93 protein-coding genes and 3 tRNA genes (1 of these 96 only partly in view) are annotated in these 115,343 nt (G+C 71.6%); 54 read left to right on the forward strand and 42 right to left on the reverse strand.

The window, feature by feature from the left end; translation table 11 throughout:
• Window positions 1-79 precede the first annotated feature (79 nt).
• Together ACFZAX_RS20280 and ACFZAX_RS20285 are read right to left on the reverse strand one after the other, a co-directional pair.
• A complete protein-coding gene (locus ACFZAX_RS20280; RefSeq protein WP_390963183.1) occupies window positions 80-346 on the reverse strand; it encodes a protealysin inhibitor emfourin in 267 nt (88 codons plus the stop codon).
• Window positions 347-365: 19 nt separating this feature from the next.
• Window positions 366-1,448 (reverse strand): M4 family metallopeptidase, encoded by a 1,083-nt coding sequence (locus ACFZAX_RS20285; protein ID WP_390963185.1) that lies wholly within the window; start codon window positions 1,446-1,448, stop codon window positions 366-368.
• A gap of 293 nt (window positions 1,449-1,741) precedes the next feature.
• On the opposite strand from ACFZAX_RS20285, the gene leuA reads away from it, so the two are divergent.
• From leuA to ACFZAX_RS20305, 4 genes are all read left to right on the forward strand, one after another.
• Window positions 1,742-3,532 (forward strand): 2-isopropylmalate synthase, encoded by a 1,791-nt coding sequence (gene leuA / locus ACFZAX_RS20290; RefSeq protein ID WP_390963186.1) that lies wholly within the window; start codon window positions 1,742-1,744, stop codon window positions 3,530-3,532.
• A gap of 271 nt (window positions 3,533-3,803) precedes the next feature.
• Complete coding sequence (locus ACFZAX_RS20295) at window positions 3,804-4,502, forward strand: TerB family tellurite resistance protein (RefSeq protein WP_390963188.1); 699 nt, start codon at window positions 3,804-3,806, stop codon at window positions 4,500-4,502.
• Window positions 4,503-4,646: 144 nt separating this feature from the next.
• Window positions 4,647-5,393 (forward strand): DNA repair protein RecO, encoded by a 747-nt coding sequence (gene recO, locus ACFZAX_RS20300; protein ID WP_390963190.1) that lies wholly within the window; start codon window positions 4,647-4,649, stop codon window positions 5,391-5,393.
• A gap of 48 nt (window positions 5,394-5,441) precedes the next feature.
• Window positions 5,442-6,275, forward strand: coding sequence for an isoprenyl transferase (locus ACFZAX_RS20305; RefSeq protein ID WP_390963192.1), 834 nt, complete (start codon window positions 5,442-5,444; stop codon window positions 6,273-6,275).
• Window positions 6,276-6,340: 65 nt separating this feature from the next.
• Here the strand turns inward: ACFZAX_RS20305 and ACFZAX_RS20310 are convergent, their stop codons facing one another.
• Genes ACFZAX_RS20310 through ACFZAX_RS20325 form a run of 4 tightly spaced genes read right to left on the reverse strand, consistent with a single transcriptional unit; the run spans window position 6,341 to window position 9,583 of the window.
• Window positions 6,341-6,820: a transcriptional repressor gene (locus ACFZAX_RS20310; RefSeq protein WP_390963193.1), complete on the reverse strand. Its 480-nt coding sequence runs from the start codon at window positions 6,818-6,820 to the stop codon at window positions 6,341-6,343.
• Between the two features lie 26 nt (window positions 6,821-6,846).
• On the reverse strand, window positions 6,847-7,740 hold the full coding sequence (locus tag ACFZAX_RS20315) for an iron chelate uptake ABC transporter family permease subunit (protein ID WP_390963194.1): 894 nt from the start codon (window positions 7,738-7,740) through the stop codon (window positions 6,847-6,849).
• A complete protein-coding gene (locus ACFZAX_RS20320) occupies window positions 7,740-8,576 on the reverse strand; it encodes an ATP-binding cassette domain-containing protein (protein ID WP_390963196.1) in 837 nt (278 codons plus the stop codon). Before ACFZAX_RS20320 ends, ACFZAX_RS20315 begins: the two co-directional genes overlap by 1 nt.
• A 38-nt stretch (window positions 8,577-8,614) precedes the next feature.
• Entirely contained in the window at window positions 8,615-9,583 is a 969-nt protein-coding gene (locus tag ACFZAX_RS20325) for a metal ABC transporter solute-binding protein, Zn/Mn family (protein ID WP_390963197.1), read from the reverse strand.
• A gap of 222 nt (window positions 9,584-9,805) precedes the next feature.
• On the opposite strand from ACFZAX_RS20325, the gene ACFZAX_RS20330 reads away from it, so the two are divergent.
• The 3 genes from ACFZAX_RS20330 (at window position 9,806) to ACFZAX_RS20340 (ending at window position 11,933) form a co-directional block, all read left to right on the forward strand.
• The gene (locus ACFZAX_RS20330; protein WP_390963198.1) at window positions 9,806-11,188 is read left to right on the forward strand and encodes a glycine--tRNA ligase; all 1,383 of its coding nucleotides are present in this window, start codon (window positions 9,806-9,808) and stop codon (window positions 11,186-11,188) included.
• Between the two features lie 116 nt (window positions 11,189-11,304).
• Window positions 11,305-11,508, forward strand: a complete 204-nt coding sequence (locus ACFZAX_RS20335; RefSeq protein WP_390963199.1) for a hypothetical protein — start codon at window positions 11,305-11,307, stop codon at window positions 11,506-11,508.
• A gap of 218 nt (window positions 11,509-11,726) precedes the next feature.
• Entirely contained in the window at window positions 11,727-11,933 is a 207-nt protein-coding gene (locus ACFZAX_RS20340; RefSeq protein ID WP_390963200.1) for a DUF6243 family protein, read from the forward strand.
• 79 nt (window positions 11,934-12,012) lie between these two features.
• Here ACFZAX_RS20340 and bla read toward each other — a convergent pair whose 3' ends face one another.
• Entirely contained in the window at window positions 12,013-12,963 is a 951-nt protein-coding gene (gene bla / locus ACFZAX_RS20345) for a class A beta-lactamase (protein WP_390963201.1), read from the reverse strand.
• Between the two features lie 178 nt (window positions 12,964-13,141).
• Between bla and dusB the strand changes: the two genes are divergently transcribed.
• A complete protein-coding gene (dusB, locus tag ACFZAX_RS20350) occupies window positions 13,142-14,290 on the forward strand; it encodes a tRNA dihydrouridine synthase DusB (protein ID WP_390963202.1) in 1,149 nt (382 codons plus the stop codon).
• Window positions 14,291-14,340: 50 nt separating this feature from the next.
• Here dusB and ACFZAX_RS20355 read toward each other — a convergent pair whose 3' ends face one another.
• Window positions 14,341-15,663, reverse strand: coding sequence for a hypothetical protein (locus ACFZAX_RS20355; RefSeq protein ID WP_390963204.1), 1,323 nt, complete (start codon window positions 15,661-15,663; stop codon window positions 14,341-14,343).
• A gap of 775 nt (window positions 15,664-16,438) precedes the next feature.
• On the opposite strand from ACFZAX_RS20355, the gene ppdK reads away from it, so the two are divergent.
• Complete coding sequence (gene ppdK, locus ACFZAX_RS20360) at window positions 16,439-19,153, forward strand: pyruvate, phosphate dikinase (protein ID WP_390963205.1); 2,715 nt, start codon at window positions 16,439-16,441, stop codon at window positions 19,151-19,153.
• 183 nt (window positions 19,154-19,336) lie between these two features.
• Here the strand turns inward: ppdK and ACFZAX_RS20365 are convergent, their stop codons facing one another.
• The 4 genes from ACFZAX_RS20365 to ACFZAX_RS20380 form a co-directional block, all read right to left on the reverse strand.
• On the reverse strand, window positions 19,337-20,551 hold the full coding sequence (locus ACFZAX_RS20365; RefSeq protein WP_390963206.1) for a beta-ketoacyl-ACP synthase II: 1,215 nt from the start codon (window positions 20,549-20,551) through the stop codon (window positions 19,337-19,339).
• An 84-nt stretch (window positions 20,552-20,635) separates the two neighbouring features.
• Window positions 20,636-21,985, reverse strand: coding sequence for a cytochrome P450 (locus tag ACFZAX_RS20370; protein ID WP_390963207.1), 1,350 nt, complete (start codon window positions 21,983-21,985; stop codon window positions 20,636-20,638).
• Between the two features lie 375 nt (window positions 21,986-22,360).
• Window positions 22,361-23,569: a beta-ketoacyl synthase N-terminal-like domain-containing protein gene (locus tag ACFZAX_RS20375; protein ID WP_390963208.1), complete on the reverse strand. Its 1,209-nt coding sequence runs from the start codon at window positions 23,567-23,569 to the stop codon at window positions 22,361-22,363.
• A 14-nt stretch (window positions 23,570-23,583) separates the two neighbouring features.
• A complete protein-coding gene (locus ACFZAX_RS20380) occupies window positions 23,584-23,979 on the reverse strand; it encodes a phosphopantetheine-binding protein (RefSeq protein ID WP_390963209.1) in 396 nt (131 codons plus the stop codon).
• Between the two features lie 318 nt (window positions 23,980-24,297).
• Here ACFZAX_RS20380 and ACFZAX_RS20385 point away from each other — a divergent pair, with 318 nt between their 5' ends.
• From ACFZAX_RS20385 to ACFZAX_RS20405, 5 genes are all read left to right on the forward strand, one after another.
• A complete protein-coding gene (locus ACFZAX_RS20385; protein WP_390963211.1) occupies window positions 24,298-24,816 on the forward strand; it encodes a hypothetical protein in 519 nt (172 codons plus the stop codon).
• On the forward strand, window positions 24,816-26,207 hold the full coding sequence (locus tag ACFZAX_RS20390; protein WP_390963317.1) for a hypothetical protein: 1,392 nt from the start codon (window positions 24,816-24,818) through the stop codon (window positions 26,205-26,207). The genes ACFZAX_RS20385 and ACFZAX_RS20390 overlap by 1 nt, the downstream gene beginning before the upstream one ends.
• A gap of 71 nt (window positions 26,208-26,278) precedes the next feature.
• Window positions 26,279-27,721, forward strand: coding sequence for a VWA domain-containing protein (locus ACFZAX_RS20395; RefSeq protein WP_390963318.1), 1,443 nt, complete (start codon window positions 26,279-26,281; stop codon window positions 27,719-27,721).
• Between the two features lie 59 nt (window positions 27,722-27,780).
• Entirely contained in the window at window positions 27,781-28,911 is a 1,131-nt protein-coding gene (locus ACFZAX_RS20400) for an AAA family ATPase (RefSeq protein WP_390963212.1), read from the forward strand.
• A complete protein-coding gene (locus ACFZAX_RS20405; protein WP_390963213.1) occupies window positions 28,908-31,844 on the forward strand; it encodes a hypothetical protein in 2,937 nt (978 codons plus the stop codon). The genes ACFZAX_RS20400 and ACFZAX_RS20405 overlap by 4 nt, the downstream gene beginning before the upstream one ends.
• Before the next feature lie 115 nt (window positions 31,845-31,959).
• Here ACFZAX_RS20405 and ACFZAX_RS20410 read toward each other — a convergent pair whose 3' ends face one another.
• Window positions 31,960-32,097, reverse strand: coding sequence for a hypothetical protein (locus ACFZAX_RS20410; protein WP_390963214.1), 138 nt, complete (start codon window positions 32,095-32,097; stop codon window positions 31,960-31,962).
• A gap of 159 nt (window positions 32,098-32,256) precedes the next feature.
• On the opposite strand from ACFZAX_RS20410, the gene ACFZAX_RS20415 reads away from it, so the two are divergent.
• The 6 genes from ACFZAX_RS20415 to ACFZAX_RS20440 all read left to right on the forward strand — a co-directional run bounded on the left by ACFZAX_RS20415 (window position 32,257) and on the right by ACFZAX_RS20440 (window position 40,231).
• Window positions 32,257-33,513, forward strand: a complete 1,257-nt coding sequence (locus ACFZAX_RS20415) for an ROK family protein (protein WP_390963215.1) — start codon at window positions 32,257-32,259, stop codon at window positions 33,511-33,513.
• The gene (locus ACFZAX_RS20420; RefSeq protein ID WP_390963216.1) at window positions 33,510-34,388 is read left to right on the forward strand and encodes an ABC transporter permease subunit; all 879 of its coding nucleotides are present in this window, start codon (window positions 33,510-33,512) and stop codon (window positions 34,386-34,388) included. Before ACFZAX_RS20415 ends, ACFZAX_RS20420 begins: the two co-directional genes overlap by 4 nt.
• Complete coding sequence (locus ACFZAX_RS20425) at window positions 34,385-35,164, forward strand: ATP-binding cassette domain-containing protein (RefSeq protein ID WP_390963217.1); 780 nt, start codon at window positions 34,385-34,387, stop codon at window positions 35,162-35,164. The genes ACFZAX_RS20420 and ACFZAX_RS20425 overlap by 4 nt, the downstream gene beginning before the upstream one ends.
• Window positions 35,165-35,229: 65 nt before the next feature.
• Entirely contained in the window at window positions 35,230-36,222 is a 993-nt protein-coding gene (locus tag ACFZAX_RS20430; RefSeq protein ID WP_390963218.1) for an aliphatic sulfonate ABC transporter substrate-binding protein, read from the forward strand.
• Window positions 36,219-37,721, forward strand: a complete 1,503-nt coding sequence (locus tag ACFZAX_RS20435; RefSeq protein ID WP_390963219.1) for a sulfatase-like hydrolase/transferase — start codon at window positions 36,219-36,221, stop codon at window positions 37,719-37,721. The genes ACFZAX_RS20430 and ACFZAX_RS20435 overlap by 4 nt, the downstream gene beginning before the upstream one ends.
• Window positions 37,718-40,231 (forward strand): family 43 glycosylhydrolase, encoded by a 2,514-nt coding sequence (locus ACFZAX_RS20440; protein ID WP_390963220.1) that lies wholly within the window; start codon window positions 37,718-37,720, stop codon window positions 40,229-40,231. The genes ACFZAX_RS20435 and ACFZAX_RS20440 overlap by 4 nt, the downstream gene beginning before the upstream one ends.
• 76 nt (window positions 40,232-40,307) lie before the next feature.
• Here the strand turns inward: ACFZAX_RS20440 and ACFZAX_RS20445 are convergent, their stop codons facing one another.
• Together ACFZAX_RS20445 and ACFZAX_RS20450 are read right to left on the reverse strand one after the other, a co-directional pair.
• Complete coding sequence (locus ACFZAX_RS20445; protein ID WP_390963221.1) at window positions 40,308-41,084, reverse strand: hypothetical protein; 777 nt, start codon at window positions 41,082-41,084, stop codon at window positions 40,308-40,310.
• Window positions 41,084-44,596: an FG-GAP-like repeat-containing protein gene (locus ACFZAX_RS20450; protein WP_390963223.1), complete on the reverse strand. Its 3,513-nt coding sequence runs from the start codon at window positions 44,594-44,596 to the stop codon at window positions 41,084-41,086. The genes ACFZAX_RS20445 and ACFZAX_RS20450 overlap by 1 nt, the downstream gene beginning before the upstream one ends.
• Window positions 44,597-45,227: 631 nt before the next feature.
• Between ACFZAX_RS20450 and ACFZAX_RS20455 the strand changes: the two genes are divergently transcribed.
• Entirely contained in the window at window positions 45,228-53,015 is a 7,788-nt protein-coding gene (locus ACFZAX_RS20455; RefSeq protein ID WP_390963224.1) for a polymorphic toxin-type HINT domain-containing protein, read from the forward strand.
• Complete coding sequence (locus ACFZAX_RS20460) at window positions 53,015-53,389, forward strand: hypothetical protein (RefSeq protein ID WP_390963225.1); 375 nt, start codon at window positions 53,015-53,017, stop codon at window positions 53,387-53,389. Before ACFZAX_RS20455 ends, ACFZAX_RS20460 begins: the two co-directional genes overlap by 1 nt.
• A gap of 123 nt (window positions 53,390-53,512) precedes the next feature.
• Here the strand turns inward: ACFZAX_RS20460 and ACFZAX_RS20465 are convergent, their stop codons facing one another.
• Window positions 53,513-55,087: a DHA2 family efflux MFS transporter permease subunit gene (locus tag ACFZAX_RS20465; protein WP_390963226.1), complete on the reverse strand. Its 1,575-nt coding sequence runs from the start codon at window positions 55,085-55,087 to the stop codon at window positions 53,513-53,515.
• Between the two features lie 129 nt (window positions 55,088-55,216).
• Window positions 55,217-55,831 carry a TetR family transcriptional regulator gene (locus ACFZAX_RS20470; RefSeq protein ID WP_390963227.1) on the reverse strand — a complete coding sequence of 205 codons (615 nt, stop codon included), beginning with the start codon at window positions 55,829-55,831 and terminating at the stop codon, window positions 55,217-55,219.
• 218 nt (window positions 55,832-56,049) lie between these two features.
• On the opposite strand from ACFZAX_RS20470, the gene ACFZAX_RS20475 reads away from it, so the two are divergent.
• Window positions 56,050-56,460: a VOC family protein gene (locus ACFZAX_RS20475; RefSeq protein ID WP_390963228.1), complete on the forward strand. Its 411-nt coding sequence runs from the start codon at window positions 56,050-56,052 to the stop codon at window positions 56,458-56,460.
• Between the two features lie 12 nt (window positions 56,461-56,472).
• Here the strand turns inward: ACFZAX_RS20475 and ACFZAX_RS20480 are convergent, their stop codons facing one another.
• The 3 genes from ACFZAX_RS20480 to nirB all read right to left on the reverse strand — a co-directional run bounded on the left by ACFZAX_RS20480 (window position 56,473) and on the right by nirB (window position 60,511).
• Entirely contained in the window at window positions 56,473-57,396 is a 924-nt protein-coding gene (locus ACFZAX_RS20480) for an oxidoreductase (RefSeq protein WP_390963229.1), read from the reverse strand.
• A 125-nt stretch (window positions 57,397-57,521) separates the two neighbouring features.
• The gene (nirD, locus tag ACFZAX_RS20485) at window positions 57,522-57,890 is read right to left on the reverse strand and encodes a nitrite reductase small subunit NirD (RefSeq protein ID WP_390963230.1); all 369 of its coding nucleotides are present in this window, start codon (window positions 57,888-57,890) and stop codon (window positions 57,522-57,524) included.
• Window positions 57,890-60,511 (reverse strand): nitrite reductase large subunit NirB, encoded by a 2,622-nt coding sequence (gene nirB, locus ACFZAX_RS20490; RefSeq protein WP_390963231.1) that lies wholly within the window; start codon window positions 60,509-60,511, stop codon window positions 57,890-57,892. The genes nirD and nirB overlap by 1 nt, the downstream gene beginning before the upstream one ends.
• 300 nt (window positions 60,512-60,811) lie before the next feature.
• On the opposite strand from nirB, the gene ACFZAX_RS20495 reads away from it, so the two are divergent.
• Window positions 60,812-61,606: a TSUP family transporter gene (locus ACFZAX_RS20495; protein ID WP_390963232.1), complete on the forward strand. Its 795-nt coding sequence runs from the start codon at window positions 60,812-60,814 to the stop codon at window positions 61,604-61,606.
• Window positions 61,607-61,679: 73 nt separating this feature from the next.
• Here the strand turns inward: ACFZAX_RS20495 and ACFZAX_RS20500 are convergent, their stop codons facing one another.
• The 3 genes from ACFZAX_RS20500 to ACFZAX_RS20510 form a co-directional block, all read right to left on the reverse strand.
• Window positions 61,680-62,321: a class F sortase gene (locus tag ACFZAX_RS20500; protein ID WP_390963234.1), complete on the reverse strand. Its 642-nt coding sequence runs from the start codon at window positions 62,319-62,321 to the stop codon at window positions 61,680-61,682.
• Between the two features lie 149 nt (window positions 62,322-62,470).
• Window positions 62,471-63,073, reverse strand: a complete 603-nt coding sequence (locus ACFZAX_RS20505) for a hypothetical protein (RefSeq protein WP_390963236.1) — start codon at window positions 63,071-63,073, stop codon at window positions 62,471-62,473.
• A 472-nt stretch (window positions 63,074-63,545) separates the two neighbouring features.
• Entirely contained in the window at window positions 63,546-64,355 is an 810-nt protein-coding gene (locus tag ACFZAX_RS20510) for an aminotransferase class IV (RefSeq protein ID WP_390963237.1), read from the reverse strand.
• Between the two features lie 1,774 nt (window positions 64,356-66,129).
• Between ACFZAX_RS20510 and cutA the strand changes: the two genes are divergently transcribed.
• From cutA to ACFZAX_RS20530, 4 genes are all read left to right on the forward strand, one after another.
• Window positions 66,130-66,474: a divalent cation tolerance protein CutA gene (gene cutA, locus ACFZAX_RS20515; protein WP_390963238.1), complete on the forward strand. Its 345-nt coding sequence runs from the start codon at window positions 66,130-66,132 to the stop codon at window positions 66,472-66,474.
• 74 nt (window positions 66,475-66,548) lie between these two features.
• On the forward strand, window positions 66,549-66,965 hold the full coding sequence (locus ACFZAX_RS20520; RefSeq protein ID WP_390963319.1) for a gamma-glutamylcyclotransferase: 417 nt from the start codon (window positions 66,549-66,551) through the stop codon (window positions 66,963-66,965).
• Between the two features lie 136 nt (window positions 66,966-67,101).
• Window positions 67,102-67,557 (forward strand): NUDIX domain-containing protein, encoded by a 456-nt coding sequence (locus ACFZAX_RS20525; RefSeq protein WP_390963239.1) that lies wholly within the window; start codon window positions 67,102-67,104, stop codon window positions 67,555-67,557.
• A gap of 326 nt (window positions 67,558-67,883) precedes the next feature.
• On the forward strand, window positions 67,884-69,710 hold the full coding sequence (locus ACFZAX_RS20530; RefSeq protein WP_390963240.1) for a subtype B tannase: 1,827 nt from the start codon (window positions 67,884-67,886) through the stop codon (window positions 69,708-69,710).
• A gap of 223 nt (window positions 69,711-69,933) precedes the next feature.
• On the opposite strand, the gene ACFZAX_RS20535 is transcribed toward ACFZAX_RS20530, so the two are convergent.
• The 3 genes from ACFZAX_RS20535 to ACFZAX_RS20545 form a co-directional block, all read right to left on the reverse strand.
• Window positions 69,934-70,143, reverse strand: a complete 210-nt coding sequence (locus tag ACFZAX_RS20535) for a DUF397 domain-containing protein (protein WP_390963242.1) — start codon at window positions 70,141-70,143, stop codon at window positions 69,934-69,936.
• Window positions 70,144-70,346: 203 nt separating this feature from the next.
• The gene (locus tag ACFZAX_RS20540) at window positions 70,347-70,544 is read right to left on the reverse strand and encodes a DUF397 domain-containing protein (protein WP_390963243.1); all 198 of its coding nucleotides are present in this window, start codon (window positions 70,542-70,544) and stop codon (window positions 70,347-70,349) included.
• Window positions 70,541-71,371 carry a Scr1 family TA system antitoxin-like transcriptional regulator gene (locus ACFZAX_RS20545; RefSeq protein ID WP_390963244.1) on the reverse strand — a complete coding sequence of 277 codons (831 nt, stop codon included), beginning with the start codon at window positions 71,369-71,371 and terminating at the stop codon, window positions 70,541-70,543. The genes ACFZAX_RS20540 and ACFZAX_RS20545 overlap by 4 nt, the downstream gene beginning before the upstream one ends.
• A 94-nt stretch (window positions 71,372-71,465) precedes the next feature.
• Between ACFZAX_RS20545 and ACFZAX_RS20550 the strand changes: the two genes are divergently transcribed.
• From ACFZAX_RS20550 to ACFZAX_RS20560, 3 genes are read left to right on the forward strand one after another with little or no spacing between them, the layout of a single operon-like run.
• A complete protein-coding gene (locus ACFZAX_RS20550; protein ID WP_390963245.1) occupies window positions 71,466-71,732 on the forward strand; it encodes a hypothetical protein in 267 nt (88 codons plus the stop codon).
• A complete protein-coding gene (locus ACFZAX_RS20555; protein ID WP_390963246.1) occupies window positions 71,729-72,040 on the forward strand; it encodes a hypothetical protein in 312 nt (103 codons plus the stop codon). Before ACFZAX_RS20550 ends, ACFZAX_RS20555 begins: the two co-directional genes overlap by 4 nt.
• Before the next feature lie 56 nt (window positions 72,041-72,096).
• On the forward strand, window positions 72,097-72,390 hold the full coding sequence (locus tag ACFZAX_RS20560; protein WP_390963248.1) for a hypothetical protein: 294 nt from the start codon (window positions 72,097-72,099) through the stop codon (window positions 72,388-72,390).
• Window positions 72,391-72,798: 408 nt separating this feature from the next.
• Here the strand turns inward: ACFZAX_RS20560 and ACFZAX_RS20565 are convergent, their stop codons facing one another.
• The 3 genes from ACFZAX_RS20565 to ACFZAX_RS20575 all read right to left on the reverse strand — a co-directional run bounded on the left by ACFZAX_RS20565 (window position 72,799) and on the right by ACFZAX_RS20575 (window position 74,737).
• Window positions 72,799-72,972, reverse strand: a complete 174-nt coding sequence (locus ACFZAX_RS20565) for a hypothetical protein (RefSeq protein ID WP_390963249.1) — start codon at window positions 72,970-72,972, stop codon at window positions 72,799-72,801.
• 161 nt (window positions 72,973-73,133) lie between these two features.
• Window positions 73,134-73,919, reverse strand: a complete 786-nt coding sequence (locus ACFZAX_RS20570) for a hypothetical protein (RefSeq protein WP_390963250.1) — start codon at window positions 73,917-73,919, stop codon at window positions 73,134-73,136.
• Window positions 73,920-73,996: 77 nt separating this feature from the next.
• Entirely contained in the window at window positions 73,997-74,737 is a 741-nt protein-coding gene (locus tag ACFZAX_RS20575) for an ElyC/SanA/YdcF family protein (protein ID WP_390963251.1), read from the reverse strand.
• Between the two features lie 272 nt (window positions 74,738-75,009).
• Here ACFZAX_RS20575 and ACFZAX_RS20580 point away from each other — a divergent pair, with 272 nt between their 5' ends.
• Both ACFZAX_RS20580 and ACFZAX_RS20585 read left to right on the forward strand, forming a co-directional pair.
• Window positions 75,010-76,350: a cytochrome P450 gene (locus ACFZAX_RS20580; protein ID WP_390963252.1), complete on the forward strand. Its 1,341-nt coding sequence runs from the start codon at window positions 75,010-75,012 to the stop codon at window positions 76,348-76,350.
• Between the two features lie 12 nt (window positions 76,351-76,362).
• Window positions 76,363-77,469, forward strand: coding sequence for a hypothetical protein (locus tag ACFZAX_RS20585; protein ID WP_390963253.1), 1,107 nt, complete (start codon window positions 76,363-76,365; stop codon window positions 77,467-77,469).
• Between the two features lie 33 nt (window positions 77,470-77,502).
• Here ACFZAX_RS20585 and ACFZAX_RS20590 read toward each other — a convergent pair whose 3' ends face one another.
• Window positions 77,503-77,937 (reverse strand): hypothetical protein, encoded by a 435-nt coding sequence (locus ACFZAX_RS20590; RefSeq protein WP_390963255.1) that lies wholly within the window; start codon window positions 77,935-77,937, stop codon window positions 77,503-77,505.
• A 335-nt stretch (window positions 77,938-78,272) separates the two neighbouring features.
• Between ACFZAX_RS20590 and ACFZAX_RS20595 the strand changes: the two genes are divergently transcribed.
• The 7 genes from ACFZAX_RS20595 (at window position 78,273) to ACFZAX_RS20625 (ending at window position 89,188) form a co-directional block, all read left to right on the forward strand.
• On the forward strand, window positions 78,273-80,618 hold the full coding sequence (locus tag ACFZAX_RS20595; protein ID WP_390963256.1) for a GH92 family glycosyl hydrolase: 2,346 nt from the start codon (window positions 78,273-78,275) through the stop codon (window positions 80,616-80,618).
• 106 nt (window positions 80,619-80,724) lie between these two features.
• Complete coding sequence (locus ACFZAX_RS20600) at window positions 80,725-81,645, forward strand: HAD-IIB family hydrolase (RefSeq protein ID WP_390963258.1); 921 nt, start codon at window positions 80,725-80,727, stop codon at window positions 81,643-81,645.
• A gap of 9 nt (window positions 81,646-81,654) precedes the next feature.
• Entirely contained in the window at window positions 81,655-82,623 is a 969-nt protein-coding gene (locus ACFZAX_RS20605) for a CbiX/SirB N-terminal domain-containing protein (protein ID WP_390963260.1), read from the forward strand.
• A gap of 162 nt (window positions 82,624-82,785) precedes the next feature.
• Complete coding sequence (locus ACFZAX_RS20610) at window positions 82,786-84,222, forward strand: deoxyguanosinetriphosphate triphosphohydrolase (RefSeq protein WP_390963262.1); 1,437 nt, start codon at window positions 82,786-82,788, stop codon at window positions 84,220-84,222.
• A gap of 296 nt (window positions 84,223-84,518) precedes the next feature.
• The gene (locus ACFZAX_RS20615; RefSeq protein ID WP_390963263.1) at window positions 84,519-85,778 is read left to right on the forward strand and encodes an FAD-dependent oxidoreductase; all 1,260 of its coding nucleotides are present in this window, start codon (window positions 84,519-84,521) and stop codon (window positions 85,776-85,778) included.
• 169 nt (window positions 85,779-85,947) lie between these two features.
• Window positions 85,948-87,867: a DNA primase gene (gene dnaG / locus ACFZAX_RS20620; RefSeq protein ID WP_390963264.1), complete on the forward strand. Its 1,920-nt coding sequence runs from the start codon at window positions 85,948-85,950 to the stop codon at window positions 87,865-87,867.
• A 127-nt stretch (window positions 87,868-87,994) separates the two neighbouring features.
• The gene (locus tag ACFZAX_RS20625; protein ID WP_390963321.1) at window positions 87,995-89,188 is read left to right on the forward strand and encodes a sigma-70 family RNA polymerase sigma factor; all 1,194 of its coding nucleotides are present in this window, start codon (window positions 87,995-87,997) and stop codon (window positions 89,186-89,188) included.
• A 94-nt stretch (window positions 89,189-89,282) separates the two neighbouring features.
• On the opposite strand, the gene ACFZAX_RS20630 is transcribed toward ACFZAX_RS20625, so the two are convergent.
• From ACFZAX_RS20630 to ACFZAX_RS20645, 4 genes are all read right to left on the reverse strand, one after another.
• Window positions 89,283-91,208, reverse strand: coding sequence for an ABC transporter transmembrane domain-containing protein (locus ACFZAX_RS20630; protein WP_390963265.1), 1,926 nt, complete (start codon window positions 91,206-91,208; stop codon window positions 89,283-89,285).
• Complete coding sequence (locus ACFZAX_RS20635) at window positions 91,208-92,941, reverse strand: ABC transporter transmembrane domain-containing protein (RefSeq protein ID WP_390963266.1); 1,734 nt, start codon at window positions 92,939-92,941, stop codon at window positions 91,208-91,210. Before ACFZAX_RS20635 ends, ACFZAX_RS20630 begins: the two co-directional genes overlap by 1 nt.
• A gap of 120 nt (window positions 92,942-93,061) precedes the next feature.
• Window positions 93,062-94,534, reverse strand: a complete 1,473-nt coding sequence (locus ACFZAX_RS20640; RefSeq protein WP_390963267.1) for an FGGY family carbohydrate kinase — start codon at window positions 94,532-94,534, stop codon at window positions 93,062-93,064.
• Window positions 94,535-94,633: 99 nt separating this feature from the next.
• Window positions 94,634-94,951 (reverse strand): YtxH domain-containing protein, encoded by a 318-nt coding sequence (locus ACFZAX_RS20645; RefSeq protein ID WP_386888422.1) that lies wholly within the window; start codon window positions 94,949-94,951, stop codon window positions 94,634-94,636.
• 221 nt (window positions 94,952-95,172) lie between these two features.
• Here ACFZAX_RS20645 and ACFZAX_RS20650 point away from each other — a divergent pair.
• From ACFZAX_RS20650 to ACFZAX_RS20660, 3 genes are all read left to right on the forward strand, one after another.
• Window positions 95,173-95,245: transfer RNA gene (locus ACFZAX_RS20650), tRNA-Asn, on the forward strand.
• Between the two features lie 5 nt (window positions 95,246-95,250).
• Window positions 95,251-95,326: transfer RNA gene (locus ACFZAX_RS20655), tRNA-Asn, on the forward strand.
• Window positions 95,327-95,615: 289 nt separating this feature from the next.
• Window positions 95,616-95,689, forward strand: a tRNA-Ile gene (locus tag ACFZAX_RS20660).
• A gap of 697 nt (window positions 95,690-96,386) precedes the next feature.
• On the opposite strand, the gene ACFZAX_RS20665 is transcribed toward ACFZAX_RS20660, so the two are convergent.
• Window positions 96,387-96,650: a Txe/YoeB family addiction module toxin gene (locus ACFZAX_RS20665; protein WP_390963269.1), complete on the reverse strand. Its 264-nt coding sequence runs from the start codon at window positions 96,648-96,650 to the stop codon at window positions 96,387-96,389.
• Window positions 96,647-96,928: a type II toxin-antitoxin system prevent-host-death family antitoxin gene (locus ACFZAX_RS20670; RefSeq protein ID WP_322985374.1), complete on the reverse strand. Its 282-nt coding sequence runs from the start codon at window positions 96,926-96,928 to the stop codon at window positions 96,647-96,649. The genes ACFZAX_RS20665 and ACFZAX_RS20670 overlap by 4 nt, the downstream gene beginning before the upstream one ends.
• A gap of 1,090 nt (window positions 96,929-98,018) precedes the next feature.
• On the opposite strand from ACFZAX_RS20670, the gene ACFZAX_RS20675 reads away from it, so the two are divergent.
• From ACFZAX_RS20675 to ACFZAX_RS20685, 3 genes are all read left to right on the forward strand, one after another.
• Window positions 98,019-100,769 carry an AAA family ATPase gene (locus tag ACFZAX_RS20675; RefSeq protein ID WP_390963270.1) on the forward strand — a complete coding sequence of 917 codons (2,751 nt, stop codon included), beginning with the start codon at window positions 98,019-98,021 and terminating at the stop codon, window positions 100,767-100,769.
• Window positions 100,770-100,950: 181 nt separating this feature from the next.
• On the forward strand, window positions 100,951-101,784 hold the full coding sequence (locus tag ACFZAX_RS20680) for an alpha/beta fold hydrolase (protein ID WP_390963272.1): 834 nt from the start codon (window positions 100,951-100,953) through the stop codon (window positions 101,782-101,784).
• A 71-nt stretch (window positions 101,785-101,855) separates the two neighbouring features.
• On the forward strand, window positions 101,856-102,425 hold the full coding sequence (locus ACFZAX_RS20685; protein ID WP_390963273.1) for a sigma-70 family RNA polymerase sigma factor: 570 nt from the start codon (window positions 101,856-101,858) through the stop codon (window positions 102,423-102,425).
• A gap of 210 nt (window positions 102,426-102,635) precedes the next feature.
• Here the strand turns inward: ACFZAX_RS20685 and ACFZAX_RS20690 are convergent, their stop codons facing one another.
• Window positions 102,636-103,865: an amidohydrolase family protein gene (locus tag ACFZAX_RS20690; protein ID WP_390963275.1), complete on the reverse strand. Its 1,230-nt coding sequence runs from the start codon at window positions 103,863-103,865 to the stop codon at window positions 102,636-102,638.
• Window positions 103,866-103,999: 134 nt separating this feature from the next.
• Between ACFZAX_RS20690 and ACFZAX_RS20695 the strand changes: the two genes are divergently transcribed.
• Window positions 104,000-104,470 (forward strand): MarR family transcriptional regulator, encoded by a 471-nt coding sequence (locus tag ACFZAX_RS20695; protein WP_390963276.1) that lies wholly within the window; start codon window positions 104,000-104,002, stop codon window positions 104,468-104,470.
• Between the two features lie 327 nt (window positions 104,471-104,797).
• On the opposite strand, the gene ACFZAX_RS20700 is transcribed toward ACFZAX_RS20695, so the two are convergent.
• On the reverse strand, window positions 104,798-105,139 hold the full coding sequence (locus ACFZAX_RS20700; protein WP_390963277.1) for a beta/gamma crystallin domain-containing protein: 342 nt from the start codon (window positions 105,137-105,139) through the stop codon (window positions 104,798-104,800).
• Window positions 105,140-105,680: 541 nt separating this feature from the next.
• Here ACFZAX_RS20700 and ACFZAX_RS20705 point away from each other — a divergent pair.
• From ACFZAX_RS20705 to ACFZAX_RS20735, 7 genes are all read left to right on the forward strand, one after another.
• Entirely contained in the window at window positions 105,681-106,154 is a 474-nt protein-coding gene (locus ACFZAX_RS20705; protein WP_390963279.1) for a ferritin-like domain-containing protein, read from the forward strand.
• A gap of 186 nt (window positions 106,155-106,340) precedes the next feature.
• Window positions 106,341-107,522, forward strand: coding sequence for a serine hydrolase (locus ACFZAX_RS20710; RefSeq protein WP_390963280.1), 1,182 nt, complete (start codon window positions 106,341-106,343; stop codon window positions 107,520-107,522).
• A 324-nt stretch (window positions 107,523-107,846) separates the two neighbouring features.
• Window positions 107,847-108,686, forward strand: a complete 840-nt coding sequence (locus ACFZAX_RS20715; protein WP_390963281.1) for an alpha/beta fold hydrolase — start codon at window positions 107,847-107,849, stop codon at window positions 108,684-108,686.
• Window positions 108,687-108,793: 107 nt separating this feature from the next.
• Window positions 108,794-109,627: an alpha/beta fold hydrolase gene (locus tag ACFZAX_RS20720; protein ID WP_390963282.1), complete on the forward strand. Its 834-nt coding sequence runs from the start codon at window positions 108,794-108,796 to the stop codon at window positions 109,625-109,627.
• 460 nt (window positions 109,628-110,087) lie between these two features.
• Window positions 110,088-111,599: an MFS transporter gene (locus tag ACFZAX_RS20725; RefSeq protein ID WP_390963283.1), complete on the forward strand. Its 1,512-nt coding sequence runs from the start codon at window positions 110,088-110,090 to the stop codon at window positions 111,597-111,599.
• Window positions 111,596-112,147 carry a TetR family transcriptional regulator gene (locus ACFZAX_RS20730; protein ID WP_390963285.1) on the forward strand — a complete coding sequence of 184 codons (552 nt, stop codon included), beginning with the start codon at window positions 111,596-111,598 and terminating at the stop codon, window positions 112,145-112,147. Before ACFZAX_RS20725 ends, ACFZAX_RS20730 begins: the two co-directional genes overlap by 4 nt.
• A gap of 166 nt (window positions 112,148-112,313) precedes the next feature.
• Entirely contained in the window at window positions 112,314-112,646 is a 333-nt protein-coding gene (locus ACFZAX_RS20735) for a hypothetical protein (protein ID WP_390963286.1), read from the forward strand.
• A gap of 60 nt (window positions 112,647-112,706) precedes the next feature.
• Here ACFZAX_RS20735 and ACFZAX_RS20740 read toward each other — a convergent pair whose 3' ends face one another.
• The 4 genes in view from ACFZAX_RS20740 to ACFZAX_RS20755 are tightly spaced (at most 13 nt apart) and all read right to left on the reverse strand, a layout consistent with a single transcriptional unit that may run on beyond the window.
• Window positions 112,707-113,705: a hypothetical protein gene (locus ACFZAX_RS20740; protein WP_390963288.1), complete on the reverse strand. Its 999-nt coding sequence runs from the start codon at window positions 113,703-113,705 to the stop codon at window positions 112,707-112,709.
• Window positions 113,698-114,222: a GAF domain-containing protein gene (locus ACFZAX_RS20745; protein ID WP_390963322.1), complete on the reverse strand. Its 525-nt coding sequence runs from the start codon at window positions 114,220-114,222 to the stop codon at window positions 113,698-113,700. Before ACFZAX_RS20745 ends, ACFZAX_RS20740 begins: the two co-directional genes overlap by 8 nt.
• A 13-nt stretch (window positions 114,223-114,235) precedes the next feature.
• On the reverse strand, window positions 114,236-115,111 hold the full coding sequence (locus ACFZAX_RS20750) for a S8 family serine peptidase (RefSeq protein ID WP_390963289.1): 876 nt from the start codon (window positions 115,109-115,111) through the stop codon (window positions 114,236-114,238).
• A protein-coding gene (locus ACFZAX_RS20755; RefSeq protein ID WP_390963291.1) for an AAA family ATPase crosses the window boundary here: on the reverse strand, window positions 115,108-115,343 show its final stretch. Its footprint extends 2,842 nt past the window's final position; only the last 236 of its 3,078 coding nucleotides appear in the window; its start codon lies beyond the right edge, outside the window — the gene reads right to left on this strand; it ends in the stop codon at window positions 115,108-115,110. Before ACFZAX_RS20755 ends, ACFZAX_RS20750 begins: the two co-directional genes overlap by 4 nt.

Raw genomic sequence — 115,343 nt, forward strand, 5'->3', positions numbered from 1 at the left:
AGCCCCTGGGCGACCCGCCCACCGGGCCGCCCGGGGCCCTGTCAGCCGCCCGGCCTCCGGCACCGGCGCGCCGCCGGTCTCACGCCCCCTCGCGGAGGACACGTGAGACCAGCGTGCGCTGATCGTCGGTCAGATCCGGGTCCGCGCAGTGCACGGACCGCCCGTCGACGGTGATCGTGTACCGGAAGCCGTCCGGCACCCCCGCCGGCGAGGACCCGGCCCCGTCCGCGAGCGCGGAACGGGCCAGGGACTCCCAGGCGGCGGCGTCCTCCTGCTCCGCCGTGACGATCTCTCCCCGGCGGGAGAGGCCGGCGAACCCGCCGGTCCTGCTCACTTGAATGCGCATGGGACCCATACTGACCCGCTCACGTGGTCGGGACGCCCACTTCCGACCACCCCTTGATCACGGCCTCGCGCTCGTCCCCGTCGCCGAAGCGGTCCCGGGCCGCCGCCACGGTGAGCCGGGCGAAGTCCGCGAAGTCAGCCGTCGCGGTCAGCTCGCCGCCGGTCAGTACGTCGTACCAGATCTGGCCGGCCCGCTCCCAGGCGTTCCCGCCGAGGGCGGAAGCGGCGAGGTAGAAGGCGCGGTTGGGGATGCCCGAGTTGAGGTGGACGCCGCCGTTGTCGTCGTCGGTCTCGATGTAGTCCTCCATCGAGGCCGGCTGCGGGTCCTTGCCGAGCACGTCGTCGTCGTACGCGGTGCCCGGCGCCTTCATCGAGCGCAGCCCCTCCCCGGTGACCCGGGGGGCGAGCAGCCCCGCGCCGATCAGCCAGTCGGCCTGCTCGGCGCTCTGCCCCAGGGAGTACTGCTTGACCAGGGAACCGAAGACGTCCGAGACGGACTCGTTGAGCGCGCCGGACTGGCCCTCGTAGACGAGATTGGCGGTGTGCTGGGTGAGTCCGTGCGCCAGTTCGTGGGCGATCACGTCGATGGAGAGCGTGAAGTCGAGGAAGACCTCGCCGTCGCCGTCGCCGAAGACCATCTGCTGGCCGTCGAAGAAGGCGTTGTTGTAGTCCCGGTCGTAGTGGACCGAGCCGATGAGCCGCATCCCCTTCCCGTCGAGCGAGCTGCGGCCGTAGGCGGAGAGCAGCAGGTCGAAGGTGGCGCCGAAACCGGCGTACGCGCGGTTGACGCTGGCGTCGCCGGTGGGCTCGTCGCCCTCACCGCGGACCTTGCGTCCGGGCAGCACGGTGTGGTGGCGGCAGTCGTAGAGCGTGCGGCGCGGCTTGCTGGGCACGGCGCCCGCGGTGGCCGGCGCCGGGGCGGTGGCGGCCAGCGAAGCCGCGTGGCGCAGGGTGCGGCGCGTGCCGTCCGCGTCGAGCGTGCGCCGGGCGGGTCCGGCGACCGCGGGGTCGTCGGACTGCGCCAGCTGGTCGAGGAGGTGCGGCGGAACGATGGTGCAGAAGACGGGGTGGATACCGGAACCGTCGTCGGAGCGAGAGATCATGCAAATGACTGTGGCACTCTGTCATCGCTCTGTCACTGGTTGCGACGGCAATTGACGAAATAGAGTGATGGATCACTGTTTACTCGTCATACGTGCACGGTCCCGCATACTGATACGGACCGGCGTCCCGCGCACCTCTCGGTTAGTCTCGTCGCATCATGCGTTTCGGGCTGCTTCTCCTTAGCTGCCGCGGCGAGGGCCTGTAGTCGTAGGCCGACCCCCTCCCCGCGGAGTCTGGTGCTGCAGCGACACAGTCGGCCGTCCCACCGCTGGACCCCGAGGAGCCCTACGCCATGACCACCGTGAACACTTCCGGTAATTCTGTCGGCCGTCCCACGCCGATCACCAACGCGACGCAGCTCCAGAAGACCTCCGGAATGCCGATCCACAAGTACGGCCGGTACGAGGCGGTCGAGATCCCCGACCGCACCTGGCCGGACAAGCGGATCACGGTGGCGCCCCGCTGGCTCTCGACGGACCTGCGCGACGGCAACCAGGCCCTGATCGACCCGATGTCCCCGGCCCGCAAGCGCGAGATGTTCGACCTGCTCGTGAAGATGGGCTACAAGGAGATCGAGGTCGGCTTCCCGGCCTCCGGCGAGACCGACTTCGCGTTCGTACGCTCCATCATCGAAGAGGGCGCGATCCCCGAGGACGTGACGATCTCCGTCCTGACCCAGTCCCGCGAGGAACTGATCGAGCGGACCATCGAGTCGCTGCGCGGCGCGCACCGGGCCACCGTCCACCTGTACAACGCCACCGCCCCCACCTTCCGCCGCGTGGTCTTCCGCGGTTCGAAGGAGCAGGTCAAGCAGATCGCGGTGGACGGCACCCGGCTGGTCATGGAGTACGCCGAGAAGATCCTGGGCGGCGACACGATCTTCGGCTACCAGTACAGCCCCGAGATCTTCACCGACACCGAGCTGGACTTCGCCCTGGAGGTCTGCGAGGCCGTCTGCGACGTGTGGCAGCCGGAGGAGGGCCGCGAGATCATCCTCAACCTGCCCGCCACCGTGGAGCGTTCGACGCCGTCCACGCACGCGGACCGGTTCGAGTGGATGTCGCGCAACCTGTCCCGCCGTGAGTTCGTCTGCCTGTCGGTCCACCCGCACAACGACCGCGGCACCGCCGTCGCCGCCGCCGAGCTGGCGCTGATGGCCGGGGCCGACCGCGTCGAGGGCTGCCTGTTCGGTCAGGGCGAGCGCACCGGCAACGTCGACCTGGTCACCCTGGGCATGAACCTCTTCTCCCAGGGCGTCGACCCGCAGATCGACTTCTCGCAGATCGACGAGATCCGCCGCACCAGCGAGTACTGCAACCAGATGGAGGTCCACCCGCGCCACCCCTACGCGGGCGACCTCGTCTACACCTCCTTCTCCGGCTCCCACCAGGACGCCATCAAGAAGGGCTTCGACGCCATGGAGGCCGACGCGGCCGCCCGGGGCAACGGTGTCACCGTGGACGATCTCGAGTGGGCCGTCCCGTACCTGCCGATCGACCCGAAGGACGTCGGCCGCAGCTACGAGGCCGTGATCCGCGTCAACTCGCAGTCCGGCAAGGGCGGTATCGCGTACGTCCTGAAGAACGACCACAAGCTGGACCTGCCGCGCCGGATGCAGATCGAGTTCTCGCGGATCATCCAGGCCAAGACCGACGCCGAGGGCGGCGAGGTCACCCCGGCGCAGATCTGGTCCGCCTTCGAGGACGAGTACCTGCCCAACACCGGTGACGCCGAAGCCCGTTGGGGACGCGTCCAGATCCGTTCGGGCCAGACCACCACCGACAAGGACGGCCGGGACACCCTGACCGTCGAGGCGACCGTGGACGGCGCCGACACCGTGCTGACCGGTACCGGCAACGGTCCGATCTCCGCCTTCTTCGAGGCGCTGGCGGGCATCGGCATCGACGCGCGCCTGCTGGACTACACCGAGCACACCATGAGCGAGGGGGCCAGCTCGCAGGCCGCCTCCTACATCGAGTGCGCGATCGACGGCAAGGTCCTGTGGGGCATCGGCATCGACGCCAACACCACCCGGGCCTCCCTCAAGGCGGTCGTCTCCGCCGTCAACCGCGCGGGCCGCTGAGCGAGTCGGGCGGTGGCCGGTTGACGCCGTCGCCCGACATCCCCGCCGGTTTCCCATCGGTCCGGTGACGTACGGGGGTACACCCCGTACGCATGTCCGGTTGATCCGATGAAGCACGGTTCGCCGAACCCCGTCCGCCCGCTCCGGGTGGGCGGGGTTCGGCCATTTCCGGGTGTTGTGACAGTGAGGGTGATGACGCCGCCACACGCATGTGGCTAACATCACGTGCAACACACGGCAATGTTGCCGGAGCGTTACGGAGGTGTGCGACGTGCGGTCAGCCAAAGGACAACGCGCCCTGAGAGCAGGTCTCTACGGCCTCCGCACCGCATGGGACGTCGTCGGCGACGGCGAGTTCTTCTGCCAGGACTGCGGCGGGGACCGCAACTACCGCCGCCTCACCGGCCGCCGCAGGGTCACCGTGCTCGGGGTGCCGCTGCTTCGACGCGGCGGGACGGGCCCCGTCGTGGAGTGCGCCGACTGCGGCGCCCACTCCGGCACCGAGGCGCTGGAACACCCCACCACCACCCGGTTCTCCACCATGCTCCGGGAGGCCGTGCATACGGTCGCGCTGGCCGTCCTCGCCTCGGGCGGCACCCCGCGCACCGCCCTGGAGACCGCCGCGCACACCGTCCGCGAGGCCGGGCTCGACGACTGCTCGGAGGACCAGCTCCTCACCGTCGTGGAGGTGCTGACCGCGGACATCGGCCACGACGACGCCGTGGGCGCCGCCGGGGCGTGCGGTGCGGCGCTCGCCATCGAACTGCACGAGGTGCTCACCCCGCTCGCCCACCACCTGGTCCCGGCGGGCCGCGAGTCGGTGCTGCTCCAGGGCGCCCGCATCGCGCTGGCCGACGGCCCGTACGGCGCCGCCGAGCGCGAGGTGCTGACGACCGTGGGCCGCGCCCTGCGGATCTGTCCCGAGGACACCGCCCGCCTGCTCACGGAGGCGGCCCGCATGCCCTCCTGAGCGCCGCTGAGCGCCTCTGTACGCTCCCCGCCCGCCCTGGAGCGCTTCCTGGGCACTCCCCGCGCGCGCCGGGGTGAGGGGAAGCACAGGGGCGCTGACAGGGACCCCCGGCCCGATCGCGGGCCGGTGGGCGACAATGGGTCCATGAGCTTGTTCCGGGACGACGGCGTCGTACTGCGTACGCAGAAACTGGGCGAGGCCGACCGGATCATCACCCTGCTGACCCGCGGCCACGGCCGGGTGCGTGCCGTCGCCCGGGGGGTGCGCCGCACCAAGTCCAAGTTCGGTGCCCGCCTCGAACCCTTCTCCCACGTGGACGTGCAGTTCTTCGCGCGCGGCAGCGAGCTGATCGGCCGGGGGCTGCCGCTCTGCACCCAGAGCGAGACCATCGCCCCGTACGGCGGCCGGATCGTCACCGACTACGCCCGCTACACCGCCGGCACCGCGATGCTGGAGACCGCCGAACGCTTCACCGACCACGAGGGCGAACCGGCCGTCCAGCAGTACCTCCTCCTCGTCGGCGGGCTGCGCACCCTGGCCCGGGGCGAGCACGCGCCCCATCTCATCCTCGACGCGTTCCTGCTGCGCTCCCTCGCCGTCAACGGCTACGCCCCCAGTTTCGAGGACTGCGCGCGGTGCGGAATGCCCGGTCCGAACCGTTTCTTCTCCATCGCGGCCGGCGGAGCCGTCTGCTCCGACTGCCGGGTGCCCGGCAGCGTCGTACCCTCGGCGGAGGCCCTGACCCTGCTGAGCGCGCTGCTCAGCGGCGACTGGGCGACGGCGGACGCGTGCGAGGCGCGGCATGCCAGGGAGGGGAGCGGACTGGTCTCCGCCTATCTGCACTGGCATCTGGAGCGCGGTCTGCGCTCGCTGCGGTACGTGGAACAGTGACCCTCGCAGCGTTCGTGGAAGAGCGACACAGGGAGACGAGAGAAGCTCATGGCAGTACGCGGGATCCTCGGCGGCCGTAACCGGCGCACGTACAAGACCCCCGAGCCGCACCCCTCCGGTGCGACGCCCCCGAAGATCCCCGCCGAGCTGGTGCCCCAGCACGTGGCCGTCGTGATGGACGGGAACGGCCGCTGGGCCAAGGAGCGCGGCCTGCCGCGCACCGAGGGCCACAAGGTCGGCGAGAGCGTCGTGATGGACGTCCTCAAGGGCTGCATCGAGATGGGCGTGAAGAACCTCTCGCTCTACGCGTTCTCCACCGAGAACTGGAAGCGGTCCCCGGAGGAGGTGAAGTTCCTGATGAACTTCAACCGGGACGTCATCCGCCGCCGCCGTGACGAGATGGACGAGCTCGGCATCCGCATCCGCTGGGTCGGCCGGATGCCCAAGCTGTGGAAGTCCGTCGTCCAGGAGCTCCAGGTCGCCCAGGAGCAGACCAAGGACAACGACAGGATGACGCTGTACTTCTGCGTCAACTACGGCGGCCGGGCCGAGATCGCCGACGCGGCGCAGCGCATCGCCCAGGACGTGGCCGCCGGGAAGCTCGACCCGTCGAAGGTCAACGAGAAGACGTTCGCGAAGTACATCTACTACCCGGACATGCCGGACGTGGACCTCTTCGTCCGCCCCAGCGGCGAGCAGCGCACCTCCAACTACCTGATCTGGCAGAGCGCGTACGCAGAGATGGTCTTCCAGGACGTGCTGTGGCCCGACTTCGACCGCCGCGACCTGTGGCGCGCCTGCCTGGAGTACGCCCAGCGCGACCGCCGCTTCGGCGGTGCGCAGGAGGCCGCCCCGGCCGCGGAGCCCGCACCCGGGGCGTGAAAGCGAGCGGGAGGGGGGAGAACCGGTGGCCGGTTCTCCCCCCTCCCGTGCTGTGCCGCCGTGTGTCAGTGCTTCTCGGCCGTGCGGTCCGCGCACTCCGCGCAGGTCCCGAAGATCTCCACGGTGTGGGCCACGTTGACGTAGCCGTGCTGGGAGGCGATCGTCTCGGCCCACTGCTCCACGGCCGGGCCCTCCACCTCCACGGCCTTGCCGCAGACCCGGCAGACCAGGTGGTGGTGGTGCTCGCCGGTGGAGCAGCGGCGGTAGACCGACTCGCCCTCCGTGGTGCGCAGCACGTCCACCTCGCCCGCGTCGGCGAGGGACTGGAGGGTGCGGTAGACGGTGGTCAGCCCGACCGAGTCGCCGCGGTGCTTGAGGACGTCGTGCAACTCCTGGGCGCTGCGGAACTCGTCGACCTCGTCGAGCGCCGCCGCGACCGCCGCCCGCTGGCGGGTGGACCGCCCCCGCACCGGAGCCGCGTTCGTGCCACTGATCGGCGCCGCCACAGCTGCCTCCTCATGTCGCCCGTACAGATGTCGGGCCATTGTGCCAGCCGGACCGGGCGAATTCCTCATACGTGCACGTCGTCCGCGGCGGTGCGACTGGCCGGTACCCCCAGGGTGCACGTATCCGTCCCGGCGGTGCGGCCGCGGGCCCTGCGGCGGGCCAGCGGCGCGGCCAGCGCGGTCAGCGCGACGAAGGCGGCGATGGCCAGCAGCACGATCGTCGCGCCGGGCGGGACGTCCTGGTAGTACGAGGTGACGGTGCCGGCCAGGGTGACGGCGGTCCCGATCACCACGGAGAGTACAAAGGTCAGCCGGAAGGACTTCGACACCTGCTGGGCCGCCGCGACCGGCACCACCATCAGCGCGCTGACCAGCAGCAGGCCGACGACCCGCATCGCGACGGTGACCGTCACGGCGGCCGTCACCGCGATCAGCAGGTTCAGCAGCCGCACCGGCAGCCCGGTGACCCGGGCGAACTCCTCGTCCTGGCTGACCGCGAAGAGCTGACGGCGCAGCCCCACGGTCACCAGCACCACGAACGCGGCGAGCAGCGTGATCGCCCACACGTCCGAGGAGGAGACGGTGGAGAGCGAGCCGAAGAGGTACGAGGTGAGGTTGGCGGTCGAGCCGGTGTCGGAGATGTTGATCAGCAGCACCCCGCCCGCCATGCCGCCGTAGAACAGCATGGCCAGCGCGATGTCGCCGCGGGTGTGGCCGAACCAGCGGATCAGCTCCATGACGACGGCGCCGGCGACGGCGACGGCGGTGGCCATCCAGACGGGGCTGGTGGAGAGCAGGAAGCCGAGGCCCACCCCGGTCATCGCGATGTGCCCGATGCCGTCGCCCATGAGGGCCTGGCGGCGCTGGACGAGGTAGATGCCGATGGCGGGGGCGGTGATGCCGACCAGGACGGCGGCGATCAGCGCGCGCTGCATGAAGGCGGGTTCGAGGAATTCCATCAGGTCAGCAGTCCCGTTCGGACGGGCTCGGAAGCCGCGTGGGGGTGGACGTGGTCGTGGCCGGGGAGCGCGTGCTGTCCGACCGAGCGCGGCGGCGGGCCGTCGTGCGTCACACAGCCGTCGCGCAGCACGACCGCGCGGTCGATCAGCGGTTCCAGCGGACCCAGCTCGTGCAGGACCAGCAGCACGGTGGTGCCGGCGGCGACCTGCTCGCGCAGGGTGGCGGCGAGGATCTCCTGGCTGGCCAGGTCGACCCCGGCCATCGGCTCGTCCATGATCAGCAGCTCGGGCTCGGAGGCCAGCGCGCGGGCGATCAGGACCCGCTGGTGCTGTCCGCCGGAGAGCGCGCTCACCGAGTCCCCGGCGCGGTCCGCGAGGCCGACGAGGGCGATGGCACGGTCGACGGCGGCACGGTCGGCGCGCCCCGGGATGCGCAGCTTGGTGCGCGACAGCCGTCCGGAGGAGACGACCTCGCGGACGGTCGCGGGGACCCCTGCCGAGGCGGTGGTGCGCTGCGGTACGTACCCGACACGCGCCCACCGGCGGAAGCGGCGGAGCGGGGTGCCGAAGAGTTCGACGGTGCCGCCGGTGAGGGGGACCTGGCCGATGACGGAGCGTACGGCGGTGGACTTGCCGGAGCCGTTGGCGCCGAGCAGGGCGACGACCTCGCCGCGGTGGACGGCCAGGTCGACCCCGCGCAGGACGGGGCGGGAGCCGAGGGTGGCGGTGGCGCCGGTGAGCCGGATCACGGCTTCGGTCTCCGGCTTCCCTGCCCCGGCGCCGGTCCTGCTGCCGGCGGCGGCGGGGGCCGGGGCGGGGGTGCTGGGCTCGTCCATGCGGGTCTCCGGTCCGGTTGCGGGGGTCGCGGCGTCGCTCACTTGGCGCCCAGGGCCTTCTGGAGGGCGGCGAGGTTGGACTCCATGACCTTGATGTAGTCGTGGCCCTTGGACTTCTCCGTGATGCCCTCCAGCGGGTCCAGGACGTCGGTGCGCAGCCCGGTGTCCTTCGCGAGGGTCTTCGCCGTCTTGTCGCTGGCGAGCGTCTCGAAGAAGACGGTGGTGGCGCCGTCCCGCTCCGCGATGTGCTGGAGGTTCTTGATGCGGGCCGGGCTCGGCTCCGTCTCGGGGTCGACCCCGGCGATGCCCTCCTGGGTGAGGCCGTAGCGCTCGGCGAGGTAGCCGAAGGCGGAGTGCGTGGTGAGGAAGGTGCTGGTCGCGGTGGACTTCAGCCCCGTCTCGTACTCCTTGTTCAGTGCGTCCAGCTTCTTGACCAGCGCGTCGGTGTTCGCGCGGTAGTCGGCGGCGTTGTCCGGGTCGGCCTTCTCCAGGGACGTGCCGACGCCCCGGGCGACCTCGGCGTACTTCACCGGGTCCAGCCAGACGTGCGGGTCGCGGCCGGCCGTCTCCTCGTCGGAGTCTCCGTGCCCGCCGGCGTCGGACGCGTGGTCGTGGCCGTCCACCTCGGTGCCGTGCGTCTCCATCGTGGTCAGTGTCGCGGCGTCCATGGTGTTCTTCGCGCCGGACTGCGTGATGGCGTCGTCCACGGCGGGCTGGATGCCCTTGAGGTACAGGATGTAGTCGGCGTCGGTCAGCGAGCCGATCTGGCGGGGGCTGAGCTCCAGGTCGTGCGGTTCGACGCCCGGCTTGGTCAGCGTGGTGACCGAGACGTGGGCGCCGCCGATCTCCTCGGCCAGGTACTGCATCGGGTAGAAGGACGCGACCACGTCCAGCGTGCCGTCCGACCCGCCTGCGGTGTCGGGGCCCGAACAGGCGGAGAGCGCGGTGATGCCGAGGGCGACCGCGCCGGCGACGGCGGTGGCGGGTATGAGGCGGCGTACGTTCATGAATCCCATTTTCAACAAAGCTGGAAACGATTGTCAACAAGGATGATGAACCGACCGGAAGCAGGAGGGGGCCGGGAGCGCACTCCGGCCCCCGATTTGATCCGGGGGGTGCGCCCGCCGGTAATCTTGGACATTCGCTCGCCCGTCTCCTGAGCACCACCCCCCAGCGAGGCGCTCAGCGCCGCTTCTGTCCCATTTCGCCGTCGTAATGAAGAGAGCACCGTGGCCGCCGACAAGATCGACTCCATCGTCAGCCTGAGCAAGCGCCGTGGCTTCGTCTATCCCTGCAGTGAGATCTACGGTGGTCAGAAGGCCGCCTGGGACTACGGCCCGCTGGGCGTGGAGATGAAGGAGAACCTCAAGCGTCAGTGGTGGCGCTACATGGTCACCTCGCGCGAGGACGTGGTCGGTCTCGACTCGTCGGTGATCCTGGCCCCCGAGGTCTGGGTCGCGTCGGGTCACGTCGCCACCTTCAGCGACCCGCTGACCGAGTGCACCTCCTGCCACAAGCGCTACCGCGCCGACCACCTGGAGGAGGCGTACGAGGCGAAGCACGGCAAGCCGCCGGTCAACGGCCTCGCCGACCTCAACTGCCCCAACTGCGGCAACAAGGGCACCTTCACCGAGCCCAAGCAGTTCTCGGGCCTGCTCTCCACCCACCTCGGCCCCACCCAGGACTCCGGCTCGGTCGCCTACCTGCGCCCCGAGACCGCCCAGGGCATCTTCACCAACTTCGGCCAGGTGGCCCAGACTTCCCGCAAGAAGCCGCCGTTCGGCATCGCGCAGATGGGCAAGTCCTTCCGGAACGAGATCACTCCGGGCAACTTCATCTTCCGCACCCGCGAGTTCGAGCAGATGGAGATGGAGTTCTTCGTCAAGCCGGGCGAGGACGAGGAGTGGCAGCAGTACTGGATGGACCAGCGCTGGAACTGGTACACGGACCTCGGCATGCGCGCGGAGAACATGCGCTGGTTCGAGCACCCGAAGGAGAAGCTCTCCCACTACTCCAAGCGCACCGCCGACATCGAGTACCGCTTCCGGTTCGGCGGCAGCGAGTGGGGCGAGCTCGAAGGCGTCGCCAACCGCACCGACTACGACCTGAAGGCGCACTCCAAGGCCTCCGGCACCGACCTGGTCTACTTCGACCAGGAGGCCAACGAGAAGTGGACGCCGTACGTCATCGAGCCGGCGGCCGGTGTCGGCCGCGCGATGCTGGCCTTCCTCCTGGACGCCTACGTCGAGGACGAGGCGCCCAACGCCAAGGGCGTCATGGAGAAGCGCACCGTGCTCCGCCTCGACGCGCGCCTCGCGCCGGTCAAGGTCGCCGTGCTGCCGCTCTCCCGCAACGCGCAGCTGTCGCCGAAGGCCAAGGGCCTCGCGGCCGACCTGCGCAAGAACTGGAACATCGAGTTCGACGACGCCGGCGCCATCGGCCGCCGCTACCGCCGCCAGGACGAGATCGGTACGCCGTTCTGCGTCACCGTCGACTTCGACACCCTGGACGACAACGCGGTGACCGTCCGCGAGCGCGACACCATGAAGCAGGAGCGCGTCTCCCTGGACCAGATCCAGGCGTACCTGGGTGCCCGCCTGCTGGGCTGCTGACGCCGGCTCCACGCACCAGGTTCACCGCATCACGGTTTCACTCCGAAGCCCCCGGACCCCGCACGGGTCCGGGGGCTTCGCCGCACACTGGGCGCACCCCTACCCCGGAGGTCGCCGTGGCGTCCACGACCCAGAGCAAGGTCACCCGCTGGGACCGGCACGGCCGTGAACACGTCGTCCACGTGCGGAAGTCGGGGGTCCAGCGGCTGCTGACCTGCGCGACCTGCGACTGGCGCAAAGCGGCGCAGTTCCTGCCCTGGCTGAAGGCCCAGGAGCACCTCGCCGAGGCCCACCAGGCGGTGATCGACCCGGGGGCCTGAGCGTCCGTCGGGGGTGTACGGGGCGGGGCGCGGCGGAAACTCCGGTGCGGGCCGCTCCGGGAGCGGGGTACGGTTTCCGGCATGTCGTTCTTCCAGATCTACGAGTGAGCGCGCGGCAGGGCTGAGCGGTACGTCCCGTACCTGATTCGAGTCCGCCGCCCCACGGATCGATCCGTGAGTTCCACGGACCCCCTTCTCACCCCACATGGGAGAACACCATGGCCAAGAGCCGCAACAACCTCCTCGGCGTCGGTGGACAGCGCAAGAAGCTGTCCCGGGCCGACCAGCAGGGCGCGGGCACCGTCCGCGACGCCGACCGCAAGGTGGCGGAGGACAAGAAGCAGGAGCTGGTCCGCAAGATGCGCGAGCGCGCCACCGGGACCGCCGCCGCCCCGGAAGCGGACACCGCCGAGGGCCGGAGCTGACCCGGCCTTCCCGACGAGCCCGTGGGGCCCGGACCGCCTTCCCGGCGGTCCGGGCCCCACGGGCGTTGTCGGGCCCGGCTCAGCCGACCGCAGCCGCCAGCACCGCCGCCGTCTTCGCCACCAGCGGGTGGTCCCCGGCTGCCGTCTGCTGCGGCTTGGTGGTGAGTACCGTCACCACCACCGGTTCGCCCCCGGCCGTCCAGGCGACGCCCGCGTCGTTGCAGGTGCCGTAGGAGCCGCCGCCGGTCTTGTCGGCGATGGTCCAGTCCTCGGGCAGCCCGGTCCGGAAGCGGGTCGCGCTCGTCCGGCAGTTCAGCAGCCAGCCGGTCAGCCGCTCCCGGTCGCCGGGTGCGAGCGCGTCACCGAGGACGAGCCGGGCGTACGTACGGGAGAGGGCGTACGGGGTGGTGGTGTCCCGCCACTGCCAGGGCTCGGCCGAGTTCAGCTCCGTCTCCCACCGGTCCAGCCGGGTCGTGCGGTCCCCGAGCGACCGGCAGAAGCGGGTGACCCCCGACGGGCCGCCCAGCTCCCGCAGCAGCAGGTTGCCCGCGGTGTTGTCGCTGTCGCAGATCGCCGCGTCGCAGAGCTCCGCCACGGTCATCCCGGTGGCGAGGTGGGCCCGGGTGACGTCGGAGGCGTCGACCAGGTCCGCATCCGTGTAGCGGACCAGCCGGCCCAGCACCTCGCCGTCCCGGTCGAGGTCGCGCAGGACGGCCGCCGCCGCGAGTGTCTTGAAGGTCGAGCAGAGCGGGAAGCGCTCGTCGGCGCGGTGGGCCACCGTGCGCCCGGTGGCGAGGTTGCGGGCGTACGCGCCGACCCTGGCGCCGTGCTCCCGCTCCAGGGCCCGCAGCGCGTCCCGCGCGGGGTCCGCGGTGCCGCCCCGGGCCGCGCCGGCCTCCGGGGACCCCGTGGCGTGCGCGGTCCCGGCCGCCAGCAGCGTGGCGGCACCGGCCGCCCCGGCCAGCGTCAGCAGGCTCCGGCGGGACGGGCGCGAGGCGGGGGACGGGTGCGGCGCGGGGTGGTCCGGCATGGTGGGAACCTCTCGTCGATCCGTACGTAAGGTCATGCCGCCCGACGCTAACCACCCACTGCCGGAACCCCGCGTTCCGGCGGTGCGGGCGTGGCGCGTGGGGCGTACGGGGCAGGATGTGGCGCGCGATACGTACCGGCCCGGGGGAGGAGTCCCGGGCGTACGGGACAATGGGGGGATGACCACGCTCGCCCCCGCGCCCCAGCAGCTCCGCATCGGCCCGCACACCGTGCAGCCCCCGGTGGTCCTCGCCCCCATGGCCGGTATCACCAACGCGCCGTTCCGCACCCTGTGCCGCGAGTTCTCCGGCGGCAGGGGGCTGTTCGTCAGCGAGATGATCACCACGCGGGCGCTGGTCGAGCGCAACGAGAAGACCATGCAGCTCATCCACTTCGACGCGAGCGAGACCCCCCGGTCGATCCAGCTCTACGGTGTGGACCCGGTCACGGTCGGCAAGGCCGTCCGCATGATCGTCGACGAGGACCTCGCCGACCACATCGACCTGAACTTCGGCTGTCCGGTCCCCAAGGTGACCCGAAAGGGCGGCGGCTCGGCGCTCCCGTACAAGCGGCCGCTGCTCCGCGCGATCCTGCGCGAGGCGGTGGGGAACGCCGGTGAGCTGCCGGTCACGATCAAGATGCGCAAGGGCATCGACGACGACCACCTCACCTACCTCGACGCGGGCCGGATCGCCGTCGAGGAGGGCGTGGCCGCCGTCGCGCTGCACGGCAGGACCACGGCCCAGCACTACGGCGGAACCGCCGACTGGGAGGCCATCGCCCGCCTCAAGGAGCACGTCCCGGAGATCCCGGTCCTCGGCAACGGCGACATCTGGTCCGCCGAGGACGCCCGCCGGATGATGGCCGAGACCGGCTGCGACGGCGTGGTCGTCGGCCGCGGCTGCCTCGGCCGCCCCTGGCTCTTCGGCGACCTGGTCGGCGCCTTCGACGGTACGAACACCAGGCACGAGCCCGTCCTGCGCCAGGTCGCCGAGGTGATGGTGCGCCACGCGACCCTGCTGGGCGAGTGGATCGGCGACGAGGCGCGCGGCGTGATCGACTTCCGCAAGCACGTGGCCTGGTACCTCAAGGGCTTCGCGGTGGGCTCGGAGATGCGCAAGAAGCTCGCGATCACCTCCTCCCTGGAGGAGCTGGCCGGCCAGCTGAACGAGCTGGACCTCGACCAGTCCTGGCCGGACGGCGCCGACGGCCCCCGCGGACGCACCTCGGGCAACAACCGGGTGGTGCTCCCGGACGGCTGGCTGAAGGACCCCTACGACTGCTCCGGCGTGAGCGCGGACGCCGAGCTGGACACCTCCGGCGGCTGACCGCGGCACCGCCGCGCAGAGGTACGAAGCCCTCGGCGCGGCGGCCGCGCTCAGTTGACGGTCAGGACCGCCGTGTTGTTCGTGAGGTCCGGGTCGAAGTCGAAGGGCTCGTCGCCGAACTCGCCGAACGAAGGGCGGACGCTCACGGCCCCGGTCGCGCCGGGCACCACGGTGTCGACGCGCAGGGAGAGCGTGAACGTCTGCCGGGCGTCCTCCCGGACCCAGGAGGGCAGGGCGCAGTCGTAGCGCGGGGCGCCCGTCCGCGACGGGTAGTAGCTCCCGGCGAGGGTACGGGGGGAGCAGCCGGACGGTACGCCCGTGACCGTGGTGCCCTCGGGCACGATCAGCCGCACCTTGGCGGCCGGATCGCCGGAACCGAGGGTGCCGAACCAGGCCGGACCGTGGTTCTCGAACGTGAGATCGGCCGTGACGGTCTCGCCTGCCGCGCCGGAGACCGCGTCGCCCGTCACGGAGAAGTCGGCGTCGTTCTCCGCACCGATCTGCAGAGCGGCGTAGTCGTTCGTGGAATAGATGTCCTGGGCGCCGCCGCCGGGCTCGACGTCGATGTCGAGGCGCTCGTTCAGCGCGCGCGGGGCGAGCCGCACCGTCAGCGGCCCGGGCAGCTCGAAGGAGTCGCCCGGAGCCAGCACCTGGTCGAACGAGCAGACCGCGTGGCCCGACGGCGCGTACTCCCCGCCGCCCGATGTGGTGTAGGCGCAGGTGTCGTACGGGGTCAGGTCCGTGAGGCCGTACGAGGTGTGCAGCGTGACGCTGAACCCGTCCGCGCTCTCGTTGCCGTTGTTGGTGATCCGGAACGGGACCGTCAGCTCGGCGCCGGGCTGAGCGCCCTCGATGTCGGCGACGGGGTCGAGAGCGAGGTCGGGCCCCGAGCCGACGGTGAGCGCCGTGGAGAAGCTCTCCTGCGGCGCGGCGAGCGCGCCGTCGGGGCCGCCGGAGGCTGTCGCCCCGTAGGCGATGGTGCCCTGCGCGCCGACTCCGGCGCCGTCGGCGGCGCGGACCGTCAGCAGTACCTGGGCCTGGTAGTCCTTCCCGAGCACGGGCACCGCCGGGATGTCGCACACCGCGCTCGTGCCGGCCGGTGCGCAGTTGCCCGGCCAGGTCACCTCGGCGACACCGGCGAGGCCGGAGACATCGACGGTCAGCCTGCCGTCGGTCACCGCGAAGTTCTGGTTGTCGTGGTAGAGGCCGATACCGAGGACGCGGGACCGGGCCTGTCCACCCCCGGTGCCGAGCGGCAGCGTCTGGTCGTACGGGCTGTCGATCCACAGCTGGTCGGTCTGCGGCGGATCGTCGTCGGCGATCGCGGGGACGGCGAGGCCGGCGAGGAGCAGGCCGGCCACCGCCGTCGTCACGGCACCGGATCTGAGACGTACGGGATGTCCAGCAGCGATCTGCCTCATGGAGTTCCCCCAGGGTGTGATGCGGGAGGCGCCGACGGATCCACCGGCGCCGGAAGGATCATCACATGAAGGGGTGTCCCGAAGCGCGGCTGTTTTCACGCCAGTTGGAGTGCGGGAGACCGCGGGCCGGCCCGCCTGTCCGCCCTGCGGGCGGTGGGCGTCGGGACGCCCGTGCCTTCCGGTTTCCCCGGTGCTTTCCGGCCCCCGCTCTCCGTGGTCCCGGGCCGTGTCCGGCCCTTCCCCGCGACGCACCGCACCGGACACCACCCGCTGATCCGGCGCGCATGGCCGGACAAGGCCTGGGGATCGGCGGGTGGCGACGACCTGGCCGCGGGATGTCCGCATGGTGGCACCGAGGCGCTCCAGCAGACGTGATACTCGCCACGTCTGAGGCGCGTTTGGCTCAGATGAGCGCCCTGTGGAGCGTTCTGGCGTGACGCAACTTCTCAAATGATGGCACTGGGTGCCAGATGTGCAGACTTTGATCGATCGCCTCCGTCCTCGCCGAGCGTCACGATCACCCCGTGAGGTATCGACGGAACGTCACCTCGCGTTCGAGAGGTGAACGCGCCGGCAGGGAAGGGCTCGACGCCCCCTCACTTTCGATCTGCTGGCAGACGGGTGGTTGCGGTCGCACGATGGAGAAGCGGACACCACCGGACGCCTTTGATCTGGGTATGTTCCTGGCCGTCAGGGCAGCCACCGCGTCCTCAAGGAGTCGAGACCCGTGTCGGGAAACAACGGTCCTCAGAAGTTCGTCTACGACTTCACCGAGGGCAACAAGGATCTGAAGGACCTGCTCGGTGGGAAAGGTGCGAACCTCGCCGAGATGACCAACCTCGGTCTGCCGGTCCCTCCCGGCTTCACCATCACCACCGAGGCGTGCAAGGTCTACCTCGACAGCGGCGTCGAACCCGCCGAGCTCCGCGACGAGGTGAGCGCGCATCTCACCGCCCTCGAAGCCCGGATGGGCAAGACCCTCGGCCAGGCCGACGACCCGCTCCTGGTCTCCGTACGCTCCGGCGCCAAGTTCTCGATGCCCGGCATGATGGACACCGTCCTCAACATCGGCCTCTCCGACGCCTCCGTCGTCGGCCTCGCCGCGCAGGCGGGCGACGAGCGGTTCGCCTGGGACTCGTACCGCCGCCTCATCCAGATGTTCGGCAAGACCGTGCTCGGCGTCGGCGGCGACCTCTTCGAGGACGCGCTGGAGGAGGCCAAGCGGGCCAAGAAGGTCGAGGTCGACACCGACCTCGGCGCCGAGGACCTCAAGAAGCTCGTCAAGAACTTCAAGCGGATCGTGAAGACCGAGGCCGGCCGCGACTTCCCGCAGGACGCCCGGGAGCAGATGGATCTGGCCATACACGCCGTCTTCCAGTCCTGGAACACCGACCGGGCGAAGCTCTACCGCCGCCAGGAGCGCATCCCCGGCGACCTCGGTACCGCCGTCAACATCTGTTCCATGGTCTTCGGCAACCTCGGACCCGACTCGGGCACGGGCGTCGCCTTCACCCGCGACCCGGCCAGCGGCCACCAGGGCGTCTACGGCGACTACTTGCAGAACGCCCAGGGCGAGGACGTCGTCGCGGGCATCCGCAACACCGTCGCGCTCGCGGAGCTCGCGTCCATCGACCGGACCTCGTACGACCGGCTGATGCAGATCATGGAGACGCTGGAGACCCACTACCGGGACCTCTGCGACATCGAGTTCACCATCGAGCGCGGCCAGCTGTGGATGCTCCAGACCCGCGTCGGCAAGCGAACCGCCGGCGCCGCGTTCCGGATCGCCACCCAGCTCGTCGACCAGGGACTCATCGACGAGGCCGAGGCGCTCCAGCGCGTCACCGGCGCCCAGCTCGCCCAGCTGATGTTCCCGCGCTTCGACGACACCGCGAAGACCAGGCTGCTCGGACGGGGCATCGCCGCCTCGCCGGGCGCCGCCGTCGGCAAGGCCGTCTTCGACTCGTACACCGCGATCAAGTGGTCCCGCTCCGGCGAGAAGGTCATCCTGATCCGCCGCGAGACCAACCCCGACGACCTGGACGGCATGATCGCCGCCGAGGGCATCCTGACCTCGCGCGGCGGCAAGACCTCCCACGCCGCCGTCGTCGCCCGGGGCATGGGCAAGACCTGCGTCTGCGGCGCCGAGGAGATCGAGGTCGACACCAAACGCCGGCGGCTCACCGTGGGCGACACCGTCGTCGAGGAGGGCGACCTCGTCTCCGTCGACGGCTCCACCGGCAAGGTCTACCTCGGCGAGGTACCCGTCGTACCGTCCCCGGTCGTCGAGTACTTCGAGGGCCGGATGCACGCGGGCGCCGACGACGCCGACGAACTCGTGGGCGCCGTGCACCGGATCATGGCGTACGCCGACCGGATGCGGCGGCTGCGGGTACGGGCCAATGCCGACAACGCCGAAGACGCCCTGCGCGCCCGCCGCTTCGGCGCCCAGGGCATCGGCCTCTGCCGCACCGAGCACATGTTCCTCGGCGAGCGCCGCGTCCTCGTGGAGAAGCTGGTCCTCGCCGACACGGACGCCGAACGCGAGGCCGCCCTGGCCGAGTTGCTGCCGCTCCAGAAGGCCGACTTCATCGAGCTGTTCGAGTCGATGGACGGACTGCCCGTCACCGTACGGCTGCTGGACCCGCCGCTCCACGAGTTCCTGCCCGACATCACCGAACTCTCGGTACGCGTCGCGCTCGCCGAGTCCCGCAAGGACGCCAACGAGAACGACCTCCGGCTCCTCCAGGCCGTCCACAAGCTGCACGAGCAGAACCCGATGCTGGGCCTGCGCGGGGTCCGCCTGGGACTGGTCATCCCCGGCCTCTTCGCCATGCAGGTCCGCGCCATCGCCGAGGCCGCCGCCCACCGGAAGAACGCCAAGGGCGACCCGCGCGCCGAGATCATGATCCCGCTCGTCGGCACGGTCCAGGAGCTGGAGATCGTCCGCGAGGAGGCCGACCAGGTCGTCGCCGAGGTCCAGGCGGCCACCGGCACCGACCTCAAACTCACCATCGGCACCATGATCGAGCTGCCCCGCGCCGCACTGACCGCCGGGCAGATCGCCGAGGCCGCCCAGTTCTTCTCCTTCGGCACCAACGACCTCACCCAGACGGTCTGGGGCTTCTCCCGCGACGACGTGGAGGCCTCCTTCTTTACCGCCTACCTGGAGAAGGGCATCTTCGGGGTCTCCCCCTTCGAGACCATCGACCAGGACGGGGTCGGCGCCCTGGTGCGCAGCGCCGTCGCGGCCGGCCGCGCCACCCGCCCCGACCTCAAGCTCGGCGTCTGCGGCGAGCACGGCGGCGACCCGGAGTCGGTGCACTTCTTCCACGAGGTGGGCCTCGACTACGTCTCCTGCTCGCCGTTCCGCATCCCGGTCGCCCGGCTGGAGGCGGGGCGGGCCGCCGCCGCGCCGAACGGCGGAGACACCACCAGCTGACCCGCCCTCTCGCCCCTGACCTGCTTTTCCGCCCCAGACTTCCGGAAACGCCACCCCCGGGCCACACCCGACCCTCGCCCCGGCCCGGGCGGCGCTTCCGGAACCCGAGCGGCGGCACCCTGTGCGGGGGTGCCGCCGCTCTTCCACGTCCGGGGCGCGCCGGGCGTCCTCAGGGACCGGCCCTCACGGCGTGGTGAAGAGCAGCGCCGCGTTCTGGCCGCCGAAGCCGAAGGAGTTGGAGGCGGCGGCGGAGAGCGTGACCGGGCGCGGGGCCCCGGTGACCACGTCCAGCTCCAGGCCCTCGTCCTGACGGGAGAGGTTGGCGGTCGGCGGGACCAGCTGCTTCTCCAGGGTGAGGACCGTCAGGGCCGCCTCGATGGCCCCGGCCGCGCCCAGCGAGTGACCGAGGACGCCCTTGGGGGCGGTGACCGGCGGAGGCGTGCCGTCGAAGACCCGGAGCAGGGCCCTCGCCTCGGCGGTGTCCCCGGCCTGGGTGGACGTGCCGTGCGCGTTGACGTGGCCGACGTCCGAGGGAGCGCAGCCCGCGTCGGCGAGGGCTGCCCGCAGGGCGCCTTCGGCACCCCGGCCCTCCGGGTGCGGGGCGACCGGGTGGTGGGCGTCGCTGGTCGAGCCGAAGCCGCGCAGCAGCGCCCGGGTGTGCGCGCCCCGGGCCAGGGCGCGGTCGGGGCGTTCCAGGACGAGGACGGCGGCCCCCTCGGAGAGGACGAACCCGTCGCGGTCCGTGTCGAACGGGCGGGACGCCGCCTCGGGCCCGCCCCGGGAGAGCGCCCGCATCTGGGTGAAGCAGGTGGCGGCCATCCGGGACCGCCCGGATTCGCTGCCCCCGGCCAGCACGATGTCGCAGGCGCCGGAGGCGATCAGGCCGCGGGCGACGCCGAGTGCGGTGGCCCCGGAGGCGCAGGCGCTGGTGACGGTGAAGTTGGGGCCGCGTACGCCGAGGTCGAGCGCGACCTCGGCGGCGGCCATGCTGGCCACACTGCGGGGCAGCGCCAGAGGCGAGACCAGGTGGTGCCGGTCCTCGCCGAGCAGCGTGAACTCGCGTACGTAGGTCTCCATGCTGTTGCAGCTGACGCCGAGGACGACGCCGATCCGGTCGGCGTCCCAGGTGGCCGCGGAGAGCTTGGCGTCCGCGACGGCCTGGCGGGCGGCCACCAGGGCGAGCTGGCAGAAACGGTCCAGCCGACGGGCCAGGCGACGCCCGAGGGTGGCGTCCGGGTCGAGATCGACAGGGCAGGAAAGGTCGACGGGAAGGCCCGCCAGTACGGGATCGCGCCGGGCGAGACTCCTGCCCGCGCACACCCCGTCCCAGGTCGCGGCGGCGGTCCCGCCGGCCGGGGTGATCATGCCGATGCCGGTGACGGCGGCCTCAGCCGGCATGGCGCGTCCCCTCGTCGATGGTGGTGGCGCGGTGGCGCACCGCGGAAGCGGGGCCGGGCGGGGAGGTACGGGTGAGGGGGAGGGTCATCGGGAGGCTCTCGCGGTGGTGGTGAGCAGACGGACGTGGTGGGGGAGGGCGATGCCGGCCATCGGCGCGGGGTCCTGCGAAGCGCCGGGGACGGGTTCGCCGGGCGCCGGGGCGTCGGCGAGGCGGAGGGACGGGAACCGGCTGAGCAGAGCGGGCAGGAATTCGTTCAGCTGAAGGCGGGCGAGGGCCGCGCCCAGGCAGTAGTGGACGCCGACCCCGAAGGTCAGATGGGCGGTGGCGGCTGCCCGGGAGTCGCGGTTGGCGGCCGGAATCACCACGATCAGCCGCTGCTGGGCGGCGACGGGCACCCCCGCCAGCACGCAGCCGCGGGTCGCGACGCGGCCGACGACCGCGGCGGCCGGCCGGGTGCGCAGCACCTCCTCCACGGCCGTTCCCATGTCCTCCGGCCGCCGGCGCAGCGCGGCCGTCAGCTCGGGGCTGCTCAGCACGGCGTACGCCACGCTGGTCAGCGAGGACTGGACGGTCATGAAGCCGGTGACGAACAGCTGGGCGGTGTGCACCACGATGTCGTCGATCCCCACTCCGTCCGCCCGGGCGGCGGCCACCCAGGTGGAGAGGAAGTCCCTGCCCGGGCACCGCTCGCGCTCCTGGACGACCCGCAGGAAGTACGCGACCAGCGCGGAGTCCGCCGCGTCCGCGTCGTCCAGGTCGGCCTCCGAGGGGAAGAGTTCGGCGGCGGCGGTCCAGCGGGCGGTCAGACCCGCGAGCAGCGGGGCGTCCTCGTCGGGCAGCGTGAGGACCTTGCACATGACCCGGGAGGGCAGCGGCCGGCTGATGTGCTCGGTCAGGTCGGCGGTGCCGTGGGCCGCGAGCGCGGCCCCCAGCTCGTTCAGGCCGCTGTGGACCAGAGCGGTCACCACGGGCCGCAGCTCGGCGAGCGCGGTGCGGTGGAACCCCTGGGCCAGGTGGGCCCTGAGCGCGGTGTGACGGGGCGGGTTGGCGTTGGGCAGGGAGGCCGCGTAACTGACCGCGCTGCGGTGGTGGCGCCAGCCGCCGGCGTGCGCGTCGCGCCAGGCGGTGTCCGGGAGGATGAACGCGGGGTCGCGCAGCACCTGGCGGCACTCCTGGAAGCCGGTGACGACGGCCGCGTTCAGCGCGGGTACGGGGATCACCGGGCCGAGCTCCCGCAGCCGGTCGAACACCGGGTACGGGTCCGCCTCGGTACGCAGCCGGCGGAGCAGGCGCATCACCTGGCTCTGGGAGCCGACGGCCTCGGGCTCGGTGGAGGACGGGGTGGAGGACGAGGTGGAGGACGGGGTGAGGGACGAGGTGGAGGACGGGGTGGCGGGGTAGGGCGACGGGGCGGTGGGGAGGACGGCGCTCATGGGGTTCGGTGCTTCCAGTGGTTCACGGGGAGCGGCGGGTGCGCCGCGCCGTTCGGTGCTTTCACGGGTACGGCGGATCGCCGTTCGTGCGGTCCGGGGATACGCGGGTGGGGGCGGGGTACGGCCGGGGCCGGGGATACGGACGGTGCGGGGTAGGGCCGTCGCGGGGTACGGCGGGTCGCGGAGCTCCTCGGCGGCGGGCGGCGGGCGGCGGGCGGCGGTGACGGCGGAGGGGTACGGAGTGCGGGCGGCGGGCGGTACGAGCGTCGGGTGACGGGTGACGGGTGACGGGTGACGGTTGAACGGGCGGCGGGCGGTACGAGCGTCGGGCGGAGGGCGGTACGGGGCGCGGGCGGGTGGCGGGCCGCGCGCGGGTCAGGAGGCCATCAGGGCCAGCGCGCTGTTCTGGCCTCCCAGGGCGGTGGAGACGCACAGCACGGTGCGCGCCACGCCGGGGCGGGGGGTCTTGGTGACGAGGTCGATCCCCTCGGCGAAGGCCGGGTCCGGTTCGGTGAGGTTCGCGGTCGGCGGGATGGTCCGCCGGGCCAGGGTGAGCACGCTGAGGACGGCCTCGACGCCTCCCGAGCCCGCACCGGCGTGGCCGAGGGTGGCCTTGGTGGCGGTGACCGGCGGGCGGTGCGGCAGCAGCCGGGCCAGCCAGGACGCCTCGGCCGCGTCGTTGGAGGCGGTGGCCGCACCGTGGGCGTTGACGTGCTCCACGTCCTCCGGCCGCCAGCGGGCGTCGGCGAGCGCGGCGCGTACCGCCTGCTCGGCGCCCCGGCCCTCGGGATGGACGGCTGCGATGTGGTGGGCGTCGCCCGCGGCCCCGTAACCGGCCGTCCGGGCCAGTACCGGTGCGCGGCGGGCCCGGGCGTGCGCGGCGCGCTCCAGCACCAGGATTCCGGCGCCCTCGGCGACCACGAAGCCGTCCCGGCCGGCGCCGAAGGGGCGGGCCGCGTCGCGCGGGTCGCAGGGGCGGGTGGACAGGATGCCCAGTTGGCCGAAGGCCGTCACGGTGAGGGGGTGGCAGAGGGACTCGGAACCGCCGGCCACCACGATGTCCAGGGCGCCGGAGCGCAGCAGGTCGCGGGCGACACCGATCGCGGTCAGCCCGGAGGCACAGCCCGCCGAGGTCGCGAAGTTCGGCCCGGCCGCGCCGAGATCGAGGGCGACCTCGGCCGCGCTCGCACTGGGCAGGCTGCGCGGCAGCGCCATCGGGGAGACGGTCTCGGGGCGGCCGGCGGCCAGTCTGCCGCAGATGTCGACGAGGCCGTCGACGCTGGAGCCGCCCGTACCGATGACCACCCCGACACGGACCGGATCCCAGTCGCGTCCGGTGAGTCCCGCCATGGCCATGGCCTCGCGTGCGGCCACCACGCTGAGCTGGGCGTTCCGGTCCATCCGGCGGGCCAGCCGCCGTCCGAGCAGCGCGTCGGCGTCGAAGTCCGGTACGCGGCAGGAGATGTCCACCCGCAGTCCGGCCAGCAGCGGGTCACGGGCGGCCGTGGACACCCCCGCGAGGGCGGCGCGCCAGCCGGCCTCCACGCCGGTCCCGCCGGACGTGACCAGGCCGAGGCCCGTCACGACGACACCGGCTCTCACGACTGCGCGGGCGCTACGGGCAGAGCCTGGTCGAACGGCGTTGCGGGAGCGGTGGCCGTGATCGTGGCCACGGCCGTGGGGTGGTGCCGGTCGGGCGAGGGGGCGGCGGCCGCGGCGCGGTCCGGCACGGAGGAGGGTGCGGAGGGGGGCCCCGGTGGGAGGGCCCGGGCGAAGACCTTCGCCATCTCCCCCAGGGTGCTGTCGGGGTTCACCTCCACGTCCTCCAGGCGCACCCCGGTGTTCTCGGTGATGATCACCGCCAGCTCCGCCAGGGAAAGGGAGTCCAGCTCCAGTTGACGGGCCGTCGCGTCGGGCCGCACCTGTTCTTCGTCCAGCCCGAACTCCTCGACCAGCAGTCTGGTGAGCGTCTCGTACATCGTGCCGTCCTCCATGAAGTTGTTTCTTGCGCAAACACAGTCGCCAACGACGCCAAGCCCTCCTGGTCACCCCGAAACACCGATTCGCCGGGGTTGACTCGCGAGAGTCCGCGCGTACGGCCGTGTGGCGGGGGGTGGCGCGAACGGGGGGTGGGGTGGCGCGAGACCGCGGGCGCCGTGTTCGACCGGGGTCCCCGGACGGTTCCGGGGGCGTTGTCAGTGGGCGCACGTATGTTCAGTCGTGTTCCGCTTCCGCCGTCGCGGAGCGGACCCCCTTTCATGTGCGGATACCCCTTTCTTTTTCCAATCCCCTTCGAACGCAGAGGACATGACGTGTCGTCAGATCTGGAGAGGTCGAGCATCGTGCGGGTGGTCCCGCCCGCCCGGCCGCGCAGGCTCGCCAAGGTCCCGTTCGTCGAACTGGCCGACGGGCGACTGCAGGGCGTGGTGTCCAGCGGGTCGGACATCGAGCGCGTCTATGTCTCATCCGTCGAGACGCGGACCTTCGCCTACGCCTGCAGTACCAACAACAATCGCCCCTGCGGCGGGGCGCGCGGCGGCTTCTGCACTCACATACGTGCCCTGGTCAACGAATCCGTCCTCCAGTACGGCCCCGAGCGCGTGGCCCGGTACCTCAGGGCCGAGCCGTCCGACGGCGAGCCGAGCGCGCAGGGCATCACCGCCACCATGACGGCCGCCCGCCCCGGACCGGCGGGCAGCACGGCCGCCGCGCCCGTCTTCAGCCGTTTCCTGCACCACCTGGCGTACCTCGAACTCGCTCCGACCACGATGCCGTTGCCCGAGATGCAGTGGTTCCCGCCCACCCGCTCGCTGACCGGGGAGGCGGCGTGATGCGGGCCGACCTGCTCGCCGAGGAGATCGACGGACTGGACGAGGCGCTGGCCGCCGCCGACTCCTTCGACCGGGTCCTGGTGACCGGTCTGCTCCGGCCGCGCCCCGCGCAGGCCGCCGCACTGGCGGAGTTCGCCGACGCCCTCGCCGGGAGCCCGCTCGCCGCGAGGGCCGCCGAGGCGGCCGCGAAGGCCGCCTCCGGGGCGGCGGGCGAGGAGCACTTCACCGCCCTCGCCGCCGCGCGCGCCGCGCTGCTCGGCGCCGCCCACGACGCGTTGACGGCCCGGGCGGCGGAGGCCGCCGGCCGTACCACCGCCCCGGTGGTGGCCCCCGGCGCCGAGCCGGGGGCCCCGGCGAACCTGCTGGTCGCCGCCCGTTCCTGGCTCTGTGACCTGGCGCGCTGCGGCTGGCGGGGCATCGACCACGAGGTGGTCTCCGGGGCCGCGCGGATCGTCTCCGCGATGCTCGCCGACCCGGAACTGCGCCGCCTGGCCGCCCTCCTGGACGGCTTCGCCGCCGAACTCGCCGCATCCTGCCCCGGCGCCTCCTTGGAACGGGTCCCGGCCCGGCGCTGGGCCGACCTCTGGACGCGGGCGATGCTGCTCACCCTGCCCGGCGCGGCCGACGCCCCCCGGACCGTCCCGGCCACCGGCCGGCTGCTGCCGCTCGGGGTGGACGTACAGGAGCACGCGACCGCCGTACAGGCCCAGGTGCACGGGGTGTTCGAGCCCGCGGACGGTTCCACGCCCTACCTGGTCCGCGCGTCGGTGTCGGCACCCAAGCCCGACTCGGTCGTCGGCGCCGGACTCTGGCAGCTGCTCCGTCCCCACCTCTCCCTCCTCGCGGCGGTGGGCGCGGGACGCGCGGCGGAGCTGACCGGCATGCCGGTCACCGCCGCGGGCGACCTGATCTGGAGCGACGAGCACGCCCGCCCCGGTGAGCCCGCCGACTCCTTCGCCACCGCCCGGGTAGCCCTGCCCACCGCGACCGGCCGGCCGACCGCCCCGCTGGACCGCCACCCCACGGCCGTCGCCGTACCCGTCTTCCTCGACGGCTACGCGGCCGCGGCCGGGGAGGACGGCTCGGTGACGTTCACCCTCGCCGGGGGAGCCCTGGACGTGGACGTGGACCGGATACCGGCCGCCGGACCGCTCACGCCCGAGGCCGTCCTCGCGTCGGGGGCCTGCATCGGTCTGCTCCGCTGGGACGCGGGGGCGTACCGCCTCCAGCCGCTCGCCGTGGAGACCCTCGTACGGAAGAAGCCGGTGGCGGTGCACGCCGGAGCCTGGGCCGGAGGCACCACCGACAAGGCCGGGACCAGGGCCGAGAAGGCCGCCACCGACGCGGCGGCCGTACTGCGCGAACGCGCCGGAAGGCTGTTGCGGACATGACCGGACGGACGGACGACATCGGACAGCGAGAAGCCGCAGGAGCGACGCCAGCCCACGGCGCGCCGGACGGCATGTCCGGCGCGGACACCCAGGACAACCGCCGCCAGGTCCTCTACTGGCGCCTCCTCGCCCAGCTCTTCGACCCCGAGGAGCAGCCGGCGCTGGAGTCGGCGAGCCTCGCCGTGGTCGAGGACATCGGCCTGCCGCCCGCGCTGCTCGACCCGAAGGTCGCGGTCGACTCGGTCGTACAGCGCCACCCTGGCCTGGCCGCCGAGTTCGACGGGCTGCTGGCCGGGGAGCCCGATCCCGGAACGGACGCCGGCGCGGAGGACGAGGCCGGCACCGGGACCGAAGCCCCCGGCCGGGACCGGGCGGCCGAGGTGCGGCGCGCCGCGCTGGTGTCGAAGGTGCTGCTGAACGTGTTCGCGACGGGCCGGGGCGCGGTCACCGCCGGGCAGTTGTCGCGCTGGCAGTCCGACGCGGGCTGGCTGGAGCGGGCGCTCGGCTGCGAGCCCGGAGCCCTGCGCGGCGGAAGCCCCACCGGACGCTCCGCGGGGGGCCCCGGGGTGAGCCCCACCGGTTCGGGCGGCGGCGGTACGACCCCCGACCTCAGCCGGCTGATCCCGGCGATCGGCCCCGAACTCGGCGCCGTCGAAGCCGACCTCGTCCGGCGGATGCGGCTGCGCGAGGTGCTCGCCGACCCGAAGCTCGCCGCGCGGCTCACCCCGAGCATGTCGCTGATCGAGCAGCTGCTGCGCGACAAGAACAACCTGGACGGCGTCGCCCTGGCCAACGCCAAGGCGCTGATCCGGCGGTTCGTGGACGAGGTCGCCGAGGTGCTGCGTACCCAGGTGGAGAAGGCCACCGTCGGGCCGCTGGACCGTTCGGTCCCGCCGAAGCGGGTCTACCGCAACCTCGACATCGACCGCACGATCTGGAAGAACCTCACCAACTGGAGCCCCGAGGAGGAGCGGCTCTACGTCGACCGCCTCTACTACCGCCACACCACGCGGAAGACGACGCCCCAGCGGCTGATCGTGGTGGTCGACCAGTCGGGTTCCATGGTCGACTCGATGGTCAACTGCACCATCCTGGCCTCGATCTTCGCCGGGCTTCCCAAGGTCGACGTCCACCTCGTCGCGTACGACACCAAGGCCCTCGACCTCACCCCGTGGGTGCACGACCCCTTCGAGACCCTGCTCCGCACCCAGCTCGGCGGCGGCACGGACGGCACGGTCGCCATGGCGCTGGCCCAGCCGAAGATCGCGGAGCCCCGCAACACCGTCGTGGTGTGGATCTCCGACTTCTACGAATGGCAGTGCGAACCGCTCTTCGAGAGCATGGCCGCCCTCCACCGCTCGGGCGTCAAGTTCATCCCGGTGGGCTCGGTGACCAGCTCGGGACGCGGCAGCGTCAACCCCTGGTTCCGCGAGCGCTTCAAGGACCTCGGGACGCCGGTCCTCTCCGGCCACATCCGCAAGCTCGTCCACGAGCTCAAGAACTTCCTCACCTGAGCCCCGACCCGGTGACCCGTCTCTTCCCCCGCGTACCCCAGACCCGAGAAAGGCCCGACATGTCCGACCTGCTGCGCGCCCCCGCCGAGATCAAGTACGCCGAGGAGCTGGACTGGCTGGAATCGGTGGACGACGGCCCCAAGCCGTTCTCCTGGCGCCTGTCGCCGAAGATGGTCCGCCTGTTCATCCTGGGCTCCGAGCGCGCCGACGGCCTCGACCGGGAGATCGGCCAGAAGTGGTTCGGCGACCGCAGTTTCGTCGAACGCTCCATCGTCACCCTCGCCTCCGACCGCGGCCTGCTGCTGATCGGCGACCCGGGCACCGGCAAGTCCTGGCTGGCCGAGCTGCTCTCCGCCGCCATCAGCCGCAACTCCACGCTGGTGGTGCAGGGCACGGCCGGCACCACCGAGGACCACATCAAGTACTCCTGGAACGTCTCCATGGTGATCGCCAAGGGCCAGTCACGGGAGTCGATGATCCCTTCGCCGATCATGACCGCGATGGAGACCGGCACCATCGGCCGCTTCGAGGAGCTCACCCGGTCCACCAGCGACGTCCAGGACGCGCTGATCTCCATTCTCTCCGAGAAGTACGTCTCCGTCCCCGAGCTGGAGAGCGGCGGCGACGGCGACGGCGACAACATCGTCTTCGCCAAGCCCGGGTTCTCCGTCATCGCCACCGCCAACAGCCGCGACCGGGGCGTCAACGACCTATCGTCCGCGCTCAAGCGCCGCTTCAACTTCGTCCGCATCCCCGTGGTGACGAACAAGAAGAGCGAGGCGGAGATCGTCCGCTTCCGCACCGAGGAGCTGCTGCGCCGTCACAGCATCGAGCTGGACGTGCCGCCCACGCTGCTGGACGTGCTCCTCCAGAGCTTCGCCGACCTGCGCGCCTCCGCCGCCGCGGCGGGCAGCGACGACGAGAAGCTGGAGTCCGCGCTCTCCAGCGCCGAGCAGATCGGGGTGCTGGAGGACGCGATCCTGCACAGCAACTTCTTCGGGGAGCGGGAGCTCACCGCCCGTGCCCTCGCCTCCTCGCTGGTCGGATCGCTGGTCCGGCGGGAGCCGGAGGACCTGGCCATCCTCAACAAGTACCTGCACGGAGTCGTGGAGCCGCGCGGCAAGGAGGAGGGCGGCGCCTGGCCCGAATTCCTGGAGGGCGGCCGGGACGCGATCGCCACCCTGTCGTGACGGGCGCGAGCGACATGACCGAGGTGACCGGAGCGAGGGAGGGGAACACCGTGCCGGAGACGGTCGCGGGGCAGGCGGTCGCGGGGCGGGCGGTCGCGGGGCAGCGGCGGGACACCGGATTCGAAGCGCTGCGCGGTCAGTTGCGGGAGGCGGCGGCGTCCTTCGCGGACGGGCCGGACGCGCTGGAGGGCATCCTCCTCGGACTGGTGGACGACGTGGACCGCGCGGTGCGCGAGCCGTTGGAGATCTTCCCGGTCTGCCACCACTCGCCCGCCTCGGCGACCGCGATGGCGCGGCGGCTGCGGGAGAAGCGGCCCAAGGTCGTCTACCTGGAGCTCTGCGAGGACATGGCGCCGCTTCTCACCGAGCTCCGCAACTGCCGGCTCCCGGTGGCGGTGCAGGCGTTCGCGAGCGAGGCCCAGGGCTTCCCCGCCGCGTGGGCGCCGCTCTCGCTGGTCGCGCCGATCACCGAGGCGTCCGCCGAGTACCAGGCCATCGCCTACGCCCTGGACACCCCGGGTGTCGAGCTGGTCCTCGTCGACCGGTCCTCGGACCACGTCTTCCAGTGGCAGACGCGCGACGAGCAGACCGACGGCGAAGGACCCGACCCCGCCGCCGTCCCCGCAGCGGCCCCCGCAGCCGCCCCCGCCGCCGAGGAGGAGGCCGGGCTGCACGGCGACGCGGTCGGCGTGGAGATCGGCGACCTGCGCCCCCGCTTCGCCGAACTCGAGGAGCATCTGCTGCACCACGGCCGGGTGCGGCACTGGTCGGAGTGGTGGCACCAGTACGTCGAACTGCCGCTCGGCGACAGCGACCACGACACGTACCGGCAGGTCATGCTGTTGATCGGCAGCCTGTTCCGGAGGCTGGCCCCCGAGGACGCGGGACGCACGCGGGTGGACGAGGACCGCGAGCGGTACATGTGGACCCGGATGCGGGAACACCTGGCCGCGACCGGCACCGATCCGGCCGACTGCCTCTACGTCTGCGGCGCGTTCCACGCGGTCAGCCGGGTCGCCGAGTTCGGGGTGGCGGGCGCCGACGGCTTCGAGATCACTCCGCCGAGCGACAGCGTCTGGAGTTACGGCCTCATCCCGTCCAGCCACACCGCCATCGAGGCGCAGTTCGGCCTCGCCCCCGGATCGGTGTCGATCGCCGCGACCCAGTGGACGAAGAACCTCAAGCGCACCCGGGTGAAGCCCTTCCGGCTCGCGGGCCAGGACGGTGCGAAGAAGTCCGTGCGCACGGCGGCGAAGACACCGGCACCCGCCGGGGCACCGGGCACCGCCCCCGACCGGCTCTCCGGATTCCTGCGGCTGCCGCCCGTACCCGACGGTCTGGACGAGGCCGAACTCCTCGGCTGGTCCGTGGAGATCGTGCGCGCCGCCCGCCGCAACGGCTACCTCGCCTCCACCGCCGACGCCATCGCCGTCTTCGAGACCTCGATCCTGCTGGCCGGGATGCGCGACCGCGCCCGACCCACCCCGTACGACTTCCAGGACGCGGCCGTCACCTGCATCGAGAAGGACGCCGTCCCCGGGCGCCGGGACGTGCGCCGGCTCGTGGAGATCATGATGGGCGGCGACCGGATCGGCCGGGTCGGCTACGACTCGCTGCCGCCGCTCGCCCGAGACGTCCACGACCGGCTCGCCCCGCTGGGGCTCGACCTCCAGCAGCGCGGAGTGCGCCGGGCCCTGCTCGACATCAGCTCCCGCCCGGAGCTGGAGCGCTGCTCGGACGTGCTGTGGATGCTGCGCCGGCTGATGCCCGAGGGCACCGCCCGGCCGATCATGGGGGAGCGGCGGCTCGGCGAGCGTTCCCTCCAGGAGTCCTGGGACCTCGCCCTCGGCACCAACCAGCGCGCCCTGATCGAGCTGGGGTACGAGGGCGTCAGCATCGAGCAGGTCCTGGAGCAGCGGCTGAGGCGGGACGCGTACGCCCCGCGGGCGACCACCGCGACCGTGCTCCGGGCGGTTGAGGACGCCACGCTGCACCTGCGCGGCGGACGCCTCGCCGCCGAACTCGGCGCCCGCGCCCTGGAGGTGCTGACCACCGAGCGCGGCGTGGACGGCGCCCCCGAGGTGCTGCTCCGGGTGCGCCGGCTGCTGGCGTACTACCGCACCGCCGAACCGGTGCTGCCGCCGTGGATCGAGTCCTTCGTCAAGGCCGGGTACGCGCACTACTGCACCCTGCTGCCCACCGCCTTCCACGACGAGGACGCCACCGGCCGCCAGGTCGCCGCCACGCTCGGCTTCCTCTTCTCCATGGAGGGGCTGGCGCTCTCGCTCGGCTGCGACCGGACGCAGCTGGAGCTGGCCCTCGCCCAGTCGCACCCGGAGGAGCCCTCCCGGGTGGCGCTGCTCTGGGCGGCCCAGGTGCACCTGGGGCAGCTCTCCCGGGAGGAACTGCGCGTGCGGTGCGACGGGCTGCTGGCCAACCCCCTGGTGGTGCCCGCCTATCCGCGCTACCTCAGCGGGCTCCTGCACGCCCTGGAGCCGGTGCCGCACCTCGCCGACTTCGTCGTGGAAGCCGTGTCGAACGCCTTCGCGCGCCTGCCGGACCGGGTGCTGCTGCCCTGGCTGCCGACGCTCATCACCACCCTGCGCGCCGAGGGAGCCGACCTCGCCCCGCTGCTGATCCGGGAGGCCGGACGGATCTTCCCCGGCCGGCTCGACGCGCTGGACACCTTCGTGCCGCCCTGGCGCGAGCCCGCCCCGGACGCGGCGGCCCCCCGGGGCCCCGGAACCGGTACCGGAGCGCGTACGGGCGTCGCCCTGCTCGCCGCGTACCCCGCGACCTGCGACGCGGTGGCCGCACTGCTGGGCTGCGACGGTACGTGGACGGTGGCGGACTCCGCTCCGGCGGGTGCCGCGCTCCTCGCCCGGCATCCGGAGCCGGGCGAGGCACTGGAGGCGCTGCTGGCCGGAGCGTGACACCGAGCGGAAGCGGCCCGCGGCCTCTCCGGGGGCGCGGGCCGTTTCCGTGCGCCGTCGGGCCCGGCCCCGGATGCGGGCCGGTTCTGGGTGCCGTTTCGGTCCCGGGTGCCGTTCAGTCCTCCTGGACGTGGACCACGGGCTCGTGGGTGACCGGGAAGTTCACCGAGCGGGCGATGAAACAGAGCGCCGGGACGTCGCCGTGCAGCGCGCGGGCCTTCGCCTGGACGTCGTAGGTGTGCGTAGTCGTCATGGCCAGAGAGTTGGAGGCAGTCGGCGGCCCCGCGAAGCCTGTGCCGCCGTGGCGCCGCTCCACCGTGCCAGGACGGGAGGAAGCGCGCCGTACCGCGCAGCTCATTGCGGCAACATGAATATTTTTCCGGGAGGTTGACGAAAAAATTCGGGCCTCCTCATGCTGGGGCCCATGCACTCCCACAGAGGCCCCCTCGCACAGCTGAGGCGGGGCCACGAAGAGCGCGTGCTCGGCCTGCTGCGCCGGCACGGCCAGTTGAGCCGCGCCGAGCTCGGGCGGCTCTCGGGACTCTCGCGCACCACGCTGTACGACATCGTGGCGACCCTGGTCGCGGGCGGGGCCGTGGTTCCCGGCGCGGCCGACCCCGGGCCGCGCAAACGCGGCCGTCCCGTCGAGCACCTGACCCTCGACCCGGCGGCCGGGCAGGCGCTCGGCATCGACTTCGCGCGCCGCTCGGTCCATGTGGCCGCCGCCAACGTCGCGCACGAGATGATCGGTTCGGCCAGTCTCCCGCACCCGCCGGACCTCTCCTGGGAGGGCCGCGTCGACCTCGCCGAGAAGCTGGTCGCCTCGCTGGCCGACGGCGCTCTGCGTCTCTCCGCCCTCGGCGCCACCGGGGCGGTCGGGGTGGGCGTCGTCGGGCCGGTGCGCCGTACGGAGACCGAGGACGCGCGGGCGGCGGAAGGCCCCCGGGTCACCCGGCCGGGCGGGGGCCACGGTGGCACGCTCACCGACCTCGTGGAGCTGCTGACCAACCGCTTCGGCGCCCCCGTCCTCATCGACAACAACACCCGCCTCGCCGCCCTCGCCGAAGCCACCTGGGGCGCCGCCGCCGGCAGCCGCGACGTGCTCTACCTGCGGCTCTCGCACGGCGTCGGCGGCGGCCTGGTCGTCAACGGCGCCCTGCACCGGGGGGTCGACGGGCTGGCCGGCGAACTCGGCCACATCACCGCCGACCCGGCGGGCGGCCCCTGCGAATGCGGCGGCACCGGCTGCCTGGAGACCGTCGCCTCCGTCGGGGCCGTACTCGCCGCGTACCGCGAACAGGGCGGCGGGGCCCGGGACTTCGCCGCGTTCCTGGCCGCGCTCGAAAACGGGGACGCGGTCGCCGAGGGGGTGCTGCGCAGGGCCGGGACTTTCGTCGGGACCGTCCTCGCCTCGGTCGTGGGCGCCCTCGGCCCCAGCACGATCGTGCTCGGCGGTGAACTCGCCCAGGCCGGCGGGGCGCTGCTCGGACCGGTCGCCGAGGCGCTCGACGCCCACGTCCTGCCACTCGCCCGGGACCGCGTGACGCTCTGCCCCGCCGCACTCGGCGAAGCGGGCGGCGCGCACGGCGGCGTCGCCCTGGCCCTGCACGAATCGCCGCTGCTCGCCCGCTACCCGGGCCCGGCACTCCCCGAGGACGACGACGTATGACATCCCCCTTCCAGCCCCTCGTCAAGGACACCCGCGCCCCCGAGGACCTCGCCCCCGGGGAACCCGGCGCCCCCGCACCCGCCCCGCCCGGCGACCGCGCGGCCCGCACCGGCAGGCGCGGCGGGCGGTCCTTCCTCTCCTCGCTCGGGCTCAACCTGATCGCACTCGCCGTGGGCCTCGGCGCCTGGGCGCTGCTCGACCCGCTCGGGTTCGACACCGTGCCGGGCCCCGGCGCGGTCGCCTCCCGGGCGGGCGAGCTGATCGCCGACGGCACCCTCGCCGACGACGCCCTCGCCAGCGTGCGCCGGGTGCTGACCGGCTTCGCGCTGGGCACCCTGGCCGCCGTACCGGTCGGGTTCCTCATGGGCTGGTACCCGGTGGCCCGGGGGCTGCTGGAACCGTACGTCCAGTTCTTCCGTACCGTCCCCCCGCTGGCCCTGATCCCGCTCACCATCGTGCTGATGGGCATCGGCGAGACCCCCAAGATCTTCGTCATCTTCCTCGCCGCCTTCCTCTCCAGCGTGGTCGCCGCCTTCCAGGGGGTCGTCGGGGTCGACCGCACCCTGATCGACGCGGCGCGGGTGCTGGGCGCGAAGGACGGGACGATCTTCCTGAAGGTCGTCGTACCGGCGTCCGCGCCGTTCATCCTGGTCGGCATGCGGATCGGTCTCGGCTCCGCCTGGGGAACCCTGGTCGCCGCCGAACTCATCGCCGCCCCCGAGGGCCTGGGATTCCGCATGCAGCAGGCCCAGCTCTACTACGACCTCCCCACCATCTTCGTCGGGCTGATCTCCATCGGCGTGCTCGGCCTCCTGATGGACCGCCTGCTCCTCGTCGCCGAACGACGCCTCACCCACTGGCAGGAAACCCGATGAACGCCAAGATCTCCTTCCGCGGGGTCTCCCGGACCTACCCCGTCAAGAACACGGTCTTCACCGCGCTCGACGACGTCTCCCTGGACATCGGCGACGAGGAGTTCGTCACCGTCGTCGGCCCCTCCGGCTGCGGCAAGAGCACCCTGCTGAACCTGGCCGCCGGACTCGCCGAACCCACCTCCGGCACCGTCCTGGTCGACGGGAAGCCGGTCACCGGACCCGGCCCCGAACGCGGCGTGATCTTCCAGCAGTACGCCCTGTTCCCCTGGCTCACCGTGCGCGGCAACGTCGAGTTCGGGCTCAGGCTCGCCTCCGTACCGGCGGCCGAACGCAGGCTCCGCGCCCAGCGGGCCATCGAACTCGTCGGCCTCGGCGACTTCGCGGACGCCCTGCCCAAGACGCTCTCCGGCGGCATGAAGCAGCGCTGCGCCATCGCCCGCGCCTACGCCGTCGACCCTCAGGTGCTGTTGATGGACGAGCCGTTCGGCGCACTGGACGCGCTGACCCGGGTGCAGCTGCAGGACCAGCTGCTGGACACCTGGAGCCGCGACCGGCGGACCGTCCTCTTCATCACGCACGACGTCGACGAGGCCGTCTACCTCGCCGGACGCGTCATCGTGATGGCCGCCCGGCCGGGCCGCGTCCACCGGGTCATCGACGTCGGCCTCCCCTACCCGCGCACCGAAGCGGTCCGGCTCTCACCGGAGTTCGCCGGCATCCGCAACGCCGTCTGGCAGGCCGTCTACCACCAGCCCCCGGCGCCCGCAGCCGTCTGACCCGTCCGCGCGGGCCCCGTTTTTCTCTCCCGTACCACCCACACCCACCGAAGGATCACTCCGCCATGCGTCTCTCCCAGCGCGCCCTCACAGCCGCGGCCACCGTGTCCGTCCTGGCACTCTCCGTCACCGGCTGCTCCGGGGACGACGGCGACTCCGCCGGTGGCGGCAGCGCCAAGGTGCGGTTCGGCTACATCAGCGACTACAACGGCGCCAGCCTGCTCGCCATCGCCGACCAGCAGGGCCTGTGGAAGAAGGAGGGGCTCTCGCCCCAGTACAGCGTCTTCACCAACGGCCCGCTCCAGATCCAGGCGCTCGGCGGCGGCTCCCTCGACTTCGGCTACATAGGTCCCGGCGCGATGTGGCTGCCCGCCACCGGCAAGGCCAAGGTCGTCGCCGTGAACACCCTCGCCTACGCGGACCGGGTCATCGCCCAGCCCGGCATCGAGACCATCCAGGACCTCAAGGGCAAGAAGGTCGGCGTCCCCGCCGGCACCTCCGGCGAGATGGTCCTCAACCTGGCGCTCCAGAAGGCCGGGATGAAGCCCTCCGACATCCAGAAGGTCCCGATGGACCCGGCCACCGTGGTCTCCGCCTTCGTCTCCGGGCAGATCGACGGTGCCGGCCTCTGGTACCCGCTCATCGACTCCATCAAGGCGAAGAAGCCCGGCCTCAACGAGGTCGGCTCCACCAAGGACTTCTCCGGCCAGGCGTTCCCCACCGCGTTCGTCTCGGGCACCACGACCGACAAGGGCCTCACCATCAAGGTCGTCAAGGTCCTCCAGCAGGCCAACGACTACCGGGCGGCCCACCCCGAGGAGGCGATCGACGCCGCCGCGAAGCTGCTGAAGGTCGACCGTGCCAAGGTCGCCGCCGACGCCGCGAACGTGCAGACGATGACCACCGCCGACCTGGTGGCGAAGACCGGTGACGGCACCGTCGCCTCCTGGCTGGACGGCCTCGGCGCGTTCTTCGTGGGCACCGGCCAGCTCAAGACCGTGCCGAAGGCGGACACGTACTACGACGGCGACCTCTACACGAAGGCGTACGCCAAGTGAACCTGCTGTTCCTCATGACCGACCAGCACCGGGTGGACACCCTCGGCGCTTACGGCAACCCGCACGTCAGGACCCCGAACCTGGACCGGCTCGCCGCCACCGGCACCCGCTTCGACCGGTTCTACACCCCGACCGCCATCTGCACCCCCGCCCGCGCCAGCCTGCTCACCGGCCAGGCCCCCTTCCGCCACCGGCTGCTCGCCAACCACGAGCGGAACGTCGGCTACCTGGAGGACCTCCGGGAGGACGTCTTCACCTTCCCGGCCGCCCTGAAGGAGCGCGACTACCAGCTCGGCCTGATCGGCAAGTGGCACGGCGGCACCCACCGCAACGCGGCCTCCTACGGGTTCGACGGCCCCGACCTGCCCGGCTGGCACAACCCCGTCGACCACCCCGACTACCTCGCCTACCTGGAGGAGCGGGGCCTGCCCCCGTACCGCATCACCGACCACATCCGGGGCACGGCACCGGCCGGCAACCCCGGGAACCTGCTGGCCGCGCGGCTGCACCAGCCGGTGGAGGCGACCTTCGAGCACTACCTCGCCACCCGCGCCATCGAGCAGCTGGAGAAGTACGCCGCCGACGGGCGGCCCTTCTTCCTCGCCACCCACTTCTTCGGCCCGCACCTGCCCTATCTGCTGCCCGACTCCTACTTCGACCTCTACGACCCCGAACTCGTCGAGCTGCCCGCGTCGATCGCGGAAACCTTCGAGAACAAGCCTCCGGTACAGGCCAACTACAGCGCGCACTGGGCCTTCGACACCATGCCGCTGGAGGTCAGCCGCAAACTCATCGCCGTCTACTGGGGTTACGTCACCCTCATCGACGAGCAGATCGGGCGCATCCTGACCCGCCTGGACGAACTCGGCCTCCAGGACGCCACCTCGGTGTTCTTCACCGCCGACCACGGCGAGTTCACCGGCGCCCACCGGCTGCACGACAAGGGCCCGGCGATGTACGAGGACATCTACCGCATCCCCGGGATCGTGCGCGTCCCCGGCGAGGCGCCGCAGGTCCGCGACGAGCTCGTCAGCCTCACCGACTGCACCGCGACCCTGCTCGACCTGGCGGGCGCCGACCCGTCCCCGGCGGTGGACAGCCGCTCCCTCCTCCCGCTGGTGCGCGGCGAACACCCCGACTGGGCGCCGGAGCTGGTGGCCGAGTTCCACGGCCACCACTTCCCGTACCCGCAGCGGATGATCCGCGACGACCGCTACAAGCTGGTCGTCAACCCGGAGTCCGTGAACGAGCTGTACGACCTTCTCGACGACCCCGACGAGCTCGACAACCGGTACGGGAACCCCGAGCTGGCGGGCGTACGCGACCGGCTGATGCGGCGGCTCCACACGCTGCTGCGCGACCGCGGCGACAACTTCTACCACTGGATGACGTCGATGTACGACATCGGTGGCTCGGACGTCGACGTGACCCTCAGCTCCTTCGAACCGGACGGCACGGCCCCGACGACCACGGCCCCGACGACCACGGAGACCCGATGAGACGCACGCGTACCCCCGCACGCGCACGGCGGCTGCCCCGCTGGGCGGCCCCGGCCGCCGCGCTGATCTGCCTGCTCGGCCCGGCCACGGCCCCCTCGTACGGGGCGGAGGCCCAGGAGCACCACCCGGCCCACAGCGCCTCGGCCCCGGCCGCCGCCCCCGCCACGTACACCAACCCGGTCACCGCCGGGACCGTCGACACCTTCCCCGACCCCACGATGATCCGGGGCAAGGACGGCTACTGGTACGCGTACGGCACCCAGAACCCGGTCTTCCAGTCCAAGGGCGAGGACGGCGAGCGCATCCTGCCGATCCTGCGCTCCCCGGACATGGTGACGTGGAGTTACGCGGGCGAGGTCTTCACCCCGGAGACCCGGCCCGCCTGGCTCCAGGGCTCCCGGCTCTGGGCACCGGACATCCACTACGCCTTCGGGCAGTACTACCTCTACTACTCCGTCCCCGGACGCGGCACCGTCGGCCTGGTCACCGGCCCGACGCCGACCGGCCCGTGGACCGACAAGGGCGCGGTGCTGCCCACGCCCAGCGGCTGCCCGACCGGCAGCATCGACCAGGCGCAGTTCACCGACACCGACGGAACCCCCTACCTCTACTGGGGGAGTTACGACACCCTCTGCGTCGCGAGGATGAACGGCGACCGCACCCGCGTCGAGGGCGCGGTCACCCAGGTCGCGCGCGGCCGACGGGTCGAGGGCGGGTTCGTCGTCCACCGCGACGGGTTCTACTACCTCTTCTACTCGGACGCGGGCTGCTGCGACGGCGCGTACAGCGGCTACCAGGTGAAGGTGGGCCGCTCGACAAGCCCCACCGGCCCCTTCACCGACGACGAGGGCACCGACCTGATGGCCCTCGGCAGCAAGGGCGGCGTCGTCGTCGGCGCCAACGGCGACCGATGGATCGGCCCCGGCCACAACGCCATCCAGACCGACCTGTCCGGCCAGGACTGGCTCGTCTACCACGGCATCCCCGCCGAGTCGCCCGACCTCGCCCCGGCCTCCGGCGGCACCCTCAAGCTCTCCCGGCGCCCGATGCTGATCGACCGCCTCGACTGGATCGACGGCTGGCCCGTCGTCCGCGCCGGTACGGGCCCCTCGGACACCCCGACCGCCGCGCCCGTCACCACCTGGGCCGCGGGCGGCACCTTCGAGACCGGGCTGACCGGCTGGCGCACCCAGGGCGCGACCCCGGCCGGCTGGACCACCGCCACCGGGACCGACGGCCACGGCTACGTCCGCCACACTCCCGCCGCAGGCTCCACCGCCCCCGGCTACCTGGTGTCCACCGGCACCGCCCCCGCCGCCGTACGCGCCGAGGCCGACCTCCGGGTCACCGCCGCCACAGGCGCCGCGGGCCTCACCCTCGCCCACACCGACGCCGACAACCGGGTCGCCGTCTGGCTGGACCGGGCGAAGAACGCCCTGGTCACCGAGGTACGGATCAAGGGCGTCGACCAGGGCGAGCAGATCGGCGCCCTGCCCGCAGGGTTCTCCTGGGACACCTGGCACACCGTCTCCGCCGAGATCCGGGGCACCCGCCTCACCGTGGAGGTCACCGGCGACCGGCTCCGCGACCCGGTGGGCGAGCAGACCCGCACCCTGCCCACCGCCGCCGTCCACGCCGGAGCGGTCTCCGCCGCGGCCAAGGGCGCCGGAGCCGAGGCCGACAACGTCGGCGCCACCGCGCTGTACACCCCCGTCACGCAGCGGGCCCCCGTCGCCCGGCCCGGAGCCCTGCTCCCCGCCTACAGCGACGAGTTCGACACCACGACCCTCCCCGGCACCACGACCGGCTCCGCCTGGAGCTGGGTACGCGGCCCTGCCACCGGCACCTCCATGGTGGCCGGCGCGCTCTCCTGGCCCACCTCCGACACCGAGCTGTACCTCGGTGACAACACCGCCCCGGTCCTGCTGCGCCCCGCACCCACGGGCGACTACACGGTGGAGACCGAACTCCACTTCACCCCCACCACCAACGCCCAGCAGGCGGGACTGGTGCTCTACGAGAACGACGACCGCTGGTTCAAGCTCACCCACTCGGTGCTGCCGCTCAACAACGGCAACGGGGCCATGCTCCATGTGACCGAGTTCGGCAAGGAGGGCGAGCGGCCCACCACCACCCCGCCGACCGCCGTCGCCAACGCCCCGATGTTCGGCGGCCCGACCGCCGACACCCTCTGGCTGCGGCTCACCCACCACCTCGACACCGCGAACCAGGAGCACGAGGTCCGCGCCTCCTCCAGCCGCGACGGCGTGCACTGGACGCTCAGCGGGGTGTGGACCCTGCCGGTCAAGGGCGATCTGAAGATCGGCCTGATCTCCGACAACCACGTGGGCGCGGTCGCCGGCTTCGACTACGTACGGACGTACGGGCCCGCCGCGACGACCCTGGTGCCGGCGACGCCGGGGGCGTCCGAGCCCGGGACGTCCGAGCCCGCGCACGGGAAGCCGTCGCACGGGAAGCCGTCGCACGGGAAGGCCGGGGCGAAGAAGTAGGCACGGAGGAGCAGGCACGAAGAAGCGCCCGCACACATCCGGTGTGCGGGCGCTTCGCCGTACTGAGCGGGGGCCGTCAGGCCAGGGCGACGAACTGGGTCTCGACGACGGCGGGAGGTACGGCGAGGTCCTTCGGGGCCGGAGCCCCGTCGGAGGCCGTGGTGGTGAAGAGGACGACGGTCGACCCCCGGCGCATCACGGCGACCTTCTCCGGGGTGTCCGTCCCGTCCGCTTCTCCGACGCGCCGGGTGATGCCGAAACCCATCGCCTGGTCGGCGCCCTGGGGCGCCAGTTCACGGGCCGCGGCCGTCACGCGGTGCTCCGTGCCGGAGACCTTGAGCGTGAAGCCGCCGGTGCAGGCGTCGGCCGCGTCGGAGAGGGCGGTCAGGGCGGCGGTGGCCTTCTCCTCGTCCTGGTAGACGGTGAGGGTGACGGTGGTGGTCAGGCCGTCGCCGGTGACCCGGCGGAAGACGGTGTCCTCGGGGGAGCCGAGGGCGGTGCCGGCGACCGCGCGGGCCAGCGGCCCGCACGGCTTGTCCGCCGCGACGTCCTTGGGCCGGGGGGCCTGGGCGCCGGTCGGGGTGGTGACGGTCGCCCCGGGGATGCTGCCGGTCTTCAGGGCCTTCGCGGTGAGACCGGCGGCGTCGGTGGGGGCGGGGCTGGCGGCGCCCTGGCGCTGCAGGCCGCCCCCACCCCCGCTGCTGCTGCCGCTGACCGAACATCCCGCCGCGAGGACCAGGGCCGCGGCCGACACCGCGCAGACGGTGAACCGGCGTGCCGCCGTGCCGTATGCGTACCGCTTCATCGTGTCGTCCTTCTCCGTACGGTCCTGATCCTCGGGCGGGGTGATCATCAGCCCATCGCCATCTTGTTCTCCCAGCCACCGCTGATGACGGTGATGGGGGTGCCGCCCCAGGTGGCCGTGGCCTTGTAGAAGCGGCCCGTACCGTCCGCCATGATCGCCCAGATGTCGGGAATGCCGTCCCCGGTGACGTCCGGGGTACCGGTCATCAGCGGGACGTTCGCCAGGCTCCAGCCGGTACCGAACTCGGCGTCCACACCGGTCGCGGAGTTCACGGCGTTGGCGAGCGAGGTCAGGCTGGTGCCGCCCGCCGGGTCCGCCTTGCCGATGCGCAGCAGCAGCCGGTCACTGGTGAAGGTGCGGTAGACCAGGTCGGCGACGCCGTCGCCGTTGTAGTCGCCGACGTTGACCAGATCCCGGTCGGTCCAGGCGGACGCGGACAGCCGGGTCGCGGTCTGGAAGGTGCCGCCGGTGTAGCCGGAGAAGACCCACAGGGTGTCGCCGGAGGTCGCGAAGAGCTCCGGGCGCCTGTCGCCGGTGATGTCGCCGGTCGCCAGGATCTGGGTGAACGTCGACGGGTCGGGGGCGTTCGACGGCAGCCACACCTCGGTGCGCTGCTCGACGTCGACGCTGCCGTAACCGTCACCCCGGTAGATCCAGAGCTTCCCGTCCCCGGTCCGGGCGACCAGGTCCTGGATGCCGTCGCCGGGCAGGAAGTCGCCGTTGTGGGTGATCAATGAGGGCTTGCCGGCCGGGTCCAGCCAGTAGGTGCCCCCGTCCGAGACGCCGTCCTCGTCGAGGTCGGCCTCCAGGCTGATCCCGTCACGGTGCGCGGCCTGGAGCGAGACGTGGATGTCACCGGTGGGGGTGGCCGGGTAGAGGCGCAGGTCACCGGTGGCGTCGAGCAGGTAGAGGTCGGCGACCCCGTCCCCGGTCACGTCGCCCGCCTTGTCCGCCGCATCGCGGGGGGTGACGTAGAAGAGGTACTGCGTCGCGGTGGACGAGGTGTTGCCCGAGGCGTCGGCCGCCTTGGCGTAGAGGACGTTGGGACCGGCCGACAGCGGCGGGATGGCCACCGTGACCGAGCCCCCGGCGGCGACGGTCGCCGTGGTCTTGCTGAGGCTGGTCGAGTTCACCGAGTACAGGTACTTCACGGTGTCGGTCGAACCGGCGGCGCTGAAGGTGAACTTGCCCGTGGTACCGAACTTGGCCTTGCTCCAGTTGGTGCCGCTGCCGTCGTCCTCCGGGTAGTCCGTGGAGGTGATGTCCGGCGAGTTCGGCGCCGAGGAGTCGTACACGAAGCCGCAGTCGACGGTGCCCGCCGGGCCGTAGGTGGACGCGGCCCCCGAGGAGTCGATCGCCCTCACCCGCCAGAAGTAGGTCTTGCCGTTGGCGAGCGCGCTGGCCGTGCCGTCCGCGCCGTCGATGACCACGCTGGCCGCGCCGCTCGAGTCGACCGTCCGGTTCCCGTCGTAGACCTTGGTGGTGCTGCCGGACTGCCAGAGCTCGAAGTCCAGGTACTTCAGGTCGCCGTCCGGGTCGGAGGACTTGGCGGCCAGTGTCACGTCGCTGAGCCCGACCGACGGGTAGGGGCTGCTGGTGTCGCAACCTGTACCCGGGGAGATGTCGAGACTGGTGGGCTCGGCCGGCTTGCGGTTGTAGGTGATCACGATCTTCGGGGCGGACTCGCCCTCGGCCTTGAACTTCTTCCAGGAGTACGAGGAGTCCTCGGTGCTCGCCTGGAGGCCGATGGTGAAGTTGGTCCAGCCGCCGTCCGCCGCGTCCTGCGCGACCGACTTGCCGTCGTAGACCACGTACGCGTCCGGGCAGGAGGAACTCCAGCCGTTGGCGAACGACTTCCTGCCGATCTCCGCCGACTTCGACGGCGGGTTGTTCCAGGTCGTGGACGAGGAGATGCCGCCGGTGCGCCAGACCTGCATCTCGCGGGCCGAGCAGGACCAGCTGTACGTCTCGTAGAACCTCAGGTCGGCCTTGGTGACCGTGGCGCCCTTGATGCTGGACGTCCAGGCGAGCCGGAAGTAGGACCGGGAGAGGCCGCCGGTGGTCGACTCGTAGCCGACGCGCGCCTCGGTGGTGCCGGTGTTGTAGTTGGCGCCGTCGTAGAAGCTGGACGTCGGGTACTTCTTGTACGTCGTCGTCCAGTTCTTCGTCTTGCCGGTGATCGACGGGTCGATGAAGACCGGGAACACCGTCTTCGCGCTGGTCAGCAGCTCCTTGTCCGGAGTGATGGCCAGGGTGGCGTCGGCAGTGCCGCCGCCCGTGAGAGCGGCGGTGCCCACCGCGCTGTGCGCCCCGATCTGCGGACCGGCGAGCCCGGGCAGGCTGAGCACGTCCGTCGTGCCGGCGGAGCGGAAGGAAGCGCGCGAGGCGGTCGCGCCCGAGCGGGCGGAACCGTAGGACGACTGGTCGGCGGTGCCCGCCGACGGCTCGTCACCGGGCGCGGGCTCGGCGGCCGGCGAGGGCGCCGTGGTGGCCGCGGAATCGCCCTCCGGAGCGGCGGTGTCGTCGCTCTCCGGGGCGTCCGGATCGGCCGGGGCGTCCGTGGACTCGGTGCCGGGCTCCTCCGAATACGACGGCGACGGGTCCACCCCGGGCTCGGGAGCCTCGGGGGCGTCGGGGTCCTCGCCCTCCGTCAGGGCCGGGCGGCCCGCGGAGTCCCACAGGAACGGGGTCGGCGAGACCGCGATCTCCGCACCGGACGCGTCCTGCGCGGTGACCGCGTGGGTCACCGCGTCCAGGTGGAAGGAGAGGTCCGGGGAGCTGAGACGGTACGAGAGGTCCGTGCCGGCCAGCGCCTTCGCGGCCTCGGCGTCGTGCACGACCAGGACGTGGGTGAAGCCGCTGTCCCGGGCCGTCAGCAGCAGGTCGACACCGTCGAACACCTCGGGGTAGAGGGCGGTGTCGCCGTCGATCCGGGGCGCGGGCAGCTCGCCCGGCCAGCTCATCGTGATCTCGTGGCCGCCCGAGGTGAGGGTGACGAGGTCCTGGTAGGCGGGGGCGTCCTCGGTCGCGGCGGGCACGGCGTGGGTGCCGCCGGCCGCTCCGGTCACCGCGTGGGTGAAGGAGGCGCGCGACACGGTGAACGACGCCTGCCGCGCCCCGGACGTGCCCTTCTTCTTCCCCGCCGTACTCGCGCCGCCCCCGGCGGAGAACACCACCGGGTCGGAAGCCGCCTTGGGCTCCCAGCCCCGGTCCGTACGGGCCAGGGTGGCGTCCAGCGCCTTCCAGACGCCGTCGACCTTCGCGCGCACCGGAGCGCCGTGCGCGGTGAGTTCGAAGCTGCCGTCCGGCAGCGCGAACGTCGTCGAGGTGGCGTCGCGCAGGGACGCCACCTCCACGCGCTTGCCGGTGCGGACGGCCTGCTTCTGCGCGCCGTTCTCGTCGAGCGGCGCGGTGGCGGGTGTGACCGGTGCGGCGGACTGCCGTACCGGGTGATCGGGGGCGGGCCCGAGCATGGCGAAACCGAGGCCGGCGGCGACGAGTGCCGCCACTCCCGCCGCGGTGCGCCGGACGGTTGCCCGGCTGGGACGACGACGTTCCACGGTGCTGGATTCCCTCCCCCAAAACGGCGCGCGTCAACTCCGGAGTACAGGTCCGGACGGCTGTCCAGCCGTATTCACCCGGACCGTTCCGGAAAGCGCACGCCGTCACGTTTTCGGTAAACCCCGCTCCTTGTCGGCTCTGTCCGATGAACGGAGTCGTTCCGAGGGGTGGGGCGAGTGAGAAGCATGCCGGAAGGAGCACGAGGCATCCACAGACGTGATTGTTCGGTGGGCGTCACGGTGCGTTCACGCCCGGATCCATGGGGGAGCCACGGAGTGGCGCCCTTCCTCTCCCCGAAGGCGCTCGGGGCGGGACCAGAAGTATGCGTACCTGCAGAAAACGACCCGAAAGGATCTCCAGGATGCCCAGTGGGTGGCGAGAGCTCTCCTTTGTTCGTATAGCGGACGATCCCAGGTGTCCTGGGCCCGATTCTCAGCATCCATGGCATAGGAACGGTAAAGAGACAATGGAGAGGAATTAGCGTGTGATTGAAATCACTGAGGCCTCGGTTCATTTGACGAGTTGTGAATCCGTGGCTGAACATTCGGCGAATCAATTAGCCTTCGGCGCCGTGTGTTTCCGCATGGATCGGCCGGTGGTCGGGATCGACTGTGGGGGGCCGCGGCCGTCGTGTGGGGATCGCTTTCATGGAGTGGCCGGGGGTATCTCCCCGGCACCGAGGAGCAGCGCCGTCGTCGGCGTCGGGCGCGCATCGGCGTGGTCGTCGTCGCGGCGACCGCCGTGACGATCGGCATGCTGCCGAGTTCGTACGCCGTACCGCCGCCCAGCAGCCGCTCGGGCGTCGACCTCGTCGACCTGCCCAAACCCGAACTCGCCCCAGGTGAGGACGGCGGCGGCCTCGCCGACATGACGACGGCCGATGTGCCGCCGGGCGAGGACTACGAGCCGAAGAAGATCACCGCTCCGGTGGGGACCGGCATCACGACGCCGGCCACCGGGACGGTGGACGCGCTGGCGCCGGGTGAGACGCAGCCGATCAGTACGCTGCCGATCGGGATCGGCGCCCCGGCCACGGCGACCGCCGAGGAGACGACGGCGCTGGAGGGCGACTGGCAGGTCGCGTTGGCCAGCCAGGCGGAGTCCTCGGCCGCCGACGTCGAGGGTCTGGTCTTCACCGTGACCCCGCCCGCGGCTGCCACGGGTGACGCGGTGGTGGCCCTGGACTACACCGAGTTCGCCGAGTTGTACGGCGCGAACTGGGCGGACCGGCTCCAGTTGGTCAAGTTCCCCGAGTGCTTCCTGACGACTCCGGACGTCGAGGGCTGTGCGGAGCCGACCGAGGTGGACACCACCAACGTCGTCGCACCGCAGGCCACCGACGTCGAGGGCGACGGTGTCCTCGACGGTGAGCGGCGCATCGAGGCGACCCTCGACGTCGCCGACCTGGCGGACACCGGTCCTGTGACGACGACGGCCGAGGCGACCTCGACCGGGACGATCTCGCAGGCCCTGTACGTCAAGCCGACCTCCGGTTCGGCCCCGCTGACCCGGATCGCGGCGCTGAGCGCCGCGTCCAACTCCGGTTCCTCGGTCTTCATGGCGACCTCGGCGGGCGGCGGTGCGAAGGGCGACTTCTCCGCCACTCCGCTGGCCAGCGCCGGTTCCTGGACGGCGGGCAGCAGCTCCGGCGGGTTCTCGTACACGTACAACCTTCAGGCGCCCAGCGTCCCCGGCGGCCCGGCCCCGAGCCTTGCCTTCGGGTACAACTCGCAGGGTGTGGACGGGCGTACCTCGGCCACCAACAACCAGGCCTCCTGGATCGGTGACGGCTGGGACTACAACCCCGGCTCCATCACCCGCACGTACAAGACGTGCCGGGACGACACCGAGGGCGGCAACAACACCAAGCGCAAGACCAGCGACCTCTGTGACGGCTCGGAGAACGCGACCCTGACCCTCGGCGGCACCACGACCGAGCTGGTCAAGGACGACGACGAGACCGGCAACGAGTGGGTCACCGCCAACGGTGACGGCTCGCGGGTGCGGCTGCTGAAGGACACCTCGCTGGGCAACGGCGACTCCCTCGGCGAGTACTGGGAGGTCACCACCCGCGACGGCACCGTCTACTACTTCGGCAAGCACAAGCTCCCCGGCTGGAGCGACAACGGCACCGCCGCCGACGACCCGGTCACCAACTCCGTCCTGACCGTCCCCGTCTCGGGCAACCAGCCCGGCGAGGACTGCTACGACGCCGACTTCGCCAAGTCCTTCTGCACCCGCGGCTGGCGCTGGAACCTCGACTACGTCGTCGACACCTCCGGCAGCGCCATGTCCCTGTGGTGGGAGAAGGAGAAGTCCCTCTACGCCAAGAACATGAAGTTCAAGACCCCGGTCTCCTACGACCGGGGCGGCTACCTCAAGCGCATCGACTACGGCCAGCGCGCCAGCACCCTCTACAGCGCCGCGCCGCTCGCCCGCGTCGACTTCTCGGTGGACGAGCGCTGCTTCGTCGAGGACGGCATCGCGTGCTCCGAGGCGAACTTCACCTCGGGCGACTTCGCGAAGAACCACATCTGGTACGACACCCCCGCCGACCTCCTCTGCGAGTCGGGCAAGGACTGCTACGTCCCGGTCCCGACCTTCTGGACCCGCAAGCGCCTGGCGCAGGTGACCACCTCCACCCAGCGCACCGAGGGCTCCACCGCTCTGTCGAAGGTCGACTCCTGGACGCTGGAGCAGTCGCTCCCCGCCGAGCGCACCGACGAGGGCACGGCCCTCTGGCTCGACTCGATCACCCGCGCCGGCTACGGCACCGACGGCGAGTCCCAGGCCCTGCGTCCGGTCACCTTCGTCGCCAACACCCAGCCCATGCCGAACCGGGTACGGCGAGGTGAGAAGGACCCGAACCCGACGTTCGACCGGCTGCGCGTCGAGCGGATCATCAGCGAGTACGGCGGCGAGACCTTCGTCGACTACCGCGAGCCCACCGGCGCCTGCAAGAGCGGCTCCGGGTTCCCGGCGGTCGAGTCCAACACCGGGCTCTGCTACCCGGCGTACTGGCACCCGGACCCGGACAAGGTCGACGAGTCGATCGAGTGGTTCAACAAGTACGTCGTCGACAACGTCCAGGAACTCCCGGGCGTCAAGGGCGTCGAGCCCGTCACCACCTCGTACGTCTACGGCGACAACGGTGACGCCAAGGGCGCCTGGGCCCTGAACCAGGCCGAGTTCTCCAAGAAGAAGACCCGCACCTACGACCAGTGGCGCGGCTTCAGCCGGGTCCGCACGGTCAGCGGCGCGGACTCCTCGGACGCCTACGAGGGCAGCGCGAAGTCCATGTCGGACGTGCGCTACTTCCGCGGCATGAACGGGGACCCGCTCCCCGGCGGGGGCAAGCGCTCGGTCGTCGTCAACGACAACGACGGCGCCAAGATCGCCGACGACGTCGAAGCTCTCCAGGGCCGGGTCGCCGAGGAGCTCGACTACACCGCGTACAACGGCACCCTGGTCTCCCGGTCGGTGGACTACCCGAAGGTCGTGGAGCTGGCGAGCCGGGCCCGTGACGGCGGCATCCCCGCGCTCAAGGCATACCGGGTGCTGGACGACCACACCATCACCACCACCCGTTCTTCGGGCACGTACGACGTCAACGAGACGCGCCAGTGGCGGTCCTTGCGGACCAACACCACGTACGACGACACCTACGGTCTCCCGCTCACCGTGGAATCCCTGGGTGACACCGGCAAGACCGGCGACGAGTCGTGCTCGGTCCTCAGTTACGTCCACAACACGTCCAAGAACCTGATCGGCCTGGACAAGGAGACGCTCACGACGGCCGGCACCTGCGCCGCCGCCGCGACCGCTCCGGTCTCCGCCCGTATCGCCGGTTCCCGGGTCGCCTACGACGACCTGGCCTTCGGTGCCACCCCCACCACGGGTTCGGCCACCACTACCTGGTCGCTGAACGGGACGGGTGACGCCTGGCAGCAGGCGGCGAAGCTCACGTACGACTCGCTCGGCCGTGTCCTGACGACCACCAACGCGAAGAGTGAGACCGAGAAGACCACCTACACGCCGACCACCGGCCAGGTCTACTCGATCACCGAGGAGAACGCGAAGAGCCAGACCTCCACCAGCTACCTGGAGCCGGGCCGTGGCACCACGCTGAAGGAGGTCGACGCCAACGGGCGCACGACCCTCTACCAGTACGACGCCCTGGGCCGCACCACCGCCGGATGGGGCACCTCGCAGGCCGCCACCGAGGCTCCGTCGGTGAAGTTCACCTACAACACCGCCCCCGGTGAGCCGGTCAACGTCATCAGCTCCACGCTGAAGGACGACGGCACCGACTACGACGACTCCGTCGTCTTCTACGACGGGCTCGGCCGTGAGCGCCAGCGCCAGGACCCGGCGGTCGGTGACGGACGCCTGATCACCGACACCATCTACAGCGCCAACGGCACCATCGCCCGCACCAACAACGGCTACTACGCCGATGGCCTGCCGCAGTCGGTGATGTACGAGGTCGACTCCGACTTCAAGATCCCGAACGCGACCCTCTACAAGTACGACGGTCAGGGCCGCATCCTGTCGGAGACGCCGTACATGGCGGGCGCCACCGTGCCCACCAAGGCCACCCGGTACGAGTACAACTACGATTCCTCCACGGTCATCCCGCCCACCGGCGGCGCTGCCCAGCGCAGCTGGAGCGACGCACAGGGACGGACGGTCCGGGTCGACACCTTCACGGACGCGGCACGTTCCGCCTACCGGTCGACCACGTACTCCTTCGACGCGCGCGGCGACCAGACCAAGGCCGAGGACTCGTCCAAGAACGTCTGGTCCTGGACGTACGACGCGCTCGGCCGGCAGCTGACCTCCTCCGACCCGGACACCGGGACCACCAGCACCACGTACGACGTGCTGGGCCGGCCCGAGACGGTCACGGACAGCCGACAGAACACGGTCTGGACGAAGTACGACGAGCTCGGCCGACCCTCCGAGCAGCGCAAGGACTCGTCCACGGGCGAGCTGCTGACCTCGGCCACCTACGACACCGTCATCGGCGGTATCGGCCAGCAGGCGACCAATACCCGCTATACGGACGGGCTGCCTTACACCAGCACGGTCACCGGCTATACCGCGGAGTATCAGCCCACCGGCACCAAGCTGACGCTGCCGGCGACGATCGCGGCGCAGTACGGCTTGCAGGAGACGTACGCCTATACGTACGAGTACAGCAAGTCCGGTCAGCTGAAGACGGCTTCGCTGCCGGCGGCGGGCGGTCTCTCCCCGGAGAAGATCGTCACCCGGTACAACGAGGACGGTCTGCCGGTCTCCACGTCGGGGATCGACTGGTACAACGCGGACACCGACTACAGCGTCTACGGTCAGGTTCTGCGCGCGGTCACGGGTGAGAACCCGAACCGGGTGTGGACGACCAACCTGTACGACGAGCGCACCGGTGAGCTGACGAAGGCGTACACCGACCGCGAGTCCACCAGCGACACGTCCACCGTCCTGGGTAACCGGGTCAACGTCCGTTCCTACGGGTACGACGCGGCGGGCAACGTCACCAGGATCGAGGACGCGGTCGACTCCAAGACCGACCGCCAGTGCTTCACCTACGACGTCCTCGGCCAGCTCACCGAGGCGTGGACGGCCTCCGACACCGCGTGCGCGGTGACCCCCACGGGGACGCCGAGCGCGCCGACCATCGGCACGGACGGCGACGGGTACAGCAAGTCCTACACGTACGACGCGATGGGCAACCGCAAGACCGAGGTCGACCACTACCTCGGTGTCCCTGGCACCACCACCACGGCGCCGGACGCGACGAAGGACGCCTCCACCTCGTACACCTACGGAAAGGCGGACGGCACCCAGCCGCACACCCTGACCGGGCTGTCCTCCACCTATCTGACGGACGCCGGCGCCAAGGTCACCGAGGCATCGACCCGTACGTACGACAAGGCGGGCAACACCGAGACCCGGACCGACGGCGGCGACGAGCAGGGCCTGACCTGGACCTGGGACGGCCAGCTGGAGTCGGTCACCGGCTTCGGCGAAAGCGGCTCGGGGCCTTGGGCCGGACTGTCGGGCAAGTGCATCGACCTGTCGTCCAGCTCCACGGTCGCGGGCACCGCGATCCAGCTCTACGGGTGCAACGGCACCCGCGCCCAGAACCTGAGGATCGAGGGCGCCACGCCCACCGACTCTTCCAAGGGTGCGCTGAAGGTCATGGGCCAGTGCGTGGTCCCGAAGGACGGCGCCACCGCCGACGGCACGGCCGCCGTGATCGCCAAGTGCACGGGGGCCGCAGCCCAGCAGTGGACGGTGGTCGAGTCCGGTCACAAGCTCAAGCACGTCGCGTCCGGCAAGTGCCTGGTCGTGCCCGGTGCCAACTCGGCCGCGGGTACCGACCTGACGCTCGGCACCTGTGACGCGAGCGGGGCCGCCCAGTCGTGGGCCCCGGCCGACGAGACGAAGTACGTCTACGGCCCGTCCGGTGAGCGCCTGATGGCGATCACCGCGAGCACCCGGACCCTCTACCTCGGCGAAGCCACCATCTCGGTCAACGTGGACGGGACGCCGAACTACGCGGAGCGCTACTACCAGCAGGCCGGCGGTCCGCTGGTGATGCGGTTCAAGCAGGGCGGCGGGGCCGACCAGCTGTCGATGCAGGTGACCGACCAGAACGGCACCGCTTACATCAACGTCAAGCTCGCCGCCGGCAACGCGGTGAAGTTCGACAAGACCGACCCGTTCGGGGTGGTCCGCAAGGAGAACGCCAACTGGCTCTCCCACCGGGGTTACATCGGCGGCGACGACGACGACGTCAGCGGACTCGTGCATCTCGGTGCGCGCGAGTACGACCCCGAGACCGGCCGATTCATCTCCGCCGACCCGGTGCTCGACCTGTCGGATCCGGTCCAGATGAACGGGTATGTCTACTGCGAGAACAACCCGGTCACCTTCGCCGACCCGAGCGGCATGATGATGGACTCCGTGGGCGGCGGTGGCGGTGGCGGTACGGCCGAGACCGCCGAGGAAGCCTGGGCCAACCAGCAGCTGAACACCTCGATGTCGCAGATCATCATGAATGTCGGCTGGGCGGTGTTCAAGGAGTTCATCGGCTGGAACGACGTCGTCAGCTGCTTCTCCCGCGGCGACATGTGGGCCTGCGGTTCGCTGATCATCGACGCCATCCCGTGGACGTCGGTCTTCAGCAAGGGCAAAAAGATCTGGCGCGCGGTCGAGAAGACCTTCAGCGCCATCAGCGCCTGGCGCAAGGCCCAGGAGAAGGCCCGCAAGATCATCGCAGCTGCCAAGGCGGCGCGTGAGGCGGCCAAGAGGGCGGCGGCAGCCGCCAAGCTGGCAGCCAAGAAGGCCGCGCAAGCAGCCAAGAAGAGAGCGCAGGAAGCAGCTACCAGAGCCGCCAAGAAGGCGGCGGAGAAGACCGGGAACGCGGCCCAGAAGACCAGGAAGGCCGCGGCAAAGGCCAACGAGAAGGTCAAGAGCGCCGCACAGAAGGTCACCAGGAAACCGAAGAAGGAGGGCGGCAAGGAAGGCGCCGGCGATGCGCCCAGTACGGGAAGCTGCCCGAAGGATGCGAAGCCGAACAGCTTCGTGCCCGGCACCTTGGTGGTGATGGCCGACGGATCGACGAAGCCGATCGAGGACGTCAGGAACGGCGACGAAGTCCTCGCCACCGATCCCGAGACCGGTGAGACGACCTCCGAGATCGTCACTGCCGAGATCACCGGTGAAGGCTTCAAGCACCTGGTCGAGGTCACCATCGACACCGACGGCGACCAGGGTGACGAGACCGCCTCGGTCACCGCGACGGACAACCACCCCTTCTGGGTGGAGGCTGTGGGGAAGTGGCTCGACGCCACCGACCTGAAGCCCGGCGAATGGCTCCGCACCAGTGCCGGCACCTACGTCCAGATCACCGCGATCGACCGCTGGACGGCACCGGATGCCACCGTCCACAACCTGACCGTCAACGATCTGCACACCTACTACGTGGTAGCGGGCGGGACTTCGGTCCTCGTCCACAACTGTGGTGGGACGGCGACGGTCAACTGGGACGACGACATGGGGCACGCGACCATCACGGTGCAGCCGGACGGTGGCCGCGCGTTGGAGACCGAGCAGGTGATCGATGCTCCGCACGACACGGAGGACTTCACCGGCTTCCCCACGTCCGGTCAGGTCGTCACCGAGCCGCTGGGGCCGAACACGCGGCACCTGACGTTCCGGGTCCCGGACATCCGGGCGGCGATGAAAGCCCAGCGCGGGACGCTCGGCGCCGACCTGGGGGCGTACAGCGGTGGTAGCAACAGCTGTGTCACGTACTGTGTTGCCATTCTCCGGGCCGGTGGGGTCGAGCTGCCCGCAGGCAGGGCCGGAGCCGCGAGACTGGCACGTATGGCAAGAGAAGCGGGGAACTGATGCCGGACGGGGACGAGCACTGGAACGCCGTGCTGGCCGACATGCTGGTGAGCATGAAACTCGGCACGGGCCATGTGAAGCTGGTCGGTGACCTCATCTCGGTCACCGCTCAACTGGACATGGCGGCTCGCCCCCGTCGGCACCCGTTCGCGCTGGACAGCCTCATCGAGTACGACGAGAAGATCGGCCCGCTGGAGGACGAGTACAGGGCGGCCTGGCAGGCGGTGCGGGCCGAACCCGACCGTGAGCGGCGGGCACCAGGGCTCCAAAGGCTCCTGGTCGCGCTGGAGGCAGCTGTTCAGGGCACTGTCGACTTCGCCAGGAAACAGGGCGTCGAGGTGCGGGTCCATCGGTTCGGCGACGCCGAGTCATAGATCCCACCCGGTCGGTCGCGAACAGAAGCGCGACGGTCGGCCCCACCGACTCACAACCACACACACCACGGAGAGGCCCCGCAGACGCACGACGCGCCTGCGGGGCCTCTCCGTGGTCAGCTGCTAGTGCACCGGCACGACCGGCGGCTGCTCGCCCTCTTCGGCGAGGCGCTCCAGACCGCTCTTGGTCTTCAGCGGCTTCTCCTTGATGAAGAGGACCGCGACCAGCGCCAGCAGCGCGAAGGGCGCACCGGCGAGGAAGACGGAGCCCGTCGCCACGCCGTACGCGTTCTCCACGATCGCGCGGGCCGACTGCGGCAGGGTCGCGAGGTCCGGGATGGCCCCGTCGCCGCCGCCGGAGGCGGAGCTGCCGAAGCCCTTCTCCAGCTCCGAGGCGACCCGGTGGCTGAGCACCGCGCCGAGCGCGCTGGTGCCCACCGCGCCGCCGAGGCTGCGGAAGAAGGAGAGGGTGGAGGTCGCCGCACCGAGCTCGGCGGCGGGCACGTCGTTCTGGGCGGCGAGGACCAGGTTCTGCATCAGCATGCCGACGCCGATGCCGAGGACGGCCATGCAGGGCGCGATGACCGCGAAGGACGTGCCGGCGCCGATGGTGGAGAGCAGGCACATGCCGGCCGTCATGATGACGCCGCCCGCGACCAGGAACGCCTTCCACTTGCCGCGCCGGCTGATGAGCTGCCCGGCGACGGTCGTGGAGACCATCAGGCCGAGGATCATCGGCAGGCTCATCAGACCGGCGATCGTCGGGGACTTGCCCAGCGAGATCTGGAAGTACTGCGAGAGGAAGACGGTGCCGCCGAACATGGCCACACCGACGAGGAAGCTCGCCACGGTGGTCAGGGACACGGTCCGGTTGCGGAAGATGCTCAGCGGGATCATCGGCTCCTGGACCTTCGACTCGACCAGGACGGCGAGCGCGATCAGGACGGCACCGCCGAGGACGAGCGCGGCCGACGGGCCGGAGACCCAGTCGAACTTCGAGCCGCCGAGGGTCACCCAGAGCAGGAGGGCGCTGACGCCGGCCATGATGAGGAAGGCGCCGAGGTAGTCGATCTTCGCCTCGCGCCGGACGACGGGCAGCTTCAGCGTCTTCTGCAGCAGGAAGATGGCGAGCAGCGCGAACGGTACGCCGATGAAGAAGCACCAGCGCCAGCCGAGCCACGAGGTGTCGACGAGTACGCCGCCGATCAGCGGTCCCGCGACGGTGCCGACCGCGAAGACGGCGCCGAAGATGCCGGAGAACTTGCCGAGTTCACGCGGCGGGATGATCGACGCCATCACGACCTGGGCGAGTGCGGTGAGACCACCGGCGCCGATGCCCTGGAGCACCCGGCTGATGATGAGCACGGTGACGCTGTGGGAGAAGCCGGCGACCAGCGAGCCCACGACGAACATCGAGAGGGAGAGCTGGAGCAGCACCTTCTTGTCGTACAGGTCGGAGAGCTTGCCCCAGACCGGCACGGTCGCGGTCATCGCCAGCAGCTCGGCGGTGACCACCCAGGTGTACGCGGACTGGCTGCCGTGCAGGTCGGTGATGATGCGCGGAAGCGCGTTGGCGACGACCGTCGAGGCGAGGATGGCCACGAACATTCCGGCCATGAGGCCGGACATGGCCTGGATTATCTGGCGATGATTCATGGATGAGGACTCCCGGGCTTCGGGCGTCACGGCAGCGGACATCGGCTGGCGTACCTCTTGTTTCTGATGGTGCGGCCGTCTCCGGGGGAGCGGCGGGTCGGAAGAACGGGTCGGCCCGGGGGCGGACCGCCGGGGGTGCGTGACGGCTCGGCGGGAACCGTCGGACACGGCCTACCTCTGGTCGCCGAGTCCGGACGCGAGTTCGTCGAACGCCTCGTCGTAGAGGGTCAGGAAGGAGCGGGAGCGGCCGGTGGCGGTCCAGATCTCCACGGCGGCCCGGACGGTGGCGATGGTGGCGTGCACCAGCAGCCGGGGGCGCAGGTCGGACCTGGCGTCCTGGCCGAGGCGTTCGGCCACCGCCGCGATCAGCGCCTCCTCGTCGGCGCCGCGCGCCGCGAGGAAGCGGGGGAAGAGCGCCGGGGTGCGGTCCAGCACGGTGCACTGGAGCTCCCAGCGCTCCGGCGCCTCCTCGATGTGGGCCAGTTCCTCCCCGAGGACCCGGCGGAGCACGGCGAGCGGGCCGAGGGCGGCCGGTGCGGAGAGCACCGCGTCCCGGGTCCGTACGGCGCTGTCCGGGTCCGGGACGAGGATCGCGTCGTCGAGGTGGGCGAAGTAGTTGAAGAAGGTCCGCACCGAGACCCCCACCGCCGCGGTGACCGCCTCCACCGTCACCTGGTCCAGGCCGTGCTCGGCCGCCATGCGCAGGGCCGTGTCGGCCAGCGCCTCGCGGGTCGCGCGCTTCTTGCGCTCGCGCAGTCCGGGCGGCGGCGGGGGAGAGGAGGTCACGAAGGTGCATGCTATGCAAAAGTGCACGGTCTGCAAAGTTCATTCTTTTCGAGGTGATCCTCTGCTCCGGCCGATGAGTTCCCGGCGCGTGGACCGTCTACCTCTTCGAAAGCGCACGGAAGCGGAGCCAGGATGGCCGGGGCATCGGACAGGCTCCGAGGCGCTGGACGGACCGCCGCCGAATCACGGCGGCGTCGCGACGGAGGAGTGGGACCACCATGGAAAAGATGATCTTCGTGAACCTTCCGGTGAAGGACCTGGACGTCAGCAAGGCCTTCTTCGAGAAGCTCGGCTACCACTGCAACCCCGGCTTCACCGACGAGCACGCCGCCTGCGTCGTCATCAGCGACGCGATCTACGCCATGCTGCTCACCGAGCCGCGCTTCAAGGACTTCACCACCAAGGAGATCGCCGACGCGGAGAAGTCGACCGAGGTCATCCTCTGTCTGAGCGCGGAGAGCCGCGCCGAGGTGGACGAGACCGTCGACACGGCGCTGGCCGCCGGAGGCTTCCCGGCGGGCGGGACCCAGGACTACGGCACGATGTACGGCCGTTCCTTCCAGGACCCCGACCACCACGTCTGGGAGGTCATGTGGATGGACCCGGCCGCCGTCGCCGAACGCTCCTGACGCCCCGGGGCCTCAGAGCCCCGGGTACGTCACCCCGGTGAGCTGCTGGGAGGCCGACCAGAGCCGTTCGCCCGCCACGTCGTCGCGGGTGCGCCGCGCCCGCCAGGACGGGGCCGGCGCGCCGCGCACCCCCAGCCGCCCCGGTCCGGTGAACGAGTCGGGACGGACCCCCGGCGCCGTCGCCGCGTACAGCACGGGCAGCGCCCCGGCGGTGGCGGTCTGGGCGAACAGCAGGTTGCCGAGTCCCATCACCCTTTCCTTGAGCGGGCGTTGCTCCAGACGGGGCGCCGCCTTCGTCAGGTTGGTGGAGGCGTAACCGGGGTGGGCTGCCGCTGCCACGATCGGCGAACCGGACCGCGCCAGCCGCCGCGCGAACTCGTGGACGAAGAGCAGGTTGGCGGACTTGGACGCGCCGTAGGCGATCCAGCGCCGGTAGTGATGCTCGCCGTTGAGGTCGCCCATGTCGATGTCGGCCAGCGCGTGCAGCCCGCTCGACACCGTGACCACCCGGGCCTTCCCGGCGGCGCGCAGGGCCGGCAGCAGCAGCCCGGTCAGGGCGTAGTGCCCGAGGTGGTTGACCCCGAACTGGGTCTCGAAGCCGTCGGCGGTTCGCCCGTACGGCAACGCCATCACGCCCGCGTTGTTGACGAGCAGGTCGATCCGGTCCGGGGCGTGGGAGGCCGCGAACTCCCGTACGGAGGCGAGGTCCGCCAGGTCAAGCGGGACGAACGCCACGTCCGCCCCGGGCACCGCCCGCCGGATGCGGTCCGCCGCACCCTCCCCGCGCTCCCGGTCACGGCAGGCGAGCAGCACCCGGGCGCCGCGCCGGGCCAACTCCCGTGCCGTGACGAGGCCGAGGCCGCTGTTGGCCCCGGTGACCACCGCCGTGCGGCCGCTCTGGTCGGGGATGTCGTGCGTGTTCCAGCCCTGGATCATGGGCCCCAGGGTACGGCCGGTGGCCCGGGCCGACACAAACGAGGCGCCCACGGGTGGGGTCCGGCGGATCAAGGACGGACAGGCACCGGACGCCGTGACCCTGGCCGCGATCCGCCGGACCCCACCTACGCCTCCCGGAGCTCGAACGCCTCCACCGCCACCTCGTCGTCGTCCAGGCAGGCCCCCGTCGCCAGGTCGAAGCGCTGCTTCAGCAGCGGCGAGGCGACGAACGGCCGCCCCCCGGCCGAGCCGACCAGCCCGCGCGAGAGGACGTACGCCCCCGTGAACGGGTCCCGGTTGTCGATCGCGTACGCGCGTCCCGCCCGGTCCAGGAACACCGCCACCTGCCGCCCGTCCGGCAGCAGTGCCGCCACCCCGCGTCCGGGGTCCAGCAGGGAGCGCTCACAGAGGGTGAACCAGGCTCCCTCGTATGCGAGTTGCACCACCGTCGTGAGGTCCGGGGCGGGCGCGTGGGCCGTCGTCGTCGCAGTCATCAGGATGCGGTCCCTTCCAGCGTACGGATGGCGAGCACCGGGCCCGCGAGGATGTCCAGGTCGGGCTTGACCTGGTCGCGCTCCGGCACGAACCGCACCGAGGGGTCCGGGGCGTCGGGCGCGTTCACGAAGGTCACGAACCGGCGCAGCCGCTCCGGGTCGTTGATGGTCTCGGCCCACTCGTCGCGGTACCCCGCGACGTGATCGGCCATCATCCGCTCCAGCTCGTCGCAGAGTCCGAGCGAGTCGTGCACCACCACGTCCCGCACGTGGTCGAGGCCGCCCTCGATCCGGTCCAGCCAGGTCGAGGTGCGCTCCAGCCGGTCCGCCGTGCGGATGTAGAACATGAGGAACCGGTCGATCAGGCGCACGAGTTCGGCGTCGGAGAGGTCCTGGGCGAGCAGGTCCGCGTGGCGCGGGGTGGCGCCGCCGTTGCCGCCCACGTAGAGGTTCCAGCCGCCGGCGGTGGCGATGATCCCGAAGTCCTTGCCCCGGGCCTCCGCGCACTCGCGGGCGCACCCGGAGACCGCCGACTTGAGCTTGTGCGGGGAGCGCAGCCCCCGGTAGCGCAGCTCCAGATCGATCGCCATCTTCACCGAGTCCTGCACGCCGTACCGGCACCAGGTCTGCCCCACGCAGGACTTGACCGTCCGCAGCGACTTCCCGTACGCGTGCCCCGACTCGAAGCCGGCGTCCACCAGCCGCGTCCAGATCAGCGGGAGCTGGTCGACGCGGGCCCCGAAGAGGTCGATCCGCTGCCCACCGGTGATCTTCGTGTAGAGCCCGAAGTCGCGGGCCACCTCGCCGATCACGATCAGCTTCTCCGGGGTGATCTCGCCGCCCGGGATGCGCGGCACGATCGAATAGGAACCGTTCTTCTGGAGGTTGGCGAGGAAGTGGTCGTTGGTGTCCTGGAGCGCAGCCTGCTCGCCGTCCAGGACGTAACCGCTGGCGCCCACCGTGGGGGCGAGCGAGGCGATGACCGAGCCGACGGTCGGCTTGCAGACCTCGCAGCCGTCACCGCCGCGCGCCTCCTGGCGGCCGTGCGTGTCGAGCAGCTCGGCGAAGGTGGTGATGCCCAGGGTGCGCACGATCTCGTACAGCTCGCTGCGGGTGTTCGCGAAGCAGCCGCACAGGCCCGCGTCCGCGCTCTGCGGCAGCAGCTGCCCGATGACCTTGACGCAACTCCCGCAGCCCGTACCCGCCTTGGTGCACTTCTTCACCTCCGGCAGGGTGCTGTGCTCGCAGATCGCGCCCTTGGTCACGTTGTGGCAGGAGCAGATCACGGCCTCGTCCGGCAGCGAGGACGGCCCCAGCGCGACCGGGCCGCCCGCACCGGCCGGGAGCACCAGCTGCTCCGGCGGCACCGGCAGGACCGTGCCCGTCATCGGCCGCAGTGTGCCGTACTGCTCGGCGTCCCCGACCAGCACCCCGCCGAGCAGGGTGCCGTCCGCGCCGATCACCAGCTTCTTGTAGACCCCCGAGCGGGAGTCCGCGTACACCACGTCGAGGCAGCCCTCGGCGGTGCCGTGCGCGTCGCCGAAGGACGCCACGTCCACGCCGAGCAGCTTCAGCTTGGTCGACAGGTCCGCGCCGGTGAACGACGCCTCCTGGCCCGCGATCACCCCGGCGACCGTCACCGCCATCTCGTAACCCGGCGCCACCAGCCCGTACACCCGGCCGTCCGAGGCGAGCGCGCACTCGCCGATCGCGAAGACCGCCGGGTCGGAGGTGCGGCACTGCTCGTCGACGACGATCCCGCCGCGCGGACCGACCTCCAGACCGCAGTCGCGGGCCAGCTGGTCGCGGGGCCGGACACCCGCCGAGAACACCACCAGATCGGTGGCGAGCGCCGAACCGTCGGACAGCGCCATGCCGTTGACGGCGCCGTCCTCCCCGGTGGTGACCTCCTGGGTGCCGACGCCCGTGTGGACGCTCAGACCCATGGACTCGATGGTGCGCAGCAGCGCCGCGCCGCCGCCCTCGTCCACCTGGACCGGCATCAGCCGGGGCGCGAACTCCACCACGTGGGTCTCCAGGCCGAGCCCCTTGAGCGCCCCGGCCGCCTCCAGGCCGAGCAGCCCGCCGCCGACCACCGCGCCGGTCCTCGCGTTCTTCGCGTACGCCTCGATGGCGAGCAGGTCCTCGATGGTGCGGTAGACGAAGCAGCCCTCCGCGTCCTTGCCGGGCACCGGCGGGACGAACGGGAAGGAGCCGGTGGCCAGCACCAGCGTGTCGTACCCGAAGGTGAGCCCGGACCGTGAGGTGACCGTGCGGCCCTCGCGGTCGACGGCCTCGGCGGGGTCGCCGACGTACAGCTCGATGCCGTGGGTCTCCATGAACCCGGCCTCGGCCATGGAGAGCTCCTCGGGCGAGGTGCCGGAGAAGTACGAGGTCAGGTGGACCCGGTCGTAGGCGGGGCGGGGCTCCTCGCAGAGCACGACCACCCGGGGGCCGCCCGCCGCCGGCGTCAGCCCCCGGTCCGCGAGCGCCTCCAGGAAGCGCTGGCCGACCATGCCGTGGCCGACGACGACGACGGTGTGCGCGGGGGTGACCGGGGTGATCGCGGAAGCCGTGGAAGCGGCGGTGGCGGGTGAAGTCGGGAAAGGGGACACCGGCATCTCAGAGGCCTCCGTCGTCGGTGGGCGGGTGGAGCGGGGACGTACCGGCGGGAGCCGTCCGGCGCCCGTGCCGGACGCGGCCGGACCGCACCGGCCGCTCGTCGTCATGACCCCGACGATGGGCGGGCGGTGTTACCCGACCGCATCCCGGCTGTTTCCCGGGAGGAACCTTGCGCTCAGCACGGGCCGGGGGCCGGTGTGAGGGCGCGCCCAACCGCCGGGGCGGCGCCGCACGTCGGGGAACCGTGCAGGTCGGGGCGGGTGCGAGACCGTCCGGAGCCGTCGCTTAATGTCCTGTGCATGCCTGACATCACGCTGACCACCGTCGTCCTGCTCTGCATAGCCGCGTGCGCGGCCGGATGGATCGACGCGGTGGTGGGCGGCGGCGGGCTGCTGCTCCTGCCCGCTCTGCTGCTGGGACTGCCGCACATCCCGGCGGCCCAGGTGCTCGGCACCAACAAGGCCGTCGCGATCGTCGGGACGAGCGGCGCGGCCGTGACCTACGCGCGCCGGGCGCCGGTGAAGGTCGGCACGGCGGTACGGATCGGGCTGATGGCGCTCGCCGGGTCGATGACCGGGGCGTTCTTCGCGGCCGGGATCAGCAGCGACGTGCTCCGACCGGTGATCATGGTGGTGCTGCTCGCCGTCGCCGCCTTCGTCCTGCTGCGGCCCTCGTTCGGCACGGCGGCGGCCGGTGACGGCACGGACCGGCGCGTGGTGACCCGGGCCCGTACGGTCACCGCGATCGTGCTGGTCGGCGGTGGCATCGGCCTCTACGACGGGCTCTTCGGACCGGGCACCGGCACGTTTCTGGTGCTGGCGCTGACGGCCGTGCTCCATCTCGACCTGGTGACCGCCTCGGCCACCGCCAAGATCGTGAACGTCTGCACCAACGCCGGGGCGCTGGTGATGTTCGCCGTGCAGGGCACCGTGCTCTGGCAGCTCGCCGCGCTGATGGCGGTGTTCAACCTGGCGGGCGGGCTGGCCGGGGCGCGGATGGCGCTCAGCCGGGGCACCGGGTTCGTCCGGGGCGTGCTGCTGGTCGTGGTGTTCTCGCTCGTCGCCAAGCTGGGCTTCGACCAGTTCTCGGGCTGAGTCCCCGGCGGACGGTCCGGCCCGTTCTCGGGCCGAGTCCCCGGCGGACGGTCCGGCCCGGGGCCGATGGCGCTCAGGCCGCTTCCCGGACGTCCGTCAGGTGGGCGTAGACCACCACGTTGCCCTGGTATCCGGTGTCCTTCGAGAAGCCGCCGCCACAGGTGATCAGCCGGAGCGCGGCATAGGGCGCCTTCCCGTAGACACGGGTACTGGGGAAGTCGTCGTTCTCGTACACCTCGATCGCGTCGATCGAGAAGACGGCGGTGCGCGCGTCCTCGCGTACGACCTCCACCCGGTCGCCGCGCCCCAGCGAACCCAGACCGTAGAAGACCGCCGGGCCCTTCGCGTTGTCCACGTGCCCGGCGATGAGCGCGGTGCCCCGGGCGCCCGGCCGGGTGCCGTCGCCGTACCAGCCCGCGAGGTTGCGGTCCTCCTCCGGCGGCACGTCCAGGCTGCCGTCCGGGCGCAGCCCGAGCCGGGACAGCGGGGCGTCCACGTCGATCTCGGGGATGCGCACCCGGACCGGGGTGGACGGGGCCAGCGGCTCGGCCACGGGCGACCCCGGCTGGAGCTGCGGCCCGGCGGCGAACGCCTCCGCCGCGGACGGCTGCGGCGGCACCACCTGGGTGTCCGCACCGTTCTGGATCAGCCAGACCCCGGCCAGCACGGCGACGCCGATCAGCCAGGTCCTGCCCTTGTGTGCCGTCTGGGACACGGTGCCGTCCTCGGAGTTCTCGCGGGAGCCGGGTCGGGCGGGCTCCCGCGGCGGTGCAGGGGGTACGGAGTCGGGGGAGGGGCCCGCAAGGCCCCTTCCCCGCCGGTCCGACGGCCGGGAGAGGGGCCTTGCGTGAGGTCGGCGGGAGGTCAGCGGGAGTCCGCCGCCCGTCGCCGGCGCACCATCCACACCGCGCCCGCTCCCGCCGCGCCGAGTACGCCGAAGCCCGCCGCGATCCGGGTGCTGTCCGGTCCGACACTGCCGCCCACACCGGTCTGGACGTGCCCCCACGGCTGCCGGCCGTCCTCGCCCTGGCCCTGGCCCTGGCCTTGCCCCTGGTCCTGGCCCTGCTCGTGGTCCCCGGAGCCGCTGCCACCGGTCACCTGCAGCTCGCCCTTGGCGTCCTTGCCGTTGTCGCAGGCCACGGAGATGCCGTAGGTGCCGGGACGGGTGTCGCGCGGCACGGTGAAGTGCCCGACCGCAGTGTCCTTGCCGTCGCCGGGGTAGAGGTCGAAGTCCCCCGCGTCCAGGGAGTTCGCGTCACCGACGCCGGAGCCGCCCTTGCCGCAGGCAGTGGTCTTCACGGTGACCTTGGCGCCCGGGACGGCGGTGGCCGGGGTGAGTTCCAGCCGGCCCCGGTCCCGGTCGGCGTCGCCCGCGACGGCGGCCGGGGCGAGCAGGGTGAGGCCGAACGTCGCGGCCGCGGCGAGCGTGACGGCGGTACGGGGCGTGGAGCGGAGTGGACGGAGCATGGGAGGTCCTCCGGAGACGGGCGCGAGCAGAGCGGGGCACGCCCGGACCGGACGGGCCGGAACGTGACGGGTCCTGCCTCCGAGGTAACGGGCGCACTGGTCCCCATGCCTGCTGACGCGCCTTCAGAACTCACCCGTACGGACCGGCGCGGCACCCTTGCCACCTGTGATCGACGCAGGTCACGGCAGTGACTCCCCGCCCTCCGGGCGGTGTGGCGCGCCCCGGTGCCGAACGGGTGACCATCCGCACTCGGGTGTGACGCACGTCACATGCATGCTCGTGCGGGGGCCGGGCACACGCTGAATATCCCCCCCACGGGGTGGCACCCCCCCCGCCACCCCCTGGCAACCGCCCTCACCGGCCCCACCCCCCCCCCCGGGCCCGGTGGGGGCGTTGTCGCGTCCGGGCCCGGGCGGGCGTCACGCAGGCTCGTCGCGGTGCTCAGGGGTTCCCGTCGCCGCGCTCCGGGTTTTACGCCCCCTTGGTCGAGACCGGCTCGGCCGGGGCGTCCCCGTACACCCGCTCCAGCAGCTCCATCAGCTCCGCGTCCACGGGGTAGGACCGGTCGTCGACGCGGTGGACGGGCACGATGCCCTGGGAGTTGGTCACGAACGCGGCCCGGAAGTCGCCGAGGCCGTCCAGGGCCACCGGTCGCCGGACCGAGGGGGACCCGGCGAGGGCGAGCCCTTCCTCCAGCAGTGCCATGGTGATCCCGATCAGCGCGGGGGCGTCCGGCCAGACCACGCGATCGCCGTCCCAGAAACCGATGTTGGTGATCGACCCTTCGGTGACCACTCCGCCGGGCGCGGTCAGCAGCGCCTGGTCGTACCCCGAACGCACCGCCAGCCTGCCGTAGTAGGTCTGGCTGAAGTCACCGGGCCGCTTGAGGTGCGGCAGTTCGCGGGCGTACGCCACCGAGAGGAGGCTCAGCGGCTTCCCGGGCGGGGTGGCGGGCGGTGCCACCGTCACCATCACCACCGTCCGCGTGGCACCCGGCGGCAGGAAGCCGTGCACCCGCACCGATGCGTCCCGCGCGCCCGCTCCCGACAGGGCCCTGCGGACCAGCTCCCGCAGTTGGTCCGCCTCCAGGTCCAGGCCGAACAGCTCCTGGTTCGCGGCGCGCAGCCGGTTGAGGTGGAGGTCCCAGCCCCGTACGCGACCAGCCCTGACCTGGAAGGCCGTGAAGTGGCCGTACCCGGAGAAGGCGGGGATCCGCAGATCGTCCGGGGTGGCGGGGCGACCGTCGAACTCGACGTACGGAGCGGGCGAGGCAGGGATCATGGAGTCCACGGTAATTCGTGGTGCGGCACCGGCCGGACGCGCCCCGAGGGCTGTCCCGCCGGGGATTGCGGGACAGCCCTCAGGTGCGGGAGGCGCCCGTGAGGGCCGGGCCGGTGGCAATGGCGGGCCGATTGTCCGCCGGTTTCCTCATGGCGGAGCGGACGTGGCATCTTGTGCGGGGGAAGTCGCACGGGCCCGGCCGCTGCCTCTGGCCGTGGTTATTCCACCGGTAACCGAATTCTGTTCGGAAGGGGATGTGTGACGCGCACGGCCGGGTGATTTCCGTTTCCCGTGTGCGGGGAAAGGCATTCATTCGCACATGGTGTACACGTCGGAACGGTGTACGTGTGGGAAAGGTGTGCGGCGGCCCGATCGGCTCGCGCCGACGAGGCGGCCCCGGGACAACGGCTCCCGAGGCCCCTCGACGGCCCCGCGTCCGTCGCCGGACGGCCGCCCCGCCGTGAAGGCGGGTTCCTCGCAGGGGTGCTCTCGCAGGGGTGCTCTCGTGGGGGTGCTCCGCAGGGGTGTGCGCGGGGGTGCTCTCGCAGGGGTGTGCTCACGCAGGAGTGGTCACGCAGGAGTGGTCACGCAGGGCTGCTCACGCGGGGGAGTGCGCTACAACGGCGTGCAGAAACCGACTTCCGCGAGCGCCTCCCTGACGAGCTGTCGCACGTACTCGGGGCTGGGCGGGTCGCCGGAGTCGCCCTTCGGGCCACGGGGACCCCGGGGGCCCACCTGGCCCTCCGGACCCGGGTCTCCCCGGGAGCCCTGCGGCCCACGGGGCCCCGCAGGGCCTTCCCTGCCGTCGGCGCCGGGGAGGCCGTGCGCCCCCGGCTTTCCGTCCCTGCCGTCCCGGCCCGGCTGGCCTTCGGCGCCCGTCGCGCCGACGGCCCCCTCGGGGCCTGCCGGGCCGCTCACGCCTTCAGGACCTGCCGGCCCTTCGATGCCGCGCAGTCCCTGCGCGCCGACCGGGCCCTCCGGTCCGGGCGCCCCCGCGGGGCCGGCGGGCCCCGTCGGCCCCGTCGGGCCGGTCGGACCCGCCGGGCCGGGGCAGCCCGTACGGCCGCTCGGGCCCTGCGGTCCGGGTGGGCCCTGGGGCCCCGGCGGTCCTGGCTCCCCTCCGAACGGAGGCGGGTCGCATGTCGGCACGGGGTTCTCCGCGGCCGGGGCCTCGGGGGCGTCCGGTGCGCTCTGCGCGGGTGACGGTGTGTCTATGGGGGTGGGGGTGGACGAGGGCGTCGCGGCCATGCCGCCTCCTGGCGCTCTTCGCACCACGTGCGCGGTGCGTCCGGTGGGCGCCGTCCCGCCCTCGGGCGGGACGGCTGACGGGAACGGAGAACGAGTCGTCATTCACCTTTTCGGCGAACGTCGGAAGTCGAACCATGGGGAGTGGCTCTTCGCTATCCGTGCTCGTGGTGAATATTCCCTGGTCCCGCATTTGAGTAACCACGCCAAAGAGTGGCGTAAAAGTATTATTTAGATGCCGGGGGAGTGGGGGGAGTTGAATTCCTTTTCCGGGAAATATGGCGGAAGTGGGAGACGGTCGAAGCGATCATGGCGAGAAAAGGTCTGAAGCGCGCGTCTGCGGAAACGAAAATGCGGCGAGTGATGCCGAGTCCGCCGCAGGGGGAGGGTGCCGTCGGGAGTGCGTTCTGGCCACTCCTCCGCTGCTCCGTCGAGCGAACGGGCGGCGGTCGGAGTCGTACCGACCGACAATCGGAACCGGACCCCGGGGCAGCCGCGCCCCGGGCCCCGCGCCCCGAGGAGAGCGACCATGGCGACGCCGCCCGCCGCATGGCTGACCGTGCAGACCACGACCGACAGCGAGGAGAAGGCACGGGCCCTGGCCCGGGGCGCGGTGGAGGCCCGGCTCGCCGCGTGCGCACAGGTCTCCGCACCCGTCACCTCCGTCTACCACTGGCAGAACGCCGTGGAGACCGCCGAGGAGTGGCAGGTGCTCTTCAAGACGAGGGCCGAGCGCTACGACGAACTGGAGGAACACCTGCGCGCCGCACACGACTACGACACCCCCGAGATCATCGCCACCCCCATCGTCCGGGGCAGCGCCCGCTACCTCGCCTGGGTGACCGACCAGACCTCCTCGGCGGTGGGGCTGTGACGGCCACCGACCAGCCGCCCGCACCCGCACCCGTCCCCGTATCCGCAGCCGGCGCGGTCGGCGGAGAGGGGCCGCTGCCCTTCTTCGTCTACGGCACCCTGAGGCCCGGCGAGCACAACCACGACCGTTACGTCCGGGGCCTCGACGTCCGGGAGCAGCCGGCGCGGCTGCACGGCGGGGCGCTCTACGACGGCCCCGGGTACCCGTTCGCCACCGACGGGGACGGTACGGTCCTGGGCGCGCTGATCACCGCGGCGCCCCAGGAGTACGCCCGACTGCTCGTCGCCCTGGACCGGTTGGAGACCTACCTGGGGCCCGGCGATCCCCGTAACCTCTACGAACGGGTCGCCCGGAACGTCGAACTGCCCGGCTCCGGGACCGTACGCGCCTGGATCTACCTCGCGGCAGCCGCCGTCTCCCGCACCCTGCACGCGAGCGGCCCGCGCATCCCGGGCGGTGACTGGCTCGGCCACCGCCCTCCCCGGCGTTAGGCCGTGTCCGGCCATTCCGGCCGGGCGGGCGGCGCGCATGGCCGGACAGGGCCCAGGGCCGCGCAGGCCTCGGGGTCACCATGGGGGACTGTTGGGGGAGGCAGCACCACCCATGACCCGCCGTGAAAGGTTTCCCATGCACCGACTCGTCGCCCAGCTCTGGCGGCTCATACGCGGCCCCCTCCAGTGGCGGGTCCTCTGGCTCGCCCACGCCAAGTTCAACGTGGGGGTCACCGGCGTCGTCCGGAACGACGCCGGTCAAGTCCTGCTGCTGAAGCACCGGTTGTGGTCCGCGCACCATCCCTGGGGGCTGCCGACCGGGTTCGCCGCCAAAGGCGAGGAGTTCTCCCACACCGTCGTCCGCGAGGTGAAGGAGGAGACCGGACTCGACGTGGAGCCGGGCCGGCTGGTGCGGCTGAAGAGCGGCTACCGGCTCCGCCTCGAAGTCGCCTACGAGGCGCGGCTGGTCGGCGGAACCCTGAAGATCGACGACTTCGAGATCCTGGAGGCGGGCTGGTTCGACGTGGACGCGCTCCCCGCCGCCATGCAGGAATCCCACCGTGAGCTCATCCGGGGCGGCGGAACGCCCTGACCGGACGGTCCGGCGCGGGCTTGCCCCGGGCGGCCTCGGGGGCGCTGTGGATATGCCCGGCGAAGGTAGTGGAGCCCGGCACGGCCGAGGGCAGGGGCGGCCCGGCCGCGCCCCGGCGACGCCCCCGCACTCCGGCGCGACCGTCGGCCCGGCCCCACTCCCGGACCCCGCATGCCCGTCGATTGACAGCCAACACACATGTTCGCCAGATCGCTGGGAATATTGTTAACAATCCCGTAGCGTGCGTCGCGCCTCGGCCACGAGGCCCAGGTTCCGACGAAGCACCCCGTGCGGCAATCACGTGGTGCTCCACGAGGGGAGACCCCATGCAGCGGCTCTCGACGCCCTTCGGGCACGACGCACCCGAACACCCCCACGCCGTCAAGGAGATGCGGAGCGCCGCGCCCCGCAGGCACCTGCTGAGAGGCGTGGCGGTCGCGGGCTCGCTCGCCCTCACGGCCCTCGCGGTGCCGTCCTCCTTCGCGGCGACCGGCGGTTCGCCCCAGGCCAAGGCCCAGGCGTCGGCCCCGCAGGGGGCGCACGCCGTCGACCCGGAGGACGCCGCCCTGGCGTTCGACTCCGCCGCCTACACGACGATCACCGTCACCGTGGACGGGCAGCCGATGAACGTCCGCTGGTACAAGGAGATCTGCTACGTCGCGCACCCGGTCGAGGCGGCGGCCCAGCAGCCCGGCGGATTCGGCAACAGCACGATCTCCAACACCGCCTGCGGCTACCAGGCCATGAACGTGTTCGTCCCCGAGAGCGCCTTCGGCGACCAGCGGGCGCCGATTTATTTCGCCGTGAACAACAGCGGCTGGATGGCCAGTTACATCAGGACGAGCGTCACCGGCGGCGCGTCCTACAACAGCGCGACGAGCAACGTCGGCGCCGCGCTGAAGGCCGGTTACGTCTTCGTCGACGTCGCCAACCGCAGCCGCGGACTGCTCGGCGCCGACGGTACGAACCCCGGCAAGGCGCCCGCCGCGGTGGTCGACGCCAAGGCCGCCGTACGCTACCTGCGCCTCAACGACGCCGCCATGCCCGGCAGCGCCGAACGCATCGTCATCAACGGCACCAGCGGTGGCGGCGCGTTGGTGTCGATCCTCGGCGCCTCCGGCAACAGCGCCGAGTACGACCCCTACCTCGCCCGGATCGGTGCCGCCGGCATCGACGCGAAGGGACGCAGCACCCTGCGCGACGACGTCTTCGCCGTCAACGCGTACTGCCCGATCACCGACCTCGGCAACGCCGACAAGGCGTACGAGTGGCTGTACAACATCCTCGACACCCGCGCCGACACCGGCCAGAACCCGTCCCCCGAGGACGCCGCCGCGATCGCCGCCCAGTTCCCCGCGTACGAGAAGAGCCTCGGCCTCCGCAACCCGGACGGCTCGAAGCTCACCGCCGCGAACATGATCGACACCATCAGGAAAGAGGTCGTCCGCTCCGCCGAGACCTACCTGAAGGCCGACCCCGCGAACACGATCCCCGCCCTCGGCGCCACCTTCGACCTCCAGTCCGGTGGCGGATTCCCCGGCGGGACGCCGACCACCACGTCGTACGTCAACGACTGGATCGACGTCGATGCCGCTACCCGCACGGTGCGCTCGGTCGACATGAAGAAGTACCTCGCGTTCGTCGTCGCCCAGGCCACCCTGAAGACCACCCCCGCCTTCGACGCCGTGGGCGTCAACGGGAACACCACCAGCGGCACCGAGACCAACCTCTTCGGCCCGGTGGACCAGAAGTACATGAACTACACCGAGTACAGCTGGGACCACAACGACGTCCCCGGCGACGGCAGCGGCATCGACGACACCGGCCTCACCTGGGACCAGTACACCGCCGAGCGCACCACCACCGTGGACGACCAGATCCACCTCATCGACCCGATGGACTTCATCGGCACCGGCGCCGACACCGCCGCCAACTGGTACGTCCGCGCCGGTACCCGCGACCGGGACACCTCGTTCATCGTCTCGCTCAACCTCGACCGGGCGCTCGAAGCGGACCAACAGGTCAAGGACGTCGACTACCGGCTCGCCTGGAACCAGCCGCACGCCGGCAACTACGACGTACCCGAGGCCATGGCCTGGATCGCCAAGGTCGTCCGCAAGGCCGGAAACCCGCTGGGGGCCGGCCACCGCTGAGGGCCCGTGCCGGCCGCGGGCCCCGTGTGGTCAAAGCCCGTGTGCTCCGCCCGTCGAGGGCGTCCTGCGGCTCTGCATCGAGAAGCGCGTTCCGCTGATCTTCCTCTGACGCCCGCCTGCCGCCCGCCTGCCACGGAACACCTGCGGGTCACCTCTCCACAGCAGTAGCCCCCATCGTGCTCTGCGCGATGGGGGCTACGTCTGCAGTGGGTCGACCGACTGGTCAGATGGCGCTGAACTCTCCGGCCTTGACGCCGGCCACGAACGCGCTGAACGAGGCGGCGGAGAGGCCCAGGACGGGGCCGCTGGTGTCCTTGGAGTCGCGTACGGGGACCGCGCCGTGCGTGGCGGCGAGGTTGGTGGCGACCTCCACGCACTGGCCACCGTCGGAGCTGTAGGAGGACTTGAACCAGTGGAGGGATTCGGTAGTCACGGCGATTCCTCTCGCAACTGTGCCAACGCAGGGCTGCGGGTGCGGTCCCGGCAGCGCTTAACCTTCCCCGCTCCGAGTTGCGTGAATCCACTGTCCGGTCTCCGGCCGGAGGGGGCTCGGCGGTACGGAACGGCATGCGGCCCTCTCACGCCAAGCGCGAGAGGGCCGCATGCCGTTCCGTACGTGGTGGGCCGTCAGGCGGCTTACAGCTCGCTCGACTTGACTGCTGACAGAAACGACATGAAAGAGCCTGCGGCGAGGTCCAGCGCGGGGCGGCTGAGGTCCTTGCTGTCGCGCACGGGGACGATGCCGTGGGTGGACGCCAGGTTGGTGGCGATCTCGACGCAAGCGCCACCGTTGTTGCTGTAGGAGGACTTGTGGAACTCGGGGGTCTCGGTCACGGGGTTCCCTTTCGTACCTGCTCGATCATGGCCACGGAGGCGGCCTGTGACAGCGCTTCGTTCTGGAGCTGATAGTAGGCCGCGAGCACGCTGTCCACGAACTGGCTTTCACGGTCCAAGTGGCCCTGGAACTGGGACTCGGCATAGCCGATCATGCTGCGATCCGGGAGCGTGAGCAGGTGGACGGGCAGGTCGAAAGCGCGGCGGGCTCCGACGCTGTACGGCACCACCTGCAAGGTGGTGTGGGGCAGCCGAGCGAACTCGATGAGCCGCTGGAACTGCTCCAGCATGACCTCGCGGCCGCCGACCTCCCGGCGGAGGCAGCTCTCGTCCAACACCACTTGCACGACCGGCGGCGGAGTCCGTTCGATGGCCGCCTGTCGCTCCGCGAGGAAGTCCACCCGCTCGGCAGCCTGTTCCTGGGTGATCACGCCACGGTCGACCGCTGCTTGGGCCAGAGCCCGGGCGTACGCGCGGGTCTGAAGCAGGCCGGGGATGATCCCGCTCTCGAACAGCCGGATCTCCCGTGCGTGTCCCTCGTACCTCACGTACTCGGGAAACCCTTCCAGCATCGTCTGATGCCGCACTTCACGGCAGAGCCGTTCGAACTTCGTCCCTGTGCGGAGGGCCTTGTCCACGGCGCGAGCGAAACGCAAAGTCGGCAATTTTCGACCAGTTTCGACGGCCGAGATATGGGAGTTGGAATATGCCGCGAGCAAGGCGAATTCTGTCTGCTTCAGTCCCTGGGCTTCGCGAGTGCTGCGGAGTTCCGCGCCGAATGACGCGCTGGCGGACTCGTCCGGATCGAGATCACGGATGTTGACCATGCTTTTCCTCCACCGGAGAAAACTTGAACAAGACCTGAGTGTAGGCGACTCTGGGCGCCCACGGTGACGGAATCACTACAGAGAGGAGTTGCCCATGTCCGTACCCGACGCCGGTACTTCGGCGGAACAGGGACCCAGCGGACCGCTTCCGACCCCCGGCGCACTCATGGTGGACACCAGTCATGAGGACCGTGTCGGGGAGTTCCGAGGAGTCGCGGGCCCGTACTGGGCCATACGGCCTGTCGGCGGCGGAATCGAGTGGGAGGCCGCACCCGAACACGTGCGGCCGGCGAACCCCATGGAGCGGCTGCGGGCGGACAACGCGCGCTGCAATGCCCGGAGTCGGGGTGAGGTGCTGTGAATGGTGAGCCCTGCGTCACCGCCCCCGCCGGGGCGGGGTGCGCGCCTGAACCCGCTGAACCCGCCGAGGCCGGGCACACACCCGGACCTGACGCGGCCGACTGCTCCGTCTGCCTGGAGTTCGACTGGGCCGAGGAGGACGCCGAGCGGGTGGGCGATCTGAGCCTCGCCACCGACTGCCGGGTTCTGCGCAGGCGCCACCAGGCGGCCGAACACCCGGCGGGCGCAGCCTGTACCGCCTCGGCCCAAGAGCCGGTGGAGGCGGCCCGTACCGCCTCCGCCGAGGCCCGTCCCGCATCCACCAACTGAGGAACGACGAACGAAGGGGAAGCGCTTCCGTGCGCTTCCCCCGGAGGAAGCGCCCCATGTCGCAGTGCACCGCCGTCGCCCTGCTCCCCGCCTCGCAGCGCGCAGCCCGCAGAGGCGGAACCCCGGCTGAACCACGGCCCATTCGGTGCGTACTCGGGGAACAGCACCTCGACGAGCACGCGTACCTCCTGTGGGACGACGACCGGCTCGGCGGCGCCGTGTGGGTGCGCTGGACCGCCGGCGGCCGGATGTACCGGGTGGTGCTGCTCCGATGCACCCACTACGACGAACAGCGCGGCCCGTGCGACCTGTTCACCGACCACCCCTCGGGCCACTCCTGGGAGGTGTAGGTGGCTTTCCGGCGGATCACGGGGTCACGCGATGCACGCGGAGGATCGCCTTGACCGGCTCGAAGTCCGGATCACGTACGGAGCCGGGGTGCTGGCCCAGCTGACCGCGCAGACGCGTGGAAGACCCACGCAGAGAGCCGAGTTCTCTCACTTCCGCCGTCTGAAGTCCGGTCCGTCCTGCCGGCGCGAGCACGGCGGCACAGGGTCGGTCGGGCACGGCCCCTCAGGATCGTGGGGGCGATCTTCCTGTCATCAGGGCTCGGTCGCCCCCGGGCGGGGCGCTGGCCGCGACGGGGTGATGATCGCTTACGGGCAGCCCTTGGCCCCGTTACGACAGAGCGGGCCCACGTCTTCCACGGGACGGTCACCGCGGTAGTGATCGGGCTCCGACTCGCCCAGAGCCGCCTCTCAAGGCCTTCGCGGGGATGCCGAGGAGGCGAGCGCCAGTGCGACGAACAGAGCGACGGGATAGGCGCAGGCGGACCACGGCTGGGGAACGACCTTCTGAACGCCGACCGCCGAAACGGCGAGCAGCAGCCAGCCGGCCAGGAGCCACGGACGCCGCAGCAGCGTCCTGATCACAGCGGCCCGAGTGCTCCGTGGAACTTGCCCCGTCGATCCCATGGCCGGACCATAACCTCTCTCCTTCCGCGCCACACGACTACCGCGAGCAACTCACGATCCGCCGGACATCCCTGCGGCCCTGCGGGCGGTGGAGACACGGGCCCGGCCGCTCCCGGCCATCACCCCATCCGCCGGGCACTCACCGTCCAGAAGACCGCGAACCCCGTCCACACGCTCGCGAACGCCCAGGTCGGCCAATGCCCGCCGAACAGGGCCAGGGAGGCGAGCCACGCGGTCCCGAAGGCCACGAAGAGCAGGCCGAAACTGTGGAAGGCGAACAGCTCGGAGAGGCGTCCGCTCAGCACCGCCCATGCGCCCACCGCCAGGGCCAGGCAGCCCACCGCCAGCTGCCACAGGACCCCGCTCTGCGAGGACGGTTCGTAGGAGTACGTGCGACCGAGCACCTGCAGTCCCACGATCTCGCCCTGCCACAGGCGGACTTCGGCGGGGTCGCCCGCCCCGGCCTCGTCGTACGTTCCCGAGTCCACCGCCAACCAGTCGGTGCGAGCATTCCGTTCGACCTTGACGTCGTAGTACGTCGTGCAGGTCGTCGTGCCGCCTCCGGCGCCCCCGCTGCTGCCGTCGTAGCTGCACTGCTCGCCCGTACGGCTGTCGCGCACCGTGCCCGCCTCGCGCCGCACGCACGCGTCCTCGTCACCGCCACCCCCGGCCGCGCTCCCGCTGCCACCGCCGTTCCCGCCACCGGCCGCGCAGAGCGGCGCGTCGCGGTAGTCCATGGTCGCGGCGTACCCGTCGGCGATCTGCTGACCGCAGACGAAGACCCCCCACCCGGCCGCGAGGGCGACCAGCCACCGCAACCAGACGGGCAGCCGCCCGCGGTTCCCGCCCCGTCCGCACCCCGTCGACTTCACGATGCGGTGATGCCCGCCCGGGGGAGCCCTCATGCGCCGCCCTCGGCGGTCGCGCCCGAGGCGGTCACAGCCCGCTCACGGGCCGGCCGTCCACGCGCGAGGCCGCACCCTCACCCCCGCGCCGCCGCCAGGGCGTCCGCGACGCCGGTCTCCTTGTGGCCCAGGAAGTGCGGGTCGGGCCGGAGCACGGCGTCCAGGGCCGCCTTGCCCGCCGCGAAGACCTCGCGGGCGCCGCCGTAGAACCAGGTGACGTCGTGCGGCTCGTCCACTCCGACCCCGTACGCGTCGATCCCGGCGGCCCGGCAGAGCGCGACCGCGCGCCGGATGTGGAACCCCTGGCTCACCAGGACCGCGCGGTCCACCCCGAAGATCTTCTTCGCCCGCACGCAGGAGTCCCACGAGTCGAAGCCCGCGTAGTCGCTGACGATGCGGGCGGCGGGCACCCCGTGCGCCGTGAGGTAGGTCCGCATCGCGTCCGGCTCGTCGTACTCCCGCGTGCTGTTGTCCCCGGTCACCAGGAGGACCTGCACCTTGCCGGTCCGGTACAACTCGGCCGCCGCGTCCAGCCGGTGGGCGAGGTACGGGGTCGGCTTCCCGTCCCACAGACCGGCCCCGAACACCACGGCCACGCCCTCGGCCGGCGCGTCGGCGGTGGTGCGTACGTGCGCCTCGGCCGACGTGTACATCCAGGTCATCGGCGCCAGCGCCACCGCGCAGGCCACCATCAGCCCTTGCAGCGCCCGCCGTTGACCGCGCCGGGTACGCGGGAGCCGTGCGACCCACACGCTCGGCCGCAGGGCCCGCCGCAGCCTCGGCGGCACCAGGGCTCCCGTCAGTCTCGGTCGTCGCATCGAACTCCCCTCGATGAGCGGCGCACGGCGCTCGTGCGGCCCTCCCCCTCACCAGGGACGAACGAGCGGGCTCGGGGGTTCTGCGCCCGGGGGACTTCTCCCGGGTGCGGAGCCGCGGGGCCCGGACTTCTGGAACTCCCGGACTCCTGACAGCGGCGTGGTGGCGCATTCGGGACAGGGACGACGCCGATGATCGGCTGATTCGCCTGTGTCCCCAGGGGTTCGTGATCGCTACGGTGTTCGGGCATGCCTGGGGGCGAGGAGGGCTCGGAGTGAACGAGGCAGGGGCGGGCGAGGTTCCACTCGCACCCGGTGGATCCCCGGTGGTGGGGCATCTGCTCAAGCTGGCACGGGGGCGGGCGGCGTTCCTGCAAGGGCTGCGGGGTCACGGCGACGTCGTGGAGATGAGGCTGGGGCGGCGTTCCTTCTACGTACTGAACGCCCCCGAGGCCATCCACGACGTCCTGGTGGTGCAGAGCGGGAAGTTCAGCAAGGGCGCTCTGTTCGACCGGGTCCGGCCGTACATGGGCAACGGGCTGGCGACGTCCGACGGCCCCTTTCATCTCCGGCAGCGGCGCGCCATGCAGCCGGCGTTCCACCGGGAGCGGGTCGCCCGTTACACGGAGACGTTCGTGGAGGTCGCCGGGACGCGGGTGGACGGCTGGCCGACGGGGCGGGTGGTGGCCATGGAGCGGGAGATGCGCGAGTTGGCCGCCGCGATGCTGGTGCCGGCCCTCTTCCCGTTCGCCGAGGGTTCGGAGACCGGGCGGGCCATCGAGGATCTCGGCGCGCGTGTCAGCGATGACCTCGGGGTTCTCGTGCAAGGGGTCCTCCGGGCCACCATCCTGCCGCCGGCGCTGGCCGTCGTACCGACTCCGGGGCGGCGGAAGTTCCTGGCCTCGGCGGCGGCGCTGCGCCGGCTCGCCGAGTCGGCCGTACGGCAGGCCCGCAGCAGCCCGGAGAGCCACGGCGTCCTCGCGCTCATGCTGGCGCACGAGGGCGGCATGACGGACGAGGAAGCGTGCGACGAGATGCTCACCCTCCTCGTTGCCGGCGTCGAGACCACGGCCACCACCCTGTCGTGGGCCCTGCACGTACTCGCCCGCAACCCGGACATGGCCGACCGGATGAACGCCGAAGCGCGGGCCGCCGGGCCGGGCGTCGTCACCCCCGCGGCCCTGCCGTACACCACGCGGTTCGTCCAGGAGGTGCTGCGCCTGTACCAGCCCCTGTGGTTCATGGGGCGGCGTGCGCTGGAGCCCGTGCGCGTCGGGCGGTACGAGATCCCGCGCGGGGCCGAGGTGATCTACAGCGCGGCGACGCTCCACCGCGACCCCGCCTGCTTCCCCGACCCCCTGCGCTTCGACCCCGACCGGTGGCTGACCCGGCCGGAGAAGAGCCTGCCGCGCGCCGCCTACCTGCCCTTCGGCGCCGGCAACAGGAAGTGCATCGGCGACGGCTTCGCGTGGGCCGAGATGCTCGCCGTGCTCTCCGCCGTCACCACGCGCCGTCATCTGCACCCCGCCCCGGGGCACAGGGTCCGGGCGGTGGCGGACGCACAGATCCACCCCGATGCCCTGCCGATGTCCCTCACTCCGCGCGAACCGAGCTGACCAGGAGAGTCGATGCTGGAGTTCCACCTGAGCGAGACAGACCTGTTCGGCACTGCGCGGGCGCGGGACGCCCAGGTGCGGGGACTGACCCGGTTCCTCCCGGAGGACGAGCCCGAGCCGCTGGACAAGGCGGCCTTGCTGAAGATCGAGGGTGAGTGCCGCCGGGACCGGCTCGCGCTGCTCGACGCCACCGACGAGGCGTACCGGAGCACTGCGCAGGGGCGTGCCTTCGCCGCGTGGCTGGGCATGGCCGGGCCGACGGAGCTGATCTGCACGCGCAAGGGCGACACGTCACTTGAGGGCGTGCACCGGTACATCGTCCGGGACGCCGTGCAGTGGCTCACCCTGTGGCTCGCCGGCTACCGCCCGGATCCGCTGTGGCACGCGATCGCCAAGGCCGTGGCGTCGATGGCGGTCCTGGACGACATCGTCGTCCCGCCGCAGGACGTGGCCGGCGGCGTGCACCGGATCGGGGACGAGAGCCTGGGGGAGGTGCTGGACCGGGTGAAGGCGCTCGGCGGCGACCGCGACGCACGGTGGCTCGCCCACGCCTACCAGGAGACACTGTTCAGCGCACGGATCCAGTTCTACGAGAAGTGGTCCACCGCCGCACCGGACATGGCACCGCCGGGCCACCTCGACGCCATCCAGGCGTACGTCCGTGAGCCGGACGTCCTGCGCGCGAGTATCGTGCGGACCTACGCGGCCGAGACCCTGCCCGTCCTGCACCTGATCGCCTACTACTTCCGCCTGCCCTTCGACGACTGCGACTGGGCGGCCTTCGTCGCGGCAAGCGTGGCCCAGACCCTCGGCATGGACATCTCCAAGGACCAGTACGGCGTCGGCGTGAAGGAACCGACCAACTTCGGCGTCCGCCCCGGCCGGGACGGAGGGGAGAACGAACGCCACCGCACCCGGCTTCACCGTACGTTCCTGCGCCTCACCGCCCACTTCCACGACGTCACCGACTTCCCCGGCACCGTCTACGACCGCTACTCCCGGGTCTCCCTCTCGTACGCCCGGCTCGTGGACCGCTACATCGAACGCCGCCAGATGGCCCGACTGCCCATGAACGACAGCCTGTCCGCCGTCGTGGACGACGTCCTCAACGGTCGCTGACCGCGGTCGCGCGCCGGTCTGTCCGGCACGGTCTCACCCCTTGGGCGTCCACGGCACCGGCGGCGGCTCGGGGCCGTCCAGGGCGTGACGGACCTTCTCCTTCAGCGATTTCGGCGGGGCCTGCCCCTCCTCGCGCGTGTGCATGAGACGGGCGATGCTCACGCGGAAGTGGCACGCGCGGCGGTTCTGGCGGACGTGGACCAGCCAGGAGCCGTCGCCGGCGAGGAAGGCGTTGCGGCCCGGGGTGTCCCCGGGCCGGGCGTGGCGGGCCAGGATGCCCGGCACGTAGTGCAGCGCCGCGTCCTCGGCGACCGCGCGAGCCGCCTCCTCCGTGCCGCTCACCGCGTGAGTGGCCACCAACGTCCAGTGATGCAGCCTCAGTTCGACGCCGTCGGCCCGCCGTGTCTCGCGGGTGTCCTCCTCGATCAGGACGTACCACTGAGCAGTCATGGCTGAAGGAGCGGTCATGACTGAAGCCTACGGGCCGCTCCGAGGGGCGGGCGATACGCCAACCGGCCTTGTCCGGTTCGGGGGTGGGGCATCCGTGGGGAGCCGGATTTCAGACGCCGTCGCACGCCGTGGCCTCGAACTCCGACAAGGGGGCGATGTGGACGGAGTCCTCGCCGACCCTCGTGCTCCCCTCCGTTGTGCCCTCGTTGTCGATTCGTGGCCGGGAGTCCCCCGGCCCGCGGCGCCGGGAGTTCACCGTGTCGCGACCCTTGACGAGTACACGAAGACGGGCCAAGAATGATCACGCACTGCGGTATGACAACGTTGTCTACGTCGGAAGAGGCGTTCTTTCCATGAGATGGACCCACTGGATGCGTGGCGCGGGGACGGCGGCCGCCACGGCCGCGCTCCTCGGCGGAGCCGTCGCCGCGCCGGCCGCGGCCGACTCCGGCCGGCACGGTCAGGACAGGCTCACCGATCTCGTCAACCCGTTCATCGGGTCCGAGAACGAGGGCAACACCTACCCCGGTGCGGCCGTGCCGTTCGGCATGGTGCAGTTCTCGCCCGACACCGGACACAACACCGGGTACGACTACACCCAGAACCACATCCGGGGCTTCTCCACCGTGCACATCTCCGGTGTGGGCTGTGGCCTCGGCGGTGACCTCCCGGTGCTTCCGACGACCGGCGACATCACCTCGACGGACAACGCCGTCTACGCCGCGGAGTTCAGCCACGACGACGAGAAGGCCGCTCCCGGCACGTACGCAGTCGGCCTGAAATCCGGCATCGAGGCGGAGCTGAGCGCCACCGCCCGTACAGGTGTGCAGCGTTACACCTTCCCGGCCACCGACAAGGCCAACGTCCTGATCAACGCGGGCCAGTCGCTGCACAAGACGGTGAGCACCAAGGTCGAGATCCTCGACAGCCGCACCGTGCGCACCGCCATCACCGGCAGCGGCTTCTGCCAGGACACCAAGCCGTACACGGTGTACACGATCACCCGCTTCGACCGGCCGTTCAAGGTCTCCGGTACGTGGAAGGGCGACGTCGTCACCGAGGGCTCCACGTCCTCCACCGCCGCCGGTGAGCGCAACGGCGCCTTCCTGCGGTTCGACACCACCAAGGACCGCACCGTCGAGGCGACGACCGCGATCTCCTACGTGGACGCCAAGGGCGCGGCCCTCAACCTCCGTTCCGAGGGCGGCCGTAGTTACGACCACGTCGCGAAGGCCGCGCAGGCCGCGTGGGAGGACCGCCTCGACGACGTCAAGGCGCAGGGCGGCAGCGAGACCGTCCGCCGGACCTTCTACTCCTCGCTGTACCGCTCGTTCCTCGCGCCCAACGTGGGCAGCGACGTGGACGGCCGCTACACCGGCTGGGACCAGAAGATCCACCGGGCCAAGGGCTTCACGTACTACCAGAACTGGTCGCTCTGGGACACCTACCGCACCCAGGCCCAGCTGCTGTCGCTGCTCGCGCCCCGCGAGTCCCGCGACATGGCGATCTCCGTCATCAAGATCGACGAAGAGAGCGGCTGGCTCCCCAAGTGGGGTTACGGCACGGTCGAGACGAACATCATGACCGGTGACCCGGTCACCCCGTTCCTCACCAACGCCTACCAGCAGGGCCTCCTCAAGGGATACGAGGAGAAGGCCTACAAGGCGCTGAAGAAGAACGCGGACGGCGTGCCGCCCGCCGACTCCGCTCCGGTGGGCCGCGAGGCCAACAAGGAGTACCTCGCCAACGGCTTCGCCCCGTACATCGAGAACCGCGCGCACGTGAAGCCCGGCGACTCGGACTACGACCACGGCGCCTCCGCGACCCTGGAGTACGCGCTCTCCGACGCGATGCTCGGCCAGATGGCCAAGGACCTCGGCCACAAGGCCGACGCCGCGCGCTACACCGAGCGGGCCCAGAACTACCGCAAGATCTTCGACAGTTCGACCGGCTTCTTCCGCGCCCGTGACGCCTCCGGCGCCTTCACCGGCCCGGTCGACCCGGCGCAGAGCGTGGGCTTCCACGAGGGCACCTCGTGGCAGTACCAGTGGCTCGTCCCCCAGGACCTGCCCGGCATGGTCGACCTGATCGGCGGCACCCAGTCCGCCAACGCCCGTCTCGACTCCTTCTTCGCCTACGACCAGCTGGTCCAGGACCCGGCGAAGACCGCCCGTGAGACGTGGGTCAACGGCCCGTACGCGTACTACAACGCGGACAAGTACAACCCGCAGAACGAGCCCGACCTGATCGCCCCGTACACCTACCTCTCGACCGGCCAGCCCTGGAAGACGACCGACGTGGTGCACGCCGCGCTCACCCTCTTCACGGACGCCCCGACCGGTATGACGGGCAACGACGACCTCGGCACGATGTCCGCCTGGAACGTCCTCTCCTCCATCGGGATCTTCCCGGTCCAGCCGGGCACCGACACCTGGGGCCTCTCCACCCCCGTCTTCGAGCGGGTGGACCTGACGCTGGACAAGCGCTACTACCCGAACGGCAAGCTCACCGTGAAGGCTCCGGGCACCTCGGACTCGGTGCGCTACATCCAGTCCGCGAAGGCCGACGGCCGCTCGTACGCCAAGACGTACCTGACCACGGACGACATCCGTGACACCCGCGAGCTGACCTACGAGGTCGGCACCGAGCCCACCACGTGGGGCACCTCGGTGAAGGCGGCTCCGCCCGCCCTGAAGTGACGCGCTGACCGGCCCGCACCCGGTGCACACCGGGACGAGGACCCGCCCCTCACCGGGGGCGGGTCCTCGCACGTTTCGCGGCGGGAGCACCCCGTAGCATCGTGCGATGACGCTTCCACGACTGGTCGCCACCGACCTCGACGGCACCCTCCTGCGACGTGACGGCAGCCTCTCCGAGCGGAACCTGCGCGCCCTGCGGGCCGCGCAGGACGCCGGTGCCGAGGTCGTCGTGGTCACCGCCCGGCCGCCCCGCTACCTGGACCGGCTCGCCGGGACGACCGGGCTGACCGGCACGGCGGTGTGCAGCAACGGCGCCGTCGTCTACGACATCGCCACGCGCACGGTCACCGCCTCCCGGCCGCTGGCCCTGCCCACCGCCCGGACGGTGGCCGGCCTCCTCGCGGCGGAGCTGCCGGAGATCTCCTTCGGGATCGAGGCCGCGGGCCACATCCACTTCGAACCCGCCTTCCTGCTGCGCTTCTCCGGCGACCCCGCCTTCGAGTCCGTCCTCCCGTCCCGGGAAGCGCTCTGGCAGACCGGGATTCCGCTCGCCAAGCTGCTCGCCTGGTCGGACCGGACCGACGCCGACACCCTGCTCGCGACGGTCGAGCGGGTGGCGCCCGGGCTCGCCCAGTACACGCACTCCGGCGGGCGCGGACTGCTGGAGATCAGCGCCCGGGGAGTCACCAAGGCGGGCACCCTGTCGCTGCTCTGCGCGGAGCGCGGGCTCACCGCCGCCGACGTCGTCGCCTTCGGTGACATGCCCAACGACCTGGACATCCTCCGCTGGGCCGGAGCCGGGTACGCCATGGCCAACGCCCACCCCACCGTCCTCGCCGCAGCCCCGTACCGCACGCTCTCGCACGAGGAGGACGGGGTCGGCGTCGTCCTGGAGCGGCTGTACGGGCCCCTCGGCGCGGGGGACCCGGGCACGGGGGAGGAGCTCACGGTCACCCCGGTCGTCCACGCCGTCCCGGTCGCCCCGGCGGCCCCCGTCCCCCTTGTCACGCCCGTGCCGGGGAGCTGACAACGGCCCGTGCCCGCCCGTGAGGACGGCGCAAACACCCCGGGCCCTCGCCGCAACGGGCCGGCAACCTCCGCCCGGCAGGCTGGTGCCAGGACGACAGACGGGCTCCTCGGCACCAGGCCTGGCGACGTCCCCGCACCCCGGCGCCCCGTCGTCCCCGCCGTCGTCTCCCGGAACGGAACCCGCAGGCCCATGCAGCGCACCCGGCACTCCGCCCGCCCCACGGGCCACACCCCCGAAGAGGCCCACGGCTCCCCGGCCCTGGTCGCCGTGGCGCACGGCAGCCGGGACCCGCGGGCGCTCCGGACCGTGACGCAACTCCTGGACCGAGTAAGGGAGAAGCGGCCCGGCCTCGACGTCCGCCTCGGCCACATCGAGCTGAACGAACCGCTGCTGCCGCAGACGCTCGCCGGGCTCGCGGGCGGCTCCGCCGTCCTCGTGCCGCTCCTGCTCGGCCGGGGCTACCACGTCAAGCAGGACCTGCCCGCGCTCGCCGCCGCCGCACCCGCCGTCCGTACCCGCGTCGCCGCCCCGCTCGGCCCCCACCCGCTGCTGGTGGAGGCGCTGCACGGGCGGCTCGTCGAAGCAGGCTGGACGGCCGGGCGCGGGGGCGCCGTGGTGCTGGCCGCCGCCGGTTCCCGCGACCCCGAGTCCGCCGCCGACACCCGGCGCACCGCCCGGCTGCTCGCCGAGCGGCTGGGCGGGGTGCCGGTGGTGCCCGCGTACGCCTCCGCCGCCACGCCCACCGTGTCCGTAGCGGTCCGCGCGCTCACCGCCCGGGGGTACCACCGCACCGCCGTGGCCTCGTACTTCACCGCCCCCGGCCGCTTCGCGACGGCGGCGGCGGACGCCGCCCCCGGCATCGCGGCGGCCCCGCTCGGCGACCACCCCGCGATGGTCCGACTGCTGCTGCACCGCTACGACCAGGCGTGCGCGGGCGCGGTTCCGGTGGGCGAACCGCTCCTCGCGTCGGCCTGACGCCTTCCGCGACGCGCGGCCCTCCGGCGGAGGAACGGACCGGCCCGCGTGTCGATCACCACGGAGCGGGACAGCACGTCCGGACGGAGCGCCGCAGGCCGGACGAAGATTCCCGGCATCCGTCCCGGCCCGTTGTCCGAGACGGTCGTTATGGTCGTAACCATGGACGGGACACACGGGATCGGTACGCACGGGACACACCACCACGGGACACCGCACACCGACGGCACGGACCGGGACGTACACGACAAGGGCCCCGGCGCACCCGGCACGGACCGGGCCGCCGCGTCGGCGCCTTTGACGCCGCGCCCCACCGCCCCCGCCGCCGACTCGCCCTCGGGCTACACCCCCTCCGACACCACGCGCTGGGACACCGAGGCCGACAAGCGCCCCGGGCGCACCGCCTTCCAGCGCGACCGCGCCCGGGTGCTGCACTCCGCCGCGCTGCGCAGACTGGCCGGAAAGACGCAGGTCGTCACCCCCGGCACCCGGGGCGTCGGCTGGGACGCCAGCCCGCGCACCCGGCTCACGCATTCCCTGGAGTGCGCGCAGGTCGGCCGTGAGCTGGGGGCGGTCCTCGGCTGCGACCCTGACCTGGTGGAGACGGCCTGCCTCGCGCACGACATGGGCCACCCGCCGTTCGGCCACAACGGCGAGCAGGCGCTCAACGAGTTCGCCGCCGACTGCGGCGGCTTCGAGGGCAACGCCCAGTCGTTGCGGCTGCTGACCCGGCTGGAGCCGAAGCGGTTCGTCCGCGACCCGCGCACCGGCGAACCGTCCAGCGTCGGCCTCAACCTCTCGCGGGCCGCACTCGACGCCGCCACCAAGTACCCCTGGCCGCGCGGCGGGCACCCCACCGACCCGAAATCGGCCAAGTTCGGGGTGTACGAGGACGACCTGCCGGTCTTCACCTGGGCCCGCGAGGGCGCCCCGCCCGGCCGGACCTGCTTCGAGGCCCAGGTGATGGACTGGTCCGACGACGTCGCCTACTCCGTCCACGACTTCGAGGACGGCCTGCACGCGGGCCACTTCGTCCCCGCCCGCCTGCACGACCCCGCCGAGCGGGAGGCGATCTGGGCGGCGGCCATCGGCCGGTACGTCCCGCCGGACACCGACCCCGAGGAGCTCGCGGCGGCACTGGACCGGCTCACCGGCCAGGAGTGGTGGCCGCACACCTACGACGGCTCCGCCGTGGCCCAGGCCCGGCTGAAGGACGCCACCAGCCAGCTCATCGGCCGGTTCTGCCAGGCCGCCGAGACCGCGACCCGCGAGGTCCACGGCCCCGGCCGGCTCACCCGGTACGGAGCCGAACTCGTCGTCCCCCGCGAGGTCCGCGCCGAGTGCGCGGTGCTCAAGGCCGTCGCCGTCCGGTACGTCATGCAGCGCACCGAACAGGAGGCGATCCGCGCCGACCAGCGCGTCGTCATCGCCGAACTCGCCGCCGCGCTCACCGCCCGGGCACCGGAAGGCCTGGAACCCCAGTTCCGCGCCCTGTTCGAGAGCGCGCCCGACGACCGGGCCCGCAAACGTGTCCTGGTGGACCAGATCGCCGCCCTCACCGACGCCTCGGCCCGCTCCCTGCACACGTACCTGACCTGAGGGCTGCCGCGCGGGGCCGCGCGTCCGGACCGCGCCGGCCACGCGGGCCCGGCCCGGCCCGGACGCGCGACCCCGCCCGACCCGAACGCGACGACCCGGCCCCACTCCTGACGCGTCGTGACCTGCGGGGCGCGGCGACCGCCCCCGGCGGCGGGGCGGATGATGTGCTGGCACACAGCCGGGCGCGCAACCATGGGACATGCGCCATGAGGGGCACACCCTCTTTCGCCCTCACTCTCCGTGCGGGAGGCTCGCAGGGTGAGGGCGCCGCGCAGTACGCACTGAGGAGGCAGCAAGTGGTGGACGCACACAGGACGTTCGTCATCGTCGGCGGAGGACTGGCCGGCGCGAAGGCGGCCGAGGAGCTCCGCTCGCAGGGGTTCGACGGCCGGGTGATCCTGATCGGCGACGAACTCGACCACCCCTACGAGCGGCCCCCGCTCTCCAAGGGGTACCTCGCCGGAAAGGCGGACCGCGACAGCGTGTTCGTCCAGGAGAAGGCGTGGTACGCGGGCGCCGACGTGGAACTCCACCTCGGCCAGCCGGTCACCTCCGTCGACCGGTACGCCCGTTCCGTCCAGCTCGGCGACAACACCGTGATCCACTACGACAAGTTGCTCCTCGCCACCGGCTCCGAACCGCGCCGCCTGCCCGTCCCGGGCACCGACCTGGTCGGCGTCCACCACCTGCGCCGCCTCGCCCACGCCGACCGGCTGCGCGGGGTCCTCTCCGCCCTCGGGCGGGACAACGGCCACCTGGTGATCGCCGGGGCCGGCTGGATCGGCCTGGAGGTCGCGGCGGCGGCCCGCGGCTACGGCGCCGAGGTCACCGTCGTCGAGCCCGAACCGACCCCGCTGCACGGAGTCGTCGGCCCCGAACTGGGCCAGATCTTCACCGACCTGCACAGCGACCACGGCGTCCGCTTCCACTTCGGCGCCCACCTCACCGAGATCGTCGGCCAGGACGGCGTGGTGCTCGCCGCGCGCACCGACGACGGCGAGGAGCACCCGGCCCACCACGTGCTCGCCGCGATCGGCGCCGCTCCGCGCACCGCCCTCGCCGAGGCCGCCGGGCTGGAACTGGCCGACCGGGCGCACGGCGGCGGCATCGCCGTGGACGCCTCGCTGCGCACCTCCGACCCGCACATCTACGCCGCCGGGGACGTCGCCTCGGTCGAGCACCCGCTCTTCGGCACCCGGCTGCGCGTCGAGCACTGGGCCAACGCGCTGAACGGCGGCCCGGCAGCCGCCCGCGCGATGCTCGGGCAGGAGGTGACCTACGACCGGGTGCCGTACTTCTTCTCCGACCAGTACGACCTGGGCCTCGAGTACTCGGGGTGGGCGCCGCCCGGCAGCTACGACCAGGTCGTCATCCGGGGCGACGCCCGCAAGCGCGAGTTCCTCGCCTTCTGGCTGCGGGACCGCCGCGTGCTGGCCGGGATGAACGTCAATGTGTGGGACGTCACGGAGACCGTCCAGGCGCTGATCACCGCCCGCTCCCAGCTCGACCCGGACGCCCTGGCCGACCCCTCGGTGCCGCTCGAATCCCTGCTCTGAGCCTTCCGTACCCCCGTTCCGTACGCCGGGCCCCGTCCCGTACACGAAGCTGCGTCCGCACCTCTGTGTACGGGACATGCCACCGGCAACCACCCGGCGCACGTGCGCGCTCCCGCCCGCCGCCTCCCGGCCAGGGCAGCAACCCCTCGCGCCCCCGTAGACTTCACCCGTGGCTGGCAGGATCAATGACGACGACGTGAAGGCGGTACGGGACGCGGTCCCGATCGACTCCGTCGTGTCCGAATACCTCCAGCTCAAGAACGCGGGCGGCGGAAACCTCAAGGGACTCTGCCCCTTCCACGACGAGAAGTCCCCCTCCTTCCAGGTCAGTCCCTCCAAGGGCCTGTTCCACTGCTTCGGCTGCCAGGAGGGCGGCGACACCCTCGCGTTCGTGATGAAGATCGACCACCTCACCTTCTCCGAGACGGTCGAGCGCCTCGCCGCGAAAGCGGGCATCACCCTGCGCTACGAGGAGGGCGGCTACAACCCCTCCCACCAGCGCGGCGAACGCATCCGGCTGATCGAGGCCCACCAGGCCGCCGCGAAGTTCTACGTCGAGCAGCTCGACGGACCCGAGGCCGAGATCGGCCGGAAGTTCCTCGCGGAGCGAGGCTTCGACCAGGCCGCCGCCGCCCACTTCGGCGTCGGCTACAGCCCCGCAGGATGGGACCACCTCACCCGCTACCTGCGCGGCAAGGGCTTCAGCGACAAGGAACTCATCACCTCCGGCCTCTCCCAGGACGGCCGGCGCGGCCCGATCGACCGGTTCCGGGGCCGGCTGATGTGGCCCATCAGCGACACCGCCGGGGAGATCGTCGGCTTCGGCGCGCGCAAGCTCCGCGACGACGACAACGGCCCGAAGTACCTGAACACCCCCGAGACCCCGGTCTACAAGAAGTCGCAGGTCCTCTACGGCATCGACCTCGCCAAGAAGGACATCGCCAAGGCCAGCCGGGCCGTCGTCGTCGAGGGCTACACCGACGTCATGGCCTGCCACCTGGCCGGCGTCACCACCGCCATCGCCACCTGTGGCACCGCCTTCGGCAACGACCACATCAAGATCCTGCGCCGCCTCCTGATGGACAACGGCAGCGCCCGGGTGATCTTCACCTTCGACGGCGACGCGGCCGGCCAGAAGGCCGCCCTGCGCGCCTTCGAGGACGACCAGAAGTTCGCCGCCGAGACGTACATCGCCATCGCGCCCGACAACATGGACCCGTGCGACCTGCGCCTGGTCAAGGGCGACGACGCCGTCCGCGACCTGGTCGAGCCCCGCACCCCGCTCTTCGAGTTCGCGCTCCGCCAGATCGTCGGACGCTACGACCTGGAGACCCCGGCCGGCCGCGCCGCCGCCCTGGACGAGGCCGCGCCCGTCGTCGCGAAGATCAAGACCAGCAGCGTCCAGCGCGAGGTGGCCGTCCAGCTCGCCGGGCTCGTCGGCATCCTCGACCAGGAGTACGTCGTCCACCGCGTCCACCAGCTCGCCCAGTGGGCGCGCGGCCGGGGCGGCGACGGCGGACGCCAGGGCAACGGCGGCAAGCAGGCCCGTCCCGGTGGCCGGCACCAGGACGTCGCGCCCGTCTCCATCACCCCCTCCGGCCCCGCGCTCAACCTCCGCAGCCCCGCCCACCGCACCGAACGCGAGCTCCTCAAGCTGGCCCTCCAGAAGCCCGCCCTCGTCTCGCCCGCCTTCGACGCGTACGGCTCCGACGAGTTCACCGCCCCGCCCTACGCGGCGGTGCGCGAGTGCATCGCCGAGGCGGGCGGCGCCGAACAGGGCGTCGCCGAACCCCGCGACTACCTGGCCGCCGTCCTCGAAGCCACCCCGCACGACTCGGTGCGCAAACTCGTCACCGAGCTGGCCGTCGAGGTCTTCCACGGCAAGTCCATCGACGAGACCTACGCGGGCATGCAGCTCGTCCAGGTCCGGCTGCGCGCCGTGGACCGCAGGATCGCCGACGTGAACAGCAGCCTCGCCCGCCTCGGCTCCCAGGTCGCCCCCGACCACCTCGCCGCCGCGCAGAACGAGGTCTGGGTCCTCCAGCAGTACGCCCAGGCGCTCCGCAGCCACGGCACCGACGCGCTCTGACACCCGCCGCGCTCTGACACCCGGCACGCCCCGGCACGCACGCGGAAGGGCGGCACCGAAAAAGTCGCCGCACGCCCCTCGTGGCGGCGTTGTGCCGTACGCCACACTGGACGGCGGTGCCTGAGTCATCGGAGCGCGTCGGCCCACCGAGGGCGGACCCCCGTCACCGCGCTCCGGCAGCGATCACCTGGAGGTCGCCCCCGTGCAGACCCGGACCGTGACGAGTACGACGGACCACGCCCCCGTGCACACCCCCGCGTACGGCCCCGCGATTCCCCCGCAGAGCAGGGCCGCGCACCATCCGGAGAGCGGGGCCCGGCCGCCCGCGCCCCCCGACGCCGTGCTGGAGGAGCAGGACGACGAGGAGACCGCACCCGCCGCGCCCCCGGGCCGGACCACCGACCGCACCGGGGCCGGCTCGGACCTGCTGCGCCAGTACCTCCGCGAGATCGGCCGCGTCCCGCTGCTGACCGCCGCCGAGGAGGTGGAACTGGCCCGCCGCGTCGAAGCAGGGCTCTTCGCCGAGCAACGCCTCACCACCGGCCCCAGCCCCGACTCCCGGCTCGCCCACGACCTCGACCTGATCGTCGTCCTCGGCCGCACCGCCAAACGCCGCCTCATCGAGGCCAACCTCCGGCTCGTCGTCTCCGTCGCCAAACGCTACGTCGGACGCGGCCTCACCATGCTCGACCTGGTGCAGGAGGGGAACGTCGGGCTCATCCGGGCGGTCGAGAAGTTCGACTACACCCGGGGCTACAAGTTCTCCACCTACGCGACCTGGTGGATCCGCCAGGCCATGTCCCGCGCCCTCGCCGACCAGGCCCGCACCATCCGCGTCCCGGTCCACGTCGTGGAGCAGATCAACCGCGTCGTCCGGGTACGCCGCAGACTGCTCCAGGAACGCGGCTACGAGCCCGCCGCCGAGGAGGTCGGCGCCGAACTCGAACTCAGCGGTGAACGCGTCCGCGAGGTCCTGCGGCTCGCCCAGGAACCCGTCTCCCTGCACGCCCCGGTCGGCGAGGAGGACGACGCCTGCCTCGGCGACCTCATCGAGGACGGCGACGCCGCCTCACCCGCCGAGTCGGCGTCCTTCCTCCTGCTGCGCGAACACCTCGAAGCCGTGCTCTCCACCCTCGGCGAACGCGAACGCCGGGTCGTCCGGCTCCGCTACGGCCTCGACGACGGACGCTCCCGCACCCTGGAGGAGATCGGCACGCTCTTCGGCGTGACCCGCGAGCGCATCCGCCAGATCGAGGCCAAGACCCTCGCGCGGCTCCGCGGCCACGCCTACGCCGGGCAGCTCCGCGGCTACCTCGACTGAGGCCCCCGGCCCCTCTGGTCCCGCGAACGCCGAAGGGCGCCCCCGGACGGCCGTGCGGACCGTCCGGGGGCGCCCTTCGGCCGCCGCACGGCCCTCAGTCGACCTCGGCCAGCGCCTCGGCGAACTGCGCCGCGTACAGGCGCGCGTACGCGCCCTTCGCCGTCAGCAGCTCGTCGTGGGAACCCTGCTCCACGATCGAACCGTTCTCCATCACCAGGATCACGTCGGCGTCCCGGATCGTGGAGAGCCGGTGCGCGATCACGAAACTGGTCCGCCCGTGCGCGAGACGTGCCATCGCCTTCTGGATCAGCACCTCGGTACGGGTGTCCACCGAGCTGGTCGCCTCGTCGAGGACGAGGATCACCGGGTCGGACAGAAACGCCCGCGCGATGGTGATCAGCTGCTTCTCGCCCGCGCTGACACCGGTGCCCTCGTCGTCGATGACCGTGTCGTACCCCTCGGGGAGCGTACGGACGAACCGGTCCGCGTGGGCCGCGCGCGCCGCCTCCTCGATCTCCTCCCGGGTGACCTCGCGCGCCGCGCCGTACGCGATGTTCTCCGCGATCGACCCGCCGAACAGCCAGGTGTCCTGGAGGACCATCCCTATCCCGGACCGCAGCTCGTCGCGCGACATCCTCGCCACGTCCACGCCGTCCAGCACGATCCGCCCGCCGGTCACCTCGTAGAACCGCATCAGCAGGTTGACCAGCGTGGTCTTGCCCGCCCCCGTCGGCCCCACGATGGCGACCGTCTGCCCCGGCTCCACGCTCAGCGACAGATCCTCGATGAGCGGCTTCTCCGGGTCGTAGCGGAACGACACGTTCTCCAGCCGCACACTGCCCAGCAGCTCGGCGGGACGCTCCGCGTCCACCGGGTCCGTCTCCTGCTCGTCGGCGTCCAGCAGCTCGAAGACCCGCTCGGCCGACGCGACACCGGACTGCAGCAGGTTCGCCATCGACGCGACCTGCGTCAGCGGCATCGAGAACTGCCGCGAGTACTGGATGAACGCCTGCACGTCACCGATCGACAGCGAACCCGACGCCACCCGCAGCCCGCCGACGACGGCGACCAGCACGTAGTTCAGGTTCGACACGAACATCATCAGCGGCTGCATGATCCCGCTGTTGAACTGCGCCTTGAACACGGCCTCGTGCAGCGCCTCGTTCTCCTCGGCGAACTGCTGCGCCGACTCGTCCTGGCGCCCGAAGACCTTCACCAGGCTGTGCCCGGTGTACATCTCCTCGATGTGGGCGTTGAGCTTGCCCGTCACCTTCCACTGCTGCACGAAGTGCGGCTGCGAACGCTTGCCCACCCGCGACGCCACCACCACCGACAGGGGCACCGTGATCAGCGCGACCAGCGCCAGCAGCGGCGAGATCCAGAACATCATCACCAGCACGCCGACGATCGTCAGCAGCGAGTTGATCAGCTGCCCCATCGTCTGCTGGAGCGTCTGCGAGATGTTGTCGATGTCGTTCGTCGCCCGGCTCAGCACCTCACCGCGCTGCTTCTGGTCGAAGTACGACAGCGGCAGCCGCGACAGCTTCGTCTGGAGATCCTCGCGGAGCCGGAACACCACCCGGTTGATCATCCGGATCGACAGCCGCGTCGACACCAGCATCAGCAGACCGGCACCGACGTAGACCGCCAGCACCGCCAGCAGCACATGGCCCACCGCGGTGAAGTCGATGCCCTGCCCCGGAGTGAAGTCCACCCCGGAGAGCAGGTCGGCCATCGCGCCGTCGCCCTTGTCCCGCAGCGCCTGGATCGCCTGCGCCTTCGTGGCGCCCTCGGGCATGCTCCGCCCGATGACCCCGCCGAAGATCAGGTCCGTCGCCGTGCCCAGGATCTTCGGCCCCACCACCGACAGACCCACGCTCAGCACACCCGCGAGGAGCATCAGGTACAGCGAGGACTTCTCCGTGCCGAACCTCCCCAGCAACCGCTTGGCCGACCCCTTGAAGTCCGCGGACTTGCTCGCGGGCGCCCCGGCCATCATCCGTCCGCCCGGCCCGGCCATTACGCCGCCTCCGCTTCCGTCAGCTGGGAGAGAACGATCTCCCGGTACGTCTCATTGCCGTCCATCAGCTCGCGATGGGTACCCGTGCCCACGAGCCGGCCCTCGTCCAGGACGAGGATCCGGTCGGCCTCGCGGATGGTCGACACCCGCTGAGCGACGATCACCACCGTCGCCCCCGCCGTCTCCCGCCCGAGCGCCGCGCGCAGCGCCGCGTCCGTCGCGTAGTCGAGCGCCGAGAACGAGTCGTCGAAGAGATAGATCTCCGGCTTGCGCACCAGCGTCCGCGCGATGGCCAGACGCTGCCGCTGACCGCCGGAGACATTGGTGCCGCCCTGCGCGATCGCCGAGTTCAGGCCGTTGTCCAGCCGCTCCACGAACTCCTTGGCCTGCGCCACCTCCAGCGCGTGCCACAGCTCCTCGTCGGTCGCGTCCGGGTTCCCGTACCGCAGGTTCGACGCCACCGTCCCCGAGAAGAGATACGGCTTCTGCGGGACCAGGCTCACCGTTTTCGCCAGCAGCGCCGGATCGAGGGTCCGCACGTCCGTCCCGTCGACGAGGACCTCGCCCTCCGTCACGTCGAACAGCCGCGGCACCAGCCCCAGCAGCGTCGACTTCCCGCTGCCCGTCGACCCGATGATCGCCGTCGTCTCGCCGGGCCGCGCCACCAGGTCCACCGCGCGCAGCACCGGCTCCTCGGCGCCCGGGTAGCGGAACTCCGCACCCCGCAGCTCCAGATGGCCGTGCCGGCGCAGCTCCGTCACCGGGGCGACGGGCGGCACCACGCTGGACTCGGTCTCCAGGACCTCGTCGATGCGCTCGGCGCACACCTCGGCGCGCGGCACCATCATGAACATGAAGGTGGCCATCATGACGGACATGACGATCTGCATCAGATAGGACAGGAACGCCGTCAGCGCGCCGATCTGCATCCCGCCGCTGTCGATCCGGTGCGCACCGAACCACACCACCGCGATCGACGACACGTTCACCACCGTCATCACGGTCGGGAACATCAGCGCCATCAGCCGGCCCGTGGACACCGCCACGTCGGTCAGCTCCGTGTTCGCACCCCGGAACCGCTTCACCTCGTACCCGTCGCGCACGAAGGCGCGGATCACGCGGTTGCCGGTGATCTGCTCGCGCAGCACCCGGTTCACCGTGTCGAGCCGCTTCTGCATCGTCCGGAACAGCGGCCGCATCTTCCGGACGATGAGGCTCACCGCGATCCCCAGCAGCGGCACCACGGCCAGCAGCACGGCGGAGAGCGGCACGTCCTGGCCGAGCGCCATGATGATCCCGCCGACGCACATGATCGGCGCGGACACCATCAGCGTGAAGCTCATCAGGACCAGCATCTGGATCTGCTGGACGTCGTTGGTCGTACGGGTGATCAGCGAGGGCGCCCCGAACCGGGCGACCTCACGGGCCGAGAACGACTGCACCCGGTCGAAGACCGACGCCCGCAGGTCGCGGCCGAGCGAGGAAGCGGTCCGCGCCCCGAAGTAGACGGCGCCGATGTTGCAGACGACCTGGACCACACTGACGGCGATCATCACGCCGCCGTACTCCAGGATGTAGCCCGTGTCGCCCTTCACGACACCGTTGTCGATGATGTCGGCGTTCAGGCTGGGCAGGTAGAGCGAGGCGCAGGTCTGCAGGAGCTGGAGGAACACCAGCAGCAGGATCGGCCTTCGGTAGGGGCCCAGGAAGGACCTGAGCAGTTTTATGAGCACGCGTGTCTCTCGGGTCGGCGACGGCAGAGGCCGAACCATCTTGCCGTGCCGCCCTCCGAAGGGACGAACGGATTTCCCCAAGCAGAGGTCAAGAAGCGGACGCGGGGCTCACCCCAGCCGTCAGTCCGTACCGCCCTCCGCGTCCGCTCCGTCGGACGCGAACGCCCCCGGGTGGATCTGGTCGCGCGTCGCCTCGTACTGCTGACGCACCGCCCGCCCCACCGGCAGCTCCTCGCCCGGCTCCAGCACCTGCGCCGCCGCACCCTGCCAGGCCGGGGGAGTGGCCGGGTCGAGCCGGCCCCGCGAGACCCCCAGCGCCCACGCCGCCTGCCGGGCCGCGCCGAGCGCCGCGTACTGCGCGGGCTGCGGCACGACGACCTGCGTACCGAAGAGCGCCGGCGCCATCGCCCGCACGGCGGGCAGTTCGGCCGCCGCGCCCAGCAGGAACACCCGCCGCACCTGCACCCCGCGCCGGCGCAGCACGTCGAGCGCGTCGGCCAGCGAGCAGAGCATCCCCTCGAACGCGGCCCGCGCCAGGTGCTCCGGCTTCATCGACTCGCGCCGCAGCCCGCAGAGCGTGCCCGCCGCGTGCGGCAGCTGCGGGGTCCGCTCGCCTTCCAGGTACGGGAGGAGCACGAGCCCCGATGAGCCGGGCGTCGACTTCAGCGCGAGCGCCGACAGCTCCTCCGGCCCGCCGTCGAGCCCGAGCATGTCGGCGGTCCCGCGCAGGGCCCGTACCGCGTTGGAGGTGTGCACCACCGGCAGGTGCATCCCGGTGGCGTCGGCGAACGAGGTGATCATCCCGCCCGGATCGGCCAGCGCCTCGTGGTGCACCGCCATCACGGAACCGGAGGCCCCCAGCGACACCACGGCGTCCCCGGCCGCCACCCCCAGCCCGAACGCCGCCGCCATCGTCTCGCCGGTACCGGCGGAGATCAGCAGCCCCTCGGGGGTCGTACCGGCCGCGTCGGACGGGCCGAGGACCTCGGGCAGCGCGGCCTGGTGACCGAGCGCGAGCTCCACGAGGTCGGGCCGGTAGGACGAGGTGCGCGCCGACCAGTACCCCGTACCGGACGCGCCGCCCCGGTCGGTGGTCCGCCGGGCGGGACGGCCCAGCAACTGCCACACCAGCCAGTCGTGCGGCTGGAGCACGGAGGCCACCCGCTGCGCGTTCTCCGGCTCGGTACGCGCCAGCCACCGCAGCTTCGCCACCGGCTGCGAAGCCTGCGGCACCGCCCCGACCGCCTCGGCCCAGGCCTGCCGCCCGCCGAGCCCGTCGACCAGATCCGCCGCGGCGACCTGCGCCCGCCGGTCGTTGCCCACCAGCGCGGGACGGACGGGCGTGCCCTGCCGGTCCAGCGCCACCAGCCCGTGCTGCTGCGCGGCGACCCCGATCGCCTCGACGTTTTCGAGCAGCCCGCCTGCGGCCGCCTCACCGAGGGAGAGGAGCCACGCCTGCGGATCCACCTCCGCGGCCTTCGGTTCGACCGGATGTGCGGCGTACCCCTCCCGCAGCACGGCACCCGTGTCCGTGTCGCAGACGACGATGTGCGTGAAGGCGGCGGAACTGTCCAAGCCGGCGACTATGCCCATGTACGGATTCTGCCGCATCGCCCGGGCTTTCCCGCAACCGCCTCAGGCCCCCGCGGTGTGCGGGGGCCTGAGGCGCCGGGCCGTGGGACGCGGGGCGGGTCAGGTGTTGGTGGTGCCCCAGTCGTCCTCGACGCCGTTGTGCCCGGCGCGCTCCCGGAGCGACCGCACCCGGTCGGCCACCGAGGCGGGCACCCGGCCTTCGACCTTCTCGCCGACCATCTCGCTCACCGAGTGGTACGCCTTCCCCGCGTACTCCCGGCCGCTCTGCGCGGCGGACTCCACGGTGTTGCGCACGGCGGGGTTCTCGGCGACCTGGCGGGCGGACTTCTTCAGCTGCTCGTAGCGCTCCCGGCCGGCCCGCGTGCCGAGCACGTAGCCGAGAGCGAGGCCGGCGATGAACGTGAGCCGGTACCGCATGGCAGTCACCCTTCGTTCTGCGTTCGCTGCGTGAGGCGTTCTCTGCGTGGGACGCCCGCTGCGCGGGACGTCTGCTCCCCGCCTACCCGGAGGCACCCGAGATCACCCCGGGACGTACCGATTGGCGAAGCACCCCCCTGCTTGCGCTAATGTATGTGTCGCAGCGAACGCGCGCCGCTCGGCAGTAGCCAGGCAGGTACGATTTCGAGGCAACGCAGCAATCCCCTGTAGCTCAATTGGCAGAGCAGCCGGCTGTTAACCGGCAGGTTACTGGTTCGAGTCCAGTCGGGGGAGCGCGGTCCCCTGTAGCTCAATTGGCAGAGCATTCGGCTGTTAACCGGAGGGTTACTGGTTCGAGTCCAGTCGGGGGAGCCAACGAAAGAGGACCCCTCGGGGTCCTCTTTCGCGTTGTACGCCCACCCCGTTTCCAGGGCGCTTCCCTAGCGCTGACTCCGCGTTGTGGGCCGCGTCACTCCCCGGCCGCCCGGAGCCCCTCCGCCGCCTCACCCGTGACACGTTCGGGTCGCTTTCCGGCCGTCTGGAACCGGGCAGCACGCAGCGCGGTCCTCATGATCAAGCGATGTGGACCAGCCGGAGCGAGAGATCGTATGACCGGCTATGCTGCGGCAGACGGCGCGCACACTTGTACGCGCCACGCCGAGACGGGGCGGTAGCTCAGCCGGTTAGAGCAGCGGACTCATAATCCGTCGGCCGTGGGTTCGAGTCCCACCCGCCCCACCCAGCGTCCCCAGGCAGAATCGTTCTGGCCTGGGGAGACGCGTTTTCCGGGGGCGTTTCGCGTGCAGCGTTCGCCGCACGTAGGTGCGGCGAACGTGAGGCTTCGGTCTTTCCAAGCAGGTATCGCACGACTGTGACCTGGTCTTTTGTCGCCCTCGTGTTCGTGGGAGCGTTGAGGGCGGTCCCACGGCCGCACCTACCGGTCCATGTTGCTGGTGGCGAGCCGGGTCCTGTCAGGCGAGACCGCCGCTGAGTGGGCCTCACCGGTGTGACCGGTGCGGGTGTTGGTGCATGAGGTTGTCGAACGCCTCCTGCTGACGGGGGGTCTCGTCGGGCGCCGGAGAACATCGACGCCCTCGACTTTGAGCTCACCGAGGCCCAGAGGGACGCCGTCGCCACCCCGGAAGCCGGCACGTAGCTCTTCTTCGACCACCGCGACCCGGAGACGGTCGCCTGGCTGAGCGCGCGTCGCCTGGATTCCTGACCTCAGCGGTGGGTAGGGACGGTGCTCGCTCTCAGGCGCGTATGCCCGCGAGGTCATCGTGGAGCAGGGGGTCACGACCATGCTCAGCGTCCGATACGCCCCCGAGCGAACGGTCGCGCCCTGGTCACGTGGACCGTGAGCCCGTGCCTGCGTCCTGCGAAGGCTGACGGGTGCTGTCAGGAGCCGAGGCATGGCCCGTGGGTATGGCCTGGTTCACCGTTCGTAGTGGAAGCGGCACGCCACCACGTGGATGAGGGTGTTCTCATCTATGCGGTACACCAGTCGGTGCTCGGAGTTGATGCGCCGCGACCAGTAGCCGGAGAGGTCGTTCCGCAGCGGTTCGGGTTTGCCGATTCCTTCGTGGCCTCCCCGGTCGATGTCGGCGATCAGCTGGTTGATGCGCTTCAGTATTTTGCGGTCGTTCCCCTGCCACCACAGGTAGTCGTTCCAGCCGTCCTCGACGAACAGCACCTTCACGCGGCGCCCCGCCCGCCCTCGTCATCGGGATCCACCAGCTCGCGAAGTGCACCCTGGCCGGCCCGGTCCTGCTCGATGGACCTGCGCAGGCGCTCGGCCATCGCGGGCGACCGCAGCAGGTAATCGGTCTCTTTCAGTGCCTCGTACTCGGCGAGCGAGACGACGACCATCGGCTCATGGCCAGTCCGGGTGATGACCAGCTCCTCGGCGTCGTTCTCCACCGCGTCGAGGGCGTCGGCGATGCCCGCGCGCAGCTCGGTGACACTCATCGTCTTCATGATGTACACGATAACGTACAGAGGAGATCCCCGTGCGGCTGATCGCAATCCGCCTCCGGAGGGCCGTGCGGTTCAGCCTTCGGCGGCATTGGGGTGCGGCAGAGCCCGTCGGGCGGCTCAGTTGGTGTGGTGGTCTCGTCGTTTTCGAGGTCGACCCGCTCCATGAGCGTGCTCGTCGCGAACTCGGGAATGATCACTTACCGACATGGTGGTAGCGGACTTCGCCTGCGCGGAGTTGACGGCGTCCGAGGCGGGCACAGTTGGGCGGCGTGCTCCTTGACCCGCGCCTGGAGTCGCCCTCGTTCCCCACATGGGTCTGGCGGCCCGCAGGCCGAACCTGAGCATCCATACGTTGCGCGTGCCGGTCCACCGGAGCGTCCATGCCCTGTACCGCTCGGGAACCGGTCAGCAACCCGGCATCCGGCACGTCCTCGGTCGCCTCCCTGCAGCCCTTGAGCTGGACGGCGGCTCTCCCGCCGGTCCGCTCTTCTCCGTGCCGTGCCCGTTGGTTGACGCTCACCGCACTCTCCGGCGTACTCCTCTTCGACCTGCTGTCAGGGCTACTGCTCGCCGTGGCCCTCTCGCTCATCCTCTTCATCGCCCGCGCATGCGAAGTGGACCTCGGTGCTCGGCCGACTACCCGGAACCCCGCTCTTCGAGGACACTGCCCTGCACGACGCGGTCACCACGACGCCAGGCGTTCCCGCCGTCCGCCCGGACGGCAGCCTGTTCTTCGGCAACGCAGCCCGGATCGAGGGCACCGCCCGCGCCGGCGGTGACCGTGCCCCACACATTCCGGTGGTGCGAACCGACCGCGTGGAACCATTCGTCCTTACCGTAGGTCCGTCCGATCGCCCGGCTCTCCACGGCGTCGACGGCTGTCCTGGCGCCGCCGGCCTGATCGAGGAGATCGGCCCACCGGGCCGGGCGCGGACCGCGGTCGTTTCCGGCCGGCGGCGTGCCTACCATGGTGCGGATGGCGTCCAGACCCGCCTCCGGAGCGCCTGCCAGGGGAGATGTCGCCGGGGTGCCGGGTTCGCGGGAGACGGAGCCCCCGGTGCCGGGGAGACGCAGAGAATCGGAGTGAGGCATGCAGAGGCGGGCGCTGCTGGGGCGCGAGACGGAGCGTCGCGCGCTGGCTGCCCTGGTCGAGCAGGGGGCCGCCGGGTCGGGCGGCGCGACGGTGATCACCGGAGCGCCGGGGGTCGGCAAATCGGCTCTGGTCGCGGAGGCCGCGGCTGCGGCGGCGCGAGGCGGGACCCATGTGATCACTGCTGTGGGGGTCCAGTCGGAGGAGAACCTGCCCTGTGCCGGCCTGCACCAGCTGGTTCATCAACTGCGCGACGGAATCGACGACTTGCCGGAGCGCCAGCGGACGGCGCTCCTGGCAGCCGTCGGGCTCGTCGACGAGGCCGTTCCCGATCTGTACCTTGTCGGCCTGGCCGCGCTGACCTTGCTGACGGACGCGGCAGCGGAGGCGCCGCTGCTGGTGGTCGTCGAGGACGCCCACTGGATGGATCCTGCCAGCCTCGACGTGCTCGGGTTCGTGGCGCGGCGGATCGAGTCCGACCCCGTCGTCCTGGTCGCCGTCACCCGGCGTCTTGACGACCGCCTCAGCAGCGCCGGCCTGCCTGTGCTGCACCTGGGGCCGCTGACGGACGAGGTGTCGGGCGAGGTGCTGGACGCGGTGGCCCCCGGCCTGGGACAGCAGGTCAGGCGGCGGCTGCTGGAGGAGTCCGCCGGAAACCCGCTGGCGCTGACCGAGCTGCCGGTCGCCCTGCAGTCGGTCGGCGGGGCCTATGCGCTCACCCCGGGTCCGTTGCCGCTCACCGCACGGCTGGAGAGGACCTTCACGGCGCGGGTTTCTCGCCTTCCGGCCGACACCCATACGGTTCTGCTCCTCTCGGCCCTCAACGGTGACGGAACGATGGACGAGTGCCTCGCCGCGGCGACCCGGATGCTCGGAACGGTGGTCGAGGTCACCGCTCTTCAGGCAGCGATCGACGCGGGTCTGGTGGAAGCCCAGGGGCTGGCCTTCAGGCACCCGCTCATCCGCTCGGCCATGTACCACGCCGCCACCGCGGCGGAACGCCAGACCGCACACGCCGCTCTGGCCGCCGCCCTCCAAGGGCAGCCCGATCGACAGGCATGGCACCGTGCCGCCGCCACCGCGGGGGCCGACGAACGAGTAGCACGGGATCTGGACTCCACCGCAGGCAGAGCCCTGCGGCGAGGCGGTGTCGCCGCCGCCCTTGCCGCGCTGATGCGGGCGACGGAGCTGACGAAGGACCCGTCCGCGCGGGCAGACCGGCTGCTCCGGGCGGCGGAGCTCGCGCTCGAGTCGGGCCAAGGAGAGGTCGCGGCACTTCTGCTGGCCCAGGCGCGCTCACTGGACCTTTCGGTCCGGGACCGGGGCCGCGCGGCCTGGGTCAGCATCGCTCTGGCCGAGGGGACACGGGGCGAGGGCGCCGCGACCGCCGAACTGGCCGAGCTGGCGGTCGAGATCACCGCCGGAGGCGAACCGGCACTGGGCCTGCGCATGCTGTGGGGGGCGGTCCTGCAATGCTTCTGGGGAGAGCCGGGGCCGGCCGCCCGCGAGCGGGTCGCCGCCGCCGCCGACCGGATGCCCGTGGACGCCGACAACGCCGATCTGGTCGCTCTGCGGGCGTACTCCGCCCCGGTGGAGCGCGGGGGCACGGTCATGGAAGACCTGACGGGGCAGATGGAGCGCTCGTCCGAGAACGCGGAGGGAGACCAGCTCCTGGGGGGCGCCGCCGTGACGGTGGGTGCTCCCGCCCTGGCCAGCCGGTTGACGACGAGGTCGCTGGACGCCCTGCGAGCGCAAGGCAGGCTGTCGATGCTGGCCCGCGCCCTCTGCGTCCAGGCAGGGGGCGCGGCACGGCTGGGTGACGTCCGCGCTGGTTACCTCGCCGCGGAGGAGGCCGCGTCACTGGCCCGCGAGACCGGTCAGCCTCTCGTGCACGCGATGGTGAACGCCATCCGCGCGCAGCTGGCAGCCGTCAGCGGCGACCCGGCGTCGGAGGCGTGGGCGGCGGAAGCCGAGCGCGCGGCCCTTCCCAGCGGAGGGCGCCCGGTACTGGCCATCCTGCAGACGGCCCGCGGGCAGGCGGCCCTCTGCCAGGGACGCTACGGCGACGCGTACGGGCACCTGCTCCGTGTCTTCGACCCGGCCGACTCCGCCTTCCATCCCTGGTTGCGCTTCTACGCGGTCGCGGAACTGGTCGAGGCGGCCGTGCGCAGCGAATCCCCGGAGGTGGCGCGCAACCTTGTGCGGGAGCTGACCCCGCTCGGGGAAACAACCTCTTCGCCCGCCCTGCTCTGCGGATTGCGACTGGGCCGGGCCCTGCTCAGCCCGCAGGATGCCGCCGAGCCGCTCTACAGAGCGGCCCTCGACGCCGTCCCCACGGAATGGCCGTTCGAGCGGGCGCGTGCGTGCCTCGCCCTCGGCGAGTGGCTGCGGCGGCACCGGCGGCCCGCGGAGTCCCGGGCCTCCCTCCAGGCCGCGCGCGAGATCTTCGACGCCCTCGGCGCGTCGGCATGGGCGGAGCGGACACGTCAGGAGCTGCGCGCCGCGGGCGCGTCGTCCCCTCGCCAGGATCCGGCCGCGGTGGACCAGCTGACCTCCACCGAGCTGCATGTCGCCCAGCTCGCCGCGCAGGGTCTGACGAACCGGGAGATCGGTGAGCGGTTGTACGTCTCACCCAGGACGGTGAGCACCCATCTCCAGCGGATGTTCCCCAAACTGGGGGTGACGTCCCGCGGCGAGCTCGCCGCGGTGCTGGGCGGCACGATGACGTACGCCGAAGACGCGGCACGATGACGTACGCCGAAGAGGCGGCACGATGACGTACGCCGAAGACGCGGCACGATGACGTACGCCGAAGACGCGGCGTCATGACGTACGCCGAAGACGTAGTCCGACGGACGCGGTTCCCCCTGCTTGTTTCCTAGGTTTGCGCCATGCCCGGTTCGCACACGGCGGACGGGCGGGAGGGCACACCATGGGGACCATCACCGTCGGAGTCGAGGGCTCGACCAGCATCGAGCTCTCCTACGAGGACCACGGGGCAGGGCAGCCGGTCGTCCTGATCCACGGCTACCCGCTGGACGGTCAGTCGTGGGAGAAGCAGACCGATGCGCTGGTCAAGGCCGGCTACCGCGTCATCACCTACGACCGCCGCGGCTTCGGCCGGTCGAGCAAGCCCACGACGGGCTACGACTACGACACCTTCGCCGCCGATCTGGACACCGTCCTGACGCACCTCGACCTGCGGGACGTGGTTCTCGTCGGGTTCTCGATGGGCTCGGGCGAGGTCGCCCGCTACCTCGGCGTCCACGGCTCGCGGCGGGTGGCGAAGGCGGCGTTCCTCGGTTCGCTCCAGCCGTTCCTCCTGCAGACGCCGGACAACCCCGCCGGTGTGCCGCAGAGCGTCTTCGACGGCATCGCGGAGCAGGCGGAGGCCGACCGCTACGCCTGGTACGAGAGCTTCTTCGTCGACTTCTTCAACACCGACGAGACGCTCGGGACGCGGCTCAGCGAAGCCGCGCTGCGGGCGAACTGGGCCACCGCCATCGGCTCGGCGCCCATGGCGGCGTACGCGTGTGTCCCGGCATGGCTGACGGACTTCCGGGCCGACGTGGAGCGCATCGACGTGCCGTCGCTGATCCTGCACGGGACCGCCGACCGCATCCTGCCGATCGACGCCACCGCCCGCGAGTTCCGCCGCCGCCTGCCCGACGCGCGCTACGTCGAGATCGACGGTGCTCCGCACGGGCTGCTGCTCACCCACGCAGCCGAGGTCAACGCCGCTCTGATCGACTTCCTCGCCACCTGATGGCCGACGTCCTTCCCTCCGCACGCCACGGAACACTCGAACAGGATGGGGCATCACTCATGAACGGGATCATGGAAACGGAGACCACTGCCCTCGTTCCGGCCTCGTCGCAGACCCGGCACCCCCCGTCGGACGCCGACTGCGACGCCTTCATCAAGGACATCTACGACCAGTACGGCTCTCTGCTCGTCCGATACGCCACGCGGCTGCTGGACGGTGACTGGCACAAGGGCGAGGACATCTTCCAGGAGACCGCGGCCCGCGCCTGGAAACACGCCCGCTTCCTTGGGAGCCGCAACGAACGCCTCAGACCCTGGTTGTTCACCGTGGTCAGAAACCTCGTCATCGACCACTACCGGGCGCGCCAGGTCAGGCCGCTGGAGCTCATGCCCGTGGAGGAGCTGGACACATCCAGCGACAGCACGGCAGCCACGATCAACTCCCACGTGGTGGTGCAGGCCCTGGGGGAGCTGAACGAGCAGCAGCAAACCGTCATCCGCCTCATGTACTTCCTGGAATGCAGCGTGAATCAGGCTGCCGAGCACCTCGGCATACCGCCCGGCACCGTCAAGAGCCGTGCGTTCTATGCCGTACGTGCGTTGCGCAAGGCGTTGGAGAAGCAGGGGATCCTGGGGGTGTAGCCCGCCCCGAGCCGCGTGCCTGCCGGAGCTCTCCCGACGGCCCGGGTGACGTACGGACGCGGGTACCCCGCGACGGGGTCCGCCCCGTCACCCATGCCCCCGGGACCGCCCGCCCGCTGCGGCGGTCCCCTGCTGGTTCTGCCTCACGGCAGGGCGGCCCGGTCGGTGGATTCGCGTCGGCGGCACGGGGCGGTGGGCGACAGCCGGAGGTCAGCTTTCGAGCCGAGTGCCGCGGCGCCACACGGCCCGGGTGTTGAGGGTGTCGCTGATCGTAGTGGTGGGGTCGCCGTCGACCAGGAGCAGGTCGGCGCGCAGACCTTCGGCGATGCGGCCGCGGTCGGTCAGGGCGAAGCGCCGGGCGGTGGTGGAGGTGGCCGCGCGCAGGGCCTGTACCGGGGTGAGGCCGGCCCGCACGAGGTACTGCAGCTCGTGGTGGACACTGGCACCGTGGGCGAGTCCGCCCAGAAACGGCATCGCCATGGACACATCGGTCCCGGCAAGGATGTCGACACCGGCTTCGTGCAGCGCGCGCACGGACCCCAGCACGTCGGTGATTTTGCCCTGGGGGTAGTGGTTGAAGCTGCTGCGCAGCGTCTTCGTCCAGGCCTCGTCGAGGCGCGACGCCACCCGAGGGTCATCGGCCAGCTCGTCACCGCTGATGCCCATCATCGAGGCGTCCAGCACGACGCAGGGCACGACGAAGGCTCCCGAATCCCGGATCAGCGTGATGATCTCGTCGGTGTGCGGACCGTCCATGAACAGGTGGACCAGGCCGTCGATGCCGGCCTCGATCGCCATGCGGGTCGCGTCGATCGTCAGTGTGTGGGCGACGGTGAGCATGCCGAGCCGCTTGGCCTCGGCGACGCCTGCGTTCAGGGTGGCCGCGTCGAGCATCGGCAGGCCGGGGTGGCCTTCGACCGAGCCGTCGTCGACCATGAACTTGATGTAGTCCGAGCCGCGTTCGATCAGTTGCGGGATGAATCCGACGGCCTGCTCGGGAGTGCTCGAGAACGGCATCAGCGGCGCCGGTCCGGCCGGCCGGGCAGCACCGGGCGGCGGGCCGGGACGGAAACCCTCGGGGAACAGTTCGCTGGGGTGGCCGCCGGGAGGGGTGATGCCGAATCCGGAGGAGCGCACGTCCGCCAGGGCATCGTCACCGGTGATGTGCGCACGGTTGTCGGCGGTGTTCGTCCCCTGCATCTCCAGCTCGGTCGTCACCCCGAACCGCAGGGCCAAAGCCAGGGACTCCGCATTGGTGTGGACGTGGGCGTCGATCAGGCCGGGCAGCAGCGTTCCGCCCCGCGCATCCACGATCTCGGCTCCTGCGGGCGCCTGCCCGCCGACCGCGAGAATCCCGGTGGCGTCGAGGACGACGGTGCTCGCCTCCAGCGTCCTGTCGCCGTCGAAAACCCGCGCGTTGATGATGGCCGTGCTTCTCATGGCTGTCTCCTGTCGTCGTGCGTCCGGAGCGGGCACCGGTTGCTGCCGGCCCCACCAATCTCCTGCGAAAAGCAGATGCGTGCATCATTGCATGTAATTGTGTTTCGCAGTGACCTGGAGCTAGGCTGTCGAGTGTGAGCAGCGGAAACGAGACCCAGGACGACGCGCTACTGAACGCGGTCGGTGCGGCGTTTGCCCGACTGCGCCGCCGCACCGCGCTGGTGGACGTCGATCCGCCCGTCACGCGCAAGGACATGGCCCGCAATCAGGTCATCAACATCGTCGACGAGGCCGACGGTGAAATGACCGTCGGTGGCGTCGCGCACCAGCTCACCGTCGACTCCTCCGTCGCCAGCCGGATGGTGAGCGACTGCATCGCCGCAGGCCTTCTCGTACGCGCCGCGTCCCAGCGCGACGGCCGCCGCACCGTGCTCCACCTCACACCCGCGGGCGCCGCCCTGCGCGACCGCTTCGGCAGTCAGCACCGACAGGCCTTCGAGCACATCACGCATGACTGGCCCCGGGCCAGACGCCTCGAATTCGCCCGCATGCTCATCGACTACGCCGACGCCGCCGCCGAGCTCGGCACCCGTACCGCACCCTGAACGGCCACGGACCCGCGCGCGAGTCCGCACCCCCATCGGTTCAGCCGTGGACACCGTCACCTCCGTGCGGACCGTCGTGATGTGCCACCGCCGTCGTGCGGCTCCCCGCCGATCGGACGCCAGGCCCGCGCTCGTGTCGCTCGGGGTGTCGCCGGCCGGCGGCCCCGGCGGGTTCTCCACCGGAGCCGCCGCAGCCCGAGCCGTACGACGTACATCGCCGCCACGGCCTCCGCCCTGGAGAGGCGACGCCGCAAGGGCTCGAAGGACCCGGCGCGGCGACGTCATCGCCGACGAGGACCCGCTGTCACCTCGTTCGCGCCGGAGGGCCTACCAGATCCTGATCTTCGTGATCTTGTGGATGGGTTCGCCGGGAACATTGCCGAAATGCCACTTCTCCACGGTCGCGCTGGTCGCAGGCGCGCCCAGCCTCGGCACGTACTCCAAGGTGACCTTGTTGTCGCCGGTCCAGATCTGGTCCACGCCGTAGATCGCCACGCTCTGCACGCCCGCGTTGGCGAAGCAGAGGGAGCCGCCCGCGTTGTGCAGCGACAGGAGACCCAGTCCGTTGCAATCGGTGCGGTTGATGGCGGACGCCGACGAGGCAGGCAGCACGACGGCCATGGCCCCGGCCGCCGCTACCACCGCGAGGCGTGTGATGAAGCGCTTCACTTGAGTTGTTCCTTCCGTGATGGGGGAGGTGCCACCGGGGCCGTAGCGCACGGCGGCATCGCAGGGACACATGCACGTCCAATCAGCGCAACGTGGAAAAGCGCACCCCCGTTCACCGCGTGAGCGCCTTGCTTCGAGGGCGGTCGCGATCCCCCTCAGCCGTTCACGCGCCCGATGCAGGCAGAGGGGAATCGAGCAGCAGCGATCCGTCGTCTGCCTCGTGCGTGACCCGGAACGCGGCGTCGCCCGAGCGGCCGAGCACCTCGGCGCACTGGTCGGCACCGTCCGGAGCCGTGCCTTCCACGCCGTGCGGGCGCTGCGTGGAGGGGACCGAGCCGGGGAACGGCGACCTCCGGCCGGGCCCCGCACGCTCGATCCGGGATCACATGTCGGACGAGCTGAACCTGCGGGGGGCTCCCGCCGTTCCTGGCTTCGGGGGCATCACGCCCCACAGGAACGGGCCGCGGCACGTTTCTGCGAACGGCAGTCGCCGACGGCCGCACTCAGGACGCCGGCGCCACTCACGAAAGGACCGCACTTCATGCCGGTCATCAACAACGCTCCGACGAAGCACGATCGCGAGACCGCGGGCGCGGCGCTGCAGGCGACTTTGGCCGACCTTCTCGACCTGTCCCTGGTGGCCAAGCAGGCTCACTGGAACCTGTACGGCCCGCGCTTCCGCTCGGTCCACGTCCAGCTCGACGAGGCCGCCACCATCGCCAGGAACCACGCCGACACGGTGGCCGAGCGTGCGGCCGCCTTGGGCGTCAGCCCGGACGGACGGGCCGCGACCATAGCGGGAACCAGCGGGGTGCCCGCCGTCCCGTCAGGCTGGACCAAGGACAGCGACGCCGTCGAGGCCCTGGCGCACGCGCTGTCGGCAGTGACCGGGAGACTGCGTCGACGCATCGTCGAGATCGGCCCGGTGGACGTCGTCACCGAGGACCTCCTCATCGGACTCACGGCCGATCTGGAGAAGCAGAGCTGGATGTTCCAGGCGGAGAACCGGGACTGACCAGTCCCCTCCGTCCACCGGCAGGTCGCCCACGCCCTCAACTCCGCGTACCGGTATCCGCGTTGCCCGGGTCCGACGGCTCGCGACCCATCCGTCGGGCACTGTCCGCCCCGCACCCGAGTGGTAGGTGAACAGATGTCATGACCTGCGGCTATATGTGAACCGCTGTGACGTTCAGCCCGTTGAGTGAGCGAACGGTTGTCGTCCGGAGTGGAGAAGAACATGGTCGTCGAGGGAACGAGCACTGCCCGATTCGAACCGCTACGGGCGGCGCTGGCAGCGCATCTCGAAGCCGGCGATGAGGTGGGGGCGTCGATCGCCGTCGATGTGGACGGGGTCATGGAGGTCGATCTGTGGGGTGGCCACGCGGATCGAGCGCGGACGTTGCCGTGGCAGCGGGACACCGTGGTGAGCATGTGGTCGACCACGAAGACCCTCACCAACCTCGCGGCCCTCGTCCTCGTCGACCGGGGCGCACTGGATCTGCACCGCCCCGTGGCGCACTACTGGCCCGAGTTCGCCGCCCGGGGAAAGGAACACATCGAGGTGCGGCACGTCCTGTCCCACACCTCGGGACTTTCCGGCTGGGAGCAGCCCTTCACCATGGAAGACCTGTGTGATTGGCCCACCGCGAGTGCCCGGCTGGCCGCGCAGGCCCCGTGGTGGGAGCCGGGCTCCGCCTCGGGCTACCACGTACAGACCCAGGGACAGTTGGTGGGAGAGCTTGTCCGACGGGTCAGCGGCCGGACCCTGACGGAGTTCGTCGACACCGAGATCGCCAAGCCGGCGCAAGCCGATGTCCAGATCGGTGCGCGCCAGGCCGACTGGCCGCGCATCGCCGATCTGGTGGCCCCCTCGCAGCTCGCCGGGATACCCACCGGCCTCGACCCCGAAGGGATCTTCACCAGGACGTTGCTCGGAAGCCCCGCCCGTGACGAGCACGTGGACACACCGCAGTGGCGCGCCGCGGAACTCGGAGCAGTCAACGGCCACGGCAACGCCCGGGGTATGGCCCGCGCCCTCTCCGCCATCTCCCGGCGCGGCCAGGTGAACGGCCTCCGGCTTCTCTCCGCGGAGACAGTGGACAAGGTGCTCGACGTACAGGCCGACGGGGTCGACCTGTTCCTGGGCGTCCCCGTCCGCTGGGGCATCGGCTACGCACTCGCCGACCCGAGGACGATGCCGCTCATGCCGACCGGCAGGATCTGCTTCTGGGTCGGCCGGGGCGGTTCGATCGTCATGATGGACCTCGACCGGGGCGTCACGTTCGCGTACATGATGAACCGGGTGGGCGACGGGGTCCTCGGCTCGGAACGCACCCACGACTACATCAAGCACGTCTACGCGGTCCTGGAATCCACCGACTGAGGCGCGCGGTCCCTCGCTCCGCAGGCAACTCCGTGTGCGGAGCTGTAACCAGCGGGTCGGGCCGTCTCCCCGAACGAGCAGCACATGGCCGGGTGAACCGGTCCGGCTGTCCGGTCGTCGTACGAGACGAAGGACGCCTCGCTCCCCGGTGACCGGCCGGGAGCGGTACCCCGGGCCGTTCGAGCCGCAGACCCGCAGCCGCCTTCCGTGCCGCTGCCGCCGACGGCCACCAGCAGTCCGATCCGTGCCGATCACACAGCACGGGCGGACGTACGCCCGCACGGTCCGTCGAGGACCATCAACCAACCAAGAGGAATGTCACTCATGCGCATCGTCCGCCTGGCCCGTCCGAGCCGCAGATCCGCGCTGCTCGGAGTCACCACGGCCGTAGGCCTGTCCGTGGCCGCCGTCACTCTGCCCACCGCAGCCGGCGCGGCACCCAACAACCCCGTGCATCCGACGATCGTGCTGGAGCACGGGGCGTTCGCCGACGCCGCGAGCTGGGACGGTGTCGTCGCCCGGCTTCAGCGCGCCGGCTATCCGGTGGTGGCCGCGGCCAACCCGCTGCGCGGTCCGGCGACCGACGCCGCCTACCTGCGCAGCGTCGTGGAGAACATCGACGGGCCCGTCGTCCTGGTCGGTCACTCCTACGGCGGCACCGTCATCAGCCAGGCCGCCGTCGGCATGGAGGGCAAGGTGAAGGCACTCGTCTACATCGCCGCGTTCCTGCCGGACGCGGGCGAGAGCTCGCTGGGGCTGACGAACAAGTTCCCCGGCAGCACGCTCGGCCAGGCCATCGAGTCCGTCAACTACTCCCTGCCCGACGGCGGTCAGGGCGCGGACGTGTACATCAGGCCGGAGAAGTTCCGCGACCAGTTCGCCGCGGACGTGCCGGCGGAGAAGGCCAGGCTCATGGCGGCCGGCCAGCGCCCCGTCGCCGCCGCCGCACTGGAGGAGAAGTCCACCCAGGCCGCCTGGAAGACGATCCCCTCCTGGTCGCTGGTCACCACGGAGGACCGCAACATCCCCGTGGCCGCCCAGCGCTTCATGTCGGCCCGCGCCAAGGCCCGCACGACGACGATCGACGCGTCGCACGCGGTATCCGTGTCCCGCCCCGAGGCCGTCGCCCGCATCGTCGAGCAGGCTGCCCGCACGGTCCGATGACCGCCGGCCCCGCCCTGTCGCCCGACGCACCTCACCGCACCCGCAGAACCGTTCCCGATCGTGCACCTCACCCGCAGGCGCATGCACCCCGGAAGGCAGAAACCACCATGGCGTTCATCACCGTCGACCAGGAAAACTCCACCAGCATCGAGCTGTATTACGAGGACCACGGCACGGGACAGCCGGTCGTGCTGATCCACGGCTACCCGCTCGACGGCCACTCCTGGGAGAAGCAGTCCGCCGCACTCCTGTCGGCCGGCTACCGCGTGATCACCTACGACCGGCGCGGTTTCGGCCGCTCCAGCCAGCCCACCACCGGCTACGACTACGACACCTTCGCCGCCGACCTGAACGTGGTCCTGGAAACCCTCGACCTCGACGACGCCGTCCTGGTCGGCTTCTCCATGGGCACCGGCGAAGTCGGCCGCTACTTGGGCACGTACGGCTCCGCCCGGATCGCCAAGGCCGCCTTCCTCGCCTCCCTCGAACCCTTCCTGCTCAAGACCGACGACAACCCCGGCGGCGTCGACGGCACTATCTTCAAGGACATCGAAGGCGCCGTCGCCGCTGACCGCTACGCCTACTTCACCGCGTTCTACGAGGACTTCTACAACCTCGACGAGAACCTCGGCACTCGAATCAGCGAGGAGGCCGTCCGCAACAGCTGGAACGTCGCCGCGGGGGCGTCCTCGTACGCCTCCCTGGCCTGCGTGGCCACCTGGTCCACCGACTTCCGCGCCGACCTGAGCAAGATCGACGTCCCTGCCCTGATCCTGCACGGCACCGCCGACCGGATACTGCCGATCGAGTCCACCGGCGACCTCTTCCACCAGGCAGTCCCGGAAGCCGACTACGTCGTCATCGACGGCGCCCCCCACGGCCTGCTGTGGACCCACGCCGAGGAAGTCACCGACGCTCTCCTCGCGTTCCTCGCCAAGTGACCGGCGGCCGACACCCGACCTGCCGCGAGGCGGTGCCCGGCCGGTTACCTGCCGGGCGCCCGGCTGAGCCGAACCCCCGCTGCCGCACGGCGGCCCCGAGAGAAGCGCGAAGCATGCCGCTCCAGCTGACGACGGAGAGCGCGCGCATCACGGCGGCGGCACGACCGGGCGGCCGGGCCGGGGCGCTGTCCGCCGGGCGTTCGGACGCGAGACGTCCGCCCGCATGACCGGGCGGGCGTCTCGCAGGTGACGGAACGGGCCGCGTGCGGGATGCCGGGGAAGGTCTCCAGGAACGGCCGCCCGTGCGTGCGCATGAGCCGCGTCACCTCCGCGTACACGGCGTTGTCCCCGGGGCGGGCGGGAGTGGCGGTCGGCGCCTCGGGCCGGCCGTGCAGGGCGCCGCGGCCGCATGTCATCATCTGAAGACATCACTTGATGACGATCTCGGGAGAGCCTGCCGATGAATGCCCCTCAATCAACCGTCGGCCTCCGGCAACGGGCCCTGGTCCCGGTGCTGGTGTTCATCGGCACGGTGGTCGCGGTGATCAGCAGCCTCGGGGCTCCGCTGGTGCCGACCATCGCCGAGGTGGACCACGTGTCCCTGTCCGACGCCCAGTGGTCGCTCACGGTCACCCTGCTCGTCGGCTCCATAGCCACCCCCGTGATGGGGCGCATGGGCGACGGCCCCCACCGGCGGCGGGTGGTGCTGGGAGCCCTCGTGACGGTGCTGGCGGGCAGTGTGCTGGCCGCTCTTCCCCTCGGCTTCGGCTTCCTGGTCACCGGGCGCGGGATGCAGGGCGTGGGCCTCGGTCTCGTCCCGTTGGCCATCGCCACCGCGCGCGACGCCCTGCCGGGAGGGCGGTCGCGCTCCGCGGTGGCGATGCTCTCCATCACCACCGTGGCCGGTGTCGGACTCGGCTATCCGCTCACCGGACTGATCACCCAGACCATCGGCGTCCACGCCGCCTTCTGGTTCGGCGCCCTCATCAGCGGCCTCGCCCTGCTGGCCGCCGCCCTCGTCGTACCGCAGGCGGGCGGACGGGAGAGGCGGCCCCTGGACGCCCCCGGGGCGGCGATGCTCGCCGTCGGGCTGGCCTCGCTGCTGCTCGCGCTGAGCGAGGGCGAGATCTGGGGCTGGACCTCGGCCCGGGTGCTGGGCCTGGTGCTCTTCGCGCTGCTGCTCCTGGCCGTCTGGGGTTTCCACGAACTGCGCACCGCCCACCCGCTGGTGGACCTGCGGACGCTGCGCAACCGGTCGGTGCTGACCGCGAACGTCGCCGGCCTCGTCGCGGGTGTGGCGATGTACATGATGATGTCGCTGATCACCCGCTTCGCTCAGACCCCGGCCTCCACCGGCTACGGCTTCGGCGCGTCGGTGCTGGTGACCGGGCTGGTGCTGCTGCCCTTCTCGGCCGCCAGCGTGGCCTCCAGCAAGCTGGTGCCGCTGCTGGTCCGGCGGACGTCCACGGCTGCGGTGCTGCCGATCGGCTGCGGGATCTCCCTGGTGTCGATGGTGCTGTTCCTGTGCGCCCGGGGCAGTCTGTGGGAGCTCTTCGTGGTCATGGGCGTCGCCGGACTCGGCGTCGGCTGCACCTTCGCCGTGATGCCCGGCCTGATCGTCAACGCCGTGCCCGCGCACGAGACCGGCAGCGCCATCAGCTTCAACCAGGTGGTGCGCACCGTCGGTTACACGACCGGCAGCGTCGTCAGCGCGGTCGTCCTGGAGGCGCACACCGACCCGGGCCGGATCCTGCCGACGGACAGCGGCTACCAGGCCGCGGCCTGGCTGGGCTGTGCGATCTGGGTGGTCGCCGGGATCGGTACGATCGTCCTGCCCGGACGGGCCGGGGCAGGGAAGTCCGGGGCGACCGCCGGGACCGTGGACGAGGAACTGCTGATGGAAGAGAGCCTTGCGGACGCCGAGGGCGCCGAGGCCAGTGTGACCGCCGTACCGGGCGGACCTGTCCGGTGAGCGAGGGCAGACGGCGGGACGCCACCCGCAGCCGGCAGGTGCTGCTGGAGGCGGCTGCCGGCCTGTTCGCCGAACGTGGCTTCGACCGCAGTACCACGCGGGAGATCGGTGAGCGGGCCGGTGTGGATCCGGCCTTGATCGCCCGTTACTTCGGGGGGAAGGCGCAGCTTTACCTCGCGGTGCTCGACCTCGACCGTACGGGGGCCAGGCCGGCCGACCTGTTGGAACCCGAGCGCAACCGCGGGCTGGTGAGCGGTGTGGATCTGCGCGGTCCGGGACCGATCTTCCGTTCGGCGGTCGACCCGTTGAAGGAGCCGAACGTCCGGGACGCTGCCATGGAGCAGCTTCAGTGGCGTCTGGTGGACCCGTTGTGCGAGCGCTTCACCCGCGAGGGTCTGGACCGCCCCCGGTTGCGGGCGGAGCTGGCGGTCGCGGCGTTCGTGGGCATCGTGCTGTGCCGCCACGGCGGCACCCTGGGAGCGCTCGCCGGGGCCGACCCGGACGAACTCGTCCCCCTGGTGCTGGACATGCTCGGCCAGGGCTCTTGAGCCTCCGGCCCGGTCGCCCGCACGCCTTCGGCAAAGCCGCCGCACCGTGGGACCTGGAGGCCGGCGGCGTGGGGAACCGGTACGAGCGGGCCGACGGAGAGCGCCGGTACCGCCACGCCACCCGGCGGCGGACCGGCCGGACCACGACGGCGTGGAGAGATTCCCCGTGGGCGTAGTTCTGGCCTGCGTACTCGTTCCGCCCGCGGTGATCCTCCTGGGGTGGATCGCGTCCTGGTGGGGGACCCGGCGCCTGCGGTGGATCGGGCTGTCCGTCGCGGCCGCGGCCTCCGCGGTCTGCGCCGTCATCGGGCGGGACGCCATGGGCCCACGGACGGATCCGCACGCCCTCGGCTGCTCCTCGGCCCTGGAGTGCACGGACCTGCGCCCGGTCTTCGTCATCGCGTCCGGGCTGCTCGGGTGCGTGGCCTGTCTGGCGCTGGTGGTCCTGACGTTCGTCATCGAGTTCGTCGTCCGCGTGCGGAGGAAGGAGTCGGCCTGACCGCCCTGACCGCCCCGCACGCCGTCGCCGAGCGGGCGCTGTCCACGCCGGCCGGCCGGGTCACCCGCCCCGGCCCGCGCCGAGGAAGGTGAGCAGGCCGACCGCCGCCGGGCGCGCGTTACCGATGGCGGCCCGGTGCAGGTCCCGTACGGTCCGCACCACGGCCCGGGTCACCACGTCGACGCCGGCCTTGTGCTCGAACCAGTGCCAGTCGCCGTGCGCGTTCATCTCCAGGAAGACCGGCTCGCCCCCGTCCCGGTCACGGAGGAAGTCGAACGCCCCGACGACGGCACCGGTCTCCCGGGCGATGGCGCGTGCCGCCGACGCGACGGCGGCCGGGGCCCGGACCCGACGGACCACCACCTCGTCCGGGCGGGTCCAGATGTCCTCGGGGTGCTCCTTGGTCACCTCGAAGGCGTGCAGCTCGTCCCCGGCGAGGTAGACCCGGTACTCGGCGTCGTGCTCGACGTACTCCTGGAGCATCACCGGTGTGCCCCGGGGCAGGCCGGGCAGGCCGGCGAGCCGGTCCCGGTCCAGGACCCGCGGCAGGTACCAGTCGAGCCGGCCGGGCTCCGGCTCCACGTAATGCCGGTCGAGGACCTTGAGCACGTACCGCTCGGCCGGGAGCAGTCCGGCCGCGTACGCCGGGTCGGTGGTGACCAGCCCGCGCGGGACGCGTACACCGAGCGCCAGGGCCCGGGCCCGCTGCACCAGCTGCCCCGGATCGGCGGCGCCTATGGTGGCCGGAGAGGCGGCGGCCAGTTGCTGGGCCAGCGCGGTCCACCCGTCCCGGTACACCATCCGCCCGCCGGCCGGACCGGCCGGCAGCCCGTCGGGCGCTGCCCGCAGGGAGAAGTGGCGCAGCCAGGTCACCGTCGGGGCGAACCGGTGCCCGTCCAGGGTCAGTACACCGTCCTGCCCGTGCACGGCCCGGACGTCCGCCAGGCCGTCCGCGTCGAGCCGGTGCACGGGCACCCCGATGCGGCGCAGCAGGGCGGACGCCTCGGTCGCCTCCCCGTCGTCCCGTCTGGTGAGCAGCAGGACGCTCCGCTCAGCCATGGGTCGGGGCCAGCAGCGATTCCGCCATCTCCAGGAGCCGCAGGGCCTTGTCGGAGCGGTTGCTCGGCTCGGCGGCGCGCAGCCGGGTGAGCAGTTCGAGCCCGATGGCGGCCTGGTCGGCGAGCAGCCCGAGGAGTTCGACGTCCGCCATCTCCCTCGTGCCGCCGGCGCCCCGGTCCAGTACCTCCAGCACGCCCACGCATTCGTCGTCGCCGAACAGCGGGGCGGCCATGATGCTGTCGGGCACGTACCCGGTGGAAGCGGCGGCCTCGCCCGAGAAGTGCCGTGACTCGCGCAGGTCGTCGATGAGCATCGACTGGCCCGACGAGGCGACCCAGCCCGCGATGCCGGTCCCCGCCGGGAAACGCGTACCCACGAGTTGGCCGTCGCCCTCACCGGCCACGGCCTCGAAGACCAGGTCACCGGTCTCCGGATCGATGAGGAAGATCGAGGAAGCCGCGGCGCCGAAGGCATGGCGCGCGACTTCCACGATGGACTGCAGCAGGCGGCGCTCCACGGGCGTCGCGGCGTCAACGGGTTTCGTCATGCGCACCTCCAAGTCGACCGGTGGTGTTCCCGGCGCAGAGGAACAGCACCGTCTTGAGCTGGAACGGTGTGAGCCAGGGGTGCTTGCCGAGGATCAGCGCGCACAGGCCCGAGATGTGGGGCGCGGCGAAGCTGTTGCCGGTCGAGCGGATGGTGCCGCCGCCGGGCCACGCCACGGGGACGCGCACACCGCGTGCGTGGAACTCCACGGGCGGTGCGGGGTTGTAGTAGTACGTCATCGGATCGTCCTCGTCGTGGCTCGCCACGGAGATCACCGAGGAGAACGACCAGGGATAGCTGGGCACCGGCCGGTTGTGCGCGGAGACGACGAGCGCGCACCGGCGGAAGTAGGCCCGGTCGGCGAGCTCGTGGAGCTGCGCGGTCAGGGCCGGCCGGGTCGTCGCCAGGCTCAGGTTGATGACGTCGAAGTTCTGCTCGACGGCCCAGGAGAGCCCGGCGACGAGCGCCGGGCCGCTGCCCGTCTTGCCGTCGGTCAGCACCTGGACGGACGAGAGCGAGACCCCCGGCGCGAGGGACCGGATCACCCCGGCGCAGGCGGTGCCGTGTCCGGCGTGGTCGGTGGGCTCGCACGGCACCATCTCCACCTCGCCGTCCTCGGCCGTGACGGCCGTCATGGCGAGGTCGACCGGGCCGACCATCGGGTGGCCGCCCTCGATCCCGCTGTCCACGACGCACACCCGGACCCCGGCACCGTCGGATCCGCCCCACGCCCACTCCGGGGAGACCGATTCCAGGGGGACGGACGCGAACCCCTCACGCGCCTGAGCCCTCGTCACGCCCCAGGCGGGCACGCCCGGCGTGTAGGGGCGCGCGGGCCGTCTCCAGGGTGGATCGCTCATCGGTCGTCTCCCGGTCCGCCCGCTCTCCACGCCCGTACGGTCCGGGCGGGGAGCACGGCCTCCTTCGCCGTCAGGGCGTCCAGCGCCCGCCCGGCGGCATGCCGGGCGCGCTCCGCCTCACCGGCGGCGTCCAGCACCCGGGCCGCCTCGAACCAGACGTCACCGATGAGACAGGGGTCGTCGGTGCCGTCCAGGGTGGCGGTCGCCCGCTCGGCGTCCCCGACCGCGTCCT

Origin of the sequence: Streptomyces sp. NPDC008125 (genome assembly GCF_042957125.1) — a bacterium.
Lineage (GTDB): Bacteria > Actinomycetota > Actinomycetes > Streptomycetales > Streptomycetaceae > Streptomyces.

Bases quoted from the DNA above. Each gene is read 5' to 3' on its own strand.
- ACFZAX_RS20280 (WP_390963183.1), bottom strand. From the start codon at position 346: ATGCGCATTCAAGTGAGCAGGACCGGCGGGTTCGCCGGCCTCTCCCGC.
- ACFZAX_RS20285 (WP_390963185.1), bottom strand. From the start codon at position 1,448: ATGATCTCTCGCTCCGACGACGGTTCCGGTATCCACCCCGTCTTCTGC.
- leuA (WP_390963186.1), top strand. From the start codon at position 1,742: ATGACCACCGTGAACACTTCCGGTAATTCTGTCGGCCGTCCCACGCCG.
- recO (WP_390963190.1), top strand. From the start codon at position 4,647: ATGAGCTTGTTCCGGGACGACGGCGTCGTACTGCGTACGCAGAAACTG.
- ACFZAX_RS20305 (WP_390963192.1), top strand. From the start codon at position 5,442: ATGGCAGTACGCGGGATCCTCGGCGGCCGTAACCGGCGCACGTACAAG.
- ACFZAX_RS20310 (WP_390963193.1), bottom strand. From the start codon at position 6,820: ATGGCCCGACATCTGTACGGGCGACATGAGGAGGCAGCTGTGGCGGCG.
- ACFZAX_RS20315 (WP_390963194.1), bottom strand. From the start codon at position 7,740: ATGGAATTCCTCGAACCCGCCTTCATGCAGCGCGCGCTGATCGCCGCC.
- ACFZAX_RS20320 (WP_390963196.1), bottom strand. From the start codon at position 8,576: ATGGACGAGCCCAGCACCCCCGCCCCGGCCCCCGCCGCCGCCGGCAGC.
- ACFZAX_RS20325 (WP_390963197.1), bottom strand. From the start codon at position 9,583: ATGAACGTACGCCGCCTCATACCCGCCACCGCCGTCGCCGGCGCGGTC.
- ACFZAX_RS20340 (WP_390963200.1), top strand. From the start codon at position 11,727: ATGGCCAAGAGCCGCAACAACCTCCTCGGCGTCGGTGGACAGCGCAAG.
- bla (WP_390963201.1), bottom strand. From the start codon at position 12,963: ATGCCGGACCACCCCGCGCCGCACCCGTCCCCCGCCTCGCGCCCGTCC.
- dusB (WP_390963202.1), top strand. From the start codon at position 13,142: ATGACCACGCTCGCCCCCGCGCCCCAGCAGCTCCGCATCGGCCCGCAC.
- ACFZAX_RS20365 (WP_390963206.1), bottom strand. From the start codon at position 20,551: ATGCCGGCTGAGGCCGCCGTCACCGGCATCGGCATGATCACCCCGGCC.
- ACFZAX_RS20370 (WP_390963207.1), bottom strand. From the start codon at position 21,985: ATGAGCGCCGTCCTCCCCACCGCCCCGTCGCCCTACCCCGCCACCCCG.
- ACFZAX_RS20380 (WP_390963209.1), bottom strand. From the start codon at position 23,979: ATGGAGGACGGCACGATGTACGAGACGCTCACCAGACTGCTGGTCGAG.
- ACFZAX_RS20390 (WP_390963317.1), top strand. From the start codon at position 24,816: ATGCGGGCCGACCTGCTCGCCGAGGAGATCGACGGACTGGACGAGGCG.
- ACFZAX_RS20395 (WP_390963318.1), top strand. From the start codon at position 26,279: ATGTCCGGCGCGGACACCCAGGACAACCGCCGCCAGGTCCTCTACTGG.
- ACFZAX_RS20400 (WP_390963212.1), top strand. From the start codon at position 27,781: ATGTCCGACCTGCTGCGCGCCCCCGCCGAGATCAAGTACGCCGAGGAG.
- ACFZAX_RS20410 (WP_390963214.1), bottom strand. From the start codon at position 32,097: ATGACGACTACGCACACCTACGACGTCCAGGCGAAGGCCCGCGCGCTG.
- ACFZAX_RS20415 (WP_390963215.1), top strand. From the start codon at position 32,257: ATGCTGGGGCCCATGCACTCCCACAGAGGCCCCCTCGCACAGCTGAGG.
- ACFZAX_RS20420 (WP_390963216.1), top strand. From the start codon at position 33,510: ATGACATCCCCCTTCCAGCCCCTCGTCAAGGACACCCGCGCCCCCGAG.
- ACFZAX_RS20425 (WP_390963217.1), top strand. From the start codon at position 34,385: ATGAACGCCAAGATCTCCTTCCGCGGGGTCTCCCGGACCTACCCCGTC.
- ACFZAX_RS20430 (WP_390963218.1), top strand. From the start codon at position 35,230: ATGCGTCTCTCCCAGCGCGCCCTCACAGCCGCGGCCACCGTGTCCGTC.
- ACFZAX_RS20440 (WP_390963220.1), top strand. From the start codon at position 37,718: ATGAGACGCACGCGTACCCCCGCACGCGCACGGCGGCTGCCCCGCTGG.
- ACFZAX_RS20445 (WP_390963221.1), bottom strand. From the start codon at position 41,084: ATGATCACCCCGCCCGAGGATCAGGACCGTACGGAGAAGGACGACACG.
- ACFZAX_RS20460 (WP_390963225.1), top strand. From the start codon at position 53,015: ATGCCGGACGGGGACGAGCACTGGAACGCCGTGCTGGCCGACATGCTG.
- ACFZAX_RS20465 (WP_390963226.1), bottom strand. From the start codon at position 55,087: ATGTCCGCTGCCGTGACGCCCGAAGCCCGGGAGTCCTCATCCATGAAT.
- ACFZAX_RS20475 (WP_390963228.1), top strand. From the start codon at position 56,050: ATGGAAAAGATGATCTTCGTGAACCTTCCGGTGAAGGACCTGGACGTC.
- ACFZAX_RS20480 (WP_390963229.1), bottom strand. From the start codon at position 57,396: ATGATCCAGGGCTGGAACACGCACGACATCCCCGACCAGAGCGGCCGC.
- nirD (WP_390963230.1), bottom strand. From the start codon at position 57,890: ATGACTGCGACGACGACGGCCCACGCGCCCGCCCCGGACCTCACGACG.
- nirB (WP_390963231.1), bottom strand. From the start codon at position 60,511: ATGCCGGTGTCCCCTTTCCCGACTTCACCCGCCACCGCCGCTTCCACG.
- ACFZAX_RS20495 (WP_390963232.1), top strand. From the start codon at position 60,812: ATGCCTGACATCACGCTGACCACCGTCGTCCTGCTCTGCATAGCCGCG.
- ACFZAX_RS20505 (WP_390963236.1), bottom strand. From the start codon at position 63,073: ATGCTCCGTCCACTCCGCTCCACGCCCCGTACCGCCGTCACGCTCGCC.
- ACFZAX_RS20510 (WP_390963237.1), bottom strand. From the start codon at position 64,355: ATGATCCCTGCCTCGCCCGCTCCGTACGTCGAGTTCGACGGTCGCCCC.
- cutA (WP_390963238.1), top strand. From the start codon at position 66,130: ATGGCGACGCCGCCCGCCGCATGGCTGACCGTGCAGACCACGACCGAC.
- ACFZAX_RS20525 (WP_390963239.1), top strand. From the start codon at position 67,102: ATGCACCGACTCGTCGCCCAGCTCTGGCGGCTCATACGCGGCCCCCTC.
- ACFZAX_RS20530 (WP_390963240.1), top strand. From the start codon at position 67,884: ATGCAGCGGCTCTCGACGCCCTTCGGGCACGACGCACCCGAACACCCC.
- ACFZAX_RS20545 (WP_390963244.1), bottom strand. From the start codon at position 71,371: ATGGTCAACATCCGTGATCTCGATCCGGACGAGTCCGCCAGCGCGTCA.
- ACFZAX_RS20550 (WP_390963245.1), top strand. From the start codon at position 71,466: ATGTCCGTACCCGACGCCGGTACTTCGGCGGAACAGGGACCCAGCGGA.
- ACFZAX_RS20560 (WP_390963248.1), top strand. From the start codon at position 72,097: ATGTCGCAGTGCACCGCCGTCGCCCTGCTCCCCGCCTCGCAGCGCGCA.
- ACFZAX_RS20570 (WP_390963250.1), bottom strand. From the start codon at position 73,919: ATGAGGGCTCCCCCGGGCGGGCATCACCGCATCGTGAAGTCGACGGGG.
- ACFZAX_RS20575 (WP_390963251.1), bottom strand. From the start codon at position 74,737: ATGCGACGACCGAGACTGACGGGAGCCCTGGTGCCGCCGAGGCTGCGG.
- ACFZAX_RS20585 (WP_390963253.1), top strand. From the start codon at position 76,363: ATGCTGGAGTTCCACCTGAGCGAGACAGACCTGTTCGGCACTGCGCGG.
- ACFZAX_RS20590 (WP_390963255.1), bottom strand. From the start codon at position 77,937: ATGACCGCTCCTTCAGCCATGACTGCTCAGTGGTACGTCCTGATCGAG.
- ACFZAX_RS20595 (WP_390963256.1), top strand. From the start codon at position 78,273: ATGAGATGGACCCACTGGATGCGTGGCGCGGGGACGGCGGCCGCCACG.
- ACFZAX_RS20600 (WP_390963258.1), top strand. From the start codon at position 80,725: ATGACGCTTCCACGACTGGTCGCCACCGACCTCGACGGCACCCTCCTG.
- ACFZAX_RS20610 (WP_390963262.1), top strand. From the start codon at position 82,786: ATGGACGGGACACACGGGATCGGTACGCACGGGACACACCACCACGGG.
- ACFZAX_RS20630 (WP_390963265.1), bottom strand. From the start codon at position 91,208: ATGGCCGGGCCGGGCGGACGGATGATGGCCGGGGCGCCCGCGAGCAAG.
- ACFZAX_RS20640 (WP_390963267.1), bottom strand. From the start codon at position 94,534: ATGGGCATAGTCGCCGGCTTGGACAGTTCCGCCGCCTTCACGCACATC.
- ACFZAX_RS20645 (WP_386888422.1), bottom strand. From the start codon at position 94,951: ATGCGGTACCGGCTCACGTTCATCGCCGGCCTCGCTCTCGGCTACGTG.
- ACFZAX_RS20670 (WP_322985374.1), bottom strand. From the start codon at position 96,928: ATGAAGACGATGAGTGTCACCGAGCTGCGCGCGGGCATCGCCGACGCC.
- ACFZAX_RS20675 (WP_390963270.1), top strand. From the start codon at position 98,019: ATGCAGAGGCGGGCGCTGCTGGGGCGCGAGACGGAGCGTCGCGCGCTG.
- ACFZAX_RS20680 (WP_390963272.1), top strand. From the start codon at position 100,951: ATGGGGACCATCACCGTCGGAGTCGAGGGCTCGACCAGCATCGAGCTC.
- ACFZAX_RS20685 (WP_390963273.1), top strand. From the start codon at position 101,856: ATGGAAACGGAGACCACTGCCCTCGTTCCGGCCTCGTCGCAGACCCGG.
- ACFZAX_RS20690 (WP_390963275.1), bottom strand. From the start codon at position 103,865: ATGAGAAGCACGGCCATCATCAACGCGCGGGTTTTCGACGGCGACAGG.
- ACFZAX_RS20705 (WP_390963279.1), top strand. From the start codon at position 105,681: ATGCCGGTCATCAACAACGCTCCGACGAAGCACGATCGCGAGACCGCG.
- ACFZAX_RS20715 (WP_390963281.1), top strand. From the start codon at position 107,847: ATGCGCATCGTCCGCCTGGCCCGTCCGAGCCGCAGATCCGCGCTGCTC.
- ACFZAX_RS20720 (WP_390963282.1), top strand. From the start codon at position 108,794: ATGGCGTTCATCACCGTCGACCAGGAAAACTCCACCAGCATCGAGCTG.
- ACFZAX_RS20725 (WP_390963283.1), top strand. From the start codon at position 110,088: ATGAATGCCCCTCAATCAACCGTCGGCCTCCGGCAACGGGCCCTGGTC.
- ACFZAX_RS20740 (WP_390963288.1), bottom strand. From the start codon at position 113,705: ATGGCTGAGCGGAGCGTCCTGCTGCTCACCAGACGGGACGACGGGGAG.
- ACFZAX_RS20750 (WP_390963289.1), bottom strand. From the start codon at position 115,111: ATGAGCGATCCACCCTGGAGACGGCCCGCGCGCCCCTACACGCCGGGC.